At 64.1% G+C, this 107,836-nt stretch carries 123 protein-coding genes and 2 tRNA genes (2 of these 125 only partly in view); 65 read left to right on the top strand and 60 right to left on the bottom strand.

Features of this window, described 5'->3' with window-relative positions; translation table 11 throughout:
• The 9 genes from ED21_RS08690 to ED21_RS15115 form a co-directional block, all read right to left on the bottom strand.
• Positions 1 to 202, bottom strand: the 5' end (the start) of a protein-coding gene (locus tag ED21_RS08690; protein WP_006833502.1) for an alpha/beta fold hydrolase. Its footprint begins 812 nt before the window's first position; 202 of the gene's 1,014 nt are visible here — the first part of the coding sequence; its start codon is at positions 200 to 202; the stop codon falls past the left edge of the window.
• A 165-nt stretch (positions 203 to 367) separates the two neighbouring features.
• A complete protein-coding gene (locus tag ED21_RS08685; protein WP_006833501.1) occupies positions 368 to 1,375 on the bottom strand; it encodes an SO2930 family diheme c-type cytochrome in 1,008 nt (335 codons plus the stop codon).
• Entirely contained in the window at positions 1,372 to 2,559 is a 1,188-nt protein-coding gene (locus tag ED21_RS08680) for a parallel beta-helix domain-containing protein (RefSeq protein ID WP_006833500.1), read from the bottom strand. Before ED21_RS08680 ends, ED21_RS08685 begins: the two co-directional genes overlap by 4 nt.
• A 57-nt stretch (positions 2,560 to 2,616) precedes the next feature.
• Positions 2,617 to 2,958, bottom strand: coding sequence for a hypothetical protein (locus ED21_RS08675; protein ID WP_006833499.1), 342 nt, complete (start codon positions 2,956 to 2,958; stop codon positions 2,617 to 2,619).
• 4 nt (positions 2,959 to 2,962) lie between these two features.
• Positions 2,963 to 4,528, bottom strand: coding sequence for an NAD(P)(+) transhydrogenase (Re/Si-specific) subunit beta (locus ED21_RS08670; RefSeq protein ID WP_233995724.1), 1,566 nt, complete (start codon positions 4,526 to 4,528; stop codon positions 2,963 to 2,965).
• A complete protein-coding gene (locus ED21_RS08665; RefSeq protein ID WP_006833497.1) occupies positions 4,528 to 4,812 on the bottom strand; it encodes an NAD(P) transhydrogenase subunit alpha in 285 nt (94 codons plus the stop codon). Before ED21_RS08665 ends, ED21_RS08670 begins: the two co-directional genes overlap by 1 nt.
• Positions 4,813 to 4,819: 7 nt before the next feature.
• A complete protein-coding gene (locus ED21_RS08660) occupies positions 4,820 to 5,608 on the bottom strand; it encodes a hypothetical protein (RefSeq protein ID WP_006833496.1) in 789 nt (262 codons plus the stop codon).
• Complete coding sequence (locus ED21_RS08655) at positions 5,605 to 6,723, bottom strand: Re/Si-specific NAD(P)(+) transhydrogenase subunit alpha (protein WP_006833495.1); 1,119 nt, start codon at positions 6,721 to 6,723, stop codon at positions 5,605 to 5,607. Before ED21_RS08655 ends, ED21_RS08660 begins: the two co-directional genes overlap by 4 nt.
• Before the next feature lie 9 nt (positions 6,724 to 6,732).
• Positions 6,733 to 6,858, bottom strand: coding sequence for an aa3-type cytochrome c oxidase subunit IV (locus ED21_RS15115; RefSeq protein WP_006833494.1), 126 nt, complete (start codon positions 6,856 to 6,858; stop codon positions 6,733 to 6,735).
• A 208-nt stretch (positions 6,859 to 7,066) separates the two neighbouring features.
• Between ED21_RS15115 and ED21_RS08650 the strand changes: the two genes are divergently transcribed.
• The gene (locus tag ED21_RS08650) at positions 7,067 to 8,482 is read left to right on the top strand and encodes a sigma-54 dependent transcriptional regulator (RefSeq protein WP_006833493.1); all 1,416 of its coding nucleotides are present in this window, start codon (positions 7,067 to 7,069) and stop codon (positions 8,480 to 8,482) included.
• A 132-nt stretch (positions 8,483 to 8,614) separates the two neighbouring features.
• Complete coding sequence (locus ED21_RS08645; RefSeq protein WP_006833492.1) at positions 8,615 to 9,397, top strand: SDR family oxidoreductase; 783 nt, start codon at positions 8,615 to 8,617, stop codon at positions 9,395 to 9,397.
• Here ED21_RS08645 and folP read toward each other — a convergent pair.
• On the bottom strand, positions 9,394 to 10,503 hold the full coding sequence (folP, locus tag ED21_RS08640; RefSeq protein WP_006833491.1) for a dihydropteroate synthase: 1,110 nt from the start codon (positions 10,501 to 10,503) through the stop codon (positions 9,394 to 9,396). The two genes, ED21_RS08645 and folP, sit on opposite strands and share 4 nt — an antisense overlap.
• 315 nt (positions 10,504 to 10,818) lie before the next feature.
• On the opposite strand from folP, the gene ED21_RS15625 reads away from it, so the two are divergent.
• On the top strand, positions 10,819 to 11,373 hold the full coding sequence (locus tag ED21_RS15625; RefSeq protein WP_006833490.1) for a hypothetical protein: 555 nt from the start codon (positions 10,819 to 10,821) through the stop codon (positions 11,371 to 11,373).
• 22 nt (positions 11,374 to 11,395) lie between these two features.
• Positions 11,396 to 11,716 carry a PRC-barrel domain-containing protein gene (locus ED21_RS08630; RefSeq protein WP_006833489.1) on the top strand — a complete coding sequence of 107 codons (321 nt, stop codon included), beginning with the start codon at positions 11,396 to 11,398 and terminating at the stop codon, positions 11,714 to 11,716.
• Positions 11,717 to 11,774: 58 nt separating this feature from the next.
• Here ED21_RS08630 and ED21_RS08625 read toward each other — a convergent pair whose 3' ends face one another.
• Entirely contained in the window at positions 11,775 to 12,917 is a 1,143-nt protein-coding gene (locus tag ED21_RS08625) for a site-specific DNA-methyltransferase (RefSeq protein ID WP_006833488.1), read from the bottom strand.
• A 424-nt stretch (positions 12,918 to 13,341) separates the two neighbouring features.
• Here ED21_RS08625 and ED21_RS08620 point away from each other — a divergent pair, with 424 nt between their 5' ends.
• Positions 13,342 to 13,605, top strand: a complete 264-nt coding sequence (locus ED21_RS08620; protein ID WP_006833487.1) for a hypothetical protein — start codon at positions 13,342 to 13,344, stop codon at positions 13,603 to 13,605.
• 75 nt (positions 13,606 to 13,680) lie between these two features.
• Here the strand turns inward: ED21_RS08620 and ED21_RS08615 are convergent, their stop codons facing one another.
• From ED21_RS08615 to ED21_RS08605, 3 genes are read right to left on the bottom strand one after another with little or no spacing between them, the layout of a single operon-like run.
• Complete coding sequence (locus ED21_RS08615; protein ID WP_006833486.1) at positions 13,681 to 14,700, bottom strand: transporter; 1,020 nt, start codon at positions 14,698 to 14,700, stop codon at positions 13,681 to 13,683.
• Between the two features lie 39 nt (positions 14,701 to 14,739).
• Entirely contained in the window at positions 14,740 to 15,153 is a 414-nt protein-coding gene (locus tag ED21_RS08610) for a hypothetical protein (protein ID WP_006833485.1), read from the bottom strand.
• A 42-nt stretch (positions 15,154 to 15,195) separates the two neighbouring features.
• On the bottom strand, positions 15,196 to 15,831 hold the full coding sequence (locus ED21_RS08605; RefSeq protein ID WP_006833484.1) for a ribonuclease HII: 636 nt from the start codon (positions 15,829 to 15,831) through the stop codon (positions 15,196 to 15,198).
• Between ED21_RS08605 and ED21_RS08600 the strand changes: the two genes are divergently transcribed.
• From ED21_RS08600 to ED21_RS08570, 7 genes are all read left to right on the top strand, one after another.
• Positions 15,830 to 16,993 (top strand): PQQ-dependent sugar dehydrogenase, encoded by a 1,164-nt coding sequence (locus tag ED21_RS08600; RefSeq protein WP_006833483.1) that lies wholly within the window; start codon positions 15,830 to 15,832, stop codon positions 16,991 to 16,993. The two genes, ED21_RS08605 and ED21_RS08600, sit on opposite strands and share 2 nt — an antisense overlap.
• Before the next feature lie 49 nt (positions 16,994 to 17,042).
• A complete protein-coding gene (locus ED21_RS08595; protein ID WP_006833482.1) occupies positions 17,043 to 17,585 on the top strand; it encodes a GNAT family N-acetyltransferase in 543 nt (180 codons plus the stop codon).
• Between the two features lie 73 nt (positions 17,586 to 17,658).
• A complete protein-coding gene (locus ED21_RS08590) occupies positions 17,659 to 18,207 on the top strand; it encodes a DUF1285 domain-containing protein (protein WP_006833481.1) in 549 nt (182 codons plus the stop codon).
• A complete protein-coding gene (locus tag ED21_RS08585) occupies positions 18,204 to 18,803 on the top strand; it encodes a CoA pyrophosphatase (protein ID WP_006833480.1) in 600 nt (199 codons plus the stop codon). Before ED21_RS08590 ends, ED21_RS08585 begins: the two co-directional genes overlap by 4 nt.
• Before the next feature lie 109 nt (positions 18,804 to 18,912).
• Positions 18,913 to 20,088: a CCA tRNA nucleotidyltransferase gene (locus tag ED21_RS08580; protein WP_006833479.1), complete on the top strand. Its 1,176-nt coding sequence runs from the start codon at positions 18,913 to 18,915 to the stop codon at positions 20,086 to 20,088.
• 55 nt (positions 20,089 to 20,143) lie between these two features.
• Complete coding sequence (locus tag ED21_RS08575; RefSeq protein ID WP_006833478.1) at positions 20,144 to 20,458, top strand: hypothetical protein; 315 nt, start codon at positions 20,144 to 20,146, stop codon at positions 20,456 to 20,458.
• Between the two features lie 233 nt (positions 20,459 to 20,691).
• Positions 20,692 to 21,222 (top strand): hypothetical protein, encoded by a 531-nt coding sequence (locus tag ED21_RS08570; RefSeq protein ID WP_006833477.1) that lies wholly within the window; start codon positions 20,692 to 20,694, stop codon positions 21,220 to 21,222.
• Positions 21,223 to 21,304: 82 nt separating this feature from the next.
• Here the strand turns inward: ED21_RS08570 and parC are convergent, their stop codons facing one another.
• Entirely contained in the window at positions 21,305 to 23,602 is a 2,298-nt protein-coding gene (parC, locus tag ED21_RS08565) for a DNA topoisomerase IV subunit A (protein ID WP_006833476.1), read from the bottom strand.
• A gap of 99 nt (positions 23,603 to 23,701) precedes the next feature.
• Between parC and ED21_RS08560 the strand changes: the two genes are divergently transcribed.
• From ED21_RS08560 to ED21_RS08550, 3 genes are all read left to right on the top strand, one after another.
• Positions 23,702 to 24,259: a type 1 glutamine amidotransferase domain-containing protein gene (locus tag ED21_RS08560; RefSeq protein ID WP_006833475.1), complete on the top strand. Its 558-nt coding sequence runs from the start codon at positions 23,702 to 23,704 to the stop codon at positions 24,257 to 24,259.
• A gap of 169 nt (positions 24,260 to 24,428) precedes the next feature.
• Positions 24,429 to 25,412 carry a DUF4349 domain-containing protein gene (locus tag ED21_RS08555; protein WP_006833474.1) on the top strand — a complete coding sequence of 328 codons (984 nt, stop codon included), beginning with the start codon at positions 24,429 to 24,431 and terminating at the stop codon, positions 25,410 to 25,412.
• Between the two features lie 85 nt (positions 25,413 to 25,497).
• Complete coding sequence (locus tag ED21_RS08550; protein ID WP_006833473.1) at positions 25,498 to 27,210, top strand: mechanosensitive ion channel family protein; 1,713 nt, start codon at positions 25,498 to 25,500, stop codon at positions 27,208 to 27,210.
• Positions 27,211 to 27,213: 3 nt separating this feature from the next.
• On the opposite strand, the gene ED21_RS08545 is transcribed toward ED21_RS08550, so the two are convergent.
• The 3 genes from ED21_RS08545 to ED21_RS08535 form a co-directional block, all read right to left on the bottom strand.
• Positions 27,214 to 27,540 carry a 2Fe-2S iron-sulfur cluster-binding protein gene (locus ED21_RS08545; protein WP_006833472.1) on the bottom strand — a complete coding sequence of 109 codons (327 nt, stop codon included), beginning with the start codon at positions 27,538 to 27,540 and terminating at the stop codon, positions 27,214 to 27,216.
• The gene (locus ED21_RS08540; RefSeq protein WP_006833471.1) at positions 27,537 to 28,643 is read right to left on the bottom strand and encodes a cysteine desulfurase family protein; all 1,107 of its coding nucleotides are present in this window, start codon (positions 28,641 to 28,643) and stop codon (positions 27,537 to 27,539) included. Before ED21_RS08540 ends, ED21_RS08545 begins: the two co-directional genes overlap by 4 nt.
• Positions 28,644 to 28,857: 214 nt before the next feature.
• A complete protein-coding gene (locus ED21_RS08535) occupies positions 28,858 to 29,937 on the bottom strand; it encodes a cysteine desulfurase family protein (RefSeq protein WP_083800418.1) in 1,080 nt (359 codons plus the stop codon).
• A 125-nt stretch (positions 29,938 to 30,062) separates the two neighbouring features.
• Between ED21_RS08535 and ED21_RS08530 the strand changes: the two genes are divergently transcribed.
• Positions 30,063 to 30,719 carry an alpha/beta hydrolase gene (locus tag ED21_RS08530; protein WP_006833469.1) on the top strand — a complete coding sequence of 219 codons (657 nt, stop codon included), beginning with the start codon at positions 30,063 to 30,065 and terminating at the stop codon, positions 30,717 to 30,719.
• A 264-nt stretch (positions 30,720 to 30,983) separates the two neighbouring features.
• Entirely contained in the window at positions 30,984 to 31,658 is a 675-nt protein-coding gene (locus ED21_RS08525; RefSeq protein ID WP_006833468.1) for an energy transducer TonB, read from the top strand.
• Positions 31,659 to 31,679: 21 nt separating this feature from the next.
• Here ED21_RS08525 and ED21_RS08520 read toward each other — a convergent pair whose 3' ends face one another.
• Complete coding sequence (locus tag ED21_RS08520) at positions 31,680 to 31,889, bottom strand: hypothetical protein (RefSeq protein WP_006833467.1); 210 nt, start codon at positions 31,887 to 31,889, stop codon at positions 31,680 to 31,682.
• A 126-nt stretch (positions 31,890 to 32,015) separates the two neighbouring features.
• Here ED21_RS08520 and ED21_RS08515 point away from each other — a divergent pair, with 126 nt between their 5' ends.
• The 3 genes from ED21_RS08515 (at position 32,016) to ED21_RS08505 (ending at position 35,888) form a co-directional block, all read left to right on the top strand.
• Complete coding sequence (locus ED21_RS08515) at positions 32,016 to 32,393, top strand: DUF3597 domain-containing protein (protein ID WP_006833466.1); 378 nt, start codon at positions 32,016 to 32,018, stop codon at positions 32,391 to 32,393.
• Between the two features lie 38 nt (positions 32,394 to 32,431).
• Positions 32,432 to 34,270 carry a DUF885 family protein gene (locus ED21_RS08510; protein ID WP_006833465.1) on the top strand — a complete coding sequence of 613 codons (1,839 nt, stop codon included), beginning with the start codon at positions 32,432 to 32,434 and terminating at the stop codon, positions 34,268 to 34,270.
• Between the two features lie 79 nt (positions 34,271 to 34,349).
• Positions 34,350 to 35,888 carry a hypothetical protein gene (locus ED21_RS08505; protein ID WP_006833464.1) on the top strand — a complete coding sequence of 513 codons (1,539 nt, stop codon included), beginning with the start codon at positions 34,350 to 34,352 and terminating at the stop codon, positions 35,886 to 35,888.
• A 12-nt stretch (positions 35,889 to 35,900) separates the two neighbouring features.
• On the opposite strand, the gene ED21_RS08500 is transcribed toward ED21_RS08505, so the two are convergent.
• A complete protein-coding gene (locus ED21_RS08500) occupies positions 35,901 to 36,722 on the bottom strand; it encodes a glutaminyl-peptide cyclotransferase (protein ID WP_034922106.1) in 822 nt (273 codons plus the stop codon).
• Positions 36,723 to 36,863: 141 nt separating this feature from the next.
• On the bottom strand, positions 36,864 to 38,528 hold the full coding sequence (locus tag ED21_RS08495) for a phosphoenolpyruvate carboxykinase (RefSeq protein ID WP_006833462.1): 1,665 nt from the start codon (positions 38,526 to 38,528) through the stop codon (positions 36,864 to 36,866).
• Between the two features lie 110 nt (positions 38,529 to 38,638).
• Between ED21_RS08495 and ED21_RS08490 the strand changes: the two genes are divergently transcribed.
• The 7 genes from ED21_RS08490 (at position 38,639) to ED21_RS08460 (ending at position 43,891) form a co-directional block, all read left to right on the top strand.
• Positions 38,639 to 39,391: a response regulator transcription factor gene (locus tag ED21_RS08490; protein ID WP_006833461.1), complete on the top strand. Its 753-nt coding sequence runs from the start codon at positions 38,639 to 38,641 to the stop codon at positions 39,389 to 39,391.
• Positions 39,384 to 40,949 carry a stimulus-sensing domain-containing protein gene (locus ED21_RS08485; protein WP_006833460.1) on the top strand — a complete coding sequence of 522 codons (1,566 nt, stop codon included), beginning with the start codon at positions 39,384 to 39,386 and terminating at the stop codon, positions 40,947 to 40,949. Before ED21_RS08490 ends, ED21_RS08485 begins: the two co-directional genes overlap by 8 nt.
• Positions 40,946 to 41,404 (top strand): HPr kinase/phosphorylase, encoded by a 459-nt coding sequence (locus tag ED21_RS14720; protein WP_006833459.1) that lies wholly within the window; start codon positions 40,946 to 40,948, stop codon positions 41,402 to 41,404. Before ED21_RS08485 ends, ED21_RS14720 begins: the two co-directional genes overlap by 4 nt.
• Positions 41,405 to 41,423: 19 nt before the next feature.
• Positions 41,424 to 42,311: an RNase adapter RapZ gene (gene rapZ / locus ED21_RS08475; protein WP_034921998.1), complete on the top strand. Its 888-nt coding sequence runs from the start codon at positions 41,424 to 41,426 to the stop codon at positions 42,309 to 42,311.
• A 71-nt stretch (positions 42,312 to 42,382) separates the two neighbouring features.
• Positions 42,383 to 42,808, top strand: coding sequence for a PTS sugar transporter subunit IIA (locus tag ED21_RS08470; protein WP_006833457.1), 426 nt, complete (start codon positions 42,383 to 42,385; stop codon positions 42,806 to 42,808).
• Positions 42,805 to 43,083, top strand: a complete 279-nt coding sequence (locus tag ED21_RS08465; RefSeq protein WP_006833456.1) for an HPr family phosphocarrier protein — start codon at positions 42,805 to 42,807, stop codon at positions 43,081 to 43,083. The genes ED21_RS08470 and ED21_RS08465 overlap by 4 nt, the downstream gene beginning before the upstream one ends.
• A 1-nt stretch (position 43,084) precedes the next feature.
• Positions 43,085 to 43,891: an RNA methyltransferase gene (locus ED21_RS08460; protein ID WP_006833455.1), complete on the top strand. Its 807-nt coding sequence runs from the start codon at positions 43,085 to 43,087 to the stop codon at positions 43,889 to 43,891.
• Here ED21_RS08460 and ED21_RS08455 read toward each other — a convergent pair.
• The 5 genes from ED21_RS08455 to recR form a co-directional block, all read right to left on the bottom strand.
• Entirely contained in the window at positions 43,864 to 44,385 is a 522-nt protein-coding gene (locus ED21_RS08455; protein ID WP_006833454.1) for a hypothetical protein, read from the bottom strand. The two genes, ED21_RS08460 and ED21_RS08455, sit on opposite strands and share 28 nt — an antisense overlap.
• Before the next feature lie 7 nt (positions 44,386 to 44,392).
• Positions 44,393 to 44,698: a PilZ domain-containing protein gene (locus ED21_RS08450; protein ID WP_006833453.1), complete on the bottom strand. Its 306-nt coding sequence runs from the start codon at positions 44,696 to 44,698 to the stop codon at positions 44,393 to 44,395.
• A gap of 117 nt (positions 44,699 to 44,815) precedes the next feature.
• The gene (rmuC, locus tag ED21_RS08445) at positions 44,816 to 46,213 is read right to left on the bottom strand and encodes a DNA recombination protein RmuC (RefSeq protein WP_006833452.1); all 1,398 of its coding nucleotides are present in this window, start codon (positions 46,211 to 46,213) and stop codon (positions 44,816 to 44,818) included.
• Between the two features lie 221 nt (positions 46,214 to 46,434).
• Positions 46,435 to 47,001, bottom strand: coding sequence for a peptide deformylase (locus ED21_RS08440; protein WP_006833451.1), 567 nt, complete (start codon positions 46,999 to 47,001; stop codon positions 46,435 to 46,437).
• A 63-nt stretch (positions 47,002 to 47,064) separates the two neighbouring features.
• The gene (recR, locus tag ED21_RS08435) at positions 47,065 to 47,661 is read right to left on the bottom strand and encodes a recombination mediator RecR (RefSeq protein WP_006833450.1); all 597 of its coding nucleotides are present in this window, start codon (positions 47,659 to 47,661) and stop codon (positions 47,065 to 47,067) included.
• Positions 47,662 to 47,714: 53 nt separating this feature from the next.
• Between recR and fmt the strand changes: the two genes are divergently transcribed.
• From fmt to ED21_RS08420, 3 genes are all read left to right on the top strand, one after another.
• Positions 47,715 to 48,623 (top strand): methionyl-tRNA formyltransferase, encoded by a 909-nt coding sequence (gene fmt / locus ED21_RS08430; protein WP_006833449.1) that lies wholly within the window; start codon positions 47,715 to 47,717, stop codon positions 48,621 to 48,623.
• Entirely contained in the window at positions 48,620 to 49,369 is a 750-nt protein-coding gene (gene truA / locus ED21_RS08425) for a tRNA pseudouridine(38-40) synthase TruA (RefSeq protein ID WP_006833448.1), read from the top strand. The genes fmt and truA overlap by 4 nt, the downstream gene beginning before the upstream one ends.
• Before the next feature lie 83 nt (positions 49,370 to 49,452).
• Positions 49,453 to 50,562, top strand: a complete 1,110-nt coding sequence (locus ED21_RS08420; protein ID WP_006833447.1) for a zinc-binding dehydrogenase — start codon at positions 49,453 to 49,455, stop codon at positions 50,560 to 50,562.
• Positions 50,563 to 50,572: 10 nt separating this feature from the next.
• Here the strand turns inward: ED21_RS08420 and ED21_RS08415 are convergent, their stop codons facing one another.
• Entirely contained in the window at positions 50,573 to 51,547 is a 975-nt protein-coding gene (locus ED21_RS08415) for an asparaginase (RefSeq protein WP_006833446.1), read from the bottom strand.
• 69 nt (positions 51,548 to 51,616) lie between these two features.
• On the opposite strand from ED21_RS08415, the gene ED21_RS08410 reads away from it, so the two are divergent.
• Positions 51,617 to 51,692 (top strand) — tRNA-Val (locus ED21_RS08410).
• A gap of 75 nt (positions 51,693 to 51,767) precedes the next feature.
• On the opposite strand, the gene ED21_RS08405 is transcribed toward ED21_RS08410, so the two are convergent.
• Both ED21_RS08405 and ED21_RS08400 read right to left on the bottom strand, forming a co-directional pair.
• The gene (locus ED21_RS08405) at positions 51,768 to 52,547 is read right to left on the bottom strand and encodes a sulfite exporter TauE/SafE family protein (RefSeq protein WP_006833445.1); all 780 of its coding nucleotides are present in this window, start codon (positions 52,545 to 52,547) and stop codon (positions 51,768 to 51,770) included.
• A gap of 59 nt (positions 52,548 to 52,606) precedes the next feature.
• Positions 52,607 to 53,164, bottom strand: coding sequence for a TlpA disulfide reductase family protein (locus ED21_RS08400; RefSeq protein WP_006833444.1), 558 nt, complete (start codon positions 53,162 to 53,164; stop codon positions 52,607 to 52,609).
• A 16-nt stretch (positions 53,165 to 53,180) separates the two neighbouring features.
• Here ED21_RS08400 and argH point away from each other — a divergent pair, with 16 nt between their 5' ends.
• The 3 genes from argH (at position 53,181) to lysA (ending at position 56,167) form a co-directional block, all read left to right on the top strand.
• A complete protein-coding gene (argH, locus tag ED21_RS08395) occupies positions 53,181 to 54,560 on the top strand; it encodes an argininosuccinate lyase (RefSeq protein ID WP_034921994.1) in 1,380 nt (459 codons plus the stop codon).
• Positions 54,557 to 54,826: a hypothetical protein gene (locus tag ED21_RS08390; RefSeq protein ID WP_006833442.1), complete on the top strand. Its 270-nt coding sequence runs from the start codon at positions 54,557 to 54,559 to the stop codon at positions 54,824 to 54,826. The genes argH and ED21_RS08390 overlap by 4 nt, the downstream gene beginning before the upstream one ends.
• 78 nt (positions 54,827 to 54,904) lie before the next feature.
• Positions 54,905 to 56,167 (top strand): diaminopimelate decarboxylase, encoded by a 1,263-nt coding sequence (gene lysA, locus ED21_RS08385; protein WP_006833441.1) that lies wholly within the window; start codon positions 54,905 to 54,907, stop codon positions 56,165 to 56,167.
• A gap of 21 nt (positions 56,168 to 56,188) precedes the next feature.
• Here lysA and ED21_RS08380 read toward each other — a convergent pair whose 3' ends face one another.
• Positions 56,189 to 57,172 carry a MarR family transcriptional regulator gene (locus ED21_RS08380; RefSeq protein WP_006833440.1) on the bottom strand — a complete coding sequence of 328 codons (984 nt, stop codon included), beginning with the start codon at positions 57,170 to 57,172 and terminating at the stop codon, positions 56,189 to 56,191.
• Between the two features lie 201 nt (positions 57,173 to 57,373).
• Here ED21_RS08380 and obgE point away from each other — a divergent pair, with 201 nt between their 5' ends.
• Genes obgE through ED21_RS08360 form a run of 4 tightly spaced genes read left to right on the top strand, consistent with a single transcriptional unit; the run spans position 57,374 to position 61,595 of the window.
• A complete protein-coding gene (obgE, locus tag ED21_RS08375; RefSeq protein WP_006833439.1) occupies positions 57,374 to 58,429 on the top strand; it encodes a GTPase ObgE in 1,056 nt (351 codons plus the stop codon).
• A gap of 6 nt (positions 58,430 to 58,435) precedes the next feature.
• A complete protein-coding gene (gene proB, locus ED21_RS08370; RefSeq protein WP_006833438.1) occupies positions 58,436 to 59,557 on the top strand; it encodes a glutamate 5-kinase in 1,122 nt (373 codons plus the stop codon).
• The gene (locus ED21_RS08365) at positions 59,554 to 60,462 is read left to right on the top strand and encodes an NAD(P)-dependent oxidoreductase (RefSeq protein WP_006833437.1); all 909 of its coding nucleotides are present in this window, start codon (positions 59,554 to 59,556) and stop codon (positions 60,460 to 60,462) included. Before proB ends, ED21_RS08365 begins: the two co-directional genes overlap by 4 nt.
• A 41-nt stretch (positions 60,463 to 60,503) precedes the next feature.
• Positions 60,504 to 61,595, top strand: a complete 1,092-nt coding sequence (locus ED21_RS08360; RefSeq protein ID WP_006833436.1) for a 2OG-Fe(II) oxygenase — start codon at positions 60,504 to 60,506, stop codon at positions 61,593 to 61,595.
• 22 nt (positions 61,596 to 61,617) lie between these two features.
• On the opposite strand, the gene ED21_RS08355 is transcribed toward ED21_RS08360, so the two are convergent.
• From ED21_RS08355 to ED21_RS15395, 4 genes are read right to left on the bottom strand one after another with little or no spacing between them, the layout of a single operon-like run.
• On the bottom strand, positions 61,618 to 62,676 hold the full coding sequence (locus tag ED21_RS08355; RefSeq protein WP_006833435.1) for a mechanosensitive ion channel family protein: 1,059 nt from the start codon (positions 62,674 to 62,676) through the stop codon (positions 61,618 to 61,620).
• A gap of 2 nt (positions 62,677 to 62,678) precedes the next feature.
• The gene (gene metC / locus ED21_RS08350; protein ID WP_006833434.1) at positions 62,679 to 63,890 is read right to left on the bottom strand and encodes a cystathionine beta-lyase; all 1,212 of its coding nucleotides are present in this window, start codon (positions 63,888 to 63,890) and stop codon (positions 62,679 to 62,681) included.
• 2 nt (positions 63,891 to 63,892) lie between these two features.
• Positions 63,893 to 64,726: a sulfurtransferase gene (locus tag ED21_RS08345; RefSeq protein WP_006833433.1), complete on the bottom strand. Its 834-nt coding sequence runs from the start codon at positions 64,724 to 64,726 to the stop codon at positions 63,893 to 63,895.
• A 37-nt stretch (positions 64,727 to 64,763) separates the two neighbouring features.
• The gene (locus ED21_RS15395; protein WP_006833432.1) at positions 64,764 to 65,903 is read right to left on the bottom strand and encodes an LPXTG cell wall anchor domain-containing protein; all 1,140 of its coding nucleotides are present in this window, start codon (positions 65,901 to 65,903) and stop codon (positions 64,764 to 64,766) included.
• Between the two features lie 103 nt (positions 65,904 to 66,006).
• Here ED21_RS15395 and queF point away from each other — a divergent pair, with 103 nt between their 5' ends.
• Together queF and ED21_RS08330 are read left to right on the top strand one after the other, a co-directional pair.
• Positions 66,007 to 66,465 (top strand): preQ(1) synthase, encoded by a 459-nt coding sequence (queF, locus tag ED21_RS08335; RefSeq protein WP_034922096.1) that lies wholly within the window; start codon positions 66,007 to 66,009, stop codon positions 66,463 to 66,465.
• Between the two features lie 14 nt (positions 66,466 to 66,479).
• Complete coding sequence (locus ED21_RS08330; protein WP_006833430.1) at positions 66,480 to 67,274, top strand: DUF1499 domain-containing protein; 795 nt, start codon at positions 66,480 to 66,482, stop codon at positions 67,272 to 67,274.
• A 6-nt stretch (positions 67,275 to 67,280) separates the two neighbouring features.
• On the opposite strand, the gene ED21_RS08325 is transcribed toward ED21_RS08330, so the two are convergent.
• A tRNA-Ala gene (locus tag ED21_RS08325) sits at positions 67,281 to 67,356 on the bottom strand.
• 55 nt (positions 67,357 to 67,411) lie between these two features.
• Positions 67,412 to 68,317: an ABC transporter permease gene (locus ED21_RS08320; protein ID WP_083800416.1), complete on the bottom strand. Its 906-nt coding sequence runs from the start codon at positions 68,315 to 68,317 to the stop codon at positions 67,412 to 67,414.
• A gap of 73 nt (positions 68,318 to 68,390) precedes the next feature.
• Here ED21_RS08320 and ED21_RS08315 point away from each other — a divergent pair, with 73 nt between their 5' ends.
• Positions 68,391 to 69,062: a GcrA family cell cycle regulator gene (locus tag ED21_RS08315; RefSeq protein ID WP_006833428.1), complete on the top strand. Its 672-nt coding sequence runs from the start codon at positions 68,391 to 68,393 to the stop codon at positions 69,060 to 69,062.
• A 255-nt stretch (positions 69,063 to 69,317) separates the two neighbouring features.
• The gene (locus ED21_RS14715) at positions 69,318 to 70,499 is read left to right on the top strand and encodes a diguanylate cyclase (protein ID WP_006833427.1); all 1,182 of its coding nucleotides are present in this window, start codon (positions 69,318 to 69,320) and stop codon (positions 70,497 to 70,499) included.
• Positions 70,500 to 70,506: 7 nt separating this feature from the next.
• Here ED21_RS14715 and ED21_RS08305 read toward each other — a convergent pair whose 3' ends face one another.
• The 7 genes from ED21_RS08305 to ED21_RS08275 all read right to left on the bottom strand — a co-directional run bounded on the left by ED21_RS08305 (position 70,507) and on the right by ED21_RS08275 (position 77,471).
• Positions 70,507 to 71,187, bottom strand: a complete 681-nt coding sequence (locus ED21_RS08305) for a hypothetical protein (protein ID WP_006833426.1) — start codon at positions 71,185 to 71,187, stop codon at positions 70,507 to 70,509.
• A gap of 77 nt (positions 71,188 to 71,264) precedes the next feature.
• Positions 71,265 to 72,326 (bottom strand): class I SAM-dependent methyltransferase, encoded by a 1,062-nt coding sequence (locus tag ED21_RS08300; protein WP_006833425.1) that lies wholly within the window; start codon positions 72,324 to 72,326, stop codon positions 71,265 to 71,267.
• Positions 72,327 to 72,502: 176 nt separating this feature from the next.
• The gene (pnp, locus tag ED21_RS08295) at positions 72,503 to 74,794 is read right to left on the bottom strand and encodes a polyribonucleotide nucleotidyltransferase (RefSeq protein WP_006833424.1); all 2,292 of its coding nucleotides are present in this window, start codon (positions 74,792 to 74,794) and stop codon (positions 72,503 to 72,505) included.
• 176 nt (positions 74,795 to 74,970) lie between these two features.
• Positions 74,971 to 75,240 carry a 30S ribosomal protein S15 gene (rpsO, locus tag ED21_RS08290; RefSeq protein WP_006833423.1) on the bottom strand — a complete coding sequence of 90 codons (270 nt, stop codon included), beginning with the start codon at positions 75,238 to 75,240 and terminating at the stop codon, positions 74,971 to 74,973.
• 5 nt (positions 75,241 to 75,245) lie between these two features.
• Complete coding sequence (gene truB / locus ED21_RS08285) at positions 75,246 to 76,166, bottom strand: tRNA pseudouridine(55) synthase TruB (protein WP_006833422.1); 921 nt, start codon at positions 76,164 to 76,166, stop codon at positions 75,246 to 75,248.
• Complete coding sequence (locus ED21_RS08280; protein ID WP_006833421.1) at positions 76,163 to 76,852, bottom strand: site-2 protease family protein; 690 nt, start codon at positions 76,850 to 76,852, stop codon at positions 76,163 to 76,165. Before ED21_RS08280 ends, truB begins: the two co-directional genes overlap by 4 nt.
• 40 nt (positions 76,853 to 76,892) lie before the next feature.
• Entirely contained in the window at positions 76,893 to 77,471 is a 579-nt protein-coding gene (locus ED21_RS08275; RefSeq protein WP_006833420.1) for a thymidine kinase, read from the bottom strand.
• Positions 77,472 to 77,567: 96 nt separating this feature from the next.
• On the opposite strand from ED21_RS08275, the gene ED21_RS08270 reads away from it, so the two are divergent.
• The gene (locus ED21_RS08270) at positions 77,568 to 79,205 is read left to right on the top strand and encodes an AbgT family transporter (RefSeq protein ID WP_006833419.1); all 1,638 of its coding nucleotides are present in this window, start codon (positions 77,568 to 77,570) and stop codon (positions 79,203 to 79,205) included.
• 45 nt (positions 79,206 to 79,250) lie between these two features.
• Positions 79,251 to 79,814, top strand: coding sequence for a YceI family protein (locus ED21_RS08265; protein WP_006833418.1), 564 nt, complete (start codon positions 79,251 to 79,253; stop codon positions 79,812 to 79,814).
• Here ED21_RS08265 and rbfA read toward each other — a convergent pair whose 3' ends face one another.
• From rbfA to pspF, 9 genes are all read right to left on the bottom strand, one after another.
• Positions 79,815 to 80,216 (bottom strand): 30S ribosome-binding factor RbfA, encoded by a 402-nt coding sequence (gene rbfA, locus ED21_RS08260; RefSeq protein WP_006833417.1) that lies wholly within the window; start codon positions 80,214 to 80,216, stop codon positions 79,815 to 79,817. It abuts the gene before it with no gap.
• Entirely contained in the window at positions 80,216 to 80,758 is a 543-nt protein-coding gene (locus tag ED21_RS08255) for a DUF1697 domain-containing protein (protein WP_006833416.1), read from the bottom strand. The genes rbfA and ED21_RS08255 overlap by 1 nt, the downstream gene beginning before the upstream one ends.
• Positions 80,755 to 81,237 carry a hypothetical protein gene (locus ED21_RS08250; RefSeq protein WP_006833415.1) on the bottom strand — a complete coding sequence of 161 codons (483 nt, stop codon included), beginning with the start codon at positions 81,235 to 81,237 and terminating at the stop codon, positions 80,755 to 80,757. Before ED21_RS08250 ends, ED21_RS08255 begins: the two co-directional genes overlap by 4 nt.
• A gap of 2 nt (positions 81,238 to 81,239) precedes the next feature.
• Positions 81,240 to 81,653, bottom strand: a complete 414-nt coding sequence (locus tag ED21_RS08245) for a PaaI family thioesterase (RefSeq protein WP_006833414.1) — start codon at positions 81,651 to 81,653, stop codon at positions 81,240 to 81,242.
• A 159-nt stretch (positions 81,654 to 81,812) separates the two neighbouring features.
• Positions 81,813 to 84,317: a translation initiation factor IF-2 gene (gene infB / locus ED21_RS08240; RefSeq protein WP_006833413.1), complete on the bottom strand. Its 2,505-nt coding sequence runs from the start codon at positions 84,315 to 84,317 to the stop codon at positions 81,813 to 81,815.
• Between the two features lie 20 nt (positions 84,318 to 84,337).
• The gene (locus ED21_RS08235; RefSeq protein ID WP_006833412.1) at positions 84,338 to 85,066 is read right to left on the bottom strand and encodes a DUF448 domain-containing protein; all 729 of its coding nucleotides are present in this window, start codon (positions 85,064 to 85,066) and stop codon (positions 84,338 to 84,340) included.
• Positions 85,047 to 86,711 (bottom strand): transcription termination factor NusA, encoded by a 1,665-nt coding sequence (gene nusA, locus ED21_RS08230; protein ID WP_006833411.1) that lies wholly within the window; start codon positions 86,709 to 86,711, stop codon positions 85,047 to 85,049. Before nusA ends, ED21_RS08235 begins: the two co-directional genes overlap by 20 nt.
• Entirely contained in the window at positions 86,711 to 87,268 is a 558-nt protein-coding gene (gene rimP, locus ED21_RS08225; protein WP_006833410.1) for a ribosome maturation protein RimP, read from the bottom strand. The genes nusA and rimP overlap by 1 nt, the downstream gene beginning before the upstream one ends.
• A gap of 137 nt (positions 87,269 to 87,405) precedes the next feature.
• Positions 87,406 to 88,434 (bottom strand): phage shock protein operon transcriptional activator, encoded by a 1,029-nt coding sequence (pspF, locus tag ED21_RS08220; RefSeq protein WP_006833409.1) that lies wholly within the window; start codon positions 88,432 to 88,434, stop codon positions 87,406 to 87,408.
• A 158-nt stretch (positions 88,435 to 88,592) separates the two neighbouring features.
• Here pspF and ED21_RS15620 point away from each other — a divergent pair, with 158 nt between their 5' ends.
• The 13 genes from ED21_RS15620 (at position 88,593) to ED21_RS15100 (ending at position 93,029) form a co-directional block, all read left to right on the top strand.
• A complete protein-coding gene (locus tag ED21_RS15620) occupies positions 88,593 to 88,745 on the top strand; it encodes a hypothetical protein (RefSeq protein WP_006833408.1) in 153 nt (50 codons plus the stop codon).
• A 101-nt stretch (positions 88,746 to 88,846) separates the two neighbouring features.
• Positions 88,847 to 89,644: a phage shock protein PspA gene (gene pspA / locus ED21_RS08210; protein WP_034921986.1), complete on the top strand. Its 798-nt coding sequence runs from the start codon at positions 88,847 to 88,849 to the stop codon at positions 89,642 to 89,644.
• 3 nt (positions 89,645 to 89,647) lie between these two features.
• Positions 89,648 to 89,944 carry an envelope stress response membrane protein PspB gene (pspB, locus tag ED21_RS08205; protein ID WP_006833406.1) on the top strand — a complete coding sequence of 99 codons (297 nt, stop codon included), beginning with the start codon at positions 89,648 to 89,650 and terminating at the stop codon, positions 89,942 to 89,944.
• Positions 89,941 to 90,318, top strand: coding sequence for an envelope stress response membrane protein PspC (pspC, locus tag ED21_RS08200; RefSeq protein ID WP_006833405.1), 378 nt, complete (start codon positions 89,941 to 89,943; stop codon positions 90,316 to 90,318). Before pspB ends, pspC begins: the two co-directional genes overlap by 4 nt.
• Positions 90,319 to 90,350: 32 nt before the next feature.
• Positions 90,351 to 90,659 (top strand): hypothetical protein, encoded by a 309-nt coding sequence (locus ED21_RS08195; protein WP_006833404.1) that lies wholly within the window; start codon positions 90,351 to 90,353, stop codon positions 90,657 to 90,659.
• Positions 90,659 to 90,967, top strand: a complete 309-nt coding sequence (locus ED21_RS08190; RefSeq protein WP_006833403.1) for a hypothetical protein — start codon at positions 90,659 to 90,661, stop codon at positions 90,965 to 90,967. Before ED21_RS08195 ends, ED21_RS08190 begins: the two co-directional genes overlap by 1 nt.
• Positions 90,967 to 91,263, top strand: a complete 297-nt coding sequence (locus ED21_RS08185) for a hypothetical protein (RefSeq protein WP_006833402.1) — start codon at positions 90,967 to 90,969, stop codon at positions 91,261 to 91,263. The genes ED21_RS08190 and ED21_RS08185 overlap by 1 nt, the downstream gene beginning before the upstream one ends.
• The gene (locus tag ED21_RS08180; protein ID WP_006833401.1) at positions 91,260 to 91,547 is read left to right on the top strand and encodes a hypothetical protein; all 288 of its coding nucleotides are present in this window, start codon (positions 91,260 to 91,262) and stop codon (positions 91,545 to 91,547) included. Before ED21_RS08185 ends, ED21_RS08180 begins: the two co-directional genes overlap by 4 nt.
• Positions 91,548 to 91,588: 41 nt before the next feature.
• Positions 91,589 to 91,825, top strand: coding sequence for a hypothetical protein (locus tag ED21_RS08175; protein ID WP_006833400.1), 237 nt, complete (start codon positions 91,589 to 91,591; stop codon positions 91,823 to 91,825).
• A complete protein-coding gene (locus ED21_RS15615) occupies positions 91,822 to 91,995 on the top strand; it encodes a hypothetical protein (RefSeq protein WP_006833399.1) in 174 nt (57 codons plus the stop codon). Before ED21_RS08175 ends, ED21_RS15615 begins: the two co-directional genes overlap by 4 nt.
• A 43-nt stretch (positions 91,996 to 92,038) precedes the next feature.
• Positions 92,039 to 92,446 (top strand): SufE family protein, encoded by a 408-nt coding sequence (locus ED21_RS08170; RefSeq protein WP_006833398.1) that lies wholly within the window; start codon positions 92,039 to 92,041, stop codon positions 92,444 to 92,446.
• A gap of 1 nt (position 92,447) precedes the next feature.
• Positions 92,448 to 92,795 (top strand): YbaN family protein, encoded by a 348-nt coding sequence (locus ED21_RS08165; RefSeq protein WP_006833397.1) that lies wholly within the window; start codon positions 92,448 to 92,450, stop codon positions 92,793 to 92,795.
• 75 nt (positions 92,796 to 92,870) lie between these two features.
• The gene (locus ED21_RS15100; RefSeq protein ID WP_006833396.1) at positions 92,871 to 93,029 is read left to right on the top strand and encodes a YqaE/Pmp3 family membrane protein; all 159 of its coding nucleotides are present in this window, start codon (positions 92,871 to 92,873) and stop codon (positions 93,027 to 93,029) included.
• Positions 93,030 to 93,066: 37 nt separating this feature from the next.
• On the opposite strand, the gene ED21_RS08155 is transcribed toward ED21_RS15100, so the two are convergent.
• On the bottom strand, positions 93,067 to 93,585 hold the full coding sequence (locus tag ED21_RS08155; RefSeq protein WP_006833395.1) for a sterol desaturase family protein: 519 nt from the start codon (positions 93,583 to 93,585) through the stop codon (positions 93,067 to 93,069).
• A gap of 38 nt (positions 93,586 to 93,623) precedes the next feature.
• Positions 93,624 to 94,043, bottom strand: coding sequence for a thioesterase family protein (locus tag ED21_RS08150; RefSeq protein WP_006833394.1), 420 nt, complete (start codon positions 94,041 to 94,043; stop codon positions 93,624 to 93,626).
• Between the two features lie 90 nt (positions 94,044 to 94,133).
• Here ED21_RS08150 and leuC point away from each other — a divergent pair, with 90 nt between their 5' ends.
• The 8 genes from leuC to ED21_RS08110 all read left to right on the top strand — a co-directional run bounded on the left by leuC (position 94,134) and on the right by ED21_RS08110 (position 99,584).
• Positions 94,134 to 95,570 carry a 3-isopropylmalate dehydratase large subunit gene (leuC, locus tag ED21_RS08145; protein ID WP_006833393.1) on the top strand — a complete coding sequence of 479 codons (1,437 nt, stop codon included), beginning with the start codon at positions 94,134 to 94,136 and terminating at the stop codon, positions 95,568 to 95,570.
• A gap of 39 nt (positions 95,571 to 95,609) precedes the next feature.
• Positions 95,610 to 95,768 (top strand): hypothetical protein, encoded by a 159-nt coding sequence (locus ED21_RS08140; protein ID WP_006833392.1) that lies wholly within the window; start codon positions 95,610 to 95,612, stop codon positions 95,766 to 95,768.
• Entirely contained in the window at positions 95,768 to 96,379 is a 612-nt protein-coding gene (gene leuD / locus ED21_RS08135) for a 3-isopropylmalate dehydratase small subunit (protein WP_006833391.1), read from the top strand. Before ED21_RS08140 ends, leuD begins: the two co-directional genes overlap by 1 nt.
• A complete protein-coding gene (locus ED21_RS08130) occupies positions 96,376 to 97,374 on the top strand; it encodes an NADPH:quinone oxidoreductase family protein (protein WP_006833390.1) in 999 nt (332 codons plus the stop codon). The genes leuD and ED21_RS08130 overlap by 4 nt, the downstream gene beginning before the upstream one ends.
• 72 nt (positions 97,375 to 97,446) lie before the next feature.
• Complete coding sequence (locus tag ED21_RS08125) at positions 97,447 to 97,773, top strand: DUF1476 domain-containing protein (RefSeq protein WP_006833389.1); 327 nt, start codon at positions 97,447 to 97,449, stop codon at positions 97,771 to 97,773.
• A 4-nt stretch (positions 97,774 to 97,777) separates the two neighbouring features.
• Positions 97,778 to 98,011: a BolA/IbaG family iron-sulfur metabolism protein gene (locus ED21_RS08120; RefSeq protein ID WP_006833388.1), complete on the top strand. Its 234-nt coding sequence runs from the start codon at positions 97,778 to 97,780 to the stop codon at positions 98,009 to 98,011.
• 38 nt (positions 98,012 to 98,049) lie between these two features.
• Positions 98,050 to 98,379, top strand: coding sequence for a Grx4 family monothiol glutaredoxin (gene grxD / locus ED21_RS08115; RefSeq protein ID WP_006833387.1), 330 nt, complete (start codon positions 98,050 to 98,052; stop codon positions 98,377 to 98,379).
• A 422-nt stretch (positions 98,380 to 98,801) separates the two neighbouring features.
• Complete coding sequence (locus ED21_RS08110) at positions 98,802 to 99,584, top strand: NUDIX domain-containing protein (RefSeq protein WP_050784744.1); 783 nt, start codon at positions 98,802 to 98,804, stop codon at positions 99,582 to 99,584.
• On the opposite strand, the gene ED21_RS08105 is transcribed toward ED21_RS08110, so the two are convergent.
• The 6 genes in view from ED21_RS08105 to ED21_RS08080 are tightly spaced (at most 48 nt apart) and all read right to left on the bottom strand, a layout consistent with a single transcriptional unit that may run on beyond the window.
• The gene (locus ED21_RS08105; RefSeq protein WP_006833385.1) at positions 99,585 to 99,770 is read right to left on the bottom strand and encodes a hypothetical protein; all 186 of its coding nucleotides are present in this window, start codon (positions 99,768 to 99,770) and stop codon (positions 99,585 to 99,587) included. It abuts the gene before it with no gap.
• A complete protein-coding gene (locus ED21_RS08100; protein ID WP_006833384.1) occupies positions 99,770 to 100,162 on the bottom strand; it encodes a cytochrome c-type biogenesis protein in 393 nt (130 codons plus the stop codon). Before ED21_RS08100 ends, ED21_RS08105 begins: the two co-directional genes overlap by 1 nt.
• Positions 100,159 to 100,689 (bottom strand): redoxin family protein, encoded by a 531-nt coding sequence (locus ED21_RS08095; protein WP_006833383.1) that lies wholly within the window; start codon positions 100,687 to 100,689, stop codon positions 100,159 to 100,161. Before ED21_RS08095 ends, ED21_RS08100 begins: the two co-directional genes overlap by 4 nt.
• Positions 100,686 to 102,626 (bottom strand): heme lyase CcmF/NrfE family subunit, encoded by a 1,941-nt coding sequence (locus ED21_RS08090; protein WP_006833382.1) that lies wholly within the window; start codon positions 102,624 to 102,626, stop codon positions 100,686 to 100,688. The genes ED21_RS08095 and ED21_RS08090 overlap by 4 nt, the downstream gene beginning before the upstream one ends.
• Positions 102,627 to 102,674: 48 nt before the next feature.
• On the bottom strand, positions 102,675 to 105,560 hold the full coding sequence (locus ED21_RS08085) for a tetratricopeptide repeat protein (protein ID WP_198005840.1): 2,886 nt from the start codon (positions 105,558 to 105,560) through the stop codon (positions 102,675 to 102,677).
• A gap of 27 nt (positions 105,561 to 105,587) precedes the next feature.
• Positions 105,588 to 107,836, bottom strand: partial view of a hypothetical protein gene (locus tag ED21_RS08080; RefSeq protein WP_006833380.1) — the 3' portion only. The gene runs 268 nt beyond the window's last position; 2,249 of the gene's 2,517 nt are visible here — the last part of the coding sequence; its start codon lies beyond the right edge, outside the window; it ends in the stop codon at positions 105,588 to 105,590.

The raw sequence follows: 107,836 nt of genomic DNA, 5'->3' as shown, positions 1-107,836 counted from the left end.
GCAGCACGATGACCGGCGCATCGCGCGGTCCCTCGTCGCGCACATGGAGCTCGCGCCCCTCGCCGATGTCGACGAACTGCGAGGGCGCGGCGCCATACTTGGCGCGCATTTCGGCAGGATCGGTGTCGGGCACCCGCAGCACGAGGAACGCCACCACCAGCAGCGCCGCTATCACGCCCAATCCGCGCCAGACCCACTTCATTCGATTGCTCCCCGTTCAGTTTCGCGCGCGCTAGGCTTAAGGATGGAGCGCATGGAGCACAGTCCTGGAAAGAGATTTCCCGGACGGCTCGCGGCCCCGACCCTCGCGAATTTTGGCACCTTGTTCATGGCATCCCCATAGCTCCCATGGCTCGGGGTAGGAAAGTCAGCGCGCCGGCATTTCCGCGATCCAGCGCCGCACGGCCTCGGTCCCTTCCTCGTCCACCGTGGCCTTGCCGAGTTCGGGCATGGCGACACCGGGCTCGTTGCTGAGCATCCGGTGGAGCAGGATCGACTGGTCCGGCTCGCCCGGCACGACGTCGAAGAGATGCGCGCCGGCCCCGCGTCCGGCGGCAACGGGCCGCTTCATCACGCCGAGCGCTTTCGGGTCGTCCTGCTCCCAGCGCAGGTCCAGCCCGCTGTTCGAAGCGGTCGCGCCCGGCCTGTGGCAATGCGCGCAATTGACGTCGAGATAGGCACGCGCGGCGGCCTCAGCGCTGGCCTGATCGCGGTCTTCCCAATCGGGCATTGCGCCCCCATCCGCCGGAGACAGGGCGAAACTGGCTTCTATCCATTCGGCAGACAGGTTGCGCGCTTTGGGGCCGATGGGAGTTACCGCACCGTCCAGCCCGTGGCATTCCTTGCATTGGTTCTTGTTCGGCACACGGTAGCTGATTGCCTCGCCCTTCGGCGTGGTGAGGTCGATACGCGCGCCCGCGACAGCCAGTTCCGCCTCGGTTTGCTCCGCGTTCCACAGATAAGGAAGCGCCAGCCAACCATCGGCCCGATGCAGCAGCACGCGCGTTTCGATTAGCCGCCTGTCCGCGCCATTGCCAAAGGCAAAGGTCTTGATGAGCGCGCTGCCGACGGGAAATTGCAGCAGCCCGTCGTTGGCCACCGTGACTTGCTCGCCCATCGGGACATAGACAAAGCGAAGCTTCTCGGCTCCGTCCGAATAGAGCGGTGTGTTGAGCCGATAGGGCATGACCCGATAGGCAGGCACCTGTTTCGGACCATCTTCAAAAAACCGGAACTGTGACAGCAGGCGCGGGAGGCTCTTTTCGACCACCGCACTGTCGTTGACCTGATGCATTGGCAGCGTCGTCGCCCGCACGCCGAACGCCGCCGCGAACGACGCGCCAGCAAGAAGAAGGATGGCGAGGTGTCGCGTCACTTCAGCCGCGTCTCCAGTTCGGCCGGAGCGCCAATGCCGCTGGCGTCGAAGGCGCTGGCCGGCGGTTCGACCGTGAGCGGCGCAGGCCGCGCGGCGCCCAGCCCCTTGCCCTGCTCGGTCAGGTTCAGCGTCCAGCCCGGCGTGCCCTCGGCCACGTAAAGGCTGCCGAGGCCGTCCCACATGACCGGCGGCAATTCGCCTCCGAAGGCCGCCGTCAGCATCTCCGCCCCGTCCAGCTGCGGATCGTAGCCGCCGCCGTCGAAGGCGTTTTCGCCCACCACGATATTGCGCGCGAGGGGATTGTACCGCTCGTCGTCATAGGGCTGGACATAGGCGATCACCATGACCGGCGCCGTCGGGTTGCCGGAGAGGATATTGTCCTCGATCAGCACGTTCTCATTGGCCATCACCATGATGCCCGTGCCGCGCCGCACCCCGGCGACGATATTGCCCGGAGGCGCGAAATTGGGTGTGTCGTTGGCGACGACGAGGTTGTTCCGCACGATCACATTGCCGCCGCCCATCACGGGCAGGTCGGGCAGGTCGAAGACGAGGATGCCGCCCGTGTTGCGGGTGGCGACATTATGCTCGACCAGCGCGTTGCGGCTGTTTTCGATCTCGATCCCGGCGACATTGGCCTCGGCGATCGAATTGCGCACGGTGATGCGGTCGGACTGGCCGACATAGATGCCCGCATCGCTGGCACCGGTGACTTTCACGCCGTCCACCAGCACGCCGGTGCTCTCGACCGGGTAAATGGCATAGGCGCCGTTTTCGGGGTGCGGTCCGCGCGTCCAGGTGACGCGCAGGCGGTGGTAGACGATGTTGTCCGCGCCCTTGGACTTGATCCCGTCGCCCTTGGGATTCTCGACCGCGAAATCGCGCAAGGTGACGTTGTCGCTGGTGACGAGCAGCCCCTCGCCCGCGCCGGCCTGGGTGGTAAAATCGAGCACGGTGCCGTCCATCCCGGCCCCGCGCACAGTCACGTTGTCGACATCGAGGCTGAGCCCGTCGGTCAGCGTGTAGCGGCCTGCTTCGAGCACGATCTCGTCGCCCGGCTCGGCAAGGATCAGCGCTTCCTGCAGCCGCTCCTGCGCGCCGTCGCCCGGCGTGATGGTGTGGGTCTCGGCGGCCAGCGGGCTGGCCCCGGCCAGCAAGGCGGCGAAAATGGCAATGCGCGTCATGTCTCTCTCCCTCTCAGCGCACCATAGTGCCGAGAAGGGAGCGTATTGCAAGCGCGTCTAACGCGCCGTGAACGAGCAGATGGCGGCCGAGGTGCCAACGACCTCGATCAGTTCGCGGTCCTCGACCGAGCGGATGCGCTCGAGGAATTCGACCGTGCTGGTGGGAAGGCCCGCCTCCGCCTCGCGTTCGCCGATACGTTCGAGCTCGCGCAACTGCGAGATGGTGAGGCGTTCGGAGAGGCGCGTGCCCATGCAGGCGGCGACGGGTTGCGGCACCCCGCGCGTCACCAGCGCGCTTTCGATACGGCCCGCGGTCACCCGCTCGAAGCCGCCGAAATAGCTCCACAGGCCCATGCCGATTATCGCCAGCACGGCGATCCAGATGATTGCCTTGCGCATGATCCTAGTCGAGCGCCTTCACGATTTCCTCGACCATCTTCTTCGCATCGGAGAGCAGCATCATGGTCTGGTCCATGTAGAAGACATCGTTGTCGACCCCGGCATAGCCCACGCCGCCCATCGAACGCTTGATGAAGAACACCTGCTTGGCCTTGTCCACGTCGAACACCGGCATGCCGTAGATGGGGCTCGACTTGTCGGTCTTGGCCGCCGGGTTCACCACGTCGTTCGCGCCGATGATGAAGGCGACGTCGGCCTGCGCGAATTCGCTGTTGATGTCCTCCAGCTCGAAGACGCTTTCGTAAGGAACGCTGGCTTCTGCGAGGAGCACGTTCATATGCCCCGGCATACGCCCGGCAACGGGGTGGATGGCGTATTTCACCTCCACGCCCTTTTCTTCGAGCAGGTCGGCCATTTCGCGAAGCGCGTGCTGGGCCTGCGCCACCGCCATGCCATAGCCGGGGATGATGATGACCTTTTCCGCCTGTTCGAGCATGAAGGCCGCATCGGCTGCGCTGCCCTGCTTGTAGGGGCGCTGCTCCTTCGCCTCGCCGCCGCCTGCGCCGCCGTCGTCCGCGCCAAAGCCGCCCGCGATCACGGAGATGAAGCTGCGGTTCATCGCGCGGCACATGATGTAGCTGAGGATCGCGCCCGAAGAGCCCACCAGTGCCCCAGTGATGATCATCGCCGTGTTGCCAAGCGTAAAGCCCATCGCCGCCGCCGCCCAACCCGAATAGGAGTTCAGCATCGATACCACGACCGGCATGTCCGCTCCGCCGATGGGGATAATCAGCAGGAAGCCGATGAGGAAGGCCAGCACCGTCAACGCGATAATCAGCGGCATGGTCTCGGCTGGGCCAGCCATGGCGAAGAGCGCGGTGAGCGCAATGATCGCCGCCAGCGTGCCGAGATTGATGATATGCCGCGCGGGCAGCAGGATCGGCGAACCGCTCATCCGGCCCGAAAGCTTGGCAAAGGCGATGACAGAACCGGAGAAGGTGATCGCACCGATGGCGATGCCGAGACCCATCTCTACTTTGGAAACCGCGCCGATGCTGTCGCCCACGAGCAACCCGAAGGCGCCCGGATTGAGATAGGCCGCCCAGCCCACCAGCACTGCGGCGAGGCCGACAAGCGAGTGGAAGGCCGCGACCAGTTCCGGCATTGCGGTCATCGCAATGCGGCGGGCGATGCTGATACCAATTATCGCACCGATGGCGATGGCCGCCATAATTTCGCCGACGACAGTCCAGTCAATCCATATCCCGTCCGTGCAAAAACCAGCAAAGCCCGTTTCGCTCTCAGCAGCAAGCCGAGCGCAATTGCCGTCCGAATAATGCGGCCAATGCGTCACCAGCGTCGTCACCACCGCGATCAGCATACCGATCATGCCGAAGCGGTTGCCCGTCCGGCTCGTTGCGGGCGAGGACAGGCCGCGCAGCGCGAGGATGAAGAACACGCCCGACACGAGATAGGCGAGCGCCACCCACGGGTTCACCGCTTCACCGGTTGCGGCATGAGCAGGCGCGGCAAGCAACACAAATGGCGCGGCAAGGAGAAGGCGACGCATCACTTCTTCTCCTTCTTCTTGTACATCGCCAGCATTCGCGCCGTCACCGCAAAGCCGCCGAAGATGTTCACGCTGGCGAGCACGATGCCGAGCAGCCCCAGCCACTTCGCCCCCGGCACATCCGCCGCCGCCGCCGCAATCAGCGCGCCGACGATGATCACGGAGGAGATCGCATTGGTCACCGCCATCAACGGCGTGTGCAGCGCGGGCGTGACCGACCAGACCACGTAATAGCCGACGAAACACGCCAGCACGAAGATCGACAGGATCGAAATGAAGTCCATAGTGTGCCTATCCCGGAACGTAGAATGCTCTCGCCGATGTCTTGCCAAGGATCACCGGACGTATCGGTAGGGGCCGAACAACTTCGAACTGCGCACCATCTTTGGTCATGGAAGTCACCCTGAACCGGCCTCCGAATAACTCCAGTTCGCCATCTGGCCCCAGCTCGTAGCGGTCGTAGGAAATCGTCTCGGCCTCGCTGCCCTGACCGATCCTCAACGCGACGAATACGACGTCCTTTTTCGGGAGTGCGCGGCGCAGAACAAACCGCATGGTGTAGTCCACGGGATAGGGCCGCTCAGTCGAAAGGGTGTAAGGAACGGGTTCGTCCAGCGCGCGCCAATCATTGCCCCGCTCCTGCATGACCGGAAATACCGAAGCCTCGCCACCGGTGGTCATAGCGCGGTCGAAAACGCCGTCACGATCATCGTCTCGCAGACATACGAAGACGCGCACCATCCTGTCATATTGGGGTGGGGCATCAGGATCCTTGTTGGACGACGCACAATAGGCAATTCCATCGCTGCTAGCTGCCTGAAACAACACAGTATCGGCAGCCAGGTAGCGCGTCATGACGCTTCCGGGCACAGCGATCTTCCGTGGCAGCGTTACAGTGACACCTGACACGACCGGCACGGTGTAGAAGGCATCGTTCTCATCTACGAAGCCCTCGGCTGCTTCGCCGCCATCGGGTGCGGTAACGAACAGTGGCACGATAGACGATCGCGCACTGGCGGACAGCGTAGAAGCGCAGAAGATCGCAACAACGGCAGTCGAGAGGATAGAGAGACGCTTCATGTGAGCCTCTCGCTCACGACCTTGCCACCCTGCGTCAGCCGCACGGCATTGCCGATTTCATCGTCGAGGATGGGCTTGCCCGCCTCATTATCCCAGAAAGCGGAAAGGAAGTTGAACAAATTGCGCGCGAACAGCGCCGAGGCGTCGGCTGCCAGATGCGTTGCGGTGTTGGAGAAACCGATGATCTTGACGCCGTGCTTAACTACGGTCTCGTCGGGAGAGGATCCCTCGACATTGCCGCCCTGCGCCACGGCAAGGTCGAAGATCACGCTGCCCGGCTTCATCGAAGCAATCTGAGCATCCGAAATCAGGCGCGGGGCTGGACGCCCAGGGATCAGCGCGGTGGTGATGACGATGTCCTGCTTGGCGATGTGGCTGGAGACCAGTTCGGCCTGCGCCTTCTGGTATTCCTCGCTCATTTCGGCGGCGTAGCCGCCCGAGCCTTCGCCCTCAATGCCTGCGACTTCCTCGACGAAGACCGGCTTCGCGCCGAGCGACTGGATTTGCTCCTTGGTGGCCGAGCGCACATCCGTCGCGCTGACCTGCGCGCCGAGCCGCTTGGCAGTCGCAATCGCCTGCAGGCCCGCCACGCCCACGCCCATCACGAAAACCTTGGCCGCCTGCACCGTGCCCGCGGCGGTCATCATCATGGGGAAGGCGCGGCCATATTCGTTGGCAGCGGTCAGCACCGCCTTGTAACCGGCGAGGTTCGACTGGCTCGAAAGCACGTCCATGCTCTGCGCACGCGTGATGCGTGGCATGAATTCCATCGAAAGCGCCTCGAAGCCGGCCTTGGCATAGGCCTCGACCAGTTCGCCATTGCGGAAGGGATCGAAGGTCGCTGCGACCCATGCACCGGGTTTCGCGCCTGCCAGCGCAGCTACATCGGGCGCCTGTACGCCGAGCACGATATCCGCGCCCTCGACAGCCTTGGGGCCGGTGGCAACCTCGGCCCCGGCCTCCCTATAGGCTTCGTCGGGTATCGAGGCGGCGTGACCCGCCCCCTCCTCGACCGCGATGGTGGCGCCCAGGGCGGTGAATTTCTTCACCGTTTCGGGCGTGATGGCGACCCGGCTTTCACCGGGCGCCCGCTCTTTCAGCACCGCGATCCGCAACGGCGCGCCTTAGCTCGAGATCAGCACGACGACGACGGCCGTGACCACGGCAAGCAGCGGAACGGTCCACTTCAGCATGCCGATGAAGGAGCCGTAGGTCTTTTCGTGCGCCTTACGGTCGTTGGCGGAATTCATATCTCTATTACCCTTGCTGGCAGTGTCGTTGTTGGATCGGGGGTCTATCTCGCACATGCCATCCCGGCAAGAGCATAGGCAGGGCCTTCTCCACACGCGAGGCGGCGCCGCAAACGGCCTTAATCGCGCCTTTACCCATTTCCGCTAGCTTTCTGGATGTGATGCGCATGCCATTTTCGGCAAGCGCCCAAGGAGGAGGTCGAGCGCAATGGCGACAGAGGAAGCCCGCCTGTTGATGCTGGTCGACGACGAACCGGCGCAAGCCCGCGTGATTGCCTCCCTCGCCACCCGCGAGGGCTGGCGCGCGCTGACGGTCGACAATTGCGAAGACGCACTGCAAATGCTGGGTTCCGAAGAGGGGCAGGGCATCGACACCATCCTGCTTGACGGGCGTGTCCCTGGCGAGAACGCCTGCGATTTCATCGGCCGGATCAAGGCAAAGCGCCCCGAAGTCGCCGTCCTCATGCTCACCGCCAGCACTTCGCCGCTGCTTGCCGTCGAGGCGATGCGCGCGGGCGCCAACGACTATCTCGTCAAACCCGTCGCGCCCGAACGTCTTGCCGTCGCGCTCAAGAGCGCCACACGGCTTGCCGCAGCGCGGGACGAGTTGCAGCCGCTTTCCGAAAAGCTGCCCTCGATTCTCGAATTCGACGCCATGGTCGGCTCGGACGCGACCTTCCGCACCGCCATCGCCAAGGCGGCCACCGCCGCGCGCGGGCATGGCCACGTGCTGGTCGAGGGCGAGAGCGGCACGGGCAAGGAAATGCTGCTCGGCGCGATCCAGCACGCCTCCGGCCGATCCAAGGCGGAAACGCGCCGCATCAATTGCGAAGGCCTGCCGCACAACACGCTCGAATCGCTTCTGTTCGGCCATGAAAAGGGAGCCTTCGCCGGCGCCTTCGACCGGCAGGAAGGCGCGCTCGCCGCCTGTGACGGCGGCACGCTTGTCCTCGACGGGATCGACACGCTCGCGGCCGAAATTCAGGATCGGTTGGCCGAAGTGCTCGAAACTGCCGTCGTGCGCCCGACAGGCGCGGCTCACGGCTTCCGGATCGACGTACGAGTCCTTGCCGCGAGCAACCGCCCGCTGGTGGCGCTAGCCGAGCACGGCCGGTTCTCGCAAGCGCTGTGCGACACGCTTTCGGCGACGCGGATCGTTCTGCCGCCGCTGCGCGAGAGGGCGGGCGATATCCCGGCCCTCACCCGCTATTTCCTGTCCGAGATCGGCGGTTTGGAGGGTATGAAGCGCCATTCGATCGCCGACAGCGGGCTCTCGCTGCTCGAAGCTTACGACTGGCCGGGCAATGTCCGCCAGCTGCAGACCGTGCTGTTTCGCGCCTGTGTCCACGAACAGCGTGAGGCGCTCACCGCGCACAGCTTCCCGCACTTGAACGAATTGCTCGGCGATGCCGACCGCGGCGAGAGCAAGGCCCGCGGCCTCGGCGTGCTGCTTTACGAGAACGACGGCAATATCCGCGCGCTGGAAGATATCGAGGCCGACATCATCCGCCTTGCCATCGGACATTATCGGGGCAAGATGACGGAAGTCGCTCGCCGCCTCGGCATCGGTCGCTCGACGCTCTATCGCAAGCTCCACGAACTCGGGATCGACAACGCGGCTTAAGGCTGGCATTGGACCGTCCACGCATTCGAGGAGCTTGTCAGGTGAACTAAGGCCACCGCCGCGGCGGATATGATACGATCCGGGACCATGGAGTCCCGTTCTGCCTCACCTGAATTTCCTGGAAGTGATCCCATGCAAAAATTGAACGACACGCTCTGCGTGGTAACCGGCGGCGCGCGCGGCATCGGCAAGGCCGTGTGCGCGGCTTTTCTAGCGGAAGGCGCGCGGGTCGTGCTGACCGATATCGACGCAGAGGAAGGCCGCAAGGCGGCCGCAGAACTCGGGTGCGAATTCGAGAAATTGGACGTCGCCAGCGAGGCGGACTGGAACGCCTTTGCCGATGCCTATCCCGCGATCGACGTGCTGGTGAACAACGCCGGCATCACCGGCTTCGAGGACGGCCCTGCCGCCCACGATCCCGAAAACGCCAGCCTTGCCGAATGGCACCGCGTCCATGCGGTGAACACCGATGGCTGCTTCCTCGGCTGCCGCTATGCCTTGAGAGCCATGAAAGCGAAGGGCGCGGGCTCGATCATCAACATGTCCTCGCGCTCTGGCCTCGTCGGGATACTCGGCGCGGCGGCCTATGCGGCGAGCAAGGCGGCGATCCGCAACCACTCCAAATCGGTTGCGCTCTATTCCGCGCAAAACGGCTGGGCGATCCGCTGCAATTCGATCCACCCCGCCGCGATCCTGACCGAGATCTGGGAACCGATGCTGGGCGACGGGCCCGACCGCGAGGAAAAGATGGCCGCGCTGGTCGCCGACACGCCGATGAAACGCTTCGGCACGGTGGAGGAGGTCGCCGCGCTCTGCGTATACCTCGCTTCGCCGGAAAGCGGCTACATGACCGGCGCAGAGCTCACGCTGGACGGCGGCCTCCTTGCAGGCAGCGCCGCCTCGCCCGGAAGCTAGCCCGGAAGGTCCGAAAAATCGGTCAGCGCCGCGTCGCGCAAGCCCCGCCAGACATTGCGCGCCTGGACGGTTTCGGGGACATCGTGGACGCGGATAAGCTGAACGCCGGCATCCATGCCCTTGAGCGCCAGCGCGAGGCTGCCGCCGAGGCGGTTGTCGGCATCCTCTTCCTTGCTCATCGCCCCGATCATGCGCTTGCGGCTCGCGCCCAGCATGAGCGGGTGGCCGAGCGCGTGGAACAGCTGCAGCGCGTTGATGAGGAGGAGGTTCTCGGCGAGGCTCTTGCCGAAACCGATGCCGGGGTCGAGCAGGATGCGGCTCGCGTCGATTCCGGCCTCCAGCGCCTCGTCGCGGCGATTGCGGAGCTCGTCGAAGACGTCGAATACGACGTTGTCGTAGTCGCCGTCCTCGTGGAGGTCCTCGCCCCGCCCCGGCGCGTGCATCAGCACGACGGGGCAACCGCGCGCCGCGACCACTTCGGCGCTGCGCGGATCGTGCGTGAGGCCCGAGACATCGTTCACGAGAGCTGCGCCCGCATCGAGCGCGGCTTCCATCACCGCGGCCTTGCGCGTGTCGACACTAACTGCCGCGCCCATGGCCGCGCAAGCCTCGATCGCGGGGACGACGCGCTCGATCTCGTCGCCTTCCCAGACGGGCCTTGCGCCGGGCCGCGTGCTTTCGCCGCCGATGTCGATGATGCTAGCGCCCGTCTCGACCATCGCCGCCGCATGCTCGCGCGCGGCCTCGGCGTCATCAGCCAAGCCGCCGTCGCTGAAGCTGTCGGGCGTGACGTTGAGAATGCCCATCACCTGCGGCTGGTCGAGCCGCACCGTGCGCGCGCCCAGCTCCAGCGCCGGATGCGCGAGGGTAAGATTCGCCCACTGGCTTTCCGCATCGGCAGCGACAGTGTCGGGCAGATGCCCCAGCACCTCGGCCATGGTGTCGGGCGCCGCCAGCCATCGCTCCGCAACCGCGCCATCGCGGCGCAGGATCACGGCAAAGCGGCTGGCATAGACCATGCCGCCCGCCAGCCGGATAGCGTTGCCATGCTCGGCCTGCGGACCGGGAACGAAGCCCAGGGGGCGGATATAGATGCTGTCAGTCATGTTGGGGCTGCCCTAGCGAAACGCCGACAGGATGGAACACATGGAACACGTCCCTGGGCGGAAAAAGGGGCGTAGCGGATCGCGGATTGTAAGTGGCGCAAGTTCAAGGTGGGAAGGCAGATGGGCATCGCATGCGGTGATAGCGTGATGAAACCCTGTAGGACAATCTTCGAAATCGGGACCCTGCCTAAGATGGAGCAAACCAACATGAAAAGCCTAACATTTGTTATTTAAGGCTTCTTTCTCAATAAACCATAGGAACGATCCAATTTCCGAACCGCTAGTCGGTCAGCAGTTTGCAAAGGAGAGACGACTATGGCTGAAATTCCCGTCGAGAAAAAATCCAGTTCGAGCTGGATCTGGATATTGCTCCTTCTTCTGCTCGGAGCGCTACTCCTTTGGTGGTTACTGAGCGAAAACGATGACGATGCGGAACTGGTTACGACCGACACCGATATCGTCGCCACAGACACAGTTGATGGCATGGGTCAGGCTACCGCCGATAACGCGGTCAATAATGAAATGACCTTGGCGGCCATCGCCGCAAATCCTGCAAATTTTTACGGGCAGGACGGGTTCACCGGCCAAGTGAACATCGCTGGTCCTTTGACCGATCGGGGTTTCTGGGTCGAACATGAAGGCACGCGGATGTTTGCGCTGGTGATCGACGAGCCCGCCGAACGCCGCATCGATATCAATCCGGGCGCAACGCTCGAACTCAATGGTGGCACCGTGCGCCAGGCATCTTCGATCTCGGCCACCGATATCGAAGGCGACACCCTCGATGAAGACACCCAGCGCGTCATCGCCGATCAGGAAGTCGTGCTCGTCATCGACGAAGACAACATGCGTATCGTTGAGCCTGCTTGACGCAGCCAGGAAGGAACAACCCATGAGCAAGAAATACGAAGACCTGCACGAACTGGACTCGTACCAGCTTGAGAACGAAGACCAGGATCTGCGCGGCAGCACGCTTTATTCGACCGATGGAACGCGCATCGGCACCGTCCGCCGGATGCTTGTCGATCCCGATCGGGACCATGTCGCAGGGCTGGTGCTGGACGATGATCGCTTCGTCCCGGTTTCGGAAATCGAAATCCGCGATGGCGATGCCTATATCGATCCGGTAGAGGCGGTCGGCTTCAACGATACCAGAGCTCGCAAGCACAATGTGTCGCGAAGCCATGTAACGGTTCGTCGCCGCACCCCGTGAACAGCTAAACGATTGCAGCTAAGGCCGCCGTTTGACTGCAAACGGCGGCCTTTGTGTATCAATCCTCCACCGCCAGCAGGTACAGCTGCCGCGCGGCGTCGATGGGTTTCACTTCGCCGCCGTTCTCGTAGTGCCAGAAGGTCCAGCCGTTGCAGCTGGGGGCGCCTTGCAGTTCCTTGCCGAGGCCGTGGATCGAGCCGGTCTGTTTCTCGCAGGCGAGCGAGCCGTCGGCGCGCACGGTGGCGGTCCAGCGGCGTTTCTTGTCGAACAACTTGGTGCCGGGCGCGATGTAGCCGTTTTCGACCAGCGCACCGAAGGCCACCTTGGGCGCGCTGCGGCCGGCCTGCATGGTGGTGAGCGCGCTTTCGTCGAGCGGGAGTTCCTTCTCGATCCGCTTCAGCGCGGCGTTGCGATAGACGCCCTCGCGCTCGCAGCCGATCCATTCGCGGCCCAGGCGCTTGGCGACCGCGCCGGTGGTGCCGGTGCCGAAGAAGGGGTCGAGCACGACGTCGCCGCGCTCGGTCGTCGAGAGCAGCACGCGGTAAAGCAGCGCCTCGGGCTTCTGCGTCGGGTGGACCTTGTGCCCGCCCTCTTTCAGGCGTTCCGCGCCGTTGCAGATCGGCAGGACCCAGTCGCTGCGCATCTGAAGCTCGTCGTTCAGCGTCTTCATCGCGCGGTAGTTGAAGTGGTACTTCGCTTTCTCGCCCTGGCTGCACCACAGCAGCGTCTCGTGCGCGTTGGTGAAGCGGGTGCCGCGGAAGTTGGGCATGGGGTTGGACTTGCGCCACACAATGTCGTTCAAGATCCAGAAGCCCAGATCCTGCAGGATCGCGCCGACGCGGTAGATGTTGTGATAGCTGCCGATCACCCACAGCGCGCCGTCGGGCTTGAGGATGCGCTTGGCCTCGATCAGCCAGTCGCGGGTGAAGGTGTCGTAGGCCGAGAAGGTGTCGAACTTGTCCCAATCGTCGGTCACCGCATCGACATGGCTGCCGTCGGGGCGGTTGAGATCGCCGCCGAGCTGGAGGTTGTAGGGCGGGTCGGCGAAGACGAGATCGATGCTGGCCGAAGGAATCTGCCGCATGGCTTCCACGCAGTCGCCATCGAGGATCTGGCCCAGGGGCAGTTCCACCGAAAGCTGCTTCGGTGCACGTTTCGCCGGCACCTTGGCACGCGTCTTCGTGGTCTCCAGGACCGCCATAATTATTCCCCTGTCCGTAGTTATCCACAGGGTGAATCCAAACGGATTCCGCGTCAAGACAGTTGTTTAGGCGCGACCTCTAAAGATGGTGTCAACCATGGGAGAACGAAACGGGTCCCCCACCATATGTTGAGTCCGGTGCCATCGGACAGACTCCAGATCGTGGGGTGTGGCGATAAGGACTCAGGGGCGATTTTTCACGCGGCAAGCGATCGCAACACTGCTCGCGCGCACGCGGCTGCGGGATTTTTCGCCAAACCGTGCTGCGGGCAGGACCACCGGGCGCGGTCGGGCTTGCAGGCTTCGCATTTATCCCGTAATTTTAGATGGTTGGACGCTCCCGCAGAGCCTTCCCTCCTATCTGTCTGCAATTGCAGGTAAAAACATAAAGGTTCGCATATCTGCCCCCAACCAGAGGGTGCGTATGCCGCATTACCAGTTGAACTATCCCGCCAACGACCGGCATTCGGTCGACACTTTCACCTTCGAAGCGCGTTCGCTCGGCGGTGCGCTCGATGTCGCGAGGAAGAACGCGCGGGGCGAGTGGGCCGAACTGTGCGAGGAAGGCCGCCCGATCTGTTTCCTCGAGCTCGTTACCGACGACGGTGTGTGGCTGGTCGGCGGGCCCAATTGCCAGAGCGCGATCCAGCGGATCGACATTCCCAACCCCCAGCCTTTGCTGCGCTAGGTCGAAGCCAGCGGTGGGGCGGCAAGCGGCGGACGCCTGCACATCCGCCGCCTCCCTTTCTCAAAACCCGCCTGCTCAGAAGCCGGTCGTCGCCGAGAGGGTGAACCTCAGCCGGTTGTCCGGATGGTTTGCCCCCACATCCTGCCACAGTGGCGCGCCAAGCGAAGCGGCCAGCGCGAGCCCGCCCGCCGTCGTGTAGCGCGCGCCCGACGACAGCCACAGGACCTCGCCGCCGCTGCCTTCCTCGCGCTCTCCGGCAACGGTCTCGCGGCCTTCCCACTCGTAGCTTGCCGAGGCAAAGATATCCCATGCCGCGTGACCGTGGGGACCTTCATTTTCGGCGCCGACCCCGTGGTGGTCGGCATTGCCGAGACGGTGCGCGAGGGCAACACCGGCGCGGAGCCGGTCGCCCAGCCTTGTGTCCTGCGACCCGGTGGTCGCGAACTGGTAGAACAGGCTGGTATCGATGCGGCTTGATTCCCAGGCCCAACCCAGCGCTGCGCCGAGCAGAGGATCCCAGCTTCCCGTACCCGGCTGGTGCTCGGTCTCGAGGCGTTCGCCCTCGGGGCTCTCGGCATGCGTTTCCCCCTTCGGCAGCTTCAGCCCGGCGAAGAAGGCCGCCCCCATGCCGGCGTCCGTGCCGAGCCGGTATTTCGCCAGCACGGTAAGGTCGCCGATACCGGTGACGTCGCCCAGTTGGACGACCTCGTGGACCTCCATCCCGCCGATCTCTTCGTGTTCGCCTTCGCGCAGGCCCTCGCGATGGACCAGCGGAAGCGAGGCCGAAAGGGTCAGGCGATCGGTGACGCCATAAACGAGGGCGAGGCGCGATCGCAGCAGGTAATCGACCGTATGCGCATGGATATCCTGCTCTGCGAGCCGTTCCAGTTCCTCGTCGCTGCGTTCCTGCGGGGCCACGAGAACGGCATCGAGGCCGAGCGCAAAAGCGCCCTTTTCGAGCGTGTCGGGACCGGCGACATCGAGCGAGCCTGCGGTCGATTCCACCGCGGTGGAGACGGGGTGATCGGCCAGCGCGGGGCTGGCGCACAAGGCGAGGGGCAGCGCCAAGGCGCCGCCCAATCCGGAGTTTTTCATAAGACTGTCTTTCGCTTGATCTGAAGGAATTGCGTCTGATCAGCCGAAAGTGGGCGGACCCCGCGCGTAGGCATGCGCGGGCCGTCGCTGGTGGCGCGCGGGCACCGCCGCGAGGGTCGGGAACACCCGGTCTTCGAAATGCATGCCCTGGACCAGATCGGCCCCGCCGGACAGGGTTGACGCAGCGGCAAGCGCGCCGAAGGGGCATGGATCCTGACGATGCTCCTTTCCGTGATCGGAAGTATTCGCGTGATCGCCATGCTCGCTGGTCCCGGCGCTTATAGGCGGGGCGGAATGATCGCCAGCCTGCAACAGGGCGGGCTCGCCGCAGAGCACCCATCCCAGCCTTCCATCATCGGCGACAGGCATCCAGCCCGTCGGCACGACCGCGCGCAAGAACAGGGCCGCCAGCAGGAGCGGCCCGATCCGTGGAAGGGCCCGCAACAATTTCATCGCACGCCCATCATACCACCGTCCCCCGGTGGCACGAAGGGTTTATCCGGTGGCAGCGAACAGATCGGCCTGGGCGACCGGCGCGAAGCTGCGGCGGTGCAACGGAGTCGGGCCGTGGAGGCGCAGCGCTTCCATGTGGCTCTTCGAGCCATAGCCCTTGTTGTTTTCCCAGCCGTAATGCGGGTGCGCCTTTGCCGCTTCCACCATGATCCGGTCGCGGTACTCTTTTGCAAGGATCGAAGCGGCGGAAATGCAGGCTTCCTTGCCGTCCCCGCCCACGATGGCGCGCGCGGGCCAGCGCCATTCCTCGCGCCGTCCATGAGGGGTCATGTTGCCGTCGATCAGCACCTCGGCAGGCTCTGCGCCCAGCGCCTCGATGCAGCGCTGCGTCGCCAACGTCATTGCCAGCATGGTCGCGCCGAAGATGTTGAGCCGGTCGATCACCTCGGGCTCCACCACCGCCAGCCCCCAGGCGCAGCGGCGCTGGATCTGCGGTTCGAGCTTGGAACGCTTGGCCGCCGAAAGTTTTTTGGAATCATCGAGGCCGCCCGGGCATGGTTTGCACAAGACCACGGCCGCGGCGACCACCGGACCGGCCAGAGGGCCACGCCCGGCCTCGTCCACCCCCACGATCAGCGGGGCATCGCGAAGGCCATCTGCGGGAGTCGAAGAGAACATGAAGCGCGTTACCGTCCTTGCCGCCATCCTATCGCCGCTGCTCATGGCTTCAAGCTGCGGCGGCTCTTCATCCACGGGTGGAGGCGAGGCTGTCTCCACCCCAACGCCAACCCCGGGCACGGGCTTTACCGGCTTCGCGATTACCGAGCACGGGGCGTTCGACGAACCCTGGGCTTCGGCTTTCATTCCGGGCACCAACCTCATCTTCATCACGGAAAAGCCAGGCACGGCGAAGATCGTAGACACGGGCACACAGCAGCTCATCACCGTCAGTGGACTGCCTACGGTCGATTACGGCGGACAGGGCGGCCTTGGCGACGTGGCTTTCCTCCCATCGGAAAGCGCCTCCACGGTCGATCGGCGGGCGATCTACCTGAGCTTTGCCGAAGCCGGCTCCGAGACCACGCGCGGTGCGGCGGTGGGGCGTGGCACCTTGGTCTGCGAACAGGCGGATGCCTGCCGCGTCGACGGCTTCCAGGTGATCTGGCGCCAGGAGCCCAAGGTAACCGGCCGAGGCCATTATTCGCATCGCATCCTTTTCAGCCCCGACGAGCGCTACATGTTCGTCGCCAGCGGCGACCGCCAGAAGAAGGAACCCGCGCAGGACACCTCCAACACTCTCGGCAGCATCGTGCGCCTCAATCTCGACGGAACGCCCGCCGCAGGCAATCCGGTGGGAGCGGAGATCTGGTCCTATGGCCACCGCAACATCCTCGGCATGGATTTCGACGCGCAGGGACGCTTGTGGGAGGTCGAGCACGGACCCCAGGGCGGAGACGAGCTTAACCTCGTCCAGCCCGGCGCGAACTACGGCTGGCCGGTGCGCTCGAACGGCATCAACTACGACGGCAGCGACATTCCCGACCATTCGCCCGACGATGGCTTCACCAGCCCCGTTATCAGTTGGACCCCGGTCATCGCGCCCGGCAATATGACCATTCTCGATGGCGATCTGTTCTCCGCCTGGAAGGGCGATGCGATGATCTCCGGCCTCAAGACCCAGGCGCTGATCCGTGTCAGCTTCGACGGGGAAACGGCGCGCGAGGTCGAACGCTACGACATGGGCGAGCGCATCCGTTCGGTCATCGAAGGTCCTGATGGCGCCTTGTGGGTGCTCGAAGACGGGGACGGCGGCCGCCTGCTCCAGCTTCGCCCGCAATAAGGCGAAATTGATCGACAGCATGGGCGCGCGCCCCTAATCGGCGCGGCCCATGGCGACACTCGTCCCCCTTTCCGCGATCGATCCCGCGCTGGTCGAGCAATTGCTCGACGCTGCCTTCGGCGAACAGCGCCACGCGCGCACCGCCTATCGCATCCGCGAAGGGCTCGATCCCCTGCCCGCGCTCAGCTTCGCCACGCTGGACCAGGAGGAGTACCTTGTCGGTTCTATCCAGCTCTGGCCAGTCGCGCTGACCGATCCCAAGGGCCGCCCGCATCCGCTGATCATGGTCGGCCCGGTAGCGGTCATGCCCGGACGGCAGGGCGAAGGCTTCGGCAAGGCGCTGATGGCCGCCAGCCTCGGCGCGATCGATGCCGGTTTCGACGACGGCGCACCGCCCTTTCCGCAGGTGCTGATCGGAGATCCCGACTATTACGGGCAATGGGGCTTTACGGCGGAGCACACCGGCGCCTGGCATTGCCCCGGCCCCTTCGAACGCGAGCGCCTGCTGCTACGTACCGGCAATCCGTCGATCCTCCCGCCCGAGGGTATGCTCGGCCCCTGGACCGACGAGACGAGCGAAGCGGCGCGCTAATACGTTCGTCCGACCCATTGGCAGTCGGAGGCCTTGCGCGGCACCAAGACCCGCGCCATCCATTGTTCCAACCATGGTTTACACCCCGCCTCCCGAACTCGCCGGAATGAGCATTGCCGACATCGCCGAGGCCGTGGCCGAACGTCGCCTACCCCCGGTCGAGCAATGGTCGCCCGAGAATGTCGACGACAGTCACATGGTCATCCGCGCGGACGGGACGTGGCTTCATGACGGCAGCGCGATCACCCGCCCGGCGATGGCGCGCGCCTTTTCCGGTCTTCTCAACCGCGAGGAAGACGGCAGCTACTGGCTGGTCGTGCCGTACCAGAAGCTCTCCATCGAGGTGGAGGACGCCTGCTTCATCGCCACCGATGTAAGCCGCGTGGACGGCGATCTCGCCTTCCGCCTCAACACCGACGAACTTGTGGTCGCAGGCCACGACAACCCGATCCGCGCGGCGGGCGATCCCGACCAGCCGGCGCTCTATCTCCACGTCCGGCGCGGCTGCGAGGCTCGGCTGAACCGGTCCACCTACGAACAGCTCGCCCGCATCGCTTTGGCCCAAGGGGATGACTGGACGGTCACCAGCGGCGGCGAGACTTTCTCCCTCCTCCCCGGATGAGCGCGCTCTTCGACCGCCTGACGCAGCTGTTCGAGCAGGGCCACGCAAGAGAGGTCGATGGCCTCTTGTCCGACGCGCGCTTCGCCGATCTCGACCGCACCGCCGATGCCGCCGTCCTTATCGCGGTGACCGAGGCCGAAAACCCCACGGTCCTCCTGACCCAGCGCCCGCGCACCATGCGCGACCACCCGGGGCAGGTCGCCTTTCCGGGCGGCAAGATCGATGCGGGCGAGGATGCGGTTGAGGCGGCCCTGCGCGAGGCATGGGAGGAACTGGGCATCACCCGCGAGGCGGTGCGCGTCATCGGGACGACCGATCGCTACCAGACCGGCACCGGCTTCGACATCACGCCGGTCCTCGCCACCGTGCCTGCCGACCTTCCCATCCGCCCCGACCCGCGCGAGGTCGAAAGCTGGTTCGAGGCGCCGCTCGACCATCTCCTTGACCGCCAGCGCTGGAGCGAGAACGAGGTCTTCTGGAAGGGCGCCATGCGCCGCTATTACGAGATGGACCACGAAGGCTACCGCATCTGGGGCGTGACCGCCGCGATCTGCATCAATCTTTCGCGCCGTCTGGCGTGGTTCGATGAGCGCTAGATCAGAAATCCGTTCGGGCTGAGCTTGTCGAAGCCCCGCTTTTTCTTCTAGCGCTGCGTCCGAAAGTAAGTACGGCCCTTCGACAAGCTCAGGGCGAACGGAATTTAGAGTGGCCACGTTACCGAATGCCGACTGGACCAAGCGAGAGGACCTCGCGCAGTTGATCGCCGCGCTTGGCGCCGACAACGCGCGCTATGTCGGCGGCGCGGTGCGCGACACGCTGTTGGGCAAGGCGATCCACGATGTCGATTTGGCGACACCGCTTCTGCCGCACGAAGTGATCGACCGTTGCCGAGAGGCGGGCATTCGCACCGTGCCCACCGGTATCGACCACGGCACGGTGACCGCGATCCTGCCCGAAGGCCCGGTCGAGATCACCACCCTGCGCCGCGATGTATCGAGCGATGGCCGCCGCGCCACCGTGGCCTTTGCGCAGGAGTGGAAAGACGACGCCTCGCGCCGCGATTTCACCATCAACGCGCTCTACGCCCATCCCGGAAGCCTCGAGATCGAAGACTTCTTCGGTGGCGTTGCCGACCTCGAACGCGGCCATGTCCGCTTCATCGGCGAGGCCGAAGAACGCATCCGCGAGGATCATCTTCGCATCCTGCGCTACTTCCGTTTCCAGGCGCGCTTTGGCGATGCGCTGGACGAGGAGGCGGTGAACGCCTGCCGCGATCTGGCGCACACCTTGAAGGGCCTCAGCCGCGAGCGGGTGGCGATGGAGCTGCTCGCCATCCTCGCCCTGCCCGCGCCCTCGCCCACGATCGGTCTGATGAAGGAACTCGGCGTCCTCGAAGTCATCCTGCCCGAAGCGCGCGACCGCGAGACGCAATGCCTTGCGCAGCTGGTCGAGGCCGAGGCGCGCGAAGGCGTGGATGGCGACGCCGTCCGCCGCCTTGCCGCCCTGCTCCCGCCGATCAAGAGCGTGGCTGAAAGCGTCGCTGCACGCCTGCGCCTCTCGCGCCAGCAGCGTGCCCGACTGGTCTGCGCCGCCGAACGCCGCGAGGAAGACGCCGCTGCCCCGCGCGCGCTGGCCTATTTCGAAGGCGTCGAAGGCGCGCGCGACCGGCTGTTGCTGAAGGGCGAAAGCGTTGCGGCGCTCCGCGATTGGGAAGTCCCGCAGCTGCCCTTGAAGGGCGGCGAGATCGTCGCGCGGGGCGTGGGCGCAGGCCCCGAAGTCGCCCGCACGCTGCGCGCTGTCGAAGCACGCTGGGTCGAGGAAGGTTTCCCCGACCGATCTCGCGTCCTCGAACTGCTCGAACACGAACTGGCCGCCTCATAAACCGCTTTAAAACCCGCGCTAGATAAATAACCTTCCAAGGCAGGAGGGTCGCAACATGGGTTTTTCGAATTTTGATCGCGGGATTTTCGGCGGCAAGGTCTTCGGCAAGAAGACTATCGCCGGCGCCGCACCGCAGCGGCGTGCCGGCCTGCGCACCCGTAGCGAGGGCAACGCGCTCGACCGCCTCGTCGCCGATGCCGAGAGTTTGGCGCGAAGGCAGAAGACCAACCGCCGATACAAGCGCCAGGGTTCCAGCGCCCGCGCGCTCTGCTGCGATGTAGCGTCCATGCGTCCCTCGATGCCCTCCGGCGGGCCGTCGATAGGCCCTGCGGCCGTGTTAGCAAAAGCCGCCCTATCCGCCAGAGCTTAACGCCGCCTTTTTTCCTCTTCATATTCGCTTAAGCTGCAGTGCAGCATAAGGGGGAGTGCAGCGGTTGCCACATGGGCTCTCGCTTGCCATAGAGCGGGCCGCTCCTCGGGAAGGGGGCAAGCGGTCACTGTCGGGGCATTCCACTCTCGTTACCGCTCTCATTCGAATATTTTCGCTCTCAGCGCGTTTCGCGCGACGGGGGCGATCAGGTTGAACAAGTCTTGGAGATACACATGAAATTCGCAAAGCTGGCCATCGTCGCTGCTGCCCTTGCTGCCACTCCGGCCCTCGCCAACGATACCGTCGTTGCCGGCGCCACCGTGACCGGCCCTGAAGGCAACGCCGTCGGCACCATCGTTTCGGTCGAAAACGGCCAGGCCGTTCTCGACACCGGCAAGCACCAGGTTCCGCTGGGCGTTGATATGTACGGCCAGGGCGAAACCGGCCCGACGATTACCGTCACCAAGGCCCAGCTCGATGGCATGATCGACGCGCAGCTGGCTGAAGCCGCTGCCAAGCTCGACGCCGCCCTCGTGGTCGGCGCTGCGCCGATGGACGCAGAGCACGCACCGCTCGGCACCATCCTCGAGATCGACGGCGACAACGTCGTGATCGCTCGCGGCGGTGACGAAACCAACAAGGTCACCCTGCTGCGCGAACACTTCACCGCGACCGACCACGGCCTGATGGCCCTGCTCACCATCGCGCAGATCGACGCTGCCATGGCGCAGAGCGCACCGGCCGAAGGCGGCGCTGGCCAGTAATTGCCGACAGGTTCCCCTGGAGCCACCGAAATTCCAGGGTCGCACTGGGCCGGAGATGGGAAACCGTCTCCGGCCCTTTTTCCTATCCGAACTTGTTGTCCCGCGGGAAGCCCTGCGGCGGCAGGCGGCCTGCTCCGCCACGAGCGACCTTCCATTGCCACATCTCGGGCTCGGTCCGTGTGCGACCTTCCTTGCCGCCCATGGTCCAGCTGAGGCCGTCTTCCATCGTGAAAGTGGTTGCATCGGACAAGCCGCCATCGCGGTAGTTCTGCAGCTTGTTGCCCTGCCCCTTGGCGAGGCGCGGCAGCTCTTCCAAGTTGAAGACGACGAGCTTGCGGTTATCGCCCACAACGGCGACATGATCGTGCGCCTTGGCGATAGGCCGAGCGACGACAAGTTTCACATTGCCCTTTACATTCATTACCTGCCGGCCCTTGCGGGTTTCGGCCAGCATCGCGTCGGTACCGACGGCAAAGCCCTTGCCGTTGCTGGCGGCGAGCAGCACTTCCTGCCCTTCCGAATGCACCACGACCGAGACGAACTGCGCCTGCCCGTCGATGTCGAGCGTGTTGCGCACTGGCTCGCCGAAGCCGCGCGCGCCGGGCAGCTTGTCCGCCCCCAGCGTAAACACGCGGCCATCGTTGCCGATCAGCAGCAATTTGTCGGTCGTCTGCGCGTGCAACACGAAGGCCGGCGCATCGCCTTCCTTGTACTTGAATTCTTGGTCGAGCGGCAGATGGCCCTTGGCGCCGCGGATCCAGCCCTTCTGCGACAGGATGACCGTAACCGGCTCCTTCTCGATCATCGCGTCCATGCTGAATTCGACCGCCGGGGCAGCCTCTTCGATGGTGGTGCGACGGGCACCCAGCGCCGTGTCTTCGCTATATTCCTTGCGCAGCGCGCCCAAGTCGCGCTTCAGGCGCGTGCGCTGGCGGGCAGGACTGCCAAGCAGCTTTTCCAGCTCGTCCTGCTCTTTCAGCAGTTCGTCCTTTTCGCCCCGAAGCTGCATTTCCTCCAGCTTGCGCAAGGACCGCAGGCGCATGTTGAGGATGGCTTCGGCCTGCCGGTCGGTGAGCTTGAACTCGTCCATCATCACCGGCTTGGGCTCGTCCTCGGTGCGGATGATCTCGATCACGCGGTCGAGGTTGAGGAAGGCGATGATATAGCCGTCGACCAGTTCCAGCCGCCGCGCGATCTGGTCGAGCCGGTGCTGGCTGCGGCGCTGGAGGATGTCGATCTGGCTGGCGATCCAGTTTTCGAGCAGTTCCTTCAGCCCCATCACCATCGGCGTGCGCGTCCGGTCGAGCACATTGAGGTTGAGGCCGAAACGGGTTTCCATGTCGGTAAGCTTGTAGATGCTTTCCTTCAGAAGCTCAGGGTCGACATTGCGGCTGCGCGGCACGAGCACGATGCGGATCTGCTCGTCGCTCTCGTCGCGCACGTCTTCGAGGATCGGCAGTTTCCTGTCGGCAATCGCAGCGGCGATCTGCTCGATCAGCTTGCCCTTGGCGACTTGGTAGGGGATTTCGGAAATGACCAGCTGCCATTGACCGCCGCCCAGCCGCTCGATGCCCGCCTGCTTGTCCTCCTCCTTCTCTGCCTCGGCCGCATGGAAGCGACCGCGCACGCGGAAGGACCCGCGCCCGGTCTCGTAGGCGTGAGAGATGGTCTCCGTGCTTTCGGGAACGACCCCGCCGGTGGCAAAATCCGGGCCCTTGAAGATTTCCATCAGGCGCGCGTGTTCGACATGGGGGTTGTCGATTACTTCCAGCGTCGCGTCGACGATCTCGGCGACGTTGTGGCTGGGGATGTTGGTCGCCATGCCGACCGCGATCCCGCTCGCGCCATTGGCGAGCAGGTTGGGGAAGAGGCCCGGCATGATCTCCGGCTCTTCTTCCTCATTGTTGTAGGTCGGGATGAAATCGACTGTGCCCGCGTCGAGGCCTTCCATGAGGCGCATCGCCGTCTTGGTCAGCCGCGCCTCGGTATAACGGTAGGCGGCCGCGTTATCGCCGTCGATATTGCCGAAGTTTCCCTGCCCCTCGACCAGCGGATAGCGCAGCGCGAAATCCTGCGCGAGGCGGACCATCGCGTCATAGGCGGCGGTGTCGCCATGCGGGTGGTACTTACCGATCACCTCGCCCACCACGCGGGCCGACTTCTTGAATCCGCTGGCGGGATCGAGCTTCAACTGGCGCATGGTCCACAGCAAGCGCCGGTGAACCGGCTTCAACCCGTCGCGCAAATCGGGGAGCGAGCGCGCCGTGATCGTCGAAAGCGCATAGACGAGATAGCGTTCCGACAGCGCGGAATCGAAGGGCGCATCGACGATCGCGTCGAAGGGATCAGCGCCGGAATCATCGAGATCGGTAGTGGCCATGGAGCCTGCCCTACCAGAAGCACGGCTCGCCTGTCAGCACGGAACGGCGCGTCATCCCCACACGTTGCACGGGTAACACGAAATCAAAGGAAACCTCCCATGACAAAGCGCGTAATGATCCTCGCCACCAACGGCTTCGAACAGTCGGAGCTGATGAAGCCGAAAGCCAACCTCGAGGACGCCGGTTTCGAGACCACGGTCGTGAGTCTCGAAAAGGGCGAGATCAAGGGTTGGGACCAGAAGGACTGGGGCGACAGCGTCAAGGTCGACAAGACGGTTGACGAAGTATCCGATTGCTCGGGCTACGACGCGCTTCTCCTCCCTGGCGGCCAGATGAACCCTGACATCCTGCGCATGAACGAGCGCGCGATTGCAATCGTCCGCGAATTCAACATGGCGGGCAAGCCGATCGCCGCGATCTGTCACGCACCGTGGCTGCTTGCCGAAGCCGACCTGATCAAGGACAAGACGGTCACCGCATGGCCTTCCATCCGCACCGACCTAAAGAACGCCGGCGCAAATGTGGTCGACAAGGAAGCTGTAGTCGATGGCAACCTCATCACCAGCCGCAACCCCGATGACATTCCCGCCTTCAGCAAGGCGCTCATCGAAATGCTGGGTGAAAACGTGGAGAAGCGCGAACTCGAAGGCGCCTAAGGCGATCAACCACTAATTTTCAGGGCCCTGCCACCTCGTGTGGCGGGGCCTTTCTTCACGCTGCCTTGACCTCTACCCGCGGATTGTTACGTTGTAACATCTAAATGATGTTGCAATTGTGGCTTAATTATGGCCAAAATAGGGCATCATTGTCGTGAGGAGAGATTCGATGACGAACCGTGCTCTGTTTCTGGCCAGCCTTTCGGGCCTCACCTTGGCGTCATGCAGCGACGGCAAAACCTATGAGGAGACCGAGGCCGTTGCGACGATGGACATTGCGGAGCCTGCCTATGCGCCCGCACGTTCGTCCGGCGAGGATGCGATGGCCGAACTGGCGCCTGTCGCCCCGCCCCCTCCGCCAGGTAGTGGCCAGACGCGGACCGAGACGATCCCGCCCTCTGCCTCGAGCCCCGTCACAGTCGCCATGCCACAGGTAGCCTACACCTATGCCTATGGCTTCCGCGTCCCGCCCGACCTCATCCGGCCGATGCAGGAAAAGCACGCCGACATGTGCGAGGCGAAGGGGCCGCAGGTGTGCCGTATCGTCTCGATGAATTCGGGCGAGAGCGAGGGCGACTACGCCTATGGCAGCCTCCAGATTGCTATCGCCAGTGGCGAGGCGCGGACCTTCGGCAAGGCGCTGACTGCCACGACCGAGGGGATGAAAGGCGAACTCGTCTCCTCCTCGATCCAGGGCGAGGACCTGTCCAAGCGCATCGTCGACACCGAAGCCCGCCTGCGCGCCCGTACGGTGCTGCGCGACCGGCTGATGGAGGTACTCCGCAACCGCAAGGGCACGGTCGCCGAACTGGTTGAGGCGGAACGCGGCGTCGCGCAGGTCAACGAGGAAATCGATCAGGCGCGCAGCTGGCTCACACAGATGCGCGGCCGCGTCGCCTATTCGACCATGACGCTGGAATACGAGGCGGGCACGCCGACCGAAGGCGGCTTCCTCGACCCGATCCGCGGCGCCTGGGGCAGCCTCGCCGCCATCTTCGGCAATCTCATCGCGCTGCTGATGCTGCTCGTCACCGTGGTCCTGCCCATGGGCCTGCTGGTCTGGGGCGCGGTCCGTCTGTTCAAGCGGCTGGGCTTCTCCACCGGCATCGGCGACGAGGGCTGGACGCGGCCGGAGGAGCCGAAAGCGGACTAGCTACCCTGCACGCGAACCCCGCCGCGCGGCAGTGGCGGGTTTTCGGCAAGCGGGACCGATCGCTCCTGCAAGTCATTGTTGGGCCATGGGGACCCATCTGAAAAACGCCGCCGCCAGCATGCTCATGCTGCTTCTCGCTACGCTTGCTTTCCCGCTTCACGGGCAATCCGAACGCGAGGTTGCCCAGGGGTCGGAGCCTTACGTCTACGAGGTGGAGCGCCTGCAGAACGCCACGGCGCCCGGAAAGACGCCGCTCGATCTCGATACGCCGATGGGCCTCATGGAAAGCTTCATGGCAGCGGGCGAAGAGGAGGATTGGGCGCGCGCATCGGCGGCTCTCGACCTCGCCAATACCGACGGGACCGACCGCACACCGGAAGAACTTTCCGCCGAACTATACGACCTTGTCCATCGCTCGATGACGATCGATTGGGCGGGGCTGCCGGATCGCCCTGATGCGGTCGATACGACCACCACGGCAAAAGATCCGATGGCGGGCGTCGCTCGCCGCAGCCTAACTATCGGCTATCTCGAGCTTACCAACCGTGTGGTCCCGATCCGCATCGCCCGCGTGCGCGCGCCGGGCGGAGAGCCCGTCTGGGTTTTCAGCCGCCAGACAGTCGAGAACGTCCCGCAGCTTTACGAAATCTACGGACCGACCAAATTCGAAAAGTCCCTTCCCCCCGCCTTGCGCAAGCAGGCGTTCTGGACGCTTGCGTGGTGGGAAGTCATCGCGCTTCCGCTGATCCTGCTGGCGGGTGCGCTGGCGGCGGCGCTCACCTACCTTGCGATCAGCCGCCTTCGCAGCCGACAGGACGAGGACGGAAAGATTTTTGGCGTCTTGCAGGCTGTGCATCTGCCGGCGACCCTGCTGGCGTTTGCCGGCACCTTCGCCCTTGTGCGCGAAACCTTCTTCAAGCTGTCCGGACCGGTCAAGGATCTGCTCGATCCGCTGCAGCTGGTCCTTATTATCGTGGCCATCATCGGCATTGCCCTGTCCGTGATCGAGGCCCTTTTCGACTTCGCGACGTCGAAGCGAACCGATGAGCTAGAGGCGCCCGACAACAACGCCGACCGCAATTTCTACACGAAGATGAGCGCGTTGCGGCGCATCGCGACCGTTCTGATCCTGCTCGCCGGGATCGGCTTCCTCCTTGTCGCCAGCAACATTTCCAACACGCTGGGCTTTTCCATCATGGCTTCCGCCGGAGTTCTCGGCCTCGTGCTGGTGTTCGCCGCGCGCAAGGTTCTGGGCGATATCATGTCGAGCGTGCAGATCGCCTTTGCCCAGACCGCCCGCATCGGCGATGCCATCCACTACAACGGCCAATGGTGCTTCGTCGAAAAGATCGGCTTCACGCATCTTCGCCTGCGCACCTGGGACGAGCGGCGGTTGATCGCACCTGTCAGCGATTTCACAAGCGACAGCTTCGAGAACTGGACCAAGCAGGATGCCAGCCTGATGATGCATGTCGAACTGGAACTGGATAATCGGGCCGACATCGACAAGCTGCGCGAGCCCTTTCGCGAATTCATCGAGAACGATGAAGACGTTATCGACCCCGAAGACGCCGTTTGCGAAGTCGTCGCGCAGAATGCGCGCGCCCTGACCGTGCGTTTCATGGCGCGGTCGAGCGACCCGAAATGCGGTTGGGAAATGCACTGTCGCCTGCGCGAGCACATGCTTGCGGCCGCTTCGCGTCTCGATGGTCTGTCTGGCCGCGAGCCGGGTCCGGTTTATCTCCCGCGCGAACGCGAAGTGGGCATCGACTTGGAAGAAAAGGCCGGCGCCAAATAGGCCCTAACGGCTCATGTCATGGCTTTGGGCGGGGATGCTCACCGTCAACCCGTGGAGTTCTTCCGTGAGCACGATCTGGCAGGAGAGGCGGCTGGTGCGCCGCACACCGGCTGCGAGGTCGAGCATGTCTTCCTCTTCCTCGCTGGCTTCGGGAAGCCGTGCGAACCATTCCTTGTCTACCACCACATGGCAGGTCGAGCAGGCCATCTGGCCCTCGCACGTGCCCTCAAGCGGCATTCCGGCGGCCTGGGCCACTCGGAGCAGGCTGTCGCCCGGTTCGCCTTCCGCATCGACGCGGTCGCCTTCGGAGGTGACAAAGGAGACCTTCATAGCGAGCCTTGCGCCTTGGCCGCCTCGTTGATCGCCTTGCCGGCCTCCTCGATCTCCTCAAGCATGGTGTAGCGCCCGAAGCCGAGGCGGATCGAGGACTTGGCGAGCTTCTTGGGAAGGCCGATCGCTTCCAGCACATGGCTGGTGCGGCCCGATCCGCTAGCGCAGGCTGACCCTGCCGAGAACATAACATTGCGGCAATCGCTCATCAGGCGATTCACGTCGAGACCGCCGCCGTTGGGGCCGCGCGGGCGGATGTTGAGATTGCCGTGGTAGCGCGCCTCCGCGCTGCCGTTGAGTTCCCAGTTCTCGAACACCTCAGTAGCGCGTTTCCAGAGCTTCTGCACGTGTTCGGCGTCCTGCTCCATCCGGTCCTTCGCCTCGGCCGCCGCCGCGCCCATTCCAGCGATCAGAGCAGGCGAGAGCGTTCCGGAGCGCAGGCGGTGTTCCTGTCCGCCGCCGGTCTGCACCTCGTGCAAGTCGACCCCGTCGCGCACCCACAGCGCGCCCACGCCCTTGGGGCCATGGAACTTGTGCGCGCTGATCGCGATCATGTCGGCGCCGGTCACCTCGATCTTGCCATAGGCCTGGACCGCGTCGCAGAAATAGAGCGCGTTGTTCTCTCTCGCCTTGCGGTGCCATTCGACCGTCGGCTGGATCGTGCCGATCTCGTTATTGACTTGCATCAGGCAGACGAGGCGCGTGTCCTGCGGCAGGTCCTGCTTGGTATTGCACTGCCCGTTCTTGGCCACGTTGAGCACGTGGCAAGTCCCAGCTTCCTTCGCCGTATCGAGCACGGCGGCGTGTTCGATGGCGGAGACGGACACCGTGCCGGCCTCCTTGCCATTCGGGGCGGTGCCCCGGATGGCAAGGTTGATCGCCTCGGTCGCGCCGGAGGTGAAGATGACCTTGCCGCCTGCGGGGAACAGCGCCGCGACCTGATCGCGCGCGAACTCGACAGCCGCCTTGGCCTGCCGGCCCATTTTGTGCGGGGAATGCGGGTTGCCGAAGCCCGTGCCGCCGGGCCCGTCGAGCCAGCGCAGCATGGCGTCGCGCGCTTCGGGGGCAAGCGGGGTGGTGGCCTGGTAGTCTAGGTAGATCATCCTTCGCCCCCGCGATCCCGAAGGTGACGAAGTTGACACTGTGCCACCCGGTCCGAAAGCGCGCAATCCCTTGGATTTGCGCGTGTTTTCGCGCGAAGGGCAAAGTTGACACCATGCAGAACAGCCGGGAGAGAACAGAGCGTAGTCATAGGGTCAGGATTGGCCGATGGCTGCGAAGTAGGAAAGCCGGAATGGCAGGCGGCGCTACGAAAAGTCACGCTTTCGCCAACTCAAGCCATACCTCGCAAAAGCGTTCCACTTCTTCGCGCGTGGTGTTCCAGCCGAAGCTGGCGCGGATAGTGCGGTCGGCGATATCCGGCTCCACTTGCATGGCCTGAAGGACGTGGCTGGTCTTCATCGTGCCCGAAGAGCAGGCGCTGCCCTGCGACACCGAAATGCCCGCCATGTCGAACCGCATCACCTGCGCGCTGCCGCTTATCTTCGGCATGGCGATGGCGCGGATATAGGGCGTGGGGTCGGAAAGACGGTCGGACAGCCACGTTCCGCCGAGGTCACGGCATTCCTGCGCGAGGTGGTCAAGCGGTTCAAGGATGCCCGGGTCGAGATAGGGTTCGCCGAAAGCCTCCAGCGCCGCCGCCATGCCGAGCACGCCGGGCAGATTCTCGGTCCCGCGTCGATAGCCGCGCTCCTGCCCGCCACGTGGGAGAAGGATGGAGAAATCGCGAACAAGCAATGCGCCGACCCCGATAGGTCCACCGAACTTGTGCGCCGACACAATAGCCATATCGGCGAGCTTTGGGATCGCAAACTTTCCCGCGGATTGACTGCAATCGACGACTAACAACCCGTCGTTGCCGTGAACCAGCGAAGCGATCGAACCGATGTCCTGACGATTGCCAGTTTCGGAATTGATGTGCTGCGCACCGACCGCCACCGTATAAGGAAAATCAATATATGGTTCTGCTGAGACCACGGACTTTTCGATGCTGGTAAAGTCTATCGAGCCATCAATCGCAACCTCAATCGCGCTCGCTCCGCGATGTTCTACTTGGGACCAAAGCGCGTCATGTTCGACCTTGCTGACCGCGTCGTACATTGTTTGGGATTCGCCAAAAGCCAGCGCCGCCGCCTCGCTCGCGCCGGAGGTGAAGATGACCTCCCCCTCCCAGCCCAGCGCGCGCTTCACCCGCTCGCGCGCATCCTCCAGCGCGGCGCGGGCCTTGCGGCCTTCGGCGTGCGGGCTGCTGGGATTGGCCCAGAGCGAAAAGCCTTCCTCCATCGCAGCGCGCGCTTCCGGGCGAAGCGGCGTGGTGGCGGCGTGATCGAGATAAATTCGTGTCGGGACGGGACGTGCTCGAAATAATTGCGAAACGAAGACAAATCCCTATATAGCGCGCAACCTCGCGCAAGCCCTAACAGGTCTCGCGCCCTCACATTTCTGCCAGGGTACACCTCCCCATGCCGACTGTCATCTTTCCCGGCCCCGAAGGCCGTCTCGAAGGCCGTTTCTCTCCCGGACCGCGTCCGCGCGCGCCCGTGGCGATGATCCTCCACCCGCACCCGCAGGGCGGCGGCACCATGAACGAACAGATTACGCAGCGTCTATACAAGACCTTTGTCAATCGCGGTTTCGCCACCCTGCGCTTCAATTTCCGCGGCGTGGGCCGCAGCCAGGGCAGCTTCGACAACGGCATCGGCGAACTGTCCGATGCGGCGAGCGCGCTCGACTGGGTGCAGCAGGTCCATCCCGAAGCCCAGGTGACCTGGGTTGCCGGCGTTAGCTTCGGTTCGCTCATCGGCATGCAGCTGCTGATGCGCCGCCCCGAAATCCGCGGCTGGATCAGCATCGGTGCCCCGGCCAGCATGTATGATTTCTCGTTCCTCGCCCCTTGCCCGGCGAGCGGTATCTTCATCCACGGCGCGCAGGACACGGTGGTCCAGCCCAACGCGGTCACCAAGCTCGTAGAGAAGCTGCGCACCCAGAAGCACATCACCGTGCATCACGAGGAAATCCCGCGCGCGAACCACTTCTTCGAAAACGAGCAGGAAGAGCTGATGAAGTCGGTCGACAACTATCTCGACTTCCGCCTCGATCCGGCCTGCCCGATCACGTGATTTGCGTTTCGCTCGCGCCTCCGCGCGAGCGTCCTCGCTAGACGTGCAGCAAGCTGCACCCGCTGCGGGCGGGCGGTCGCCCTTGCGGCCCGCTGGTCGCGGACCGTTGTTGCCATAGACCACCACTGTGAGAGGGTCGTTTTTCGGGCCCTTTTTCGGTGCGCCGTAGCCTGTTCGAACGCCATTTCGGACAGGCGCCTTGCATTCTGATTGATATGTTGTAACATTGCTATCAATGGGAGTTGCAAGGAAGAGGATACGACCATGTCATATGTCGACCAGCACAACGGACCTTCGCCAGCCGGCCTGGCCAGTTCGATCATCGTCCAGTCCGCGATCGGGGCGCTCGTTATCGCCGGATTGAGCGTGACGCAGATGGCACCACCAATAGACACAGGCCCCATGGACCCGATCGATTATCCGCTCGATCCGCCGCCGGAGCCGGAGGAGCCCGAGGTCCAGCCCGAAGTGAGCGAGCAGGTGCCGAGCACGCCACCGCCCTATGTGCCGCCGACCCGCATCCAGTTCGAAGTGCCGTCCCCGAAGATCGACGTGACCGATCTCCTCCCCCCGCCGCAGCCGCCGCAGCCCAAGATCATGCCGAAGATCGAACCGGCCCTGCCCGCGCCGACGCCGACCTTCGACCCGGTCTCGGCCAAGCCGCGCAACGATCCGGGCGCGTGGCTCACGAATAGCGATTATCGTTCCAGCTGGGTGCGGCGCGAATACACCGGCGTGGCGGGCTTCCGGCTGGACATCGCGGCATCGGGCAAGGTCACCGGCTGCCGGATCACCAGCACGACCGGCCATTCCGAACTCGACGAGGCGACCTGCAAGCTCATCCAGCGCCGTGCTCGTTTCGAACCGGCGCGCGGGCCCAATGGCGAGCCGGTTGCGGGAAGCTTCTCTTCCTCGGTGCGCTGGCAGCTGCCCGAATAGCCTCCTTCGGGCCAGACCTGCCTAGCGCGAGCCCCGTTCGACCTTGTCGAGCGGGGCTTCGCCGTCCGCCGCCGGTACCGTCCAGATCGCCACGTTCACCAGCGCCACCAGCGCAAGGATGACCATCAGCATGGCGTTCTTGGCATTGCCGGTCCGCCGCCACAGCAGGAAAGCGCCGAAGAACAGCGCGATGGCGGCAAGGACGGTAATCGAAAGGACGGTGTCGAGCATGCCTCCCCAATAGCCTCCCCTTCCCTCTTTGGGAATCCTTCGCGCAGGAACGCGCGCGCAATCCTGCCGTTGGTAATGCGAGAAGGCGGCACCTTCGCCGCACCCGCATTTAACGGGGAGTGAGCCATGGGAATTTTCAGCAGCATCAAGAACGCGATTTTCGGCAGGGAAGCCAAGGCCAACGAAGTCCCGGCCGATACCAAGACCGGCAACGCCTGGGCCGATGCGCCGGTGACGCAGAGCCGCGCAACCCCGGTTGTCGATGTCGAGAACAGCCTCGATTCCATGCCCGGTGCGGACCGCCTCAACTGGCGCACCTCGATCGTCGACCTGATGAAGCTGATCGGGGTCGATTCCTCCTACGAGAACCGCAAGGCGCTGGCGACCGAGCTGGGCCGCGAGGATTACTCGGGCAGCGCGGAAGACAACCTCTGGCTGCACAAGCGCGCCATGCGCGAACTGTCGGCGAACGGCGGCAAGGTGCCGCCTGAATATCTCGATTGATTTGACAGGGTTATGCGGGGAGCGCACATGCTTCCCGCATGACCAAACGCACATTCGAAGCCACCCGCCGCCAAGTCCTCGCAGGACTTGGCGCGACGACTGCCCTCACCCTTGGCGGATGCGCCAGCGTTCCGCGCGGACCATCGGCCCAGACGGCCGAGGCGCTGCTCGAGGACGTTGCCTACAATTTGCTCAAGCATGAGCCGGGCCGCGCAACGGGTCTCGGCGTCGATACCGGGCAATACGCCTACCTGCGCAGCCAGCTGGGTGACGCCTCGCCGGAGGGGCAGGACGCCTACGCCGCGACGTTGAAAAATGACCTCGCCCGCGTCCGCGCTTTCCCGCGCGGCGGGCTGGACAGCACCAATGTAACCAATCTCGAAGTGGTCGAAAGCGCCTATGAACTCGCGCTCGACGGCTTTGCGCTTCCCTATGGCGACGTGCCGGTCGGCAGCTGGCGCACCGCGCCCTATGTCGTGATCCAGAACGTCGGCGCCTATATCGGCCTGCCCCGCTTCATGCAGTCGACGCACATGGTGACAAGCGCCAGCGACGCCGAAGCCTATGTCGAACGGCTGCAAGAAGTGCCCAAGGTCCTCGGCGGCGAGCTCGAGCGCATTCGCGCCGCGCGCGCCATGGGCGTGGTGCCGCCGGACTTCCTGCTCGACAAGGCGATCCGCCAGATGGAGCAGACCATCGAGAGTGCGGGCAAGGGCGAACTCTTCGCCAGCGATCTTCGCGCCAAGCTGGCCGAGGCCGGCCTGCCCGAAACCCGCGCCGATACGGCCCTCGCGCTGGAAACCGGCCCCATCGCGCAGGCGCTGTTCGCCCAGCTCCAGGAATTGCAGGCCGAACGCGCCGTCGCCACGTCGGCGCCGGGCATTTCCGCGCGTCCGCACGGCGACGAATTCTACGCCTGGGCGCTGCGCTCCAGCACCACCACCACGCTTTCGCCCGACGAGGTGCACCGGCAGGGGCTCGACGAGCTGGAAGCCCTGCACGCGCGCATGGACCCGATCCTGCGCGAAATCGGATATACCGAAGGTTCGGTGGGCGACCGGATGCAGGTGCTGGGCGACGACCCGCGCTACAAATTCTCCGAAGGCGACAAGGGCCGCGAGGAGATCTTCGCCTTCATCAACGAGCGCATCGACTGGATCAGGGGCCAGATGCCGCGCGCCTTTAACACACTGGTCGACCCGAATCTCGAAGTCACGCGCATCCCGGTGGCCGAGGAAGCGGGCGCACCGGGCGCTTATGGCGGGGCGGGCAGCAAGGACGGCACCATTCCGGGCCGCTTCTGGATCAACCTGCGCACCACCGACCTGCACCGCAAATACGACCTCGCCGATCTCACCTATCACGAGACGATCCCCGGCCACGTCTGGGAGGGCGAATATTCCAATCGCCTGCCGCTCATCCGCTCGATCCTCGCCTTCAACCCCTTCAGCGAAGGCTGGGCGCTTTATGGCGAGCAGATAGCCGACGAACTGGGCGCCTATGACGAATTCAAGGTGGGTCGTCTCGGCTATCTCCAGTCCCTCGCCTTCCGCGCCTGCCGCATGGTCGTCGACACAGGGCTCCACGCCAAGGGCTGGAGCCGCGAGCAGGCGCGCCAGTTCTTCGTCGAGCGCAACGGCTCCAAGCCCGAGGAAGTGGCGGGCGAGGTCGACCGCTATTGCAGCTGGCCGGGGCAGGCGACCGGCTACAAGCTCGGCCACAGCCGCATCGTCGCGCAGCGCGAACGGGCGCAGGCCGCGCTCGCCAGCGCCTACGACTTCAAGGCCTTCAACGATGCCGTCGTGCTGGGCGGCAACGCGCCGATGAACGTGATGGAATCCAATGTGACGCGCTATATCGAAGGGGCGAAGGGGTGATCGTCACACAGTCTTGCATCCTTACATCCAATCGCCAAGCTTACACCAAGCAAGCGAATCGCAAACTTGGGGGGTCGCAATGAAATTCTGGATAGCATTACTGGCATTAGCCGGCCTGACCACACCGGCGGTCGCCGCATGGCGCGAAGCCGCCAGCGAACATTTCGTCATTTACGCCGATACATCCGAACGCGACGTGCGCGAATTCGCAGAGACACTCGAACGGTTTCATGCGGCAATGGAGCTGCGCACCGGTCGGAAAATAGACTCGCCCAGTCCATCTAACAGGGTCACGATCTATGTCGTGGGCAGCGAGACCCGATTAAAAGAACTCTACGGAAACCGAAATAGCGCGGTAGCCGGCTTCTACGTTCCCCGGGCTGGCGCATCAGTGGCATTTACGCCATATATTCGCCTTTGGGATCGCGACAGTTTCAGCACGCAGATCCTGCTTCATGAATACGCGCACCATTTCCTGATCTCTACCTCGCGCCACGCTATGCCGCGTTGGCTCAGTGAAGGTGCCGCAGAATATTTCTCGTCGGCAGAATTCGGTCGGGATGGTTCGGTTACGATAGGTATGCCCAACAACAACCGCGCCTACGAACTTGCCAATGCGCGGGAGGTCCCCCTCATGGCTTTGCTCGATCGGGCTACCTATGCCGAGCGCCGAGGCAACCGATATGACGCGTTCTACGGGCGTTCATGGCTGCTATTCCATTACCTCACGTACTCGCCTGAGCGGGCTGGCCAGCTTTCCCGGTATTGGGCGGCTGTGGCGGAAGGCCATGGCTCCCTGGCAGCAGCAAACGCTGTATTCGGTGATCTGGACCAACTCGAGAGTGAGTTGCGCTCCTACAATCGCCAGCGGCGAATGGCGGCAACGCGTTATGCATCGGAAGATATAGTCATCTCGAACGTCACCGTGCGTCGGCTCAGCGAGGGCATGGATGCGATGATGCCGGTCATCATGCGATCGAGGCGCGGGGTCGGCGAGGAGGATGCTCCGGATATCCTCTCGGATGCGCGTGAGATCGCGTCACGCTATTCCGATGACGCTGAGGTTCTGGCAGCGCTCGCCGAAGCGAAACACGATGCAGGTCTGCACGATGCGGCCATCGTCACGGCCGATCAGGCAATCTCTCTCGATCCGGCCCGTACCAATGCCTACGTACAGAAAATCTACGCTCTGTTCGCCAAAGCAGAGGATGCCGATGACGCGGCACCCTTCTATACCGTCGCGCTCGAGCCGATCATGGCCTTAAACCGGATCGAGAATGATCATCCTATTCCTCTGATCTATCTCTATCGCAGTGAAATCGAACGTGGCTTGGCGCCGTCGGAGAATGCCCAGGCCGCCCTTGAACGGGCTTCCCAATTGGCACCTTTCGATCACGGTTTGACCGTCACCCTCGCTTCGATGTTCGCTTCGCAAGGCTATCCGAGGCTCGCAGCCGACATTCTCGGGCCCGTAGCGGCCAATCCCCACGGAGGAAGCAGGGCCCGTCTGGCATCTCAATTGATCGACCACCTTGTAACCGCCAAAGAGGGTCAGTCGGTCAAAATCGATATCAACGAGATGGTTGATTCAGATGAAGAAGAGGAAATTAGAAGCTAGAGATTGAGTATCTCAACGCACCTGCGCTTCGGTCTCCAGCAGCGTAATTTCGAACAGGGATGGCCAGAGCTTGCCGGTAACGAACATGCGGCGGTTCTCCGCGTCCCATGCAATGCCGTTAAGCACCGCATCGGAGCCTGAGACGGGGACTCTTTGAACGAGCGCACGAAGGTCGATGAGGCGCTTGACCACGCCATCAGTGGGGTCGATGGCGACGATGAACGCCGTCTCCCAGATGTTGGCGAAGACCAGCCCGTCGATCATCTCGAGCTCGTTAAGACGGCGCAAGGGGCGATCGTTCATGGTGACATCGACGCTGCGACGCACCTCAAATGTCTCGGGGTCGAGAATGCGCAAGGTTGCGCTTCCGTCGGAATGGACGAGGCCCTCGTTCGAAGTGGTCAGGCCCCAGCCTTCGAGTGGGTAGTCGGCGCGCACGGCCTTTTGTTCGAGCGTCTTGGCATCCCAGCGGTGAATGACACCGTCGCGCCATGTGAGACTGACGAGATCACCACCCGCCAGCGCGAGGCCTTCGCCGAACTGGTCGGCTGGAATGGCGCTCTGCAGGAGCGCTTCGCCGGTCGCCAAATCGACTTTGCGCACGACCGACCGCCCTTTCCTGCCCGTGCTTTCGTAAAGCGCGCCGTCGTGCCAAAGCAGGCCCTGCGTGAAGGCCTCTGTATCATGGGGGTAAATGGCGAGAACTTCGGCCCTGTAGACCGTCGGCCCACTGTACGCCTCCTCCACCGCTACCGGAGGCGCAGCTTCCTGCGCGGCCAGCGGAATCGCGAAGCCGAGCGCGAAGAGGGGCAGGCAAAACGAGCGAAAATTCATGGCGGTCCTATCGCGCATGGGGGCTTTCCGCAGCATGAAGGGGGAACGCGCAAATTTAAAGCCCCCGGTCCGCGCCCTCTCTCCTTGGCGCGGCCGGGGGCCTCCTCTCCAACTGTACGCCTGCGCTTGCAGGCTATCTCGTCAGGCTGCTGCGGGAGCAGCGTCGCGCACGCCTTGGTCGACATGGGCGGCGAAGGGTTCGAAATTGTCCACGAACAGCTGCACCAGCTTGTGCGCGGTGCGGTCGTATTCGTCCTTGTCGTCCCACGTCGCGCGCGGGTTGAGGATGGTGCTGTCGACGCCCGGGACGGAAACCGGCACATCGAAGCCGAAGTTCGGGTCCTTGCGGAATTCCGCGTCATTGAGGCTGCCGTCGAGCGCGGCGTTGAGCAGCGCGCGGGTGGCCTTGATCGGCATGCGGCTGCCGACGCCATACTTGCCGCCAGTCCAGCCGGTGTTGACCAGCCAGCATTGCGCCCCGCCTTCGGCAATGCGCTTCTTCAGGAGGTTGCCGTAAACACTCGGGTGACGCGGCATGAAGGGCGCGCCGAAGCAGGTGCTGAAGGTCGCGGTCGGCTCGGTCACGCCGATTTCGGTGCCGGCGACCTTGGCGGTGTAGCCCGACAGGAAGTGATACATCGCTTGGTCGGGAGTCAAACGCGCGATCGGAGGCAGCACGCCGAAGGCATCGGCGGTCAGCATGATGACGTTCGACGGCGGCGGGCCGAGGTTGTCGTCGCTGGTGTTGGGGATCGAAGACAGCGGATAGGCGCCGCGGGTGTTCTCCGCGAGGCTGTTGTCGTCGAGGTCGATCTCGCCATTCTCGTCCATCACCACATTTTCGAGGACGGTGCCCTCCATCTTGGTGGTGGCGTAGATTTCCGGCTCGCTCTCGGGATCGAGGCGGATCATCTTGGCGTAGCAGCCGCCTTCGAAGTTGAACACCGCCGTGTCCGACCAGCCATGCTCGTCATCGCCGATAAGCGTGCGGCTGGCGTCGGCCGAAAGCGTGGTCTTGCCGGTACCCGACAGGCCGAAGAAGACTGCGCTCTTGCCGTCGGGGCCGATATTAGCCGAGCAGTGCATCGGCATCACGCCCTTCGGCGGCAGCAGGTAGTTGAGGATCCCGAAGACGCTCTTCTTCATCTCGCCAGCGTATTTCGTGCCGCCGATGAGGATCAGCTTTTCTTCGAGATTGACCGCGATCACCGTCTCACTGCGCGTACCGTGACGCGCCGGGTCGGCCTGGAAGGTCGGCAGGTCGATGATGGTGTATTCGGGCATGAAGCCTTCGAGTTCGCTTGCCGTCGGGCGAACCAGCAGCGTGCGGATAAACTGGTTGTGCCAAGCGAGCTCGTTGATGACGCGCACCTTCACGCGATATTCGGGCTGCGAACCGCCGAACAGGTCCGCGACGAACAGGTCCGACTTGTCGGCCACGGCGGCCAAGAAGTCTTCCTTGAGCGCGGCAAAATGCTCCGGCGTCATCGAGGCGTTGTTGTCCCACCACACCGTGTCTTCGGTCTCGGCGTTGCGGACAATGAACTTGTCCTTCGCGCTCCGGCCGGTGTGCTTGCCGGTTTCCACCACCAGCGGGCCTTCCTTGGTGCGGCGGCCTTCGCCGCGCTCGAGCGCGGTAGCGGTCAGCTCTTCCGATGTGAGGTTGGGGTGGATCGTCGCAGCGGTCTCGATGCCCTGCGCGGCAAGCGAGTGGGAAAGTGCGGTGGTCACTGAAATCTCCAGCGAAAGAGTGGCGGTATCGGTGGCGTGAATCGCGCGCGCATACGAATGCGCGTCCGTCGTCATGGCCAATAGTCCCAAGCTCACGCAACGTCAAATGATGTGGCTGCCGAATTCGCCCTCCGCGTGAGGCTGCGCGTTGTCTTGACTGCCGAACTGCGTTAACCGGCTGGAATATGGACAGTGAAGCCGGACAGGGCGCGACGCCGCACCAGGATGACGACCGCACGGTAATCGCGCTGGTCGACGACGATCGTAACATTCTGACCACAGTTTCGATCGCCTTGCAGGCCGAAGGCTTCGCCACGCGCGTCTATTCCGACGGCGAGGCGGCCTTGTCCGCCCTGCTCGGTAACCCGCCCGACCTTGCTATTTTCGATATCAAGATGCCCAAGATGGACGGGATGGAGCTGCTGCGGCGGCTGCGCGATCATTCGCCCCTGCCGGTCATCTTCCTTACCAGCAAGGATGACGAGCAGGACGAGGAAGCCGGCCTCCAGATGGGGGCGGATGATTACATCGCCAAGCCGTTCAGCCTGCGCCTGCTGCTCGCCCGCATCCGCGCGATCCTGCGCCGCAGCGACGCGCGCCGCCCGTTGCCGATCGAGCCGGGCGAGCTTGCGTCCGAAGTGATCGAGCGCGGGCGCCTGCGGATGGACCCGGCGCGCCACCACGTGACCTGGGACGGCAAGCCGGTCTCGCTCACCGTAACCGAATTCCTGCTGCTGGAGGCGCTGGCGCTGCATCCCGGCGTGATCAAGAGCCGCAACCAGCTGATGGATGCCGCCTATCCGGACGATGTCTTCGTCGACGATCGCACGGTGGACAGCCATATCAAGCGCATGCGCCGCAAGTTCCGCAGCGTCGATAACCAGTTCTCGGCCATCGAGACGCTTTATGGCGCGGGATACAGTTTCAGCGATGGCTGAGAGGGAAAACGTCCTTCGGGGCGATCCGCGGCTTGAAAAGCTGCGCTGGTCGCGGCGGCTTTCGCTCACCAGCCGCATCCTCTTCGTGAATGTCCTGCCGCTGGTGCTGCTGGGCGGCGGCGTGCTTTATCTCGACAGTTACCGCAAGCAGCTGCTCGACGAGCGGTTCAAGCTGGCTCTGGTCGAAGCGCAAATCACCGCCGAAGCGCTTGCCGGTGCGACGCCCCAGCGACAGGACGCGCTGCTGATCCAGATCGGCAAGGAACAGCGCCTGCGTATCCGGGTCTACGGGCCGGAAGGAAACCTGGAATCGGATAGCTTCCAGCTCGCGCCGCCCAGCTTCGACCTGCCCGAGCCTGCGGAAGTCGACCAGACCGATTTCGCGCTGCGGATGGACCGCTGGTTCGACCGCGTGGTGGGCGCCCCCGCCCTGCCCGATTACCGCGAGCCCGAGGCGGACGAGGCCGCAGCCTGGCCCGAGCTCGTGCGGGCGCGCGAGGAAAGTCTCACCCAGATCGTGCTGCGCGACGCGCCCGACGGCACTCATGTCATCAACGCCGCCGCCCCCGTCGGGCTCGAAGGCGATACGCTGATGATCACGCGCAATCCGGTCGACATCACCCAGTCGGTCCGCGAGGCGCGCACCACGGTGGCGCTTGTCGTCCTCCTGTTCCTGCTCGTCTCGACGCTGCTCAGCTTCTTCCTCGCCCAGACCATCGTACGGCCCTTGCGCGAACTGGTGCAGGCGGCGGTCCGCGTGCGGCAGGGGCGCGACCGGCAGGTGGAAGTCCCCCGCCTGCCCGACCGGCGCGACGAGATCGGAATGCTGGCCCGCGCCATTTCCGACATGACCGGGGCGCTGCGCCACCGTATCGACGCGGTCGAGAGCTTCGCCGCCGACGTGGCGCACGAAATCAAGAACCCGCTCGCGAGCCTGCGCAGCGCTACCGAAAGCCTCGGCAAGGTGGAAGACCCCGAACTGCGCGCGCAACTGCTCGATATCGCGACACACGACGTGCGCCGGATCGACCGTCTCGTGACCGAGATTTCGGATGCCAGCCGGATCGATGCGGAAATGTCGCGCACCGAATTCGAGCGCGTCGACATGGCCGAACTGCTGCGTCACACGGTCGTCAGCCGCGAAGAGCGCGGAGAGAACGAAGGCCGCGCGGTGAGCATTTCCACCGAGGGCGAAGCGCATACAGTCGAAGGCGTCGGCATGCGACTCGAACGCATCATCCAGAACCTGCTCGACAACGCCGTGTCCTTCTCTCCCGAGGGCGGCGCTATTGACGCGCGGCTCGTCCGGCGCGAAGGGCGTGTCATCCTGACGGTTTGCGACGAGGGTCCGGGTATCCCGGAGGAAAAGCGAGAGAAAGTGTTCCACCGTTTCCATTCCGACCGCCCCGAGGGCGAGGATTTCGGCAACCATTCGGGCCTCGGCCTCGCGATCGGTCGGACCATTGCCGAAGCGCTTGAAGGCTCGCTCCATGTCGAGGGCCGCAGCGACGGGGGCAGCGGCGCATGTTTCGTGCTCGACCTGCCGGCCGCGCGATGAAGACCCGTCTTCCCAATGTGACCGCCGTCGCCATTGACGGACGTGGCCTGCTGATCGCGGGCGAATCGGGCAGCGGCAAGAGCTCGCTCGCGCTTGCCCTGATCGACCGCGGGGCGACGCTGATCGGCGACGACGGCCTCATCATCGACGATGTCGACGGCTATCCTCTCGCCTGCCCGCCCAAGACCACGCGCGGCCTGCTCGAGGTTCGCAACGTCGGCCTCGTCGAGCTGCCCACCTGCGAAGCGCCGATTGCGCTGGTCCTCCAGCTGACCACGCTTGCCCCGCGCTATCCGATGGAGCTGGCCACCACCAAGCTCGCCCAGACCGGCATTCCCGTGCTGCTGTTCCGGCCCGGCGACGCGACGCAGGCGCTGCGCGCCGAATTCGCGCTGGGCAAACACGGCCTCGCGGTACCCGAAATCGGCAGCAAGGGCGAAGAGGCCGCGGAATGAGTTCCTACCCGTGACCGATATGCCGACGCAGCACCGGATCCTGCTCGTCACCGGCATGTCGGGTGCGGGCAAGTCGACCGCGCTGCAGGTGCTTGAAGACATGGGCTGGGAAGCGATCGACAATTTCCCGCTCCGGCTCCTGCCCAGCCTCGTCGAAGTCGAAGGCGAACACCACGGCCCCGTCGCCATCGGATTCGATTCGCGCACCCGCGGCTTCGTGCCCGCCGAGGTGATTGCCCAGGCCGAGGCGCTGGCTGCGCGCGAGGATGTCGAACTCTCGACTCTCTTCATCGACTGTTCGGCCGCCGAACTCGAACGCCGCTACAACGAGACCCGGCGCCCGCACCCGCTGGCGCGCGAACGGCCCGTGGCGGGCGGCATCAAGGCCGAGCGCGAGCTGCTCGAACCGCTGCGAAACTGGGCGCAGGTCCTGATCGACACGAGCACGTTTGGCGGCAACCAGCTCCAGCAGGTGGTGCGCGAACAGTTCGCCAGCGAGGAAGCGCGCCCGATGACCGTCACCGTGTCGAGCTTCGGCTTTTCGCGCGGGATGCCGCCGCTGGCCGACCTGCTCTTTGACATGCGCTTCGTCGATAATCCGCACTGGGTGCCCGAGCTGCGCGAACTGACGGGTCTCGATGCCCCCGTGGCCGCGCGTATCGAGGCCGACCCGGCCTTTGCACCCGCTTTTGCCCGCATATCCGAGACTTTACTCGAATTGTTGCCGCGCTACGCCGCGCAGGATCGCAGCTATCTCAACATCGCCTTCGGCTGTACCGGCGGGAGACATCGCTCGGTCTACAGTGCAGAGGCCGCCGCCGAGGTCTTGCGCAAGGCAGGATTTTCGCCCACGGTCATTCACCGCAATCTGGGAGACCGGCCCGCCGACCCGATCGAGCGCAGCTGATCCCACCGGGCGATGATCGAGATAACGAGCCTGACACCTTCGGTAATTCGCAAACGGACGCTATTTTACGCATGATCGGAATGATCCTCGTTACCCACGGCAAGCTCGCCGAACACTTCATCGATGCGATGGAGCATGTGGTCGGCAAGCAGGAAGGCGTGGCCACCATCTGCATCGGCCCGAACGACGATATGGAGCAGCGGCGCAAGGATATCGCCGATGCGATCCAGGCGGTCGACACGGGTGATGGCGCTATCATCCTGACCGACCTGTTCGGCGGAACACCCTCGAACCTTGCCATCTCGCTGCTCGACACCGGCCGGGTGGAAGTGATCGCCGGGATCAACCTGCCCATGCTCATCCGCCTTGCCGGCGCACGCAAGAGCATGAACGTGGTCGACGCGGTGAACGCCGCGCAGACCGCGGGGCGCAATTACATCACCGTGGCCAGCGAATTCCTCGGCCAAGATCTCGACAGCGCGCGGAAGGCAAGTTGAGCGAGGCCCGCAAACAGGTGCTGGTGGTCAACCAGCGTGGTCTCCACGCGCGGGCGAGCGCCAGGTTCGTCGGGGCGGTGGCCGAAGTGCCCGAAGGATGCAAGGTGCGCGTCGCCAAAGGTGAGAACGAGGCGGCGGGCGGCTCCATCCTCGGCCTGATGATGCTGGGGGCGGCCAAGGGCGATACGATCGAGATCATCGTCGAAGGTGCCGGAGCGGAAGCCGTACTCGCAGACCTCTCCGCCATGGTCGAGGACGGTTTCGGGGAGCCATAGCATGGCCGAGTTCCGCCGGGTCATCACCGGCTTTTCCAATCCCACCGTCAAGGCGCTGAGAGCGCTGCGCGAGAAGAAGCACCGCAAGCGCGAGAGGAAATTCCTCGCCGAAGGCCTGCGCCTGCTGACCGATGCGCGCGAATGCGGCCACGTGCCCGAAACGCTGGTGCTGGCAGACCGGCGCGATCCGCACCCGCTGCTCTCGGCTCTGGAAGAATCGGTCGAGGCCAGCGGCGGCGAAGTGATCGAGACCACGCCGGACATACTCGCCAAGATTACCGGCAAGGACAATCCGCAGGCCGTGGCCGGCGTCTTCGCCGAGTTCGATACCTCCCTGGCAGCGCTCGATCGCAGCTGCGCGGACATCTGGCTGGTTGCGCAGGCGCTACGCGATCCGGGCAATCTCGGCACCATGCTGCGCACGGGCGACGCCATCGGCGCGGGCGGTCTGATCCTTATCGACGATTGCGCCGATCCCTTCAGCGTCGAAGCGGTCCGCGCCAGCATGGGGGCGGTCTTCACGCAAGGAATAGCGCAGGCCGAATGGAGCGAGTTCGAAAGCTGGCTGCGTGCAGGCGAAGGACAACTCGTCGCCGCCTCCCTGCGCGATGCCCAGCCCTATCGCGGCGCGCCCTATGCCGCGCCCTGCTTCGTCATGGTCGGCAACGAGAGCCGTGGGCTGCCCGAAGACTACGAAATGGCCTGCGACTTGCGCGTGACCATGCCGATGAAAGGCCGCGCCGACAGTCTCAACGCCGCCGTCGCGGCGGCCGTGCTGGGCTATGAAGTGCTAGCGGGGCTAGGATAGGTCTCGGGCAAATCCGACCAATGCAGGCGGACTTTTCCGCTCTTCGACTTCGGCAGATTCTTGCGTTCGATCATTCGCCAAGCCAGTTCGAAATCAGCATTGATCTTCACTACAAATACTTTGTTGAAGTGCCCTTTCAGATTCAGTTCGACAAAGTCGTGCTTTTTGAAAGGTGTGATCGTTTTCACCTCGACGTGGTCACTGCCAAGTCGACCGTCCGCCCCAGGAGCGCATAGCCGGTTGAGCTTCAGGCCAATCGTAACCGCCGCAAACAGTTCTCCGATGGCGCCGTAGAGCGGAAGATGGTTTCCCGTAAGCTGGAAATAGCGCTCGGCGGTGTCGAGAAGCTGCTCGAAAATGGGGATTAGCGAGCGGTCGGCATTCGGATACTTCGCGCCCCATTCCTTATAGGCTATCTGCGCCTCGATCTCGCTCCACGAGACCCATTCGCCGTCGTCCCAGAGCGCATTGTTTGGCCCAAGAAAATCAACCATGGAGATATCAAGCAACCTTTTCGTTGTTCCCGCCCTCGGCGATGATGTGTTCGAGCACGGAAGGGTGCAGCGGCTGGTCGAATTCGACCCCGGCCTGACGCCGTTCGATCCATTTCACCTGCGCGGCGATCGGACCGACCTCGCCCACGCGGACGGTGATCTGGTCCCCTTGCGAAACGCGGCCGACCAAATCGGCGAACTGGCAGCCGTATTCGGACAAGTCCTTGATCGCGATATCGAAGCGCACGCCCGTGCCCTTGCGATAGCGGCCCCGGACCGAGATCGAGTAGCGCTGTTCCCTGCGTAATTCCATCTGCCCACTCCGGCGGAGGATCGGTCGTCAGACCTCGGCGCGACCCGGATTGTCTTCTGCGTATTGCCAGAGCGGGTTACGCTACCTTCCTTGAGAAACAGCTAAGCGCCGAATAGTCTACTCCGCAGCTTCGCGGTCCTGGTCTCGAGCGTCCGCGATTTGCGCGGCGTTCTCCGCATTGTAGCGCGGATTGGCTTCGACCAGCGGGATTTCCTCGATCTCGCGCTTGCCGATCTCGATGCCCTTGTCATGGAGGCGCCGCCCTGCGGAGAGCACGTTGCGTTCGAAACTGCCGACGAACTTGTTGTAGTTGTTGACCGCGCTTTCGAGCCCGCCGCCCACGCGCTTCATATGCTCGGCGGCGACCGCGAGACGGTCGTAGAGTTCCGCCCCGGCTTTGCCGATTTCCACCGCTTCGCGCGCGATCGTGTCCTGCCGCCAGACCTGCGCCACGGTGCGCGCAATGGCGACGAGGTTGGTGGGCGTGGCCAGCAGCACCTTGTTGCGAAAGGCGAAGTCCCACAATTCGGGATCGTGTTCGAGCGCGGCGGAGACGAAATGCTCGCCCGGCACGAACATCACGACGTAATCCGGCGCGTCGTCGAACTGGCTCTGGTAGCCCTTGCTGCCGAGCGTCTGGACATGGTTGCGCATCGATTTCGCGTGAAGGTCGAGATGGGCCTTGCGGTCCTCGTCGCCTTCCGCCTCGAAGGCCGCCTGGTAGGCGTTGAGCGAGACCTTGGCGTCGATCACCAGCCTCTTCTGGCCCGGCACGTTGACGATGGCATCGGGACGCAGGCGCCCCTCGTCGGTCTCGATCGACTGTTCGAGGTTGAAGTCGGTGTGTTCGGACAGGCCGCACTGTTCGAGGACGTTCTGCAGCGCCCGCTCGCCCCAGCGTCCGCGCGCCTTGGGGGCGTTGGTCAGGCTGTTGCCCAGCCGCTGCGCCTCGCGCCGGACCTCTTCCTGCCCGCGCTGCATCTCGGTGATCTGCTGGTGGAGGCGACCGAAGGCGTCGGTGCGCTTTTCCTCCAGCTCGGCAACCTGCTTTTCGTATTTGGCCAGCCGTTCCCCCACGGGCGACAGCAGCGCTTTCAGCTTTTCCTCATTGGCTTTTTCCGAATAGCCGAACCGCTCGCTCGCGCTGGCGAGGAACTTCTCCTGCGCCGCACCGAGCACCTTCGCGCCGGTATTCTCGAACTCCTTGAGCAGATTTGCGCGGCTCTCTTCGAGCAGGCGTTTCTGCTCTTCGAACCCGGCGGCCTTTTCCTTGAGCAAGCCATGCGCCTCGCGCTCGGCCTCGAGCTTGCGCTCCAGTTCGTCCGCCCGACCGGCGCGTTCCGACATGGTCGCGAGGTCGCGCGTCAGATCCTTGAGCTTGTCCTCGCTCGCGCGCGCCTCGGCTTCGCGCTCTCCATGACGGGCACGCCATTCGGCAACGGGCCGCGACCCGAGAAACCATCCGAGACCAAGACCCGCGACCAGCGCGACGATTGCAATAACAGCCAATTCCATTCCGCCACGCTAGGGCAGAACACATACGGAACACCAGCCCTTTCCTACAGCTATCCACTCAAGATAGCTTCGCATCGGTTCTTTCTTATCGTCAGTCGCCCGGAATTGCCGTTTCGCCCCATGGGAAACGCACACACGGCATGCACTTCATCAACTTGCACATGAAAAAGGCGACCCGCACCTCGCGAATCGCCTTTTCGAATGCGGTTTGTGTAAGAAGGTTAAGCCGCCTCGCGCAATTTCTTCAGCTTCTTCAGCGCCATGTTGCGCTTGAGGCGCGAAAGGTGGTCGATGAAGAGGATGCCTTCGAGGTGGTCCATCTCGTGCTGGAGGCACGTCGCCATCAGGCCTTCGAGCTCTTCCTCGTGGGTTTCGCCTTCCAGATCCTGGTAGCGCACGCGGCAGGTGGCCGGGCGGTCGACATCGGCGAAGATGTCGGGGACCGAGAGGCAGCCTTCCTGATAGGTCGCCAGGTCTTCCGCCGGGTCGAGGATTTCGGGGTTCACGAAGACCCGCGGCTCCTTCTTGGTCGGATAGTGGACATGTTCGTGGCCGCCGTGATTGCAGACCTCGCCTTCCGCGTCCTCGTCCTCCGGCTGGAGGTCGATCACCAGCACGCGCTTGGGCACGCCGACCTGGATCGCGGCGAGGCCGATGCCGGGCGCGTCATACATCGTCTCGAACATGTCGGAGACGAGTTCACGCAATTCGTCGTCGAACTCCGTTACGGGTTCGGACACGACCTTGAGCCGGGGATCCGGCACTTCGAGAATTTCACGGATAGCCATGAAGGGGCAGATAGGCGCTGAATCCGACCAATTCAATCGAATTGGAGCGTTCAGAGTAATCGCCTAGCCGAGCGGCCTGCGCGCTCTCAGCGCCTGAGCCAGCGTGCCTTCATCGAGATAGTCGAGTTCGCCTCCCACCGGCAGGCCATGGGCGAGCTGGGTGATGCGGACGGGGAAGTCCTCCAGCCGCTCGGCGAGGTAATGCGCGGTGGTCTGGCCTTCCAAGGTGGCGTTCATGGCGAGGACGACCTCGTCGACGCCGCCTTCCTCGACCCGCGACAGCAGGCTCGCGATGTTGAGATCCTCTGGTCGGATGCCGTCGAGCGCCGACAGCTTGCCGCCCAGCACGTGGTATTTGCCGGTGAAGAGCTTCGCACGGTCCAGCGCCCAGAGATCGGCGACATCTTCTACCACGCAGAGCCCTTTGCCGTCGCGGCGGGGGTCGGCGCAGATGCCGCAGGGGTTGGTGGTGTCGACATTGCCGCAAGTTTCGCATTCGACCAGCGCCTCGCCCACTGTGGCAAGCGCTTCGAGCAGCGCGGGCAGCGCGCTTTCGCGGCGTTTCACCAGCCACAGCACGGCACGCCGCGCGCTGCGCGGTCCGAGGCCGGGAAGGCGGGCCAGCGCGGAGGCCAGCGTCTCGATCTCTTGCGATGCCATGGAGGCACAGATAGGGACCTTGGCGGAACAGAGAAAGACCAGACAGAGGCTTCATGCGCATAATCTTCATGGGATCGCCGGAATTTGCCGTGCCGACGCTGCAGGCGCTGGTCGATGCAGCGCACGAGGTGGTGTGCGTCTACACCCAACCGCCCCGCCCCGGCGGCCGCCGCGGCAAGGAGCTGACCAAGACGCCGGTCCACCAGCTGGCCGAGCACCTGAGTATCGAAGTGCGCCACCCGACCTCGCTCAAATCGGCCGAGGAGCAGGAGAAATTTGCCTCGCTCCAGGCGGATGTTGGCGTGATCGCGGCTTATGGCCTTATCCTACCGCAAGCGGTCCTCGATGCGCCGAAGCATGGCTGCCTCAACGTCCATGCCTCTCTGCTGCCGCACTGGCGCGGGGCGGCGCCAATCCACCGCTCGATCATGGCCGGCGACGAGGTGACCGGCGTAACGATCATGCAGATGGAAGCGGGCCTCGACACTGGCCCCATGCTCGCCACCGTGCGCACGCCGGTGGAGGACAAGACCACTGGCGAACTGACCGAGGAACTGGCCGAATTGGGCGCGCAATTGATGGTCGGCACGCTGATCGACCCCGACGCGCTGCACGCAGTCGAGCAGGACGATAGCGAGGCGACCTACGCGAAGAAAATCGACAAGGCCGAGGCGCGGATCGACTTCTCCCGTCCTGCCGAGGAAGTGGTGCATCATATCCACGGTCTTTCACCCTTCCCTGGCGCGTGGTCGGAAGTGAACGGAGCGCGCGTCAAAATCCTGCGCGCCGAGGTAAGCGAAGGCGCGGGAGAAGCAGGTTCCGTCATCGACGACGACCTCACCATCGCTTGCGGTGACGGCGCCATTCGTCCCCTTCGCCTCCAGCGCGCGGGAAAACCAGCGATGGACCGGACGGAATTCCAGCGCGGCAACGCTATCGAGAAGGGCGCCACGCTCTCGTGACCCGCTTCGCGCTCACCATCGAGTTCGACGGGACGCCCTTTTTCGGCCTGCAACGGCAGGACAATGGGCCAAGCGTGCAGCAGTCGCTGGAAGAGGCGGCATTCCGCGTCACCGGCGAGAACGTGCGCCTTCACAGCGCAGGTCGCACCGATACTGGCGTCCACGCGCTCGCCATGCGTAGCCACATGGATATCGAGAAGGACATCGAACCCTTCCGCCTGATGGAGGCGCTCAATGCGCAGGTTCGCCCCGATCCGATTGCGGTGACTCATTGCGGAGTCGTGCCCGACGACTGGCACGCGCGTTTTTCCTGCACCGGTCGCTCCTACGTCTACCGCATCGCCAACCGCCGCGCGCCGCTCACGCTGGAGCGCAACCGCCTGTGGCAGGTGCCGCAGGATCTAGACCACGAGGCCATGGACCGCGCTGCCAAGGCGCTGGTCGGACTGCATGATTTCACCACCTTCCGCTCGGTCCAGTGCCAGTCGCAAAGCCCGGTGAAGACGCTCGACCGGCTCGATGTCGAGCGGGACGGTGAGGAAGTCCGCATTCACGCCGCTGCGCGCAGCTTCCTGCATCATCAGGTCCGCTCGGTGGTCGGCTGCCTCGCGCTTGTCGGCATGGGCCGCTGGCGCGAGGAGCAGTTGGCCGAAGCGCTGGAAGCGAAGGACCGGCAGGCGCTCGGCCTCAATGCTCCTCCCCACGGGCTTTATTTCGTCGCAGCGACCTACCCTGACGAAGCCTGACGTAACGGCACCCTAGCCAAGCCTTTGAACGAGGCGTAGCGAGGCCCACAAACAGGTTTCGAACCTCAACGAAAGGGAACAGGATGACCACCGGCAAACAGCTTTTCACCACGCTCGAAAGCGACGGCACGCTCACGCTTGCAATCGAGGACGTCACCTTTCCCGAGCCGACCGGCAACCAGGTCCTCGTCAAGATGGAAGCGGCGCCGATCAACCCTTCGGACCTCGCGATCCTCACCGGCGCTGCCGATTTCGACAATGCCGAATATTCGGACGGCAAAGTCGTCGCCAAGATGCCCGAGCCCTTCAACACGGGCAGCAAGGCGCGCCACGGACAGAAACTGCCCGCCGGCAACGAAGGGGCCGGCACGGTCGTCGCCACTGGTGACAGCGACATGGCCAAGGCGCTCATGGGCCAGCGCGTCGCTTGCGTGCCGGGGCATGCTTTCAGCCAGTACGCCATTGCGGATGCCGCCATGTGCCTGCCGCTGGGCGACCACAGCAGCGAGACCGGCGCGTCGAGCTTCGTCAATCCGATGACGGCGCTGGGCTTTGTCGAGAACGCCAAGGCCGACGGACAGAAGGCGATCCTCCACACGGTGGGCGCGTCGAACCTCGGCCAGATGCTGAACCGCATTTGCCTCGAAGACGGCATCGACCTCGTCAACATCGTACGCAAGGACGACCAGGCCGAGCTGCTCAAGTCGCAGGGCGCGAAGCATGTCGTAAATTCGTCGGACGACGATTTCATGGACCAGCTACGCAGCGCGATCGACGAGACCGACGCATTCTACGGCTTCGATCCCATCGGCGGCGGCCAGATGGTCGACAGTTGCTTCAAGGCAATGGAACAGGTCGCGGTGTCGCAGATGACCGAATATTCGCGCTACGGTTCCAACCAACAGAAGCGCATGTTCATCTACGGCCGTCTCGACTTCGGCCCCACCATCCTGACCCCGGCCTACGGCTTCGGCTGGACGCTGTCGGGCTGGCTGCTGACTCCGTTCCTGCAGAACGCAGGCATGGAAACGGTGATGCGGATGCGCAAGCGCGTGCTCGACAACCTCACCACCACCTTTGAAAGCAATTACAAGACCAAGGTCGATCTGGAAGGTATGCTGACGAAGGACGCGATACTCGACTATCGCCAAATGAAGACGGGCGAGAAATACCTCGTCACGCCCCAGGGTTGATCGCGCTGGCCTAGCGGCGGTCGAACTTGCGCTGGATGGCGGCGGGGTCGGTGATCCCGCCCGCCACCAGCATCTGCAACAGGATGCGCGCCTTCTGCGGATTGAGCGCGCGCGCGGCCACGAAGCGGTTGGCATCGTCCTCGGGCTCGCGGTCCACCAGCCCTTCGTCGGCGCGGCTCGCCCGGACCACGGGAATGCCGTTATGCGCGAACAGCGCCAGTTCCTGCCGCACGCGTTCGGGCATATTGCCCTCGCCCACTCCGGCCAGCACGATGCCGCGCGTGTCCTCGCCCACCAACCTCAGCACTTCTTCCGCGCATAGCGCCGCGTGGACATAGACGATCACCACTTCCGGCAGGTCGTCGTACCAGTCGGACATCGCCGCCTTGCCCTGCCGCCACGGCGCGCCGAACCATTCGAGCGTCGCAGGTGTGACTAGGCCGATGGATTCGCGCGGGAAACCGCGAAAAGCCTCGGTCCCTCGGGTGCGGACCTTGCGCACATCGCGCGCGGCGAAGACGCGGTCGCCCATCACGACCAGCACCCCGCGCCCCGCCGCTTGCGAATCGCTGGCGACGCGGACGGCGTTGGCGAAATTCCTGAGACCGTCATAGCCCACCGCATCGGCGGGCCGCATCGCGCCGACCACCACCACCGGCTTGTCGGCGGGCAGCGTCAGGTCGAGCAGGAAAGCCGTTTCCTCCAGCGTGTCGGTGCCGTGGGTAACGATGACGCCCGAGCATTCGGGGTCGGCCAAGGCCTCCAAGATCGCGGGATGCAGGGCGTTCCACACCGCAGGACCCATGTCGGCGGAATCGATGTTGGCGATCTGGCGGCCCGAAAGCTCCGCCTCCAGCCCCAGCCCGCCGACTTTTTCGAGATAGTCCTCGATCCCGATCTCGCCCGCACGGTAATCCTTGGCGATGGCCGACCCGGCTATGCCCGCAATGGTGCCGCCGGTGGCAAGAACGGTGAGTTTCGTCATGAAGACGCGTTAGCGGCAATTGATTTATGTGTCAGCCGCGCTATGTGGCGCTTCACCCGATACCGGTCGGGGCGCTTAGCTCAGTTGGTAGAGCATCTCGTTTACACCGAGAGGGTCGGCGGTTCGAGCCCGTCAGCGCCCACCAGTTTCGATAAAACAAATCCATCCGGGGGAAGGATTTGCATCGAAACTCCAGAGCGCAAGCGACCGGCGCCTCCCCTTACATCGCCATCCAGTTTTGCCACAGCATGTAACCGGCGACGAGGAAGATTACGCCTGCAAAGATGTTCGTGAGCGCACCTGTGCTCGACAGCCTGCGCGCAAAGCGCGTGCCCAGCAGGCTGCCAATCACACCGCCTGCCACGAACACGCCTGCCAGCGCCCAGTCGACATAGCCCGACAGGGCGTAATTCCCCGCCGTCGTAATTCCGAAAGCGGTCACCGCGACGAGGCTGGTCCCGACCGCGTTGATCATCGGCATACGCGTCGCGCCGAGCAGGCCGGGCACGATCAGGAACCCGCCGCCGATGCCGAAGAACCCCGAAACCGCGCCCGTGCCAAGCCCGCTCGCGAGCAGCTTGGGCGCGTTGTCGCGGCCCAGCTGGACGTCTTCATCGGCCAAACGCCCCTTGCCGCGCAACATCAGCACGCCGACCACCAGCATCAACAGGGCAAACAGGAACAGAAGCTTCTGCCCGTCGAAATTCTTGCCGAGCGTCGATCCGGCCAGCGCGCCCAGCATTCCGGCGGCCGCAAAGGTCATGCCGCAGGGCCATTTCACCGTCCCCGCACGTGCATGGTTCACTAGACCGGCAAGAGCGTTCGCCGCCACTGCCAGCGCGCTGGTCCCGATCGCCGTGTGTGGATTGGCAACGCCCACTACATAGACCATCAGCGGCACAGCAAGGATCGAGCCGCCCCCGCCGATCAGGCCGAGCACGAAGCCCGTGGCACCACCCGAAAGCGCGCCCGAGAGCCAGTAGATCCAGTCAGCCATCATTGCTCCTATATTAGAATTCTCTTATATAGAGCAAGGCAGGCTACGGCAAGAGGCCCCGCTTACTTGGATAGCACCGCGTCGATCGCGGCGCGCGCTTCCTCGCTCGACCAGTCGTAGTCCCCGCGTACGCGCCAGACTTCCTGCCCCTGCGCGTCGTACATCACGGTGGTGGGGAGCGAGCCGCCGCCTAGCGAGAAGCCGAGTTCGGCCTGCGGGTCCCTCCAGGATTCCAGATGGTCGAAACTGTTCTGGGCAAAGAACTCCGCCACCTTGTCGGGCCCGCCCATGTCCTGGCTGACGGTAATGACCCGCAATCCATCGCCATAGTCGCCCGCCAGCTCATCGAGCAGCGGCATCTCTTTGATGCAGGGCGCGCACCATGTCGCCCACAGGTTGAGCAACACTGGCGTGCCCTGAACCGCGCCGAGATTGAGTTCGCGTTCCTCAAGGTCACGCAAGTTGGCGGCGGGCATCAGCGCGCCCGCATTGCCGCGGTCGATCTCGCCGCTTGCTGCGCTCGAAGCACCGCTTTCTTGCGCCGCGTCGGGTGCGCTCCTATCGCAGGCGGCCAGCGACAGGGCGAAAATGGATACGAGCGTGAGCGAAAAGCGGGACAATCAGGGCTCCAACAGCATGTGGGGCAGCAGGTTCGCCGAAGGGCCTAGCGCGATCATGCGGGAAATCAACGCCTCGATACCCTTCGACAAGGCGCTTTGGCGCGAGGATATCGCAGGAAGCCGCGCGCATGTCGCCATGCTGGCGAAGCAGGGCATCGTGAGCGAGGCCGATGCAAGGACGATCGACGAGGGCCTGCAGCAGGTCGCCGCCGAATACGAACGCGATGGCGTGCCCGAAGACTGGGACCTTGAAGACATCCACATGACCGTGGAATCGCGCCTCACCGAGATCGTCGGCCCTGCGGCCGGACGCCTCCACACCGCCCGCAGCCGCAACGACCAGGTGGCGACCGATTTTCGCATGTGGGTGCGCAGCGCGATGCAGGGCGCGATTGCCGGTCTCGATGCCATGCTGGGTGCGCTGGTCGAGCGGGCGGGCGAACACGCGGACAGCATCATGCCCGGCTTCACGCATTTGCAGACCGCGCAGCCGGTGACACTGGGCCATCACCTGCTCGCCTATTTCGAGATGCTCATGCGGGACCGTTCGCGCTTTGCCGATGCGCTGGTGCGGATGGACGAATGCCCCTTAGGGTCGGCTGCTCTGGCGGGAACCGGCTTCGACCTCGACCGAAAGATAACGGCAAAAGCGCTCGGTTTTGCGGCGCCCACCCGCAACAGCCTCGACGCCGTGTCGGACCGCGATTTTGCGCTCGATTACCTGATGGCGGCCAGCCAGTGCTCGCTCCACCTGTCGCGACTGGCAGAGGAATTCATCATTTGGGCGAGCCAGCCCTTCGGATTCGTGAAGCTGCCCGATACGCTCTCGACCGGCAGTTCGATCATGCCGCAAAAGCGCAATCCCGACGCGGCCGAACTGGTGCGCGGCCATGCCGGGCGCGTGATCGGCTGTGCGACCAGCCTCATGGTGACCATGAAGGGCCTGCCGCTCGCCTATTCCAAGGACATGCAGGACGACAAACCGCCCGTCTTCGAGGCGGCGGGCCTCCTCGACCTGAGCCTTGCCGCCATGGCCGGCATGGTCGCGGACAGCGCATTCCAGACCGCGCGCATGCGGGAGGCGGCAGAGGCGGGCCACGCCACTGCGACCGATTTCGCCGACTGGCTGGTGCGGCAGGCCGATATCCCGTTCCGCGAGGCCCACCACATAACCGGCGCCGCCGTGAAGCTGGCCGACGAGAAGGGGGTCGCGCTCGACGGACTGTCGATCGAAGACCTCCAAGGCATCGACACACGGATCGACGAGCGCGTGTTCGACGCGCTTTCGGTCGACGCCTCGGTCGCCGCGCGCGCTTCCTATGGCGGGACTGCGCCGGTCCGTGTTAGGGAGCAGGTCGAAGAAGCCCGCAAGCGGCTGGAGAATTTCGCATCGTGACACGCAGTTTTGCCGCCCTTGCCGCCGCTTTTGTCGTCTTGGCCGCCCTTTCAGCCTGCGGGCAGAAAGCCGAATTGACGCCGGTTGCCGGCCAAAGCCTGCCGCCCAAACCCTTCGGCGCGGAAGTGCAGCCGGATGCGCGCGACCTCCTTGAGCTCGACACACAGGCCGCGCCCGATCGCTCGGTTGAACTGCGCACGCGTTCCGAAGAGCGCGAGGACGATCCCTTCGATCTGCCGCCCGAAGAGGGCGATGATCCCGCCTGATCGCGTCAAGGCGAGATAAGCGCACGCGAACCTAAGCTGTCTCGACTCTGCCGTGGCTCGGCGGCATGGCACGCACCCATGGACCATTTCCAGCACCGCGACGGCATACTCTTCGCAGAAGACGTGCCCCTCCCCCTGATTGCCGAGGAAGTCGGCACGCCCGTCTATGTCTATTCGCGCGCGACGCTTGTGCGCCACGCGCGCGTGTTTCGCGACGCTCTTTCGGAGCTGAAACAGCCGCACATCGCCTTCGCGGTAAAGGCCAATCCCAACCTTGCCGTGCTGCGCCTGCTGGCGAACGAAGGCTATGGCGCCGATGTGGTTTCGGGCGGCGAGCTGACGCGTGCGCTCAAGGCCGGGATGAAGCCCGAGGACATCGTTTTCTCCGGCGTCGGCAAAACTCATGCGGAATTGCAGCAGGGGCTGGAAGAAGGCATCGGCCAGTTTAACATCGAGAGCGAGGAAGAGGGTTACGAACTGGCCGCCATCGCCCGCCGCTTCGGCAAGCGCGCGGCCTGCGCCCTGCGCGTCAATCCCGATGTCGATGCGCGCACGCATGAGAAGATTTCTACCGGCAAGCGCGAGAACAAGTTCGGCGTTCCGCTCGACCGCGCGGCTGCGATCTATACCGCGCTGGCGAAGGAAGAGGGTCTCGATATGCGCGGGATCGCCGTTCACATCGGCAGCCAGCTGGCCGATCTCGAGCCGCTTGAGGCAGCCTTCGGCAAGGTCGGCGCGCTGATCAAGGAATTGCGCGCGGGCGGCTGTTCGGTCACCCACGCCGATCTCGGTGGCGGCTTGGGTGTACCTTACAAGGCCGGCGAAGAACTGCCCGCACCGGCTGAATACGGGGCCATGGTGACTCGCCTGACCAGAGACTGGAACGTGCAGCTGATGTTCGAGCCCGGCCGCGTGATTGCAGGGAATGCCGGCGTCCTGCTCACCCGTGTGATCCGGGTGAAGCGCGGGATCGAGCGGCCTTTCCTCGTGGTCGATGCCGCGATGAACGATCTGGCGCGCCCCGCCATGTACGGGGCTTGGCACGATTTCGAGGCGGTCGAGCCGACAGGCGAGAAAACCATTGCGCACATCGTCGGCCCAATTTGCGAGACCGGCGACACCTTTGCCATGGACCGCAAGATCGATGTTCTGGCACCTGGCGACCTTGCCGTCTTCCGTACCGCGGGTGCCTATGGCGCGACTATGGCATCAAGCTACAATTCCCGTGGGTTCGTGGCCGAAGTACTCGTTGACGGCGATAGGTACGCGGTCGTCGCTGACCGCATCGCCGCCGGCGCAATCATGGACGCCGAACGCGTCCCCGACTGGTTGATCGGCTGATACCCGAGAGCTTTCTCGTGCTCAGGCTTCGACCTCGACGCGATCAATAATATTCACCGCCGCAAAGTATCGGGCCATGCGATCTGCGGTTTCGTCAGAAAGTGCAATATGCGCTCGGCGCCGGTCATGCGGATCGGGAATGCGGATAAGCAACTCGGCGTCGACCATCTGCGAAATCCAGCGCAGCGCAGTGGTCGCTGGGACACCGGCTGCGATACATAATGAAGTGACGCTTACCTGACGCCGCTCCGCCCGAGCGGCAGCGAGATCGAGCAGTATATCCCAAGCAGGATCGGCAAAAAGTTCGGCATCGAAGAACTGCGCTCGAACCCTTCTAGAACGGATCAGGTTTCGTATCGCGGAACCTGATGGAAGACGAGGTACAGCCGCTTCTTGCACAGCATACTGTCCTCCTTCGTGCGCGAAGGCTTGTGCGGGTGACTCGAAACGGAAAGCTCCGCCTCCTTGTCGCTGGCCGGGAGCGATGCTGGGGGAAAGCCCCTCCAGCCGTTCGGCGACTTGCGAAACCTGTTCGGTTAGCCGCAGGAGTAGAAGTCGATCCTCCTCGCTCAACTCGCGCACACGCAGATTCGGCACCTGCGCCAGCACACGGCCGATGGCGATGACGCGTTCTGCCCGGCCCGGATCGACGAGCATCTGCGCGCCCGACATGGCGAAGCATCCGAACACCGCGTCGAGCGCCTCCATCGTGGTGGAGACGACTAGTTGCGCCCCCGATTTGCCGCACCGCATGTCCAACCGGGACAACAGCGCCAGACTGGCGGCATCCGCCTGACCGCAGTCGACCAGCACCAGATCGCCTAGCGACCCGCTACTCCCGCTGGCAAACTCGTCGAACCCGCAACATTCGAGTACCCGAAATCCAGCCGCCTCCGCATCACAGCGCATCTGATCGCGCAGGCCGTCGCGGTCGCCGAGGACGGTGACGCTCATCTGACATCCGGCCCCGTCATGGACGGGTTCGTAGGAAAAATCGGCCTGCATCGCTGCACTCTCCTCTCCGAATCGCAGAGAACTAAATGAGAACAAATGGAGATCGTGTCAAGATAACCGCTCCATCCGCCTAGATCGCAAACCAAGGTCTCCATCGCAGGAGAGCCGCTCCGTCTGGTTCGGGACACCCCGTCGTCCCCGCATCCACCAATCGCCTCGCTTTGCGCGCGAAAAGCGATTAGAGGCGCTTCCATGCATTTTCTCGACCAGGCCAAGATCTATCTCAAGTCCGGCGCGGGCGGCCCCGGCGCCGTCAGCTTCCGGCGCGAAAAATATATCGAATACGGCGGCCCCGACGGTGGCAACGGCGGCAGGGGCGGCGATATCGTCTTCCGCGCCGTGCAGGGCCTCAACACTCTCATCGACTTTCGTTACGCGCAGCATTTCAAGGCCAAGCGCGGCATGCACGGTCAGGGCAAGGACAAGACCGGCGCCGGCGCGCCCGACCTAGTGATCGACGTGCCGGTCGGCACGCAAGTCCTCTCGGAAGACAAGGAAGAGGTGCTGGCCGATTTCACCGAGGTCGGGCAGGAGATCGTCTTCCTCGAAGGCGGCATGGGCGGACGCGGCAACGCCAGCTACAAAAGCTCCACCAACCGCGCTCCGCGCCAGCACCAGCCGGGCATTCCGGGCGAGGAGATGTGGGTCTGGCTGCGGCTCAAGCTGCTGGCCGACGTGGGTCTTCTCGGCTTGCCCAACGCGGGCAAGAGCACTTTCATAAACCAGGTGACCAACGCCAAGGCGAAGGTCGGCGACTACGCATTCACCACTCTCGTCCCCAAGCTGGGCGTCGTGCGCCACAAGGGCCGCGAGTTCGTTCTCGCCGACATCCCTGGCCTGATCGAAGGCGCGGCGGACGGCGCGGGGATCGGCGACCGCTTTCTCGGCCATATCGAGCGTTGCCGCGTTTTGATCCACCTGATCGACATCGCCGGGCAGGACCCGGCCGACGCCTACCAGACGGTCAACGCCGAGCTCGAAGCTTATGGCGCGGGCCTTTCCGACAAGCCGCAGTTGGTCGCGCTGAACAAGCTCGACCTTGCCGACAAGGAGCTGGGCGAAGCTTTCGGCGAGGAGTTGCTGGCCGCCGGTGCCGACAAGGTTTTCGCCATTTCTGGCGCGACCGGCGCGGGTATCGAGGAACTGATCGACGCCGTCCTCTCCTATCTGCCCGACCGCACCTCGACCGAAACACAGGCCGAAGAGGTCGAGGACGAGGACGAAGAGCCCGATTGGTCCCCTATCTGACGCCCCATGACGGTGACGACGCTTTCCGGACTGGCAAAGGCCAAGCGGCTGGTGATCAAGGTCGGATCGGCCCTGCTCATCAGCGAAGGCAAGGCGCGCGGCGAGTGGCTGGCCTCGCTGGCGCAGGAAATTGCGCGGATCGGGGCATCGGGCACGCAGGTTATCGTGGTCTCTTCCGGCGCGATCGCGCTTGGCGCAGCGAAGCTGGGGCTGCCGAAGGGCGGACGCGGGAGCCTTGCCGACGCGCAGGCCGCGGCGTCCGTGGGACAGGTCGAACTGGCGCGGCTTTGGTCCGAGATGCTGGGCCAACATGACCTTATTGCCGCGCAGATGCTCGTCACTTTGGACGATCTCGAAGACCGGCGGCGCTACCTTAACGCCTCAGCCACGCTCGAACGGCTGATCGAGGCAGGCGCGATTCCCGTGGTCAACGAGAACGACAGCGTCGCAACGGAAGAAATCCGGTTCGGCGACAACGACCGGCTCGCCGCGCGGGTGGCGCAGGCGGCGCAGGCCGAGGCGGTGTTATTGCTGTCCGATGTCGACGGGCTTTTTGACCGCGATCCGAGAGAGGACGGCGCCGAACTCGTCGAGACGGTGGAAGGCGTGACGCCCGAAGTGATCGCGATGGCGACAGGCGAAAGCACCTCCGGGCTCGGCTCGGGCGGGATGCTCGCCAAGCTGCAGGCCGCCCGCATTGCCGAGCGAGCAGGCATCGCTCTCGCCATCATCAACGGAACGCATTCCTCCCCCATCGATCGCGCGCTGGATGCAGGCCGCGGAACGCTTTTCCTGCCGCAGGGCGATGAAAGCGCGCGCAAGGCGTGGCTCTCCGGCCGCCTGGCACCCGCGGGCGTGCTGACCGTCGACGAAGGCTGCACCACGGCACTTGCCAATGGCGCGAGCGTCCTTGCTGCCGGACTGACCGAGGTCGAGGGCGATTTCCGCCGCGGCGACCTCGTCGCGATCCACGGTGCTAAGGGCGAGCGGCTCGGACAGGGCCTCGTCGAATACACCGCAGACGAATGCCGCGCGATCCTCGGCCTGCGCGAAGACCAGCAATCGGACAAGCTAGGCTATGCCCCGCGCGCCGCCGTCGTGCACCGAGATCACATGGTGCGCGCGTGATTGTCGCTCTCACAGGCGCGACCGGCTTCGTCGGGCAGGCGGTGCTCGATGCGGCCGAGCGGCAGGGCATCGAGGTGCGCGCCCTCACCCGCCGAAGCCAGGCGCCGCGCAGGGGCGTCACGTGGGTGGAGGGAAGCCTTGCGGATGGGCGCTCCCTCAAAACTCTTTGCGATGGCGCCGCAAGCGTGATCCACGTCGCGGGGCTCACGAACACTCCCGATCCAGCCGAATTCAAGAAAGCCAATGTCGAGGGCACACGCAAGTTGCTCGCCGCCGCAACGCAATGTTCGGCAGGTAAGCGCTTTGTCTTTATATCCTCGCTTTCAGCCCGCGAGCCTTCGCTTTCGCGTTACGGTTCGTCGAAAGCGCATGCCGAAGCCTATGTCGAAACCAGCGGGCTCGACTTCACCATCGTCCGCCCGCCTGCCGTCTACGGCCCGCGCGACAAGGACATGTTTGAATTGTTCCGCTCGGCGAAATACGGCGTCGTGCCCGTCCCGCCGCAAGGGCACACCTCAATCATTCATGTCGACGACCTCGCCGAATGCCTGCTCGCGCTGTCGCCGCCCGGGGTAGCCTCGGGCGCGACGCTCGAGCCCGACGACGGCAAGCCAGGTGGTTACGAGCATGGCGAGCTGGCGCGACTCATCGGCAAGGCGGTGGGCCGCAAGGTTTTCGCCCCGCACCTGCCCGCGCCCATTCTCAAACTGGCCGCCCGCGGCGACCGGCTGCTGCGCGGCGACGAGGCCAAGCTTACCGCCGATCGCGTCGGCTACATGGTCCATGCCGACTGGGTTTGCCGCCCGGACAGGGCTGTACCTGACGCCGTGTGGAACCCGCGCATTCCCGGCGCCGAGGGCCTTGCCCAGACAGCCCGCTGGTACGAGCGCGAAGGCTGGCTTTAAGCGCGATTGCAGGGGCTGACCGGGCGCGATAAAAGCGCAATATGACTGCCACCACACCGCCTCCCGTGACCGGCGATTACGCACCCTGGTTTCACGCCAAAGCCCTCGACGGGTCTGATCGCTACGCCTTCCATTCGGTCGGCGGGCGTCATGTGCTAATGCTGTTCTACGGCACGGCGAGCCAGCCGGCGGCGAAAGAGGCGCTCGAACTGATGAAGGCCAACCGCGCGCTGTTCGACGACGAGAACGCGATCTTCTTCGGCGTCACGGTCGACCCGTCCGATGTCGCGCAGAAGCGCATCGCGCAGGACCTGCCCGGCGTCCGTCATTTCCTCGACTACGACCGCGCCGTCAGCCGGACCTATGGCGCCGCGCAGGACGACAATCGCTACGAGCCCTTCTGGCTTTTGCTGGACCGCGAACTGCGTATTGTCGGACGCTATCCGCTGATCGAGGGCGAGGCCGCGCTTGCCGAACTGAAACGCCGCCTCCCGCAGGTGGAGGACAGCTGGGCGCCGGTGCTGACCGTGCCGGGCGTGTTCGACGAAGCGCTCTGCAAGCATCTTATTTCGCTCTATGAAAACGACGGCGGCACGCCCTCGGGCTTCATGCGCGACGTGAACGGCAAGACCACGCATATTCTCGACGACGGCTTCAAGCAGCGCCGCGATACCACGATCACCGACCCCAAGCTGATCCAGCTGCTCTCACAGCGTATCGCGCGGCGGGTCGCTCCCGCCATCGAGCGCGCCTTCGCTTTCAAGGCGACGCGCATCGAGCGGCATATCGTTGCCTGTTACGAGGCGGGGAAAGGCCATTTCAGGCCGCATCGGGACAACACGACCTTCGGCACCGCCCACCGGCGCTTCGCCGTCACCGTCAATCTCAACGCCGAGGAATATGAGGGCGGCAACCTGCGCTTCCCCGAATTCGGGCAGCGGACCTATCGCGCGCCCACCGGCGGCGCAGTCGTCTTTTCCTGTTCGCTGCTCCACGAAGCCACACCGGTAACGCGCGGAGAACGGTACGCCTTCCTTCCCTTCCTCTACGACGAGGAAGCGCGGGCGATCCGCGATGCCAATCTCGACAAGCTGGCGCAGGATGGCGAACGCAAGGAACAGGCCTCGGTCTGAACGGCCCGCAGACCAAAGGGGCTTAGTCCTCGGTCGGCTTGTCCTCGCGCGCCATGGAGGCGAACCACCGATCGAGCTGGTCGGATGAGCGGATATGTATGTCGCGCTGCGGGAAGGGGATTTCGATCCCGTTGTCCTTGAACAGCCACCACAGCTTCTTGAGCACTGCGCTGCGCACGTTACCGACGCCGTCTTCCGGGTCCCTGATCCAGCAGTGGATGACGAAGTTGACGGAATTGTCGCCGTATTCGCTCATCCACACGGTCGGCGGCGGCGCCTTCAGGACGCGGTCGCAACTCTTGGCCGCTTCCAGCATCAGCTTCTCGGCGAGGTCCATGTCGGCTTCGTAGCTAACGCCGACAAAGACCTGCATGCGCACATTCTTGCTTGAGTAGGACCAGTTTTCGACCTGGTTGATCATCAGGTTTTCGTTCGGGATGAGATATTCGCGCTGGTCGCGCGTCGTCACCGAGACCGCGCGCACGCCGATCTTGCGGATCTGGCCGAAACTCTCGTTTCCTGCCGCGTCGGTGACCGCGATCACGTCGCCCGGCTTGATCGACTTGTCCATCAGCAGGATGATGCCGGCGATGAGGTTACCGAAGGTCTTCTGGAGGCCGAAACCGATCGCGAGGCCGAAGGCACCCGAGAACACCGCCAGCGCGGTCAGGTCTATGCCGAGGAGATCAATGCCGACGAAGAAGGCCGCCGCCCAAACCGCGATGGTGAGGATTTTCTCGGCCAGCAATTGTTGCGTATCGTCGAGCTTGGTGAAGCGCCGGATCATCCGGCGCGCCAGCTTGCTCACGAACCAGGCCACGAACAGCACGCCGAAGACGATCACGGCCACGATCAGCACGTCGAACAGCGAAATACGCATGTCGCCCATGCTCAGGGCGACCGCGTCGAGACCGTCGACCACAGACCCGACGGTCTCGTTCTGGCCGCTGACGGCTTCCTTGATGCCTTCCGCCGCAGCGACGCTGGTTTCTTCCGGCGCGTCTTCGGCCAGCGTCCAAGCTTGTTGGACCGGTGTCGGTTCGGCGTCAGGCGCCGTTTCGGGGGTGGTTTCGCCTTGCACGTCTATCCCTGGTCCATCGCCGCGAAGGCCTGTTCGAGATCGACGATCAAATCGCCTGCATCCTCAAGTCCGATGGATAGGCGAATACCGCAGCGGTCCTCAACCCCCCAGCCCTCTTTCGGCCACGGCATTCTCGCGCGCACCGGCTGGACGTCGAACGGCAGGGCAAGGCTTTCGAAGCCGCCCCAGCTGTAGCCGATGCCGAACAGCTCCAGCGCATCGACCAGCCGGCAGCGCGCCGCATCATCGCGGCCTTCAAGGACGAAGCTGAACAGCCCGCAGCCGCCGGTGAAATCGCGGGCCCACAGATCGTGGCCGGGCGAGCCGGGCAGCATGGGGCACAAGACATGCGCGACCTCGTCCCGCTGTTCAAGCCAGCGGGCGATTTCGAGCGCGCTGGCCGTCTCGCGCTTTAGCCGCACAGACATCGTGCGCAGCCCCCTGAGTGCGAGCGACGCGTCGTCGGGCGAGACGACGTGGCCGAGTTGCTGTGCAGTCTGGCGCAGCCGCCGATACCAGCGTTCGCCCGCGCTTGCCGCCCCCATCATCAGGTCCGAATGGCCGCCGACATGCTTGGTCAGCGCGGTGATCGCGATGTCGCAGCCGTGCTGCAGTCCGGTAAAGCCCAGCGCGGTCGCCCAGGTATTGTCGACGAGGCTCACCGCCCCCTTGGCCTGCGCAATACGGGCCAGTGCCGGAATGTCGCACACCTCCATCGTCAGGCTGCCGGGGTTTTCCAGCATCACAGCCCTGGTGCGATCGCAGAAAACGCTTGCAAAGGCGTCGAGGTCGAGCGGGTCGAAGAAACGGTGTTCAACTCCGAAGCGCTTGAGGATGCCCATCGCGGTGTTGCGCGTGGGGTCATAGGCGTTGTCGGCCACCAGCAGCACATCGCCCGATTTCAGCACCGCCATCAGCGCCGCGACGATCGCCGCCACGCCGCTGGGATAAAGCACCGTGCCGGCCGCGCCGGGCTCGAGTTCGGTCAGAGCCTCGGCCAGCGCCCATTGCGTCGGCGCGCCGCGGCGGCCGTAGAAGAAGCGGCCATCCTCGTTGCTCTTGACGCCCTCGCGCAGGGCGGCGCAATCGGGGTAGAGATGCGTGCTCGCCCGCCATACGGGCGGATTGACCACATGGTCCGCGAAATCGCCCGAACGCCCTCCCGTCACCAGCCGGGTCGCGGGTGCGTGGCTGTCCTTGCCCCCTTTGGCCATCGTCAGCGTGTCTCCCCGCTTTCCTTGGGCGCCTCGGGATCGGCGCCCCATTCGAGCCAGCTGCCATCGTAGAGCGCCGCGTCGTGCACGCCGATGAGACCCAGCGCGAAGAGCAGGACCGAAGCAGTCATCCCGCTGTTGCAGCTGGTGACGACCGGACGCTCGGGATCGATACCCGCCTGTTCGAACTCGCTGCGGATCGCTTCGGGCGAGATATAGGTGCCGTCCTCGTGGAACAGGCGGGTGAAGTGGAGGTTGCGCGCGCCCGGAATGTGCCCCTCGGAGCCACTACCCGGTCTGCCCTGAAAGCGCGCCGCATCGCGGGCGTCGGCCACCTGCCAGTCGCGCGCGTCGATATTGGCGAGCATCTCGGCCTTGCTGCGCACGGTCCGCGTGGCTTCCGCTTCGGCGCGATGGCGCGGAGCGTGGGTCACGATACGGTCGGAAAGCCGCCTGCCTTCCATGCGCCATTTGCCGAGGCCGCCGTCGAGGATCGCGACCTTGCTCTCGCCGTAGCGCGTGAGGAGGAACCACGCCCGCGCGGAAGAGCGGATCGCGCTGTCGTCGTACAGAACGATGCGGCTGCCCGGCGCAACGCCGAGTTCACCCATGCGAGCCACGAACTGCTCTGCGGTGGGCACGGCCTTGGGCACCTCGCTGTCGCTGTCGACGAAGCTTCCGAGATCGAGGAACCGTGCGCCGGGGATATGACCCTTCGCGAATTCCGCGCGCGCATCGCGGTTCTCGTCCGGCAGGTGCAGGCTCGCGTCGAGGATGACGAGATCGTCCGTATCGAGCCTCGCGGCGAGCCATTCTGTCGAAACGAGCTTGTCCATCAACCGCTTGCTAGCGGCGCGATGGCGGCCTGTCGATTCAGTCGATGGCGCGCGCCGCAATCGGTTCGTAGCTGCGCGGCCCTTCGTCGATGCGGAAGGGGGACACGCGCCCGCCGCCCGGAATGCCCTGGCCGATCACATAGGTCTGCACCAGCGGCCCTTCGCTCGCCCCGTCGAGACGGACGCGCAGCAGCGGCACGAACAGCGCGGCGTTGCCCTGACGGATCACGCGCGCCTGCGACAGCGGAATGGAAATCTGGCCCTCGTAACGCACGCTCTGGCCGGGGGCGATGCGCTCGAAGGTGTGGCGCGTTTCGAGCGGATAGGCGGCGCTGGCGACCTGCTCCTCGACCGGCACGCCGCCATGCGCGGAAACGATGTCCGCGCCGAGCGCGACCTGCGACAGCGCCTTGGCCGAGCGGTTGATCAGCGAGATGCGGTAATGGAGCGTCGCGTTCATCACCGAGCGTGTCAGCTTGAGCGCATCGGCCCGGATCTGCATTTCGCCGGGCTGGGCAAGACCGCCGGCCGTGGCGACAATCGGTCGCTCGATTTCCGGCGGAGCGGCGGAGCGGCGGCGCCGGGTTGCCAAATACCCCAGGCCGAGCAGCGCCAGCAGGCCGCCGCCAATCGCGGTCCAGAGCCAGTCGTGGCTGCCTGTCGCATTCGCCTCACCATCGCTCTCCACTGCGTCGCTTGGGCTGGCCAAAGGCGTGGCGGGTGCACTCGTGGGCGTGTCCGAAGGAAGCGGGGCGGGGACAATCGGCGGCGTCTCGCCCGGATCGAGCGGAAGGCGCTCCTGGCCCGTCGGCAAGGCGCTGGGCTGGACGCGCGGAATGACGCGCGGCTGCGGAGCGACATTTCGCGAGACGGGAGCCGCAGCGCTCGTCGTGGGCGTATCGGTAGCCGTGGGGCTCGGCGAAGGACTGGACTGCGGCTGCGGCGTCGCGGTCGGGCGCGGCGTGGGCGTGGGCGTCGGCGTCGGCGTCGGCGTGGCGATCACGCGCGGCGTAACCGGCAGCGCGCCGCTTTCGGTATCCACCGGGCCCTGAACGCGCGGCGTGGGCGTCGGCGTGGGATTGGGCGGCAGCTCGAATTCCTGCACGCTCTGCGCGGAAAGCGCGGCGGGCGCAGCGAGGACGAGTGCGACGAGGGGGAGATGGAAACGGGTTTTCATGGGCAAAGGGGGCCTGATCGGATCGGCGCGCTGAATAGGCACTGAAGCGCCGACTTCCAAGCCCCGGCTTGCACACGCGCGGCATTCGCGGCAGATGCGCGGCATGAGCGACACAGCCAAACCCAAGTTCCTGGGCGAGAACAGCCCCCTGCCCTCCTCGCCGGACGAAGCCGAACTCGATTACGTGCCCAATCCACGCAAGGGCCAGCTTTATATGGTGCGCTTCGCCGCGCCCGAGTTCACCTCGCTTTGTCCGGTGACCGGCCAGCCCGATTTCGCGCATCTCGTGCTCGACTACGCGCCCGGCGAGACCATCGTCGAATCGAAAAGTCTCAAGCTTTTTCTCGGCTCCTTTCGCAACCATTGCGGGTTCCACGAGGACGTGACGGTCGGCATCGGCCAGCGCCTGTTCGAGGAAATGGCGCCCAAATGGCTGCGCATCGGCGGCTACTGGTACCCGCGCGGCGGCATCCCGATCGACGTCTTCTGGCAGAGCGGGCCGGTTCCCGAAGGGCTCTGGGTTCCCGACCAGGGCGTTTCGTCCTACCGTGGACGCGGTTGAGAAGAGGAAACACGATGATCGCAAAGCTGCCCAAATACGCCCTGTGGCTGGCCCTCGCTCTGCTGCTCTGGTTCGCGGTCGCGGTCTTCGGGCCCAAGTTCGGGCTTGTCGACTGGAAGTTCGCGCTGGGGACGATGCTACGCAGCGCCGGGCCGATACTGATCGGCATTACCGCGCTGGTGGCGCTCGTCGCGCTAGTGCTCATCTTGTGGAAGGGGCCGCGTGGCCAGTGGTGGAAAGCCGCGCTGGCGCTGGCGATCCCCGCGGCGCTGATGGCTGGCTTGCTATCCATCGCCAACACCGCCTCCAGCGTGCCGCCGATCCACGATGTGGCGACCGACACGGCCAACCCGCCCAGCTTCTCGGCCGCCACCATGGCCACGCGCGAGGAAATCGGGGCCAATCCGCTCAACGACTACGGAACGCCGCTGGGCGAGCTCGACGCATGGAAGGACGGCATGTCCGACAGCCCGCTGGCGAGCCAGAGCCATGCCCAGATCATCGCGGAATCCTATCCGGAGCTTCAGCCGATCCCTTTTACCATGGACCGCTCTGACGCCATGGCGCAGGTCTCGGCCGCGATGAGCGACATCGGCCTGTCCGACATCCGCAGCGACGTGCAGGCCGGAACGGTCGAGGGCACGGCAGAAACCTTCGCTTTCGGTTTCAAGGACGATGTCGTCGCACGCGTGGGAGATGGAAGAATCGACCTGCGCTCGGTCAGCCGTGTCGGCCTTTCCGACCTCGGCTACAACGCGGCCCGCCTGCGCGAACTGAGCGAGGCGATCGAGGCACGGCTGGGGGAATAAGCCGCCTGGTGGAGCCGAGCGGGATCGAACCGCTGACCTCGTCATTGCGAACGACGCGCTCTCCCAACTGAGCTACGGCCCCGTTCCAGGCTGGCGACGGGAATTTAATGTCGGTCAGGCTTGTCGAAAAGTCAAAATCAGCTGCGGATCTTCCAGCCCGAGGCGAGGATCCGGTAGACCAAGAATGCCAAGACGAGGTTGCAAACACCCAGCCCGATGGCGCTTTGCACGAGTGCCGCATTGGTGTCGCCGATATCGCTTTGCCCGAGGAAACCGAAGCGGAAGCCGCTGATCACGTAAAAGAACGGGTTCAATCGGCTGATCGCCTGGAAGGCAGGCGCGAGATTGTCGATCACGTAGAAGGTGCCCGAAAGCAGGCTGAGCGGCGCAATCACGAAATTGGACACGGCCGCGTTGTGGTCGAACTTTTCCGCCCAGATCGAGGCGAGCAGGCCCATCAGCGCGAGCATGACCGCGCCCATCAAGCCGAACCACGCCACCGCCCAGGGGTGCGCCAGCGAGAGGTCGACGCCGGGATAGAACAGCATTGCCAGCGCCACCGCGCCGCCCACGGCAATTGCGCGGGTCACGGCCGCAGCGACGATACCGGTCATCAGCTCACCGGTCGAAAGCGGTGGCATCAAGAGGTCGATAATGGTGCCCTGGATCTTGCCCGACAGCAGCGAAAAGCTGGAATTGGCAAAGGCGTTCTGCATCATCCCCATCACGATCAGCCCTGGTGCGACGAAGGTGGCGAAGTTTACGCCCAGCACTTCGCGCCCCTCGCGGCCCAGCGCGACGGTGAAAATCACCAAGAACAGCAGCGTGGTGACCGCCGGGGCCCAGATCGTCTGCGTCTGGACCTTGAGAAACCGGCGAACCTCCTTAATATAGAGGCTCCATAATCCCACGCGGTTAAGCCCGGTGATCACCGGCTCTCCGCGTTCCGGGAAACTGCCCCTCCCCTTATCCGTACTATCGGTAAAAGAGGCATCATCGCTGCCCGAATGCGCGGCGGGGACGGGTTGGACTTGATCGGCCATGGGCTCGCGCCTAGGGCCAAGCACTTCCGCTGGCAAGCATGGCCGGTGGAGACACGAAGGGTATTGATTGCGCATGAGCTGGACCGACGAACGGATCGCGACGCTGAAGAAGATGTGGGAAGGCGGCTCCACCGCCAGCCAGATCGCCGACGAGTTGGGCGGCGTCAGCCGCAACGCGGTGATCGGCAAGGCCCACCGCCTTGGCCTCAAGTCGCGCCCCTCCCCGGTGAAGGCGGCGGAGAAGAAGAAGGCTGCGCCCAAGCCCAAACCCGCGCCCAAGCCGGTCGCGAAGAAGGCCGCCCCGCGCCCCGCGCCTGCCCCCGCTCCGGCGAAGCCCGTAGCCAAGCCCGCTCCCAAAGCGGATGACGCGGTTCCTTCGCAGCCGCTGCCTGACAAGCGCCCCGACCTCCCCAAGATCGTCTCGGTCGGTCCGGGCGGCTTCCTGCGTCAGGGCCCGGGCGACCAGCAGCCGCCGATCCCGCCCGCACCGCCGCGCCGTCTCGTGCCGGCCAAGCCGAGCCCCGAGATTGCCGACAAGACCAGCTTGCTCGACCTTTCGGACAAGGTCTGCCGCTGGCCGATGGGCCATCCGGGCGAACCCGATTTCCATTTTTGCGGCGAAGCTGTGAACCCCGGCTTCCCCTATTGCGTCGAGCATTGCGGACGGGCGTATCAGGCACAGCTGCCCCGAGGTGCGCGCCGTCCTCCTCCGCCGCTGCCCTTCGGCGGGCCGCGCGTGCGCTAAACCGCAACACGGTCGAAAGATTAAGGCCCCGCCTTCTTTGTTGAAGCGCGGGGCTTTTTCGTGGCCTGCACAAATTTATCGGCGTAGCCCCTTCCGTTAACGCGCCTAAACCCCTGCAAACACGCGAGTCCCTTGCCTTTCTTTCCTCCGTGGTTACCTTCTTGGTTCACCAGCTTCTTACGCCTTGGGGCTAATACAGGGGAAAGTGGCTAGAGCTGCCTTTCGTGCAGAGCCAAGGCAACACAGGGGCAAAACGTGGATTGGGCGAGCGCCGCTATCGGCGCATTTCTCGCAAGCGCATTGGTTTTCGGGGGCACCGCCTTGGCGCTGCTCCCTGTTATGCGGCGCGAGTTCCTGATCTGGATCGTAGCCCGTGTGAGCGCCACCGTGGTGATGGTGTGGGGCCTTTCCCCTATGATGCCGTCGCCAGCCTTTATTAGCGCGGAGCAGCGCCTACTCGCCGGCGCGCTTGCGACCGACCTCGGCCTTGCCTTTACCGGCCTCATGCTCGCCTCCTACCTCGAGACACGGATCATCGCCCGCCGGGAACGCAAGCTGCTGCGCCGGATGCAGCCTTACAGCCTGCTCCCGATAGCGCTGCTGCCTTCGGTGATCTTTGCCGGCAAGCTCGACTGGCTGCACGATATCCTCGTGTTGGGTCTCATCGGCATTCTCATATACGGACTTGCCGGCGCGATCCGGCAAGGTAGCCGTGCCGCCACTTTCCAAGCCTTCGCGTGGGCTCCAGCCCTGTTGATCGCTATCGCCGCTCTCTTTCACGAGCTTACGGTCGGCGGAATGATGCCGTTCTACCTCGAAGCGATGGGCGCGGCTCTCATGGTGGAGTTCATCATCACCGCCACCGGCGTGGTGGATGGTTTCATGAGGTTCAAGAGCGAGCGTGATCGGGCACTTGCCGACATGCGCGAGGCAAAGCTTGCCACCGCTCTCGATCCGCTAACCAACATCGCCAACCGCCGCGGGCTGGAACAGCATTTCAACGCCAAGGGGCGGATGCGACCCAAGGGGCTGGCGCTGATCGATTGCGATCACTTCAAGCGGATCAACGACCAGTTCGGCCACGATGTTGGCGACAAGGTTCTGATTGCTATCGCGCAGGGACTGGATTCGGGTAGCTTGTTCGTGGCTCGTCTCGGCGGCGAAGAGTTCGTACTTCTTCTCTATGGCGAGGATTGGCAGGAGGATGCCGAGGCTGCGCGCCGACGCATTACGCAGGTAGTCCACGCCAATATCCCGGAAATCCCTTATCCGATCACGGCAAGCGCCGGGCTGTCGGCTATCGAAGAAAGCGATACATTGGGCTCGGCGATGAAGCGCGCCGACAAGGCGCTTTATGCGGCGAAGGAATCGGGTCGCAATCGCAGCCTTGCGCTCAGCGAGTTCCGCCCGGCATCGTCTGTCGGCGGGGTCGCTTGACCGCTCACTAGCGTTTGCGCGCGAACCAGATCGTGTGACGCGGTCCCTTGTTGTTCGGGCGGGCTCGCACCGTGCGCTCCTCCACGTCGAAGCCCGCATCCTTCAGCCGCATACGGAAGCGATGGTCGGACGCGGCCGACCACACGGCGAGGACTCCGCCGGGCCTGAGCGCATCGCGCGCCTTGCCGAGGCCGGTCTTGGAATAGAGCCGCTCGTTTCCGTCGCGCACGATTCCGTCAGGGCCATTGTCGACATCGAGCAGGATCGCGTCCCACTTGGCGCAGGTCCCGTCGTTGGCATCGTCGATCAGCGCGGCGACATTGCAGAGGACGACATCGCCCCGAGGATCTTCAAACGTATCTCCCGTGAGATGCGCCAGCGGTCCCTCGGCCCATTCGAGGATTTCCGGGACGATCTCGGCCACGACGATATCGGCCTTGGCCCCGCCCTTCTCCAGCGCCTTGCGATAGGTGAAGCCCATGCCATAGCCGCCGATCAGCACGCGCGGGGCCGAGGTGCGCAATTCGGCCAGCGTCAGCTCGGCCAGCTGTTCCTCGCTGAACTGCATGCGTGTGCCCATCAGCTCGTTGCGGCCGAGCATGATGATGAAATCGCGCCCGTGGCTGACCAGCGTGAGCGTGTCGCCTCCGGGGATCTCGGCAGTGGCTATTTCTTCGCGCGGGAGCATGGCAGGCTTTCTTCAGGCGATGAGCGGGGTGGACCCCTTAGCGCGCCCGGCCCCCATGCGCCATGGCTTGCCCGCGGTCAGGCGGTGACTTCGAGCACCATGTTGGTGGGCGTCTCCGAAGCGCGTCGTACCGAGCCGAAGCCGGCCTCCTCCAGTACTTCGGTCAGGCGTTTCTGCCCTGCCTGCGCGCCGATGCCGAGGCCGACGTCCTGCGCGAGGCTCGCCGGCGTGCAGACGGTGGTCGAGAACGCGTAGAAGATCTGGCCAAGGGGGTGCATGTTGTCCGCCATGCTGTCGCCCGCCATGGGTTCGACGAGCATGAATGTGCCGTCCTCCTTTAGCGTTTCGCGAATGTGCCGCGCGGCGCCCACGGGATCGCCCATGTCGTGCAGCGCATCGAAAATGCAGGCGAAATCATAAGCCTTGCCCGGATAGTCCTGCGCGGAAGCGACTTCGAAATGGACGTTCCCGACCCCGGCGGCTTTTGCCTTCCGGCGCGCCTCCTCGATCGACGGTTCGTGGAAGTCGAACCCGATGACCTCGCTGTTGGGATAGGCTTGCGCCATCAGGATCGACGAGGACCCGTGTCCGCAGCCGATATCGGCGATCTTGGCGCCCGCTTTCAGCTTCTCTTCCACGCCGCCGAGCGACGGGATCCAATCGCTGGTGAGGTTGGCCGCATAGCCGGGGCGAAAGAAGCGATCGGTGCCGCAGAAGCAGCATTCGCTCTGGTCGCTCCACGGACGGCCCTTGCCGCTCCTGAAGGTCTCCACCGACTTTTCGTGGCTTTCGTATTGCGACACCACGGCCTGGATGAAGCCCTGCATGCAGGCCGGCTGACCTTCGCGCGCGAAGACCAGCGCCTGCTCGGGGGAAATCGAAAAGGTTTCGTCCTCGGGGTGGAAATTGAGATAGCCCGCCGCGCTGACGGAGCCGAGCCATTCGTGGAGGTATTTCTCGTTGAGGCCGGTCTTCTGCGCAAGCTGGGCGACGCTCAGCCGTCCCTCGCCGTCGAGGGCATCGAACAGCCCGGCCTGGTCGCCGATATAGGCCATGAACAGGCTCAGCGCGCCGGCCACGTCGCCGATCACCTTGCCGGCGAGCTCTTCCACTTTCCTCGTGTCGATCTGCTGGATCATTTCGCTTTCCTCTCTCCAAGGACGAGCGACCCCGTGCGATCCGGGTTTCTTGTGGCCGCGACTCGCTGCCTCGGCGGGTCTGTCGGCGGGCGCAATCCTACCACATTATGACAGCGCACGAAAAAGGGGCCGCAGGCGAACCCGCAACCCCTCTCCATATCTTGGGTCCGAAAGACTTAGTCCTTCAGGAAGTCCGGCACATGGGCTTCACCGCCCCCGTCCCGGTTTCCGCCGCCGTCACGGTCACGACCGCCACCACGCGGACCACGACCACCGCCGCGACGATCGCCGCCACGGCCGCCACGATCACCGCCGCCACGCGGGCCACGGTCACCGCGCGGTTCGCGCGGCGGACGGGTGTCTTCCAGTTCTTCGCCGGTTTCCTGGTCAACCACGCGCATCGACAGGCGGACCTTGCCGCGCTGGTCAATCTCGAGGACCTTAACCTTAACTTCCTGGCCTTCCGAAACGACGTCGGTCGGCTTCTCGACACGCTCGTTCTTCATTTCGCTGACGTGGACGAGGCCGTCCTTGCCGCCCATGAAGTTCACGAAGGCACCGAAGTCGACGATGTTGACGACCTTGCCGTTGTAGACCTTGCCGACTTCCGCCTCTTCGACGATGCCTTCGATCCACTTGCGGGCCGCTTCGATCTCGTCGGCGTTCGAGGAGCTGATCTTGATGACGCCCTCGTCGTCGATGTCGACCTTGGCGCCGGTTTCGGCGACGATCTCGCGGATTACCTTGCCGCCCGTACCGATGACATCGCGGATCTTCGACTTGTCGATCTGCATGGTCTCGATGCGCGGTGCGTGCTTGGAAACGCCCGTACGAGCCGAACCCAGAGCCTTGGCCATCTCGCCGAGGATGTGCTGGCGGCCGGCTTTCGCCTGTTCCAGCGCCTTGGCCATGATTTCCTGCGTGATGCCGGCAACCTTGATGTCCATCTGCATGGTGGTGATACCGGCTTCCGAACCCGCAACCTTGAAGTCCATGTCGCCGAGGTGATCTTCGTCACCCAGGATGTCCGACAGGACTGCGAAGTCCTCGCCTTCGAGGATCAGGCCCATGGCGATGCCAGAAACCGGACGTTCGATCGGAACGCCAGCGTCCATCATCGACAGACAGCCACCGCAAACGGTCGCCATCGAGCTCGAGCCGTTGGACTCGGTGATGTCCGACAGGATGCGGATGGTGTAGGGGAAGTCTTCGTGGTCGGGCAGAACGGGGTGCAGCGCACGCCATGCAAGCTTGCCGTGGCCGGTTTCGCGACGGCTGGTGAAGCCGAAACGACCAACTTCGCCGACCGAATACGGCGGGAAGTTATAGTGCAGCATGAAGTTATTGTACGACAGACCTTCGAGGCCGTCGATCATCTGCTCTGCATCCTTGGTGCCGAGCGTGGTGGTGCAGATCGCCTGGGTTTCACCGCGGGTGAACAGCGCCGAACCATGCGTACGCGGAAGCAGGCCGACCATTGCCTCGATCGGGCGAACCTGGTCGAGCTTGCGGCCGTCGATGCGGGTGCCATCCTTGAGGATCGAGCCGCGAACGATTTCCGATTCAAGCTTCTTGATGATCTTGTTGGCGGCAGACTGGGTCTGGCCATCCTCGTCTTCGTACTTGGCTTTCACCTTGTCGCGCGCAGCGTCGATACGATCGCGCCGTTCCGACTTGTCCGTGATCTTGTAGGCGGCAGCAATATCGTCGCCGATCAGGCCGCGAATTTCGTCCTTCATGCCCGACAAATCATCGGCACGTTCGATTTCCCACGGATCCTTGGCAGCCTGTTCTGCGAGGTCGACGATCGCGCCGACAACCTTGCGGGCCTCGTCATGGGCGAAGGCGACAGCGCCGAGCATTTCCTCTTCGGTCAGTTCCTTCGCTTCGGATTCGACCATCATCACCGCGTCCTGCGTGGCGGCGACTACGAGGTCGAGGCGACCTTCTTCGTCGAGCGCGTTGGCAAGGCTCGGGTTGAGTTCGTATTCGCCATTGCGGAAACCGACGCGAGCCGCGCCGATCGGGCCCATGAAGGGCACGCCCGAGATAGTCAGCGCGGCCGAGGCGGCGATCATCGCGACGATATCGGGTTCGGTCTCACCGTCGAACGAGAGAACCTGGCAGATGACGTTGATTTCGTTGTAGAAGCCTTCGGGGAAGAGCGGACGCACGGGGCGGTCGATCAGGCGCGAAGTCAGCGTTTCCTTCTCGGTGGCGCGGCCTTCGCGCTTGAAGAAGCCACCCGGGATACGGCCCGCGGCGGAGAATTTTTCCTGGTAGTGAACGGTCAGCGGGAAGAAGTCCTGGCCTTCCTTGACGCTCTTGGCGGCGGTCACGGCGCACAGCACCACGGTTTCGCCATAGGTGGCCAGCACGGCGCCGTCTGCCTGACGGGCGATCTGACCGGTTTCGAGAGTGAGGGTTTTTCCGCCCCATTCAATCGATACGGTTTTCTTGTCGAACATGTATTTTCCTTGATGACCCGCACGGCCTCATTGCGGTGCGGGGCCTACAGTGCCGGGTGTACCGTCCCGGTCCGGTTCGGGGCATTCCATCTGCCCCCTTGATACTCCCGCACCGGATTGCGCGAGGTGCCAAATAGCAAGAAGGGCGACCTTTTGGCCGCCCCTCCGAGAAACTCTTACTTACGAAGACCCAGCTTCGCGATCAGGGCGTTGTATCGCTCGACATCTGTCTTCTTGAGATAGGCGAGCAGGTTACGACGCTTGTTGACCATCATGAGGAGACCACGACGCGAGTGGTTGTCCTTGTGGTTGGCCTTGAAATGATCGGTGAGGTTGCGAATACGCTCGGTCAGGATCGCGACCTGGACTTCCGGCGAACCGGTGTCGCCCTTGCCCTGCCCGTGATCCTTCATGATTTCAGCTTTACGCTCGGTGGTAACCGACATTCATTCTACTCCGCGACATCCGGTAGGTTGAAACCCCGCACGACCTTGGCCGAGCCAGCTTCGAGTTCCATCAATGCCACCGGGGTATTTCCCAGTTTTGCAAGGTGAAGCCCGTCGCTATGGGGCAGGTCCGACAATACCCGGCCCTGGCGGACCGCCTGCGCGCTGTCGGGTTCGAGGGTGAGGACCGGGATGTCGTCCAGTCCGGCCTCTAGCGGCAGGAGAAGGTTTTCGATTGGCGCGCCCTTAGCGATTTCCTCTGCCGAGTCCAGCGAAATCGCTTCGGTCTGGAGGAACGGGCCAGCCTTGATGCGCCTGAGATAGGTAATGTGGCCGCAGCTTCCAAGCGCGTGTGCGACGTCCCGTGCAAGCGAGCGGATGTATGTGCCCTTGGAGACATGCGCACGGAGGGTGACCTCTCCCTCGGCATCCCCAACGACATCCAGCGCATGGATAGTCACACCGCGCAGTTTCATCTCGACGTCCTGTCCCGCACGGGCGAGGTCATAGGCGCGCTTGCCGTCGATCTTGATCGCCGAAAAAGCCGGCGGCGCCTGCTCGATCGGACCGGTGAACTGCGGAAGTACCGCTTCGATGTCCGCTCGCGCCGGAATGCGGTCGGACGTTTCGACCACCTCGCCCTCGGTATCGAGCGTGTCGGTCTGCTGCCCGAAGAGGATCGTGAAATCGTAGATCTTGCTCGCATCGAGCATTCGCCCGGCCAGCTTGGTCGCTTCGCCCAATGCGATGGGGAGCACCCCTTCCGCCAGCGGATCGAGCGTGCCGCCATGGCCGACCTTGGTCTTCTCGTAGCCGCCCTGCCGCAGCACGCGCTTCACCAGTCCGACCGCCTGCGTCGAACCGAGCCCGCGCGGCTTGTCGAGCACGAGCCAGCCGTGCGGGGCGGGTTTGGTCCGCTCGGTCACCCGATTACCCGAACGATGCTGTCAGCGACCGAATAAAACAGGCCGGTCATCCACTCGACCGGTGGGAGGATCGTGCTCTCGATCCAGCGCGCGTCCGGAAAGGCCCAGGTGGCCGCGATCAGCACCATAAGCAGCAGCATCCCCATGGCCTGCAATTTCTGCCAGTGATGCGCCCAGCGTCGCGGCATCAGGCCGCCGACTATGTGCGATCCATCGAAGGGCGGGATCGGCAACATGTTGAAAAGCGCGAGGAAAACATTGATGAGGATGAAGGCGCCGAACGCCGTCATCAACCATTCGGGCACGCCCACGCCCCAGTTACTGGCAAACCCTGCGATCACGCCGAAAACCACAGATCCCATCAAGGCGAGCAGGATGTTCGTCCCGGGACCGGCCGCCGCGACGGCCATCATGCCGTAGCGCGGATTGTCGAGCCGGCGCGCGTTGACCGGCACCGGCTTGGCCCAGCCGAATATCGGGCCGCCCATCAGCGCCAGCGCTCCCGGCACCAGCAGCGTTCCCACGGGATCGACATGCTTGATCGGGTTGAGCGTCAGGCGCCCCATGTCCCGGGCCGTCGTATCGCCCAGCGCCAGCGCCACCCAGCCATGCGCGACCTCGTGGAAGACGATGGCGATGATTAGGCACGGGATAAGGATCGCCGCGAGAGTAAGCGTGTCAGTCATGCCGCGTCATGTAGGAAAGCCGGAGCGCATGCGCACCCCCTTAGCCCTCCAAAGCCTCGCTGAAATGCTTGCGGCACATGGCGACGTAACGATCGTTGCCGCCGATTTCGGTTTGTGCGCCTTCGCTCACCGCCTTGCCATTGGCGTCGACACGCAGGTTCATTGTCGCCTTGCGGCCGCAGTCGCAGACCGCCTTCATTTCCACCAGCGCATCGGCAATGCCCAGCAGCGCCGCCGAGCCGGGGAAGAGCTCGCCCTGGAAATCGGTGCGCAGGCCATAGCACAGCACCGGAATGCCCGCCTCGTCCGCTAATCGGGCCAGTTGCCAGACCTGGTCGCGGGTGAGGAACTGCGCCTCGTCCACCAGCACGCAGGCGAGCGGCGTGTCCTTGTGCTCGTCCAGCACGCGCGCCTCGATATCGGTATCCGCCTCGTAGCGATGCGCGTCGCTGGCCAGCCCTATGCGGCTGGAAATCGCGCCAAAACCGGGCCTGTCGTCGAGGGCGGCGGTCCACAGCGAGACTTTCATGCCTCGCTCGCCATAGTTGAACGCGGTCTGGAGCAGCGTGGAACTCTTGCCCGCATTCATGCTGGCATAATAGAAATAGAGCTTGGCCATGCCGGAAGGCCTAGCCTGCGCGCGCAGGGCTGTTAAGCAGGGCGACAGACAGGATTGGGGATGACGCCCCGGCACAAATACAATCAGGGACGGACGATGGCAGACGCGACAGCGACAGGCAGTAAACAGACAGGCATTCTCGGCTGGGTCGAGCGGACGGGTAACAAGCTGCCCGATCCGGTCTTCATCTTTTTCTACCTGATCATCGCGCTGGTCGTGGTTTCGGTCATCGCCGGGCTGACCGGCGTTTCTGCTCTCCACCCGACCGCCGTCGACGAAAGCACCGGCGGCGCGCTGGTAATCGAGGCGGTCAGCCTGCTCTCACCGGAGAACATCCAGCGGCTATGGGTCGAAATGCCCGCCACCTTCACCCACTTCCACCCGCTCGGATACGTGCTGGTGGTAATGCTGGGCGCAGGCGTGGCCGAGCGTTCGGGCTTTTTCGCCGCGGGTATGTCAAAGGCGGTCAAGGCTGCTCCGACCTCCCTTCTCACTCCCGTCGTTGCTCTGGTCGCCATGCTGGGCAATCACGCCGCGGATGCAGGCTATGTCGTGCTGATCCCGCTGGCCGGCATCCTGTTCGCCGCCGCCGGTCGCCATCCTCTGGCCGGGATCGCCGCGGCTTTTGCCGGTGTTTCGGGCGGTTTCTCGGCCAATATCTCGCCCGGCCAGCTCGACGCGCTGCTGTTCGGCATCACCGAGGAAGCCGTCGGTGCCAGCGCCCTCGCCCCCGCATGGACCGCCAATATCGCAGGCAATTGGTACTTCATCAGCGCGATGACCTTCGTCTTCCTGCCGATCATCTGGTACGTCACCGACAATGTGATTGAGCCGCGCCTAGGCCCCTGGAAGGGCGGCGCGACCGCCGGTGTCGATGCTACCGACACCAGCCCCGATCCCACCGAACATGACGACGCCGCCGCTTCGAAAGGCCTGCGCGCCGCCGGTCTTGCCGCGCTGGGCGTCGTTGCGCTCTGGCTGATCATGGTCTTCGCCCCGGGCACGCCGCTGGTCAACGAAGCCGCCTGTATTGCCGAAGATGGCTCCGCGATCGCCGACTGCTCGATCCACACCGAGCTTGCGCCGCTCTACCAGTCGCTGGTCGCGGCCTTCTTCCTGCTCTTCCTCCTGACCGGCTGGGCCTATGGCCGCGCGGCAGGCACGATCAAGGACCACCGCGACCTCGTGAACATGATGGCCGAGAGCATGAAGGACATGGGCTATTACCTCGTCCTCGCCTTCGCTGCGGCGCATTTCGTGGCGATGTTCGGCTGGTCGAACCTCGGCCTCATCACCGCCGTCCATGGCGCTGCGGGCATCGAGAGCACCGGGCTGCCGCTGCCGCTCGTGCTCGGCCTGATGGTGCTGTTCGCCGCGCTGCTGAACCTGTTCGTGGGCTCGGCGAGCGCCAAATGGGCGCTCCTCGCACCGATCCTCGTGCCGATGCTCATGCTGCTCGGCATCAGCCCGGAAGGCGCGACGGCTGCCTACCGCGTGGGCGACAGCGCGACCAATATCATCACCCCGCTGATGGTCTATTTCCCGCTGATCCTCGTCTTCGCCCAGCGCTGGCAGAAGGATTTCGGGCTCGGCAGCCTGACCGCGATGATGCTGCCCTATTCGGTCTGGCTGCTGATTTCGGGCACGGTGCTGATCGTGGTATGGTTCTATCTCGGTATCCCGCTCGGACCCGATGCGCCGGTGGGCTATGCGCTTCCCGGCAACGCGGGGTAGCCTGAAGGGAGGCGGGTTCTAGCAGGGGCAAAGGAGAGACTGACGATGCCCCGGATTGCCCTGCTCCCCATCACCCTCCTGCTGCTGGCCGCGGCACCGGGACCGATCCGCTACGTCGTCGACACGGGCGCGACGTCGGTGTCGGCCAAGGTCGCCTTCCTGGGCCTCGCCAGCAAGACGGCCGAGTTCCCCAAGGTCACGGGCGGCGCGACGCTGTCGCCAGCCGATCCGCAATCCATGCGCCTCGACGTGACGCTCGACGCGCGCGCCCTGCAAGCGCCCGACAGGGTGACGCTGCGAAAGCTGCGGGGCGAGAAGTTCTTCTGGGTGGAGAAATACCCCACTGTGCGTTTCCGTGGGAGCGGCCTCGAACTCACCGACGCACGCCGCGGCCATGTCGAAGGCCAGCTGACGGCGCGCGGGGTCACCCGCCCGGTCCGCCTCCAGATTACCTTCGACACGCCGCCGCGCGATGCGGAAGCGGTCGCGCCGCTTCGGCTCACCGGCACGACGACAATCGACCGGCGCGAGTTCGGGATGACGGCCTATTCGCTGATCGTCGGAAAAAAGGTCGATATCGAGATCAGGGCGCGGATGACGCCGGGCTGATCACTCTTCCTCGTCGAGATCACGGGCCACGCGCGGATCGTCGAGCAGGCGCTCGATCCGGCCGGCCTCGTCAAAGCTCTCGTCCGGCTTGAAGGAGAGCTTGGGCGCGAATTTCAGGCCGAGCCGCTGGGCGACCTCTTTCTGGAAAAAGGCCGTGTTAGTCCGCAAGGCCTTGAGCACTTCCGCCTCGTCCTTCCCCAGCAGCGGCTTCACATAGGCCTTGGCGTTGCGCAGGTCGGGCGTCATCCGCACCTCGGTTACGGCGATGTTATGCGCGCGCAGCACGTCGTCATGCGCCTCGCCGCGCGCGAGCAGCTCGGACAGGATATGCCGGACCCGCTCGCCCACCTTGAGGACGCGGACCGATAGCTGTTCGGGGGTCGATTGCTGGTGCTTTGCCATCAGGCGAATGTTTCCATCTTTCCAAGAATGCGTTTGAGCGAGGTCATGTTCCGCGCCGTGCCCCGGCAGCCGAGACGCTTTTCGATGAAGCGCCCGGTGAGGTCGGAGACGCCGACGCCGTGCACATAGTCGACATAAAGCGCGCGGTCACCCAGCGCGAGCCTTTCGCCGCCGCGGCCCCGATGCTCCTCGAGCAGGGCATCGAACCCGCCCTCGACCGGCGCGTGCGCGAGGAGGACTGTATGGACCATCTTGTCCGATCCCTCGCCATGGAAGGGATTGTCCTCAATGGCCGAGCGGACCTGTTGTAGCGTGCGTACGACGACGAAACCGGCAATGCCGAAATCCTCCTCGATCAGCGCCGCAATCCCCTTACAAAGAGCGTCTTCTGTTTCCTCACTGGCGAGGATGACGTTCCCGCTGGCAGCCACCGTCTCAACGCGGCCAAAGCCACGCTCCTCCATCCGCGCGCGCAGATCCGCCATCCTGATGCGGTTGCCGCCGACGTTGATCGATCCCAGCAAGGCGAGGTAGGCGGTCACGAATTGCCTTTGCGCGCCGTGCAATATTTCCCGACGATCTCCGGCTTCAACCGTGCCAGCTCTGCGTTGTAGGCGCGGGTCCAGTCCATCTGGGCCTTACCGCAAGGGTTCGGCATCGGGTCGCGGTCGCAGCACGGGGCCACTTCGTCGGTCGTCGGCCCGAGGTCGAAATGGGCATAGCGCGAATGGGGCGGTGACGGCAGGAAGCCGCATTCCGGGATGCCGTCCGCGCCGAAGAACGGCGCTTCGCCATTGTGATAGACCAGCAGCGGCCGGTCCTCCCCGCGGGCGAGATCGGCGCGGGCTTCGGCCAGGGGGTCGCGGCGGGCCATTTCGGATACGCAGCTCTGGACCGTGTTCTCCGACTCGCTCCGGTCCGCTTCGCCCTGCGACCACCACACGACACCGCCGCCGCTGAAGGCGAGCAGGATGGCCGCAACACCGATGAAGGCCCAGCGCAGCGGGAAGGTCTCGCGCATGCTCAATCCGCTCCCGGACGCGGTGTCGGGATGGCCGTGCTGGTCGAACGGGCAAGCAGATTGCCGCCCTCGTCGAACAGCTCGCCTTCGAGGAAAATCACGCGGCGCCCCCGGCGGACGACACGGCCCTTGCCCATCAGCGGCCCGGCCATAACCGGGCGCAGCAGTGTCATCGAGATTTCAAGGTTGAGCGGTGCCTCGGCATGGTCGGTGGCCCAGACATGCGCCCAGCCCATGACCTCGTCGAGGAAGCCCGCCACCAACCCGCCCTGCACGGTTCCGCGCGGGGTGATGAAGCTGTCCGGTGCGGTGAAGCGCAGGGTGATTTCCTCGCGCGACGCATCGAAGCTGTCGAACTCCACACCCATCAGGTCAGCATGTGCCGCGCCGAGGGCGTGCTTTGTATTCTGAGTCATATCAGAGGCCCACGCCCGCACCCCAAAGTAGATAGAGGCCGAAAATCGTCATAAGGAGAGCGACTGGCGCCAGCACCATGACAGCGATAATTTTCGGCCGTCTATCAGGTCGGTATGCCATCCAACCTCCTCGTCGAAAGTATCACTATCGACGAAACCCTATAGCGTGCGTTCGCGCTCCTCGACCTCGAAGACTTCAAGCTGGTCGCCCGCCTTGATGTCGTTCGTGTCGGCGAGGACCACACCGCATTCGAGACCAGCGCGGACCTCGTCCACATCGTCCTTGAAGCGACGCAGCGAGGCAATGGTCGTGGCCGAGACAATGACATCTTCGCGCGTGAGACGTGCGTAGAGACCCTTGCGGATAACACCTTCCTCGACCAGCAGGCCGGCGGCCTTGTCCTTCTTGCCCGACTTGAAGACTTCCTTGACCGCGGCACGACCGACGACGTGTTCGATCCGCTCCGGGCCAAGCTCGCCCGCCATCTCCTTGGCGATTTCCTCGGTCAGGTGGTAGATGACGTCGTAATACTTCATCTCCACACCGTCGCGCTTCACCAGCTCACGGGCCTTGGCGTTCGGGCGGACGTTGAAGCCGATGATCGGCGCGTTGGACGCCGACGCCAGTTGCACGTCGCTTTCGGTGATTGCACCCACGCCTGCGTGAAGCACGCGGACCTTGATCAGGTCGTTGCCGAGGTTGTGCAGGGCGGTGGTGATCGCCTCGACCGAACCCTGGACGTCGGCCTTCACCAGAACCGGGAATTCGACAAGATTGGACGCGAGGTTGTTGAACATCGTGTCGAAGCTGGTCGGAGCGAGAGCGGTCCGCTTCTCGGTCGCCTTTTCCTGGCGATAGGACGCAACTTCACGGGCGCGCTGTTCGTTTTCGACAACGGTCAGGACGTCGCCAGCGCTCGGCACACCGCCAAGCCCGAGGACCTCGACCGGCATCGAAGGTCCGGCCTTCTTGATCTGCTTGCCCTGGTCGTCGACGATCGCGCGGACGCGGCCGCTCTGGGTGCCGACCACGAAAGTGTTGCCACGCTCCAGCGTACCGCGCGTGACGAGCACGGTGGCCACCGGGCCACGGCCCTTGTCGAGCTGCGCTTCGATGACAGTCGCCTCGGCCATGCGGTCGGGGTTGGCCTTCAGTTCCAGCAGTTCGGCCTGCAGCGCGATCTTCTCCAGCAGGTCGTCGAGACCCGTCTTCGCCTTGGCCGAGATTTCCACATCCTGCACGTCGCCCGACATCGATTCCACGATAACCTCGTGTTCGAGCAGGCGGGTGCGGACACTGTTCGGGTCGGCTTCCGGCTTGTCCATCTTGTTGATGGCAACGATCATCGGAACGCCAGCGGCCTTGGTGTGATTGATGGCCTCGATGGTCTGCGGCATGATGCCGTCATCGGCGGCAACCACCAGCACCACGATATCGGTGATGTTGGCACCGCGCTGGCGCATCTGGGTGAAGGCAGCGTGGCCCGGCGTGTCGAGGAAGGTAATCTCGTCGCCGCCCTTGGTTTTCACCTGGTAGCTGCCGATGTGCTGCGTGATGCCGCCCGCTTCGCCCTTGGTGACATTGGCACCGCGGAGCGCGTCGAGCAGCGAGGTCTTGCCGTGGTCGACATGGCCCATGATGGTGACGACCGGCGGACGCGGCTTCAGCGTTTCTTCCGGATCGACATCCTCGTCGTTGGTGATGTCGACATCTGCCTCGGACACCTTCTGGATGTTATGACCGAACTGTTCGACGAGCAGTTCGGCCGTATCCTGGTCGATAGTCTGGTTGACGGTGACCATCATGTCGAGATTGAAGAGTTCCTTCACGAGGTCGGCACCCTTCTCGCCCATACGCTTGGCGAGCTCGCCAACCGTGATGGCTTCCGGCACGACCACGTCGCGGACCTGCTTCTCGCGCGGCTTGTTCGAACCGCCACCCTGCAGGCGACGTTCCTTTTCGCGGGCACGCTTGAGCGCGGCGAGGCTGCGGGCGCGGCGGCCTTCGTCCTCGTTGAGGGCCTTCTTGACCGAAAGCTTGCCCGAACGACGCTTGTCGGGCTTTTCTTCCGCGCGCGCAGGCTTGTCTTCTTTCTTCTTGCGCTCCGGCTTCTTGATTTCCGGGCGCTTGACGGGGGTGAACTTGCGCGCTGCCGGAGCCGCGCTCGCGCCGTCGGAGGTCTCCTCGGGAGCCTCTTCTGCGGCAGGGGCCGATTCTTCCTTGGGCTTGGCGGCCTCTTCTTTCGCCTTCTTCGCGGCTTCGGCTTCGGCCTTCTTGTTATCCGCGACGCGCTTCTTCTCGTCCTCGGCCGCTTTCTTGGCGTTTTCCTCGTCACGCTTGCGCGCTTCCTCGGCAAGGCGCAGGCGCTCTTCCTCGGCCTCTCGCTGGAGACGCGCGACGCGTTCCTGCGGGGTTTCCGACGGAGCCGCGGGCTTCTTGGGCGCAGGCGCCTTGGCCGCAGGCGCGGGTGCCGGAGCCTCTTCGGCCGCGGGCGGCGGAGGCGGCGGCGGGGTCTCGCCGGGCTTGGTGAGCTTGCGGCGGCGCTTAACCTCGACCGCCACCTTATTGGTGCGGCCGTGGCTGAAGGTCTGCTTGACCTCGCCCGGCTGCGCGCCCTTCAGGGTCAACGGTTTACGGGCAGGTTTCTTTTCGTCGTCGCTCATTCTGGCTCGTTTCTCTTCGTTCAATCGTTCGTATCGTCAGGGCGGCGCGAAGGCGCACGCCCGAATTCTTCGGGGATGTCCTGCCCCACATAATGCATCAGCCGCTTCAAGGGCTTCATCACCCGAGCGGCTGCCGCATCGTTCGCAAGGCCCAGATGGACCACATTGTCGCGGCCCAATGCCACAGACAGTGCGTCGCGGTCCAGTGGCAGCGTCCAGCCGCGCATCCCGCTGCCTTCCGCATCGCGCCCGACGCGCCAGGCCTGGTCGAGCTTCTTGCGCCCGTCCTCGCTCGCGTCGCTGGCATGGAACAAGGCCAAGATGCCGCCCGAACGGGCCGTCTCGGCAATGCGCTGAGTACCCAAGATAAGGGCTCCGACGCGCATTTCGAGACCCAGCCGGTCGAGAAATACGCGTTTGAGCGCATCCTCGATCTTCTGTGGGAGTTCTTCCGGTATTTCGAGGTCGCCGGTCTTGAAGGCGCGCGAAAGGCCCGCCTTCAGTCTGCCGTTGCCTTGCGCTTCCTCGATCGCGGAGCGCGAGGAGCACACCCAGGCGCCTCTCCCCGGAGCCTTTTCCTGCGCGTCGGGCAGGACCAGACCGGAAGGCGAAGCGGCGAGGCGGACCAGCGCATCGCGCGAGTCCGTCTCTCCGGTCAGTATGCAGCGCCGTTCAGGCTCGGAAGCTTTCCGTGCCTTGGGCGCTTCAACGATGTCGGACGTCAGGCGCTCATTGTGTGGAGTCCGCATCGGCGGCCTCCTGAGTGTCTGCCGAAGCCGCCGGGGCCGCTTCGTCCTCATCTTCGAACCAGTGCGCGCGGGCAGCCATGATGATCTCGTTGCCCTGCTCTTCGGTCAAACCGTATTCGCCGAGCACACCGCCCTTGTCCTGCTCGCGCATCGGACGATCGCGGCGCATCGGCGGGCCGTCGGGATTGTTGTTCCGGCGGCGCGGAGCCTCACGCTTCTTGGCGATAAGTTCGTCGGTGGCGAGATCGGCCACATCGTCGAGCGTCTTGAGACCCGCCTTGCCGAGCGTGACCAGCATCGCTTCGGTCATGTGCGGCAGTTCGGCGAGCGCATCGTCGACACCGAGTTCCTGACGCACTTCGCGGTGCGCGGCTTCCTGGCGGTCGAGCGCTTCCTGAGCGCGGCTCTGGAGTTCTTCGGCCAGTTCCTCGTCGAAGCCTTCGATGCTGGCGAGCTCTTCCAGCTCGACATAGGCGACTTCTTCAAGCTCGGCGAACCCTTCGGCGACGAGCAGCTGCGAGAGCGTTTCGTCGACGTCCAGTTCCTCTTCGAACATCTTCGAGCGCTCTGCGAACTCCTTCTGGCGCTTCTCCGAGGCTTCTTCCTCGGTCATGATGTCGATCTGGTTGCCGGTCAGCTGGCTGGCGAGACGCACATTTTGGCCGCGGCGGCCAATGGCGAGCGAAAGCTGGTCGTCGGGGACGACAACTTCGATGCGGCCATCTTCCTCGTCGAGGACCACGCGACTGACGGTGGCCGGCTGGAGCGCGTTCACGATGAAGGTCGCGCCGTCTTCCGACCAGGGAATGATGTCGATCTTCTCGCCCTGAAGTTCCTGCACGACAGCCTGCACGCGGCTACCCTTCATGCCGACGCAGGCGCCGACAGGGTCGATGCTGCTGTCGTGGCTGATGACGCCGATCTTGGCGCGGCTGCCCGGATCGCGGGCAGCGGCTTTGATCTCGATGATGCCGTCGTAGATTTCGGGCACTTCCTGCGCGAAGAGCTTCTTCATGAAGTCGGGATGCGCACGGCTGAGGAAGATCTGCGGGCCGCGGTTGTTACGCTCGACCTTGGTGATGAGCGCCCGAACACGCTCGCCGACACGCGCAGCTTCACGGGGGATCTGCTGGTCGCGGCGGATGACGCCCTCGGCGCGGCCGAGGTTGACGATCACATGGCCGAATTCGACCGACTTGATTACGCCGGTGATGACTTCGCCTGCGCGGTCCTGGAATTCGTTGAACTGGCGCTCGCGCTCGGCATCGCGGACCTTCTGGAAGATCACCTGCTTGGCCGACTGCGCGTCGATGCGGCCGAGATCGACCGGGGGCAGCGGATCGACGATGAAGTCGCCGATCCTGGCGTCGGCTTCGAGCTTCTGAGCGGCCTTCAGATCGACCTGCTTGAAGTAGTCCTCGACCTCTTCGACCACCTCGACGACGCGCCACAGGCGAAGGTCGCCGGTCTGCGGGTCGAGCTTGGCGCGGATGTCGTTCTCCGCGCCGTAGCGATTGCGGGCGGACTTCTGGATCGCCTCTTCCATCGCTTCGATCACAATGGATTTGTCGATCATCTTTTCCGATGCGACCGCGTTCGCGATTGCAAGGAGTTCAGCCTTGTTGGCGGAAATGGCACTGGCCATCAGTCGTCTGCCTTTTCTTCTTCGATGTCGTCGGCACCGCTCGTATCGAGCGGCTGGGTGGCGGCAATCAGTTCGTCGGTCAAGACGAGCTTCGCCGAATGAATGAGATTGCGGGGGAAGGAAACTTCCTTCGCGCCCGGGATGTCGACGGTGACCATGTCGCCATCGATGCCCTTGAGTTCGCCCTTCACCGTGCGATAGCCATGGACCTTCTCGGTCAGAGCAATCTTGGCCTCGTGGCCCGCCCAGTTTTCGAAATCCTTGGCACGGGTCAGCGGCCGGTCGATGCCGGGGCTCGACACTTCGAGGTGATAGGCGCCGGGCACCAGTACCTCGCCCTGCTCTTCCAGCTGGTCGAGCATATCGGACACGCGGCGCGAGAGCGCGGCGCATTGTTCGATCACGAGCTGGCCGGTGGCCGGGTCTTCTGCCATGATCTGGAGAGCCATCCCGCCGTCGCCGGCTTCGGACGGGACCATCTTGACGCGCACGAGCTCGAAACCCAGCGCCTGCGCTTCGGGTTCGATGACTTCGGTGAGACGTTCAAGATCGGCCATTCGCACTCCAGTTTCGGACATACACGGCGACAACGGGTTTTCGTGCCGGCCCCTTCCGGCGCCAGCCCCTCCAGTGTCGCGACAATGTCGGGATGGCTGGCGAGATAGGCGCGAGTCTTGCGAATTGCAAGCGTCTATCAGTCGTCGTCGGTCAGGCCGTGCTTCTTGATCGCATGGCGCAGCTGGTCATAGCTCAGACCCAGGGCCTTGGCCGTCTGTCGCTGATTCCAGCGATGCTTGCCGAGCGCGTGCTCTATGATTGTCTTCTCATGCTCATCCACTGCGTTGCGCAGATCGTCGATGGCGTCGAGATCGGGTCCGGTTGTCGCAGAAGCCGGTACCGCCTGTGCAGGAGCGGACTGGGATTTCGGCAGCGGAGGCGCTGCCGGTTTCCACGGACTATCGAAGGGATCGAACTGGACGTGACCGATGGGCGTGTCCCAATTGTCCCAGCGATAGACCGCGCGCTCCACCACGTTGCGTAGCTCGCGCACATTGCCCGGCCACTGATGGTTCTCCAGCTCCTGGGCGACGTGCTCGGCAAAGCCCGGCCAGACCTCCCAGCCCAGTTCCGCGCCCATGCGCCGACCGAAATATTCGGCAAGCACGCCGATGTCACCCTCGCGCACGCGCAAGGGTGGCAGGGTGATGACCTCGAAGCTCAGACGGTCGAGCAGATCGAGGCGGAAGTCGCCGCGCGCCGCCTTGGCCGGCAAATCTTCGTTGGTCGCCGCCACAATGCGCACGTCGACGCGCAGCGGACGCGAGGACCCGATGCGAGTGACCTCGCCATATTCCACAGCGCGCAACAGGCGCTCTTGCGCACCCATCGACAAAGTGCCCAGTTCGTCGAGGAATAACGTGCCCTTGTCGGCTTCCTCGAACCGTCCGACGCGTTGTTTGGTAGCACCCGTGAACGCACCCGCCTCGTGGCCGAACAGCTCCGCTTCGATCAGAGTTTCGGGCAGCGCGGCGCAATTCATGGTGACGAGCGGCTCGCCCCAGCGTGTAGAAAGACGATGGAGGCGCTCGGCGATCAGCTCCTTGCCGGTTCCGCGCTCGCCGATGACGAGTACAGGGCGCCGCATCGGGGCCGCGCGGCTGGTCCGCTCGACTGCATCGAGGAACGCCCCGGACTGCCCTATGAACTGATTTTCCCTCTCCATACCCAAGATATAGGATTTTACACCAAGGGTTGGCAATAGCCGCCATCATGTCGTTGGTCGATAAATGCCAAAGCCGCGAAAATCTCCCGAAAATCGAGTTTGGCACGCCGCTTGCTGAACAGGGGGCAACAAGCACATTCGTCCAAGGGAGGACAAACATGTATAACCGCCAGTTCTTCAGCACCACGCTCGGCAAGGCCGCCCTCGCAAGCATCGCGATGATGACCGCCTTCGTGGCTCTGAGCTCGCAGATTGCAGTGACGACGCCGATGCCGGCGCTCGCCGCGATCCAGCAGATGGAAATCGCGTGACTGAAAACAAGCACCCCCTCGGGCCGGAGCGCCTGTCTCCCGACAGTCCCCAGCGCACCCCTCGCGCTTCAGGCGCTTCGGCCCGCCCCAACCGCGTAACCTTGTCGCGGCTCGACAGTGAGGTAGAACGGCTCCGTCGTTCGCCTACGCCGACCCAGGGCAAGGGACCAGGCCGGGCCCAAGACTTTTTCTCCAGTGGAGCACCTTTGATGGGAATCTTCAGCCGTACCCGCGACATCATCGCGGCCAATTTCAACGACATGCTCGACAAGGCGGACGACCCGCAGAAGATGATCCGCATGATCATCCTCGAGATGGAGGAAACGCTCGTCGAGGTCCGCGCCAGCGCGGCGCGCACCATTGCCGACCAGAAGGAAATGCACCGCCACACGGTGAAGCTGGACAAGCTCCAGGCCGACTGGGGCGAGAAGGCGCAGCTCGCGCTGTCGAAGGACCGCGAGGACCTTGCACGTGCCGCTCTGATTGAAAAGAAGAAGGCCGCCGACATGGCCGACCAGCTTAAGCAGGAAATCTCGGTGCTAGACGATGCGCTGCGTGCCTATGAGAAGGACATTCACAAGCTGCAGAACCGCCTGCGCGAAGCCCGCAGCCGCCAGACCGCCATCGCGGCGCGTCTCGAAAGCGCCGAGAATCGCGTTAAGCTGCGCAGCCTGATGACCGAAGACCGGGTCGACGACGCGCTGAGCCGGTTCGACCAGCTCGAACGCCGCGTCGACTATGCCGAGGGCCGCGCCGATGCACTGGCCATCGAAGGCAACAGCAAGCCGAGCCTCGCAGACGAGATCGCCGCGCTGGAAGGCGCCGATGCGATCGACGATGAACTCGCCGAAATGAAAAAGGCGCTCGGCATGAACGACGACGCCCAGAAAGAGGATTGATCCGTGGAAGAAGTACTAGCCATTGTCGCCATCTTCATCGCCTTGCCGTGGATCGTGCTCCATTACATCACAAAGTGGAAGACCTCGGCGACCATCACCACCGATGACGAGGCCCTGCTCGAGGAACTCTACAACCTCGCCAAGCGCCTCGACGAGCGGATGGACACGGTCGAGCGCCTTGTCGCATCCGACAATCCCGATTTTCGTCCCGCGCGCCTCGTCCACGACAGCGAACAGGACAACCAGCAGCTGCGCGAACTCGAGCAGCTCATCGCCGAGAAAAAAGGAGCAGCAAAGTGAATAGCCCCCGTACCACCCTCTATCGCGACAAGCAGAATGCGAAGCTGATGGGCGTGTGCTCGGGCATCGCGGATTATACCGGCGTCGATGCCTTCTGGGTTCGCCTTGGCTTCCTTGCCCTTACATTCATCAGCGGCGGCTCGACGATCCCGTTCTACTTCCTGGCCGGCATCCTGCTCAACAAGAAGCCCGCGCATCTCTATTCGGAACCGGACGAGCAGCGTTACTGGCAGCGCGTGCGCCAGAATCCGAAGCGCACAGCCCGCGAAATCCGCGCCAAGATGAAGGACGTTGATCGCCGCCTGGCCGAGGTCGAAACCTACTACGTCAGCAGCAATCCGCGCCTGACGGCCGAAATCGAACGGCTCCGCTAAGCGCGCCAGCCATTTGAGGGGATAACAAGACAATGTTCGACATGGCTTTACTGATACCGCTGGCGCCTTTCCTGATGGTTGCGTTCATCGTCTGGTCCAAGCACCAGAAGTCACTCGAAGAAAAACGGATCGAGGCGACCGCGAGCCAGACGGCCGAACAGGCCGCGCAATACGCCAGCCGCGTGGCACAGCTTGAGGACCGCGTCCGCGTCCTCGAACGCATCGTCACCGATAAGGGCTATGACGTCGCCACCCAGATCGAGGCCCTGCGCGACGAGCGCCGGGTGGACGAGGCGGACAGCGGCGTGTCCATCGACAGTATCTCGAAGGAGAGCGTATAATGGAATTCCTATCCGAAACCGCGATCATCGCGGGCGTCGCCATCATTACGGGCGGTTGGATTACAAACACTTGGATGCGGATGAAGAACGGCTATCCGCTGGAAAATAGTTGGGGCAAGGCGGTCTATCCCAAGAACGACCAGGCGGTGGAGCGGGTCAAGCTGCTCACCCAGGAAAACGCCGAACTGCGTGCCGAACTCGGCTCGCTCAAGGACCGGCTCGGCAATGTCGAGCGCATCGTGACCGATAGCGGCTACCATCTCACCAGCGAGATCGAGCAGCTGCGCGACAAGTCGGAGGCCAACTGATGGACCTCGAATTGATCATGATTTTCGGCTTCATTCTCTCGATTATTATCATGGGGCTTAGTGCCGGTCTCTTCCACCACCGCAGCCAGCTTCGCCATGACGAACGCAAGCTGGAGATGAAGGCGCGGATCGAGGAAGCCAAGGCGCAGCAGGCCCGCTTTGAGAACGGCGACTATTCCAAGATGGAAGAGCGCGTTCGCGTGCTCGAACGGATCGCGACCGACAGCAACCATGCGCTCGCCTCGCAGATCGAGGAGCTGCGCCAGCTCGACGCGGCCGAGGAGAAGGCGTCGTGAGCAGTTGGGCCATCGTAGCCGTGATCGCCGTTGTGGTGTGGGGCGTGGTTCAGATGGCCAAGGCCCGCCACCGGGCGGAGCGCGGCGTGCTGACAGACAAGGAAGGCAACGAGCATTACGCGCCGCAGGCTCGCGATGCGGAAACAGAGAAGGAAATCGAGGCCCTGCGCGAACGCATAAAGGTGTTGGAACGGATCGCCACCGACGGCAATTCGCTCGACGCGCAGGAAACCAAGAGGATTTCCGCCGAGATTGAAGCTCTGCGGGACAGGCAGGCCGACTGAGGCGGCAGGAAACAGACAGGTTCAAGGAGGACATAGGGAAAATGTTCGACCCGACAATCATCATTGCGGCAGCGGCTCTCACCGGCCTGCTTATCGTGGCTGCGGCCATGCTGCGCGGCTGGCAGGGCTGGCTGGATCTCAAACGCAGCGAGCTTGAAGGCCACAGCGGCCCGCGTGCCGAAGAAGGCTCGTCCATGGGCGCCGCCCGCATCGAGCTGGCCGACCTGAAAGAACGCATCAGGAAACTCGAAAACATCGCCAGCGGGGTCGACCTGTGAGCGGCGGAACCGACGCCGCCAAGGCCGGCATCGGTCTCGGCAGCGCGATCGCGGTGGCGATCTCCTGGTCGCAGAACCAGTCGATCCTTTGGGCGATCTTCCACGGCTTCATCAGCTGGATCTATGTCATCTACCACGCTTTCACCCGCCCCGGCGGCCTCGCCGGCTGAGCACGATGGACGCAAAGCCTACGGCTCGCTAGAGCGCGCCGCCATGCGAACCCTTTCCGACATAGCCGAAGAATACGACTTCCTCGAAGGCGACGAACGCTATCGCCTGCTGATCGAACTGGGCCGCGAGCTCGATGAGATGCCCAAAGCGCTGAAGACCGACGCCACGCTTGTGCGCGGCTGTTCGGCCAGCGTCTGGGTCTATCCCACCGGCGATGCCGAGCGCCTGCACTTCCTTGCCGACAGCAACGCCGCGATCACCAAGGGCATCGTCGCGCTGGTCATCGCTGCCGTCCAGGACAAGCCGGCGAGCGAGGTTGCCGCGATGGACATCCACGAGGCGCTCCAGCCCTTCGATCTGAAGAACCAGCTTTCAAGCAACCGCACGCAAGGCGTGCCCAACATGATCGCGCTGGTAAAGGAGCACGCCGCCCGGATCGCGGACGTTTGATATGCGGCTGGCCTATCGTGTCCTGGGCTATATCGCCTCGGCGCTGGCCCTCATCGGCGCGGTCCTGCCGATCATGCCGACCGTCCCCTTCCTGCTGGTGGCAGTCTATTTCTTCGCCCGTTCCAGCCCCGAACTCGAACGGAAGATCCTCGATCATCCCCATTGGGGTCCGCAGGTGCAGGACTGGCGCGAACGCCGCGCGATCAGCCGGCCGGCCAAGACCATGGCGATCGGCGCAATGGCGGTGGGCGCGGTGGTGACTTGGTACACGCTCGGCGCGCCCTATTACTACATCTCCATCGCCATACTGGTGATCGCCGGCGCGTGGATCGCCACCCGCAACGAATAGGTTTGAAGGAACCCGGCGACGTCCAGACCATTGATAAGACATACGACGGGAGGGCGAACGAAAGGACACTCTTCCATGGCTATTCTCATCCTGATCGCGACGATCCTGCTGCCCCCGCTCGGCGTTGCAGCCAAGCATGGGCTCGGCAAGACGACGCTGATCAATCTCGTGCTGACCCTGCTCGGCTTCATCCCGGGTCTGATCCACGGACTGTATGTGAATTACGCGCGATAGGATCGCACAAGCGATCGAGCGAAGCGCCGGGGCTTCTCTACGTTCCGGCGCTTTCGCGTACTACGGCTTCGCCTGCCTCACGCTGGCGCTTCAATTCCGCCTTCAGCTTGGCCGGATCGGCGGCGAGGATGAAGCCGAAGCTCACCCCGCCTTCCTTGCCGATGGTCGCATGGTGTAGCTTGTGTGCCTGTACCAGCCGCTTGGCATAGCCCTTCTTCGGCACCCAGCGGAAATAGCGCTGGTGGACGAGGCCGTCGTGGACCAGCGTATAAACAATTCCGTAGATGAGGATGCCGATGCCGATGAATGTGGCTGGCCACCAGGCGTTCTCGCCCAGCACCACTTCGCTGCCAAGCGCGAACATCGAAATGCTCATTGCCGCGCCGACGATGGCGTAGAGATCGTTCTTTTCGAGGACGTTGTCGTGCGGTTCGTGGTGGTCGCGGTGCCAACCCCAGCCGGAGCCGTGCATGATGTATTTGTGGCTCGCCCACGCAACCCATTCCATGCCAAGCACGGTCGCAATTACGATCAGGACGGGGACGAGAATTTCCATGGCCACGATATAGGCGCTGCACCGGGGCAGCGCAAAGGTTACTCGGCCGTAGCGCCCTTGCGGGTGATGCCGAAATACCGCTCCGCCACTTCGGCGCTGATGCGCGCGGGCCGGTGGGTGTCGCTGTCGAGGCAGCACCACATGCTCTTCACTTCGGCCAGCACGTCCTCGCCGCGGCGAATCACCGTGTTGTAGAAACTGCGCGCGCCCTTGATCTTTTCGAGCACGGTTTCGGCAATCACCTCGTCATCGAGGAAAGCCGGTTTGCGATAGGTGATCTCGTGCTTGAGCGCGACCCACGCCTTGCTCGCCACTTCCTCGGCAGGCGCGAGTTTCTGCCAGTGCGCCAGCACCGTATCCTGCACCCAGTTCAGGTAGCGCGCGTTGTTCACGTGGCCCATGAAATCGATATCGGTGGGCAGGACCTTGATCGGAAAGGAGAATGGCTTTGCTGACATGAGTGTAAGTAAAGCACAGAAAGATGAAGTTTGGAAGACTCTGGATTTACCTTTTTGCGCCCGTCCCGATCCGGGAGCACAAGGTCGGGTATGCCGAGCAAACCGCGCACTCTGTACGAGAAAATCTGGGACGCCCATGTCGTCGAACGGCAGGAGGATGGCACCTGCCTGATCTACATCGACCGGCACCTCGTCCATGAAGTCACCAGCCCGCAGGCATTCGAAGCATTGCGACTCTCAGGCCGCAAAGTGCGCCGGCCAGACCTGACCCTCGCGGTTCCTGATCATAACCTTCCAACCACGCCGCGCCTCGCGCCCGACGGCTCCCGCCTGCCGGTCGCCGATGCGCAAAGCGCCGCGCAGCTGGCCGCGCTTGAGGCCAACGCGCCTTCTTTCGGCATCGAATATATCGACGCGGTCGCGCCCGAGCAGGGCATCGTCCATGTTGTCGGGCCCGAGCAGGGTTTCTCGCTTCCCGGCACGACCATCGTGTGCGGCGACAGCCACACCGCCGCGCATGGCGGTATCGGCGCGCTCGCCTTCGGGATCGGCACCAGCGAGGTCGAGCACGTCCTCGCCACGCAGACCCTGCTCCTGCGCCCGAGCAAGACCATGGAAGTGCGTGTCGAAGGCGAACTTGGCCCCGGCGTGACGCCCAAGGATCTGATCCTTCACATCATCGGCGTGATCGGCACGGCGGGCGGCACGGGCCACGTCATCGAATACCGAGGGCCGGTGTTCGAGCGGATGAGCGTCGAAGGCCGCCTGACCGTTTGCAACATGAGCATTGAGGGCGGCGCGCGCGCCGGGCTCATCGCGCCAGACCAGACCGTATTCGATTACCTCGAAGGCCGCCCCTATGCGCCTACGGACGAAGCGTGGGACAAGGCGGTCGATTGGTGGCGCTCGCTCGCCACCGACGAATGCGCCACCTTCGACAAGTCCGTCGTGATCGATGCGTCGCACGTCGAGCCGACGGTCACCTGGGGCACCAGTCCCGAGGACGTCGTGCCTATTGGCGGCGAGGTGCCTGCGCCCGAAAGTTTCGCCGACCTGTCCAAGCAGGAAGCGGCGCGCAAGAGCCTCGACTACATGGGCCTTTCCCCGGGCATGCCGCTGGAGCAAGTCGAGGTCGAAAACATTTTCATCGGCTCCTGCACCAACAGCCGGATCGAGGATCTGCGCGCGGCCGCAGCGATCCTCAAGGGGCGCACAAAGGCACACAACGTGCGCTGGGCCATCGCCGTACCGGGATCAGGCCTCGTCAAGCGGCAGGCCGAGGAAGAGGGGCTTGATCGCATCTTTACAGACGCCGGTTTCGAATGGCGCGAGCCGGGCTGTTCGGCCTGCCTCGCGATGAACCCCGACAAGGTCCCGCCGGGCGAACGCTGCGCCTCGACTTCCAACCGAAATTTCGTCGGCAGACAGGGGCCGGGCTCGCGCACGCACTTGCTCAGCCCCGCCATGGCCGCCGCCGCTGCCGTGACCGGACGGCTTACCGATGTCCGCAAGCTGTTGGACGTGTGACCCCTTGCCCTCGCCTCGCGCAAACACCATGAGGGGGTCATGACCAAACTCCCCAAAGGCAAGGCCGCCATCGCAGGTGCGATCGGTTCCGCCGCCATCGCCGCCGCGCTTCTCTATGCGAACAAGCGCCGTGAAAAGAAGAACCAACCCGAACAGCCCGGGCCGATCCCGTCGGGCGAGAAACCGGAGACCGATTGATGAAACAGGTGTCGACCATTTCGGGCCGGGCGATCCCGCTGGGCCTCAAGAATGTCGACACCGATGTCATCATTCCCGCACACTGGCTGAAGACGGTCAGTCGCGAGGGGCTTGGCAAGGGCGCGTTCGAGTCGATCCGCCAGACGCCTGGAAACCCCTTCGATGTCGAGGATTTCGCCGGTGCGCCAATCCTGATCGCGGGCGATAATTTCGGTTGCGGCTCCAGCCGCGAGCACGCCGCATGGGCAATGCTCGACATGGGGCTTACCGCCGTGATCGCGCCAAGCTTCTCGGACATCTTCTCGGGCAACGCCTTCAAGAACGGCATCCTTGCGGTCGAACTGCCGCAGGAGCAGGTCGACCGCTTGCTGGAGGTTGCCAAGGACCACCCCATCACCATCGACCTTGAGAACCAGTTCGTCACCACCCCCTTCCAGGATCGCTTCGCCTTCGAAGTGGATCCTTTTCGCAAGCATTGCCTCCTCAACGGTCTCGACGAGATCGGCCTGACGCTGGAACGCGATGCAGCAATTGAAACGCATGAGAAAGAGCGCGCCGACAGCCTTCCCTGGCTGGACGCGCCGACACGAAACCGGAGAGAGCACGCATGAAAGCAGTCCTGTCGAAAGAGACCGGCGGCCCAGAAACCCTCGTCGTCGAGAACATCGAGGCGCCCACCCCCGGCAAGGGCGAGGTGCTGATCGATGTCGCGGCCTGCGCCATCAATTTTCCGGACACGCTGATCATTCGTGACATGTATCAGTTCAAGCCGCCCCGTCCCTTTGCTCCGGGCGGCGAGATTTCCGGCACAATCGAGGCGCTGGGCGAAGGCGTGGAAGGCTTTGCCGTCGGCGACAGGGTGATCTGCGGCGTCGGCAATGGTGGCCTGCAGGAAAAAGTCGCGGTGGCCGCGGCTCGCCTGTTTGAGGTGCCCGAAGGCATCGATCTGGTGCAGGCCTCCGCGCTCCTGATGACCTATGGCACGACCATCCACGGCCTCAAGGATCGCGGCGACATCAAGGAGGGCGAGACCGTCCTTGTGCTCGGCGCGGCAGGCGGTGTGGGCCTCTCGGCGGTCGAACTCGCCAAAGCCTATGGCTGCCACGTGGTCGCAGCCGTCTCCACCGAAGAGAAAGGCGAGGTCGCGAAGCAGGCCGGTGCGGACGAGGTGGTGATTTACCCCCGCGCGCCCTTCGACAAGGATACCTCCAAACAGCTCGCGAATGATTTCAAGGCCGCCGTCGGCCCCAATGGCGCGGACATCGTCTACGACATCGTCGGCGGCGACTATTCCGAACCCGCCCTGCGCTCGATCGCGTGGGAAGGACGCTTCCTGGTCATCGGCTTCCCCGCCGGGATCGCCAAAATGCCCTTGAACCTTACGCTCCTGAAAAGCTGCGACATTCGCGGCGTGTTCTGGGGCGCCTTCACCGCGCGCGAGCCGGAAAAGAACAACGCCAATATCGCCGAGTTGTTCGACCTGTGGAAGGCGGGCAAGATCAACCCGCTGGTTTCCGAAACCTACCCCATCGATCGCGCGCACGAAGCCATCGCCAAGCTGGAAAACCGCGGCGCGATCGGCAAGCTCGTAGTGACGATGGATTAAACCGCGCTTGCGCCCTTGCCGCGCCCGATGGGCGTCCCTATTCGATAAGCGACACCTTCCAAGGGGAAAGACATGACCGACTTCAAGGATCGCGAACGCGGCGAGGAAACCAAGTACGCTTTCGACCAGGAAACCGAATTCAAGATCGCCGCGCGCCGCAACCGCCTGCTGGGCGAATGGGCCGCGGGGCTGATGGGCCTGACCGAAGAAGAAACCGACGCTTACAAGAAGGCGGTCGTACAGGCCGATTTCGAGGAAGCGGGCGATGAGGACGTGATCCGCAAGCTGCTCGGCGACCTGACGGCTTCCGATTGCGACGTCAGCGAGGCAGACATCCGCGCCAAGCTCGACGAATGCCAGATCGAGGCGCGCCGCCAGTACATGAGCGACGAGAACTGATCCCATGCCGATGCCAGCCGAAGACATCGTGGCGCTGATCGAAGCCGCGCTTCCGGGCGCGGTTGTCGAGATGCGCGATCTTGCGGGCGACGACGATCACTGGGCGGCCAAGGTCACTGCGCCGCAGTTCGCCGGCAAGACCCGCGTCGCCCAGCACAAGATGGTCTACGAGGCTTTGGGCGAGCGTATGGGCGGCGAGCTCCACGCCTTGCAACTGACCACCCAAGCCCCCAACTGATCTCTCACCAGATTTAGCAATTCAAAGGCAGGGCAAGCATGTCCGACGTAAATTCGCGCATCTCCGACATCGTCAAGGCAAACGACGTCGTCCTCTTCATGAAGGGCACGCCGCTCTTCCCGCAGTGCGGCTTTTCCAGCCGCGCGGTGGCCATCCTCGACCATTGCGGTGTCGCCTATGACAGCGTCGACGTGCTGCAGGACATGGAAATCCGCCAGGGCATCAAGGCCTATTCCGACTGGCCGACCATTCCCCAGCTCTACGTGAAGGGCGAATTTCTCGGCGGCAGCGACATCATGATGGAAATGTTCGAGGCTGGCGAATTGCAGACGCTCATGGACGAAAAGCAGGTGGCCAAGGCGTCTTAGTTTTTCGCTCGCACCTGCGTGCGAGCGTCCTCGCTAGACGTGCAGCAAGCTGCACCCGTTGCGGGCGGGCGGTCGCCCTTTGACTGCCGTGACCAAGATCGACCTTCAGCAGCAGCGCCAGAAGGCGAGCCGCCGGCGCTTGAGGCCAACCAAAAAACAAAAACCCGCCCGGTGGGACGACCGGGCGGGTTTCTTTGTATCGGGGAGGCGGACCTTGGAGACCGGGACGGTCCGCCTCTCGAAGACTTTTGGGACACGGGACACTATGCACACCGCGTGCCAAACTCGAAAAGCCTCGCAAACCCGCGCAAGCCAGTGGTTAACGTCGATTTGCGCGAGGGCCCGTGTGTAAAATTTCCCGACTCCCCCGCGTTAACTTTCACAGCTTGGCAAGCGCGCCGCTTGGCGGCACATAGGCGGCCATGAGCGCGAACCATAATAGCCCGCCCGATGGAATCCCCGCAGCAACCGTAGTTATTTTCCGAAATGCCAGGGACGGCGGACCGCCCGAGATCCTGATGACCATCCGCAGCCGCGAGATGGTGTTTGCAGGCGGCATGGCGGTCTTCCCCGGTGGCCGCGTCGATCCGGCCGATTTCAATCTCGGCGCGATGATGGGCGGCCCGCTCGATGCCGACGAAGCCGCGCACCAGATCGCCGTCGTCCGCGAGACGCTGGAGGAAACCGGTCTCGCCATTGGCCTTGCGGGCAATATCGACGCCGACAAGGCGCGCGCCGCGCGGCGCTATCTCATGCAGACGGGCGATCTGGAAAGCGTACTCGATCATTTCGGCTGGGAGTTGGACCTTCCCCAACTCACGCCCTTCGCGCGCTGGTTTCCCAAGAACGAGAAGCTTTCGCGCGTTTACGACACGCGCTTCTATATCGCCGATCTCGGCACCGGTGCGGTGGAGATCGAGGCCAATTTGTCGGAAAACACGCATCTTTTCTGGACCACCGCGCAAGGCGCGCTCGACGCGGCATCGCGCGGCGATATCAAGATCATCTTCCCCACTCGGCGCAATTTGGAGCGCCTCGCTCTGTTCGAGGATTACGCGGCAGCCAAGGAACAGGCCGACCGCATCCCCGTGCGCACCATCACACCGTTCATGGGAGAGCGGGAAGGCAAAAGCTGGCTCGAGATCGGCGAGGACCTCGGCTATCCGGTCACGGGCGAGCCGCTCGACACGGTCGCGCGCGGCTGATCAGCGCGGGATGGCGCGGCTCACCGGGTTACCCTCCATCTCCGGCGATCCCTGCCAGGCGTAACCCGCAATGCCGATCAACAGGGCTGCTGCGCAGATTTCCAGCGCCTGCCGCGAACATTGCTTACTGAAATAGAGGAAGCCGAAGGAAAGCGCGGTCAGCGCAAGGGTTATGAGCCAGCCCATCAGTTCCTCCTCAGCCTGACCCGGCGCGAGACCAGCACAAGCCCGAGCAGCAGCGCCGCCAGCGGGACCAGCCACAGCCCCCAGGTCGCCGGCTTCACCACCGGCTTGAAGCTCACGAAATCACCATAGCGGGTAATCAGCCATTCGCGCACTTGCTCGGGCGTTTCCCCCGCGGCGATCCGCTCGCGCACAATACGCCGCATATCGCCGGCTATGTCGGCGTTGCTTCCTGAAATCGGCTGGCCCTGGCACACCACGCAGCGCAGCGAATCCATCAATTCGATTGCGGCGGCTTCCTGCGCCGGATCGGCCAGCGCTTCATGCGCATAGTCCTGCGCCGCAAGCGGGGCTGCTGTCAGGAGAAAGATCGCAAGGAGCAGCCGCCGCATCATCCCGTACCCCCGAGCCGGGCGAGAATCTCGGGAATGTCCTGCTCGGTCACGATGCCGATGTGCTGGTAGACGATCCGCCCCTCGCGATCGATCACAAAGGTTTCCGGCACACCCGACGATCCGATTTCCAGCTGGCTGCGGCCTTCGTTGTCAAGCCCGATACGGCGGTAGGGATTGCCATTCTCCGCGAGGAAGCGCGAAATGTCGGCGGGCCGGTCGTGCACCGCTATGCCGTCGATTTCGATCCCCTGCGCGCGCAGGCGCAGCAGCACCGGGATCTCCTGAATGCACGGCGCGCACCAGCTGGCGAAGACATTGACCAGCCGCGGGTTTCCGTCGCGCAGATTTTCGCTGCTGACCGGCTCCACGCCTTCGACGGCGACCTGCGTGCTGAATTCGGGCAGTTCCCGGCCGATGACGTTGGAATTGATGATCCGCTGACCGGGATTTTCGAGCCCGAGGTAGAACAGCACGAACAGCCCGAGGCCGAGCACCATGGGCAGCCAGAGGAGCGGTTTGCGCATCATGCCGGCGCTCCTTTCAATTCCGGTGCAGCCGGTTTGCGGCTCACGATATCGCGCCGCACGCGCCCGAGCAGCGCCAGCAGCCCCCCCAGCGCGATCATCAACCCGCCGATCCAGATAAGGGTCACCCACGGCTTCCACCACAGCCGCATCAGGAAGCGGTTGCCGATCGAGCGGTCGCCCACTACGATGTAGAGCTGGCCGTTCCAATAGGTCTCGATGGCGGCCTGGTTGGTCTGCATCACCGGGTCGGAGAACTGATGCAGCTGCGGGACCATGCGCAGCGGCTCGGCACCCTCGCGGCGCACGACGGCTACCGCTTCGAGCGCGGCGTAATTGGGTCCCGGCGCCTCGCGCACATCCTCCAGCGTGACCTCGAAATCGTGGATGCGCTGCGTCTCGCCGATTTCCATCGCGACGAGGTTCTCTTGCGTAAACGCGCTCTCACTGGCCATGCCGACGATGGAGACTGCGCAGCCGAGGTGTGCGATGACCATGCCCCAGGTGAAGAGCGGCGTACGGCGCAAATTGCGCTTCCACAAGGGCGCGACGCTCGCCACACCGACGACTGCGGCCACAACGAGGCCGAGATAGGGCAGGATGCCAAGGTCTCCGGCAAACACCGCCAGCAGCAACGCCGCCCCCGCCCCGGACACGAGCGCGAGGGCAATGCGGTCGACGAGCTTCTTCGTGCTGTCGGTCCGCCAGCGCAGCAGCGGTCCTGCCGCAAGTATCAGCATGAGAATTACCGCCAGCGGCCCCGCCACCGCGTTGAAATAAGGCGCGCCGACCGAAATCTTCTCGCCATTCGCAAGCTCCAGCGCGAGCGGATAGAGCGTGCCGCACAGCACCACCACAAGGATCACGGTGAGCAGCAGATTGTTCATCACCAGCGCGGATTCGCGGCTGACAAGGTCGAACCGGCTGCCTTCGCGCACGGTCCCGATCCGCAGCGCGAACAGCGCAAGGGCGCCGCAAATGTAGAACACCAGCAGGCCGAGGATGAAAACCCCGCGCTCCGGATCGACGGCGAAGGAATGGACGCTGGTGAGGATGCCCGAGCGCACGAGGAACGTGCCGACCATCGACATCGAGAAGGCCAGCACGGCGAGCATGATCGTCCACGCCCGCAAGCCGTCGCGCGTGGCGAGGACCGTGACCGAATGGAGAAGCGCGGTCGTTGCCAGCCATGGCATGAGGGAGGCGTTCTCGACCGGGTCCCAGAACCACCAGCCGCCCCAGCCCAGCGTGTAGTAGGCCCAGTAACTGCCCGCCACGATCCCGATGGTGAGGAATATCCACGAGGCGAGGATCCACGGCCGCATCGCACGGGCGAATTCCGGGCCGACATCGCGGGTGACCAGCGCGCCAACCGCGAAGGAGAACGCCGCCGACATGCCGACATAGCCCGCGTAAAGCGTGGGTGGGTGGAAGGCGAGGCCGGGGTCCTGCAGCAGGGGGTTGAGTCCCGCCCCCTCGATCACGTTTTCGATCCGCTCGAAAGGGTTGGAGGATAGCAGCAAGAATCCGTAGAAGCCGAGCGCGATTGCCGCCTGCGCGGCTAGGGTCGCGACCTTGGTGTCGGTCCGCAGCTTGCGCTCGAACGCAGCGATGGTCGCCCCCGCTATGCTGAGGATCGTCACCCACAGCAGCATAGAGCCCTCGTGATTGCCCCATGTGCCGGCGAATTTGTAGATCATGGGCTTGGCCGAATGGCTGTTCGCGGCGACCAGCAGCACGGACATGTCGGAGCGCATGAACAGCGTCACCAGACACACGAAACTGAAGGTGACCAGCAGAGCCTGCAGCACGGAAACGGGAATGATTGCCTCGGCCAGCCCCTCCCCGGCACGGCGCAGGCCGAGCACGCCCAGCGCAAGCTGCGCAATAGTCAGCGCGGCGGCCAGCCACAGGGCTGCAAGTCCGGCCTCGGCAATCATAGAAACCCCCTCCCCAATGCGGTCCGTTTCCGTTCCGGCGCGGCGCGATCAGAAATCAAGCCGGTAGCCGGCAGTGAATATGACCCCCGTCTCGTCGAATGTCGAGACACCCATCAAATCGCGGATGCGCTGCGAGGCAAAGTTCATTCCGGCCTCCAGTTCAATCTCGCCGTGGCGGAAGGGATAGATGTTGACGCGCAGACTGGGCTGGAACTGTTCGTAGGTCGTCTGCGAAATCCGGTCCTCGCGCCGCCCGTACCGCAGCCGCGGTGTCAGGCGCACCTTGTCGGTCAGCGGCACGCGTGCGTTGAAGTCGACTGTGTAGCTGTGGGAACGCTGCGTGTCGGCGTAGCGGCCCGAAAGGATGTAGATGTCGTTGTCCCAGAGGAAGCCGGTGCCCACCACCTGGGCACCGAAATAGTACTCGGTTCCGGTGCTGGCGAGCGCCGGGATTTCCTGCGTCCCGTCGGTCGCAGGGATGAGCGGCGAGCCGCTGGTTTCGGTCAGGGTGAAATCGAAATTCGCCTGCAGTTTTTCGGTGATGGGCCGCGAATAGGCGGTGGTGAGCGACTTGGTCACGAGCGTCCGATCGCGCGCGATCCGGTAAATCTCGTCCTCGGTATAGAACCGCAAAAGGTCGCGCAGATCGGTGAAGGGCAGCGCGTCGATCACCCCGATCTGGCCGATCAGCGCGTTGCTGGTCGTCAGCAGCGGCGAGCGGCGATAATCCGCCGTCATGCTGAGGTTGGAGCCATCCTCCGCCGTATAGGCAAGCGTCGCCAGCGCGAGGTTTACTTCCTCGTGATGAATGTCGTAATCGAGCAGCCCGAAGGCGTTGAAACGGTCCTTGCGCAGCCGAAGTTCGGCTCCGATCGAGCGGCGGTCGACAAAACCCCCGCGCGCTTCCTGGTTGAGGAAGTAGGCTGTCGCCTGCACCGCATCGCTGCGCTCCCCATAGTCGATGCTGGCGCCGTAGAAGCGGCGTTCGTCCAGAATGCGGGTCTGGCGCGAAGTGAGGACAGGAAAACCCGCGACCGCGTTCACCTTGACCTTTTCGTCCGCCTGCCAACCGACCCAGGTGCCGTCGAAGCGCCCGAATACGCCGCCCGAATTGCGCGTCTGGCGTCCAAAGCGCGACTGGATACCGCTCCGAGCGTCGGAAGCGCCCACATAGAGCGCAGTGATCGCCTTCAAATCGCGCCCACCCGAGCGGAAATTCCACACATAGGATCCCGAAGCGCGGGCCTCGAATTGCCCGCGGTCGTTGCCCGCCATGATCGCTATGTCGGCGGAGGTAAGGAGCTGGTTGAGATTGACCTGGTCGTCCTCGTCGGGGTCCTCTTCAGGCACGGCGGCGTCAACGAAGCGCGTCCGGCTCTGGTCGCGATAGTAGAATTGCGAGAAACTGCCGCGCACGTCCCACGTCCATGCCGCAGGATTGCCGCCCTCCGCCTCGCGCAGTTCCGCGGTCTGGACCGGACCGGACAAGGCGGCGAGCCGCTGGCGCACGCGTTCGGCGTCCTCGCCCTCGGGATAGCGGCGCAAATATTCCTCGTATTCCGCCTGGGCCTGCGCGACCTGCTGCTTGCGCTCGCGAGTGAGACCAAGCAGTTCGATCGCGCGCGGCGTGTTCTGCGCCTCGGGCAGGCGGCGCGCGTTGGTAAGCAGCTGGATAGCGCGGTCGTTATTGCCAAGCGCAATGGCCGCTTCAGCCTCGAGGATCAGCCGATCGACTTCGGCCGATTGCTCCGGACTGGCAACGATAGAAGGGCGCGTGGTGCGCGAGACGATGAGCTCGCCCGTGTCCATGCGGGCAGCGATCCCCTCGGCGCGCTCCTCGGGCGAGATGCGCAAGGTCCAGGCGGCCGGAAAGACCTCCTCGAGCTGCGCGGCGGCGGCCTCGGCCTGCTCCTTGGTCTCGAAGAAGCCGACACGCAGGCGATGCCATTCCTCGCCGTCGCGCTCGACAACGCTGTCATAGGCAACGCGGCCGCTGATCGCTCCCTGTTGCTCGGGGCTTAGATCGCCGAGTTCGGCCGGGCTGGAAAGGGCGTTGACGATATAGAGCCCGGGCGGAATGCCGGCCTCTCCGCCGGCCAGGCTCACGTCGGCAGGTGGAGCGATCGGCATGCGGGTGGCAATGGCCTCTTCCCTCTCATCGGGCGAGACCTCGATCGCGAAGGCACCCGGAAACAGGTCCGCCAAACTGGCAGCGGCCGCATCGGCTTCTTCCTTGGTCTCGTAGAAACCGAGCCGCAACCGGTGCCATTCCTCGCCCTCGCGATCAACCGGGCTGTCGTACGCCACACGGTCGTCGATGGCGGCCCGCTGCTCGCGCGATAGTTCGCCGATCGAACCGGGAGCGGAGATCGCGTTGACGACGAAACGGCCGGGGGGAATATCCGGCTCGGCCGCAACGGTCACGGCTGGGCCTGGCCCCGGCGTAGCAACGACCGTCGAGGCCGCCGGCGCCTGCGCCAGCGAGCAAGCGCGGTCTTCTCCGGGCTGAAAAAGCTTGATGACCAGCGAATCCGGCCGGGGTCCCCCCTCGACCTCGAACTGCATGTCCTGCTGGAAATAGAGCGAGACCAGCGGACCGCCCGGATCGGTGCCGTCGTATTCGATAGAGCGCAATTCGGGCAGGCTGCCCGGCGGGCGCAGCGCGTCACGAGCTGCGAGATTGGCCGAAGGATCGAGTGGCCGGACCCGGATGTACAATTCGCGCCCGGGCCGGCTGGGATAGTAGCTGAGGATCTGCAGGCGGATGTTGAATTCGACCGTCAGCGTCGTGCAGGTTCCCACCCTCTCCACGCGCAGATCGGAAAGCGTCTGATCGGTAACGGCTTGTGCATGGGCCGTTCCTGCAAGGCTGGTCGCCGTACCGATTGTCAGCGCGATCGTGGCGACGCTTTTCAGCCAGACGTGCTTTTGCAAACGCATCTCCTCTCGACATTCATGGGGCTAGTCGTCCCAGTTCCGGGTGTCGTGGCAGGCGCCGCAATCCTGCGACGTGTTGGGATGATCGTTGGGCTTGCCCTCGGCGATCGTGCCGTTGTGGCAGGCATCACAACGACCTGTGACATCACCATGCGACATCCTGATCGTCGTCCAGTTGGTCGTCCGGTGGCAATTTTCGCAGACATTCGTGGTGCCCGGGTGCGTTGGGGGCTTGCCGGTGGCGGTCGTCCCGTTGTGGCAGCTGACGCAATTGCCCGTCACGCCATCGTGGCTGAAGCTGGCCGGAGTCCAGGCGTTGGTGCTGTGACACGAATCGCACTGCGCCGTGGTGGCGATATGCGAAGGCGGCTTGCCGGTCGCCAGAGTGTTGTTGTGGCAGCTGGAACAGGTGCCGAGCGCCTGCGAATGGTCCATGCGCACCGTAGCCCAGCTGCTCGTCACATGGCAGAAATCGCACTGGTTGGTCGTGTTGGGATGCGACGGCGTCTTGCCGGGCGCCGCCGTTCCGTTGTGACAGCTGGAACAGGTGCCGTTGGCCGCCGCGTGATTGAAGTTCGCAGGAACCCAGCTGGTCACGCGGTGACAGTCTTCGCAGGTGTTCGTGGTGTTGAGATGGGCCGCATGCTTGCCGGTGGCGGTCGTGCCGTTGTGACAGGAGGAACAGGACCCCGATATGTTGTCGTGGTTGAAATTGGCCGGGGTCCATGCGTTGGTGGTGTGGCAATCGCCGCAGGAATTGCTCGAAGCGATGTGCGCAGGGTGCTTGCCGGTGGCGGTCGTGCCGTTGTGGCAGCTCGAGCAGGTCCCCGTCGCAGCGCTGTGGTCGAAGCGCGCCGGCACCCAGGCGTTAGTCGTGTGGCAATCGTCGCAGGTGTTGGTCGAAGAGACGTGGGCCGGATGCTTGCCCGTTGCGGTGGTGCCGTTGTGACAACTGAAACAGGTCCCGGTGACCGAGCTGTGATCGAAATTGGCCGGAACCCATGCATTGGTGGAGTGGCAATCGGCGCAGGAATTCGTCGAGGCGACGTGCGCGGCATGCTTACCGGTTGCCGTCGTGCCATTGTGGCAACTGAAACAGGTCCCGGTGACCGCGCTGTGATCGAACCGGGCGGGGACCCATGCATTGGTCGTATGGCAATCGTCGCAGGTGTTGGCGGATGCGACATGCGTTGCGTGCTTGCCGGTCGCCGTCGTCCCGTTGTGGCAACTGAAGCAGGACCCGGTTACGCCCGAATGGTCGAAGCGCGCAGGTGTCCAGCCGTTGGTGACATGGCAATCGGCGCAGGCGTTGGACGAGGCAATGTGGTTCGCATGCTTGCCCGTCGCCGTCGTGCCATTGTGGCAGGAGAAACACGAACCAGAAGCGGCGCTGTGATCGAAGCGAGCCGGGCTCCACGCGTTGGTCGTGTGGCAATCCTCGCAGGCATTGGTGGAACTGACATGATTGGCGTGCTTGCCGGTAGCCGTGCTGCCGTTGTGACAGGAAGAGCAATTGCCGGTTATCCCTTCATGCGAGAATCTCGCGGGACTCCACGCATTGGTTGTGTGACAACTGTCGCATTGTGCGGTCGTCTGGATGTGGGTCGGCCCCTTGCCCTCGGCAATCGTGCCGTTGTGGCAGGTCGAGCAGGTAGCGCTGGTGGCGCGATGATCGAACCGGACCTGCGACCAGTCGCTCGTGTTGTGGCACGCTTCGCAGGTGTTGCTTGTCGGAGGGTGGCTGGACGACTTGCCGGGCGCCGTGGTGCCGTTGTGGCAACTGGTGCAATTTCCCGTAATCCCAGCATGGCTGAACTCTGCCGGGACCCAGGACATCGTCCGGTGGCAGTCTTCGCAGACATTGCTTGAGGGGATGTGGTTGGCGGGCTTGCCGGTCGCAGTTGTCCCATTGTGGCAACTTGAGCAATTGCCAGTGATCCCTGCGTGGTCGAAGCTTGCGGGGACCCAGGCGGTGGTCCGGTGACAATCTTCGCAGACATTGCTCGAAGGGATATGATTGGCCGGCTTGCCGGTCGCAGTTGTCCCGTTGTGACAGGACACGCAATTGCCGGTGACCGCGCTGTGATCGAAGGTAGCGTTGGTCCAGTTGGACGTGGTGTGGCAGTTTTCGCATTCTTGCGAGCTCGGCACGTGGTTGGCCGGCTTGCCGCTCGACTGGATTCCGTTGTGGCAGGAAGCGCAGCGTTCGGTGACGCCGCTGTGGTCGAAGCGGGCGATCGCCCATTGGCTGGTGGCGTGGCAGCTATCGCAAT

This window comes from Erythrobacter sp. SD-21, assembly GCF_000181515.1.
Classification (GTDB): Bacteria; Pseudomonadota; Alphaproteobacteria; order Sphingomonadales; family Sphingomonadaceae; genus Qipengyuania.
Note: the sequence above shows the minus strand (reverse complement) of the source record. Positions and strands in the feature narration are given on the sequence as shown.

Excerpts from the sequence above, each read along its gene's own strand:
- ED21_RS08680 (WP_006833500.1), bottom strand. The coding sequence starts at position 2,559 with ATGACGCGCATTGCCATTTTCGCCGCCTTGCTGGCCGGGGCCAGCCCG.
- ED21_RS08675 (WP_006833499.1), bottom strand. The coding sequence starts at position 2,958 with ATGCGCAAGGCAATCATCTGGATCGCCGTGCTGGCGATAATCGGCATG.
- ED21_RS08670 (WP_233995724.1), bottom strand. The coding sequence starts at position 4,528 with ATGCGTCGCCTTCTCCTTGCCGCGCCATTTGTGTTGCTTGCCGCGCCT.
- ED21_RS08665 (WP_006833497.1), bottom strand. The coding sequence starts at position 4,812 with ATGGACTTCATTTCGATCCTGTCGATCTTCGTGCTGGCGTGTTTCGTC.
- ED21_RS08660 (WP_006833496.1), bottom strand. The coding sequence starts at position 5,608 with ATGAAGCGTCTCTCTATCCTCTCGACTGCCGTTGTTGCGATCTTCTGC.
- ED21_RS15115 (WP_006833494.1), bottom strand. The coding sequence starts at position 6,858 with ATGAATTCCGCCAACGACCGTAAGGCGCACGAAAAGACCTACGGCTCC.
- ED21_RS08650 (WP_006833493.1), top strand. The coding sequence starts at position 7,067 with ATGGCGACAGAGGAAGCCCGCCTGTTGATGCTGGTCGACGACGAACCG.
- ED21_RS08645 (WP_006833492.1), top strand. The coding sequence starts at position 8,615 with ATGCAAAAATTGAACGACACGCTCTGCGTGGTAACCGGCGGCGCGCGC.
- folP (WP_006833491.1), bottom strand. The coding sequence starts at position 10,503 with ATGACTGACAGCATCTATATCCGCCCCCTGGGCTTCGTTCCCGGTCCG.
- ED21_RS15625 (WP_006833490.1), top strand. The coding sequence starts at position 10,819 with ATGGCTGAAATTCCCGTCGAGAAAAAATCCAGTTCGAGCTGGATCTGG.
- ED21_RS08630 (WP_006833489.1), top strand. The coding sequence starts at position 11,396 with ATGAGCAAGAAATACGAAGACCTGCACGAACTGGACTCGTACCAGCTT.
- ED21_RS08625 (WP_006833488.1), bottom strand. The coding sequence starts at position 12,917 with ATGGCGGTCCTGGAGACCACGAAGACGCGTGCCAAGGTGCCGGCGAAA.
- ED21_RS08620 (WP_006833487.1), top strand. The coding sequence starts at position 13,342 with ATGCCGCATTACCAGTTGAACTATCCCGCCAACGACCGGCATTCGGTC.
- ED21_RS08615 (WP_006833486.1), bottom strand. The coding sequence starts at position 14,700 with ATGAAAAACTCCGGATTGGGCGGCGCCTTGGCGCTGCCCCTCGCCTTG.
- ED21_RS08610 (WP_006833485.1), bottom strand. The coding sequence starts at position 15,153 with ATGAAATTGTTGCGGGCCCTTCCACGGATCGGGCCGCTCCTGCTGGCG.
- ED21_RS08600 (WP_006833483.1), top strand. The coding sequence starts at position 15,830 with ATGAAGCGCGTTACCGTCCTTGCCGCCATCCTATCGCCGCTGCTCATG.
- ED21_RS08605 (WP_006833484.1), bottom strand. The coding sequence starts at position 15,831 with ATGTTCTCTTCGACTCCCGCAGATGGCCTTCGCGATGCCCCGCTGATC.
- ED21_RS08595 (WP_006833482.1), top strand. The coding sequence starts at position 17,043 with ATGGCGACACTCGTCCCCCTTTCCGCGATCGATCCCGCGCTGGTCGAG.
- ED21_RS08590 (WP_006833481.1), top strand. The coding sequence starts at position 17,659 with ATGGTTTACACCCCGCCTCCCGAACTCGCCGGAATGAGCATTGCCGAC.
- ED21_RS08585 (WP_006833480.1), top strand. The coding sequence starts at position 18,204 with ATGAGCGCGCTCTTCGACCGCCTGACGCAGCTGTTCGAGCAGGGCCAC.
- ED21_RS08575 (WP_006833478.1), top strand. The coding sequence starts at position 20,144 with ATGGGTTTTTCGAATTTTGATCGCGGGATTTTCGGCGGCAAGGTCTTC.
- ED21_RS08570 (WP_006833477.1), top strand. The coding sequence starts at position 20,692 with ATGAAATTCGCAAAGCTGGCCATCGTCGCTGCTGCCCTTGCTGCCACT.
- parC (WP_006833476.1), bottom strand. The coding sequence starts at position 23,602 with ATGGCCACTACCGATCTCGATGATTCCGGCGCTGATCCCTTCGACGCG.
- ED21_RS08560 (WP_006833475.1), top strand. The coding sequence starts at position 23,702 with ATGACAAAGCGCGTAATGATCCTCGCCACCAACGGCTTCGAACAGTCG.
- ED21_RS08555 (WP_006833474.1), top strand. The coding sequence starts at position 24,429 with ATGACGAACCGTGCTCTGTTTCTGGCCAGCCTTTCGGGCCTCACCTTG.
- ED21_RS08550 (WP_006833473.1), top strand. The coding sequence starts at position 25,498 with ATGGGGACCCATCTGAAAAACGCCGCCGCCAGCATGCTCATGCTGCTT.
- ED21_RS08545 (WP_006833472.1), bottom strand. The coding sequence starts at position 27,540 with ATGAAGGTCTCCTTTGTCACCTCCGAAGGCGACCGCGTCGATGCGGAA.
- ED21_RS08540 (WP_006833471.1), bottom strand. The coding sequence starts at position 28,643 with ATGATCTACCTAGACTACCAGGCCACCACCCCGCTTGCCCCCGAAGCG.
- ED21_RS08530 (WP_006833469.1), top strand. The coding sequence starts at position 30,063 with ATGCCGACTGTCATCTTTCCCGGCCCCGAAGGCCGTCTCGAAGGCCGT.
- ED21_RS08525 (WP_006833468.1), top strand. The coding sequence starts at position 30,984 with ATGTCATATGTCGACCAGCACAACGGACCTTCGCCAGCCGGCCTGGCC.
- ED21_RS08520 (WP_006833467.1), bottom strand. The coding sequence starts at position 31,889 with ATGCTCGACACCGTCCTTTCGATTACCGTCCTTGCCGCCATCGCGCTG.
- ED21_RS08515 (WP_006833466.1), top strand. The coding sequence starts at position 32,016 with ATGGGAATTTTCAGCAGCATCAAGAACGCGATTTTCGGCAGGGAAGCC.
- ED21_RS08510 (WP_006833465.1), top strand. The coding sequence starts at position 32,432 with ATGACCAAACGCACATTCGAAGCCACCCGCCGCCAAGTCCTCGCAGGA.
- ED21_RS08505 (WP_006833464.1), top strand. The coding sequence starts at position 34,350 with ATGAAATTCTGGATAGCATTACTGGCATTAGCCGGCCTGACCACACCG.
- ED21_RS08500 (WP_034922106.1), bottom strand. The coding sequence starts at position 36,722 with ATGAATTTTCGCTCGTTTTGCCTGCCCCTCTTCGCGCTCGGCTTCGCG.
- ED21_RS08495 (WP_006833462.1), bottom strand. The coding sequence starts at position 38,528 with ATGACGACGGACGCGCATTCGTATGCGCGCGCGATTCACGCCACCGAT.
- ED21_RS08490 (WP_006833461.1), top strand. The coding sequence starts at position 38,639 with ATGGACAGTGAAGCCGGACAGGGCGCGACGCCGCACCAGGATGACGAC.
- ED21_RS08485 (WP_006833460.1), top strand. The coding sequence starts at position 39,384 with ATGGCTGAGAGGGAAAACGTCCTTCGGGGCGATCCGCGGCTTGAAAAG.
- ED21_RS14720 (WP_006833459.1), top strand. The coding sequence starts at position 40,946 with ATGAAGACCCGTCTTCCCAATGTGACCGCCGTCGCCATTGACGGACGT.
- rapZ (WP_034921998.1), top strand. The coding sequence starts at position 41,424 with ATGCCGACGCAGCACCGGATCCTGCTCGTCACCGGCATGTCGGGTGCG.
- ED21_RS08470 (WP_006833457.1), top strand. The coding sequence starts at position 42,383 with ATGATCGGAATGATCCTCGTTACCCACGGCAAGCTCGCCGAACACTTC.
- ED21_RS08460 (WP_006833455.1), top strand. The coding sequence starts at position 43,085 with ATGGCCGAGTTCCGCCGGGTCATCACCGGCTTTTCCAATCCCACCGTC.
- ED21_RS08455 (WP_006833454.1), bottom strand. The coding sequence starts at position 44,385 with ATGGTTGATTTTCTTGGGCCAAACAATGCGCTCTGGGACGACGGCGAA.
- ED21_RS08450 (WP_006833453.1), bottom strand. The coding sequence starts at position 44,698 with ATGGAATTACGCAGGGAACAGCGCTACTCGATCTCGGTCCGGGGCCGC.
- rmuC (WP_006833452.1), bottom strand. The coding sequence starts at position 46,213 with ATGGAATTGGCTGTTATTGCAATCGTCGCGCTGGTCGCGGGTCTTGGT.
- ED21_RS08440 (WP_006833451.1), bottom strand. The coding sequence starts at position 47,001 with ATGGCTATCCGTGAAATTCTCGAAGTGCCGGATCCCCGGCTCAAGGTC.
- recR (WP_006833450.1), bottom strand. The coding sequence starts at position 47,661 with ATGGCATCGCAAGAGATCGAGACGCTGGCCTCCGCGCTGGCCCGCCTT.
- fmt (WP_006833449.1), top strand. The coding sequence starts at position 47,715 with ATGCGCATAATCTTCATGGGATCGCCGGAATTTGCCGTGCCGACGCTG.
- ED21_RS08420 (WP_006833447.1), top strand. The coding sequence starts at position 49,453 with ATGACCACCGGCAAACAGCTTTTCACCACGCTCGAAAGCGACGGCACG.
- ED21_RS08415 (WP_006833446.1), bottom strand. The coding sequence starts at position 51,547 with ATGACGAAACTCACCGTTCTTGCCACCGGCGGCACCATTGCGGGCATA.
- ED21_RS08405 (WP_006833445.1), bottom strand. The coding sequence starts at position 52,547 with ATGATGGCTGACTGGATCTACTGGCTCTCGGGCGCGCTTTCGGGTGGT.
- argH (WP_034921994.1), top strand. The coding sequence starts at position 53,181 with ATGTGGGGCAGCAGGTTCGCCGAAGGGCCTAGCGCGATCATGCGGGAA.
- lysA (WP_006833441.1), top strand. The coding sequence starts at position 54,905 with ATGGACCATTTCCAGCACCGCGACGGCATACTCTTCGCAGAAGACGTG.
- ED21_RS08380 (WP_006833440.1), bottom strand. The coding sequence starts at position 57,172 with ATGCAGGCCGATTTTTCCTACGAACCCGTCCATGACGGGGCCGGATGT.
- obgE (WP_006833439.1), top strand. The coding sequence starts at position 57,374 with ATGCATTTTCTCGACCAGGCCAAGATCTATCTCAAGTCCGGCGCGGGC.
- proB (WP_006833438.1), top strand. The coding sequence starts at position 58,436 with ATGACGGTGACGACGCTTTCCGGACTGGCAAAGGCCAAGCGGCTGGTG.
- ED21_RS08360 (WP_006833436.1), top strand. The coding sequence starts at position 60,504 with ATGACTGCCACCACACCGCCTCCCGTGACCGGCGATTACGCACCCTGG.
- metC (WP_006833434.1), bottom strand. The coding sequence starts at position 63,890 with ATGGCCAAAGGGGGCAAGGACAGCCACGCACCCGCGACCCGGCTGGTG.
- ED21_RS08345 (WP_006833433.1), bottom strand. The coding sequence starts at position 64,726 with ATGGACAAGCTCGTTTCGACAGAATGGCTCGCCGCGAGGCTCGATACG.
- ED21_RS15395 (WP_006833432.1), bottom strand. The coding sequence starts at position 65,903 with ATGAAAACCCGTTTCCATCTCCCCCTCGTCGCACTCGTCCTCGCTGCG.
- queF (WP_034922096.1), top strand. The coding sequence starts at position 66,007 with ATGAGCGACACAGCCAAACCCAAGTTCCTGGGCGAGAACAGCCCCCTG.
- ED21_RS08330 (WP_006833430.1), top strand. The coding sequence starts at position 66,480 with ATGATCGCAAAGCTGCCCAAATACGCCCTGTGGCTGGCCCTCGCTCTG.
- ED21_RS08320 (WP_083800416.1), bottom strand. The coding sequence starts at position 68,317 with ATGGCCGATCAAGTCCAACCCGTCCCCGCCGCGCATTCGGGCAGCGAT.
- ED21_RS08315 (WP_006833428.1), top strand. The coding sequence starts at position 68,391 with ATGAGCTGGACCGACGAACGGATCGCGACGCTGAAGAAGATGTGGGAA.
- ED21_RS08305 (WP_006833426.1), bottom strand. The coding sequence starts at position 71,187 with ATGCTCCCGCGCGAAGAAATAGCCACTGCCGAGATCCCCGGAGGCGAC.
- ED21_RS08300 (WP_006833425.1), bottom strand. The coding sequence starts at position 72,326 with ATGATCCAGCAGATCGACACGAGGAAAGTGGAAGAGCTCGCCGGCAAG.
- pnp (WP_006833424.1), bottom strand. The coding sequence starts at position 74,794 with ATGTTCGACAAGAAAACCGTATCGATTGAATGGGGCGGAAAAACCCTC.
- rpsO (WP_006833423.1), bottom strand. The coding sequence starts at position 75,240 with ATGTCGGTTACCACCGAGCGTAAAGCTGAAATCATGAAGGATCACGGG.
- ED21_RS08280 (WP_006833421.1), bottom strand. The coding sequence starts at position 76,852 with ATGACTGACACGCTTACTCTCGCGGCGATCCTTATCCCGTGCCTAATC.
- ED21_RS08275 (WP_006833420.1), bottom strand. The coding sequence starts at position 77,471 with ATGGCCAAGCTCTATTTCTATTATGCCAGCATGAATGCGGGCAAGAGT.
- ED21_RS08270 (WP_006833419.1), top strand. The coding sequence starts at position 77,568 with ATGGCAGACGCGACAGCGACAGGCAGTAAACAGACAGGCATTCTCGGC.
- ED21_RS08265 (WP_006833418.1), top strand. The coding sequence starts at position 79,251 with ATGCCCCGGATTGCCCTGCTCCCCATCACCCTCCTGCTGCTGGCCGCG.
- rbfA (WP_006833417.1), bottom strand. The coding sequence starts at position 80,216 with ATGGCAAAGCACCAGCAATCGACCCCCGAACAGCTATCGGTCCGCGTC.
- ED21_RS08250 (WP_006833415.1), bottom strand. The coding sequence starts at position 81,237 with ATGCGCGAGACCTTCCCGCTGCGCTGGGCCTTCATCGGTGTTGCGGCC.
- ED21_RS08245 (WP_006833414.1), bottom strand. The coding sequence starts at position 81,653 with ATGACTCAGAATACAAAGCACGCCCTCGGCGCGGCACATGCTGACCTG.
- infB (WP_006833413.1), bottom strand. The coding sequence starts at position 84,317 with ATGAGCGACGACGAAAAGAAACCTGCCCGTAAACCGTTGACCCTGAAG.
- ED21_RS08235 (WP_006833412.1), bottom strand. The coding sequence starts at position 85,066 with ATGCGGACTCCACACAATGAGCGCCTGACGTCCGACATCGTTGAAGCG.
- nusA (WP_006833411.1), bottom strand. The coding sequence starts at position 86,711 with ATGGCCAGTGCCATTTCCGCCAACAAGGCTGAACTCCTTGCAATCGCG.
- rimP (WP_006833410.1), bottom strand. The coding sequence starts at position 87,268 with ATGGCCGATCTTGAACGTCTCACCGAAGTCATCGAACCCGAAGCGCAG.
- pspF (WP_006833409.1), bottom strand. The coding sequence starts at position 88,434 with ATGGAGAGGGAAAATCAGTTCATAGGGCAGTCCGGGGCGTTCCTCGAT.
- ED21_RS15620 (WP_006833408.1), top strand. The coding sequence starts at position 88,593 with ATGTATAACCGCCAGTTCTTCAGCACCACGCTCGGCAAGGCCGCCCTC.
- ED21_RS08195 (WP_006833404.1), top strand. The coding sequence starts at position 90,351 with ATGTTCGACATGGCTTTACTGATACCGCTGGCGCCTTTCCTGATGGTT.
- ED21_RS08190 (WP_006833403.1), top strand. The coding sequence starts at position 90,659 with ATGGAATTCCTATCCGAAACCGCGATCATCGCGGGCGTCGCCATCATT.
- ED21_RS08185 (WP_006833402.1), top strand. The coding sequence starts at position 90,967 with ATGGACCTCGAATTGATCATGATTTTCGGCTTCATTCTCTCGATTATT.
- ED21_RS08175 (WP_006833400.1), top strand. The coding sequence starts at position 91,589 with ATGTTCGACCCGACAATCATCATTGCGGCAGCGGCTCTCACCGGCCTG.
- ED21_RS08170 (WP_006833398.1), top strand. The coding sequence starts at position 92,039 with ATGCGAACCCTTTCCGACATAGCCGAAGAATACGACTTCCTCGAAGGC.
- ED21_RS08165 (WP_006833397.1), top strand. The coding sequence starts at position 92,448 with ATGCGGCTGGCCTATCGTGTCCTGGGCTATATCGCCTCGGCGCTGGCC.
- ED21_RS15100 (WP_006833396.1), top strand. The coding sequence starts at position 92,871 with ATGGCTATTCTCATCCTGATCGCGACGATCCTGCTGCCCCCGCTCGGC.
- ED21_RS08155 (WP_006833395.1), bottom strand. The coding sequence starts at position 93,585 with ATGGAAATTCTCGTCCCCGTCCTGATCGTAATTGCGACCGTGCTTGGC.
- ED21_RS08150 (WP_006833394.1), bottom strand. The coding sequence starts at position 94,043 with ATGTCAGCAAAGCCATTCTCCTTTCCGATCAAGGTCCTGCCCACCGAT.
- leuC (WP_006833393.1), top strand. The coding sequence starts at position 94,134 with ATGCCGAGCAAACCGCGCACTCTGTACGAGAAAATCTGGGACGCCCAT.
- ED21_RS08140 (WP_006833392.1), top strand. The coding sequence starts at position 95,610 with ATGACCAAACTCCCCAAAGGCAAGGCCGCCATCGCAGGTGCGATCGGT.
- leuD (WP_006833391.1), top strand. The coding sequence starts at position 95,768 with ATGAAACAGGTGTCGACCATTTCGGGCCGGGCGATCCCGCTGGGCCTC.
- ED21_RS08130 (WP_006833390.1), top strand. The coding sequence starts at position 96,376 with ATGAAAGCAGTCCTGTCGAAAGAGACCGGCGGCCCAGAAACCCTCGTC.
- ED21_RS08125 (WP_006833389.1), top strand. The coding sequence starts at position 97,447 with ATGACCGACTTCAAGGATCGCGAACGCGGCGAGGAAACCAAGTACGCT.
- ED21_RS08120 (WP_006833388.1), top strand. The coding sequence starts at position 97,778 with ATGCCGATGCCAGCCGAAGACATCGTGGCGCTGATCGAAGCCGCGCTT.
- grxD (WP_006833387.1), top strand. The coding sequence starts at position 98,050 with ATGTCCGACGTAAATTCGCGCATCTCCGACATCGTCAAGGCAAACGAC.
- ED21_RS08110 (WP_050784744.1), top strand. The coding sequence starts at position 98,802 with ATGAGCGCGAACCATAATAGCCCGCCCGATGGAATCCCCGCAGCAACC.
- ED21_RS08105 (WP_006833385.1), bottom strand. The coding sequence starts at position 99,770 with ATGGGCTGGCTCATAACCCTTGCGCTGACCGCGCTTTCCTTCGGCTTC.
- ED21_RS08100 (WP_006833384.1), bottom strand. The coding sequence starts at position 100,162 with ATGATGCGGCGGCTGCTCCTTGCGATCTTTCTCCTGACAGCAGCCCCG.
- ED21_RS08095 (WP_006833383.1), bottom strand. The coding sequence starts at position 100,689 with ATGATGCGCAAACCGCTCCTCTGGCTGCCCATGGTGCTCGGCCTCGGG.
- ED21_RS08090 (WP_006833382.1), bottom strand. The coding sequence starts at position 102,626 with ATGATTGCCGAGGCCGGACTTGCAGCCCTGTGGCTGGCCGCCGCGCTG.